Raw genomic sequence first — 87,743 nt, 5'->3', positions numbered from 1 at the left:
TCTTCTGCACTCAAGTCTCCCAGTTTCCAATGACCCTCCACGGTTGAGCCGTGGGCTTTCACATCAGACTTAAGAAACCACCTGCGCGCGCTTTACGCCCAATAATTCCGGATAACGCTTGCCACCTACGTATTACCGCGGCTGCTGGCACGTAGTTAGCCGTGGCTTTCTGGTTAGGTACCGTCAAGGTGCCAGCTTATTCAACTAGCACTTGTTCTTCCCTAACAACAGAGTTTTACGACCCGAAAGCCTTCATCACTCACGCGGCGTTGCTCCGTCAGACTTTCGTCCATTGCGGAAGATTCCCTACTGCTGCCTCCCGTAGGAGTCTGGGCCGTGTCTCAGTCCCAGTGTGGCCGATCACCCTCTCAGGTCGGCTACGCATCGTTGCCTTGGTGAGCCGTTACCTCACCAACTAGCTAATGCGACGCGGGTCCATCCATAAGTGACAGCCGAAGCCGCCTTTCAATTTCGAACCATGCAGTTCAAAATGTTATCCGGTATTAGCCCCGGTTTCCCGGAGTTATCCCAGTCTTATGGGCAGGTTACCCACGTGTTACTCACCCGTCCGCCGCTAATTTCATAAGAGCAAGCTCTTAATCCATTCGCTCAACTTGCATGTATTAGGCACGCCGCCAGCGTTCATCCTGAGCCAGGATCAAACTCTCCAATAAAGTTAGTTTGTCTAGCATCTAAAAATAAAAATTGACGTTTCACGTTGTTTGTTTCGTTCAGTTTTCAAAGAACTACTTGGTCGCTCATTTGCGACTTCCTTATGTTAACATCTTCATTTTTCGATGTCAACTAAGTTTTTCAATTTCTTTTTTGTCGTTTTCTGCATTTCCGCATCAGCGACGGTTATTAATATATCATGCAGTATATACAGGGTCAATACTTTTTATAAAAAAATTTCACATCCCGTTAAAAACTTAAAAATCGCTGTAAAAATCATTATAGCACCCATTCATTCTTCATGGCTCCCCTCCTATCCATTTCATATATTATCCCTTTATCAATTTACACGAGAGTGAAAATTCTAAATTTTATGTTATATTATTATTATAGGAGTGTGGTGAGAATGAGCATTAAGTATTCAAACAAAATCAATAAAATCCGGACCTTTGCATTAAGTTTAGTATTTATCGGCCTCTTCATTGCATACTTAGGTGTCTTTTTCCGCGAAAACATTATTATTATGACAACATTTATGATGGTTGGCTTTTTAGCTGTTATCGCTAGCACTGTCGTTTACTTTTGGATTGGTATGTTATCTACTAAGACTATCCAAATTATTTGTCCAAGCTGTGATAAGCCAACAAAAATGCTCGGCCGTGTCGATGCATGTATGCACTGCAATCAACCTTTAACACTAGATCGAGATCTAGAAGGAAAAGAATTTGATGAAAAGTATAATAAGAAGAGTTATAAATCATAAGTATCAAGGGAAATACGAGTTTGCAACACTACAAACGTTTCAACTCATTAAAAAGTTGATTTCTTAAGAAATCAACTTTTTAATTGTTTTATTAAATTTATTACACCTATTTTTTCGAAATAACAGTAAACATCCCTGTCATGTTAGGCGAATAATCTTTAAAATCATATTTTTCGTAGAATGATGTTTTCCCTTGCGACGCAAACAAACCAATAAATGCTTTATCTGGAGCATTCTGATTTAAGTATTCTACTAAAGTATTCATTATTTTCTTTCCAATACCATTCTTTTGATACTCTGGATGAACCACTATATCTTGAATATAGAAATAGATAGCCCCATCACCAACAATTCTGCCCATGCCGATGATTTGATTATTATCCTTGACTGTTATACAGTAAATCGAATTTTGAAGTGATATTTCCGCCACCTCAAAGTTCATATAATTAGTCCATCCCACAGAATCACATAAATATTTATATTCTTCCAATGTTGGAATGTCACTTTTAATCTCATATTTCTTCAAAATGTCCCCTCCAAGAATTCATTTCCACCAATACAAAGTAAATTCGACAAACTTTTATCTAACCCTTCTTACTAACTTAGCACTGTAAATCCCGATTAACCTCACGCTAATCCTTATATAATAAAGAAAGAGGCTGACGTATAGCCGTCAGCCTCTTTCTTTATTATATATTACGCCTTATGACACTCTGGACAAACGCCATAAATTTCTAAGCGATGACTATTGATAACGAAGCCTGTCGTTTTCGCAGCTTCCTCTTCCAGCTTTTCCAAGCCTCCATAAGGAAAATCAACAATCTTACCACATTTTTCGCAAATCACATGATAATGTTGACTTGTAACATAATCAAATCTACTTGAAGCGTCTCCATAAGTTAATTCCTTTACAAGTCCAACCTCTTTAAACACACGTAAGTTATTATAGACAGTTGCAACACTCATATTTGGAAACTTACCTTCTAATGCTTTATAAATATCATCCGCTGTTGGGTGCGTCATTGATTCCACAAGGTACTCTAAAATAGCATGACGCTGTGGAGTAATGCGTACACCCGTATTTTTCAGCATTTCTAGCGCTTCTTTTAATTCTTCTTTGACCACCGTCATGCACCCCGATTCTATACGGATTATTATTTTATAATTCTTATAAAGAGTGTACTCCTTTTCTTATAAATCGTCAATATTTCTACTATAAGTATGTGGTTTATTTTTATATTCAGGACTTGTTTTTATGTATCTTTCCCTTTTTCTTCATATATTACATAGAAAAAAGTGCGACATAATCGCACTTGGAATACTATCATCTGAGGAGGTATGCCCTACACTTCCACTTTATGTAAGGCAGTAAAATATGTATAGACACTTGCCTTGTTTCTGCATATTTTATCTCCAATGTAGATTTATTTTATATAAGAAAGAACATCCTCAATATGTCCTTTCACTTTCACTTTACGCCACTCTTTTACAAGTTCACCGTCTTTATTAATAAGGAATGTAGAACGCTCGATTCCCATATACTCTTTCCCAAAGTTCTTTTTCAATTTCCAAACATCGTATAATTCTGCTACTTTATGATCCTCGTCTACTAAAAGTGTAAATGGAAGTTCATGCTTCTCAATGAATTTCAAATGTCTATTTGCCGGATCCGGACTCACTCCAAGAATAACCGTGTCCTTCTCTTGAAATAATCCATACGCATCACGGAAATCACACGCTTCAGTTGTACAACCTGGAGTCATATCTTTCGGATAAAAATATAGAACTACATTTTTACCACGAAAATCAGCTAAGCGAACTTGTTCCCCGTTACTTCCCTCTAATGTAAAATCTGGAGCCATTTCTCCTACTGTAATCATTGTTATCACTCCTACTCTTTTCTTTTACTATATCAAATGCTATCTTATTTTTCATTGTCTATTACAGACCTCATCACAAAAGCAAACGGTAATGTATATCCAATTAGCGCTTCCGCAATTGCAATCCATCGCCCAATTCCAATCGGAGATATGTCACCATATCCAACAGACAATAAAGTAACTGCGCTAAAATATAAACAAACTTCAACGAGTTGAAAAGAATGAGCGTTCAAACTTTCTCCGTCCTCTTTCAAAACTGCGAAACCCATTTCCTCTAATACAACGTAACTTAATCCAAACGCGATCAGTACTGTTGTATAGATTAAAAATAATGTGGCCAAATTATACAGCGAAAAAAAACGCGTTGAATCTGAATAGGAACTCCATAATAATTGGACACTTTTCAAAATAGCGATTGCTGCAAGTAATAGAATAAATCCCCATAACATGTCCTCCACCTCATTTTATATGTATGAGACGACCATTGGATTTATCCCTTAGAAACAAACAAGCTTCTATAATTAATTCCCAGCACCACGGTACCTTTTTACCCCTTGATTCCAAAGAGTAATTGCAATCGTAAAACAGATAACACCAACAATTGGCGTCGCGAATGCATAACTATTCCATTCTGTTTTTCTTAAAAAGTATGCTGCTGGATATACTCCAACAAACGCAAACGGTAAAACAAACGTTAAAATGAAACGAATTACACGATTATAAATATTAACAGGATAGCGCCCGTAATTACCTATGTTATACATAAGGGGCATAATTGAACTTTTCGCATCTGACCAAAAACCAAGGCTCGCAAGCGTAACAAATATCCCTCCATATACAAATGCGCCTCCTCCTACCATCAATATAAATAAGAAGAAATCATACCAGTAAAAAGATAATTGTAACTCTACAGCCGCATATCCCATTACAATCATTCCTGTAATGGCCCCAATTAAAGACTCAAGTTCCATTCTTTCTAATATAATTTGAAACAAGCTATGAATCGGTCTCGTTAATATACGATCCATCTCCCCTTTAATAATGTAACGATCATTAAAGTCCCATATGTTAAAGAAAGCTGAGAAAATGGCAAACGGCACTAAAAAGAAACCATAAATAAAGATTACTTCTTCTCTACTCCAGCCTTTTAATGCTTGTGTATGCCCAAACACAACGAGAATAAAGATTAAATTAACAGCCTGTAGTGATAAATCAGAAAGTAATCCAACGATAAAATCGCCCCGATACTCCAATTTTGTTTTTATATATTGGCTTGCATATTGCAAAAATAGTTTTATATATATCATCTCATCATCCCCCTTGTACAATTAGACGTTTTCTCGCCGTTCTCCACATGAGTACAATTGGAATAATAAGGACAATTGCCCAAATTACTTGGAATAATAATGCCTCATACAATTTACTTCCTTTTATACCTTCTGAAAAAATCATACTCGGAATATAACTAATGGCTTGAAACGGTAAAAACATCATTGCCTTTTGGGCCCATAACGGATAAAAACTAATCGGTAATAATAGACCAGAAAATAAATCAATAACAACACGTTTTGCATACATAATTCCACTATTATTAAATAGGAAGAACGTGAGCATTCCCGTCATTAAATTAATTTGTGTATTAATAATAAAACTAAATATTAAAGACAAGAAGAAATATAACCACGTTTGAAAATTCGTTGTAATTTGCAATGAAAATAATAACGTAACGATAACCATACCTGGAATTGAAAAGAATGCAAAACGAAATATCCCTTCACCAAGACCTTGCATCACTTTCATCCCTAAATAATTATATGGACGAATCAGTTCTACCGCTACACGTCCTTCTTGAATCTCCATCGCAATTTCCCTATCTATATTATTAAAATAAAAGGCACGTGCCATCCACGCAATTGCGATATACGTAGTCATTTGCGAAATAGATAAACTTTCAATGTTCTCTTTTCCGCTATAAATTGCTTGCCATAAAAAATAATACGCACCGATATTAATCGTATAAATTAAAATCCCGCTATAATAATTTGTGCGATACGCAAGCATCATTAAAAAGCGAATTCGAATCATTTCAATATACTTACCCATGTTTAATACCTTCTTCATAAATGTTACGAATAATTTCCTCTGTAGACACTTCATTAATTTTTAAATCTTTAATTTGAAAGGCTTGTACTACTTTAGAAATAAGCATTGAAATAATAACTTCTTCATTCGGTATTTTTGCAACCCACGCGTTTTCCTCTTTCGCTTTCAACCAAACGACATGACTATCTGGCATAACCATTGATAAAGCCTGATAGGAAACTGGTGCAATAAACTGAAAATGTATTTCCTTCTCTGCTCCCCACTGCGTACGAAGATTATTTAAAGAACCGTCATACATAATATTTCCTTCATCCAGCATGATAACACGCTCACATAATGCTTCAATATCAGTAATATCATGGGTTGTTAATAAAATTGTTGTTTTATAACGTTCATTCATTTCTTTTAAAAATTCACGTATTTTCAATTTCACAAGTACATCTAGCCCAATTGTTGGTTCATCTAAAAATAATAACGGTGGGTTATGAATTAATGCTGCCGCTAATTCACAACGCATTCTTTGACCTAGAGATAACTTTCGAACTGGCTTATCTAATAAAGGACCAATATCTAACGTTTCAATTACGTGCTCCATATGTTCTTTATACTGAGCGTCTGATACACCGTACACTTTTTTTAATAAACGAAACGATTCTTGTACAGCAATATCCCACCAAAGTTGCGAGCGCTGTCCAAAGACAACACCAATGGTTCTTACAAATTCTTCTCTCTGCTTATGTGGGTTCATCCCATTTACTAAAATCTCTCCTGATGTCGGAGTCAAAATCCCCGTAAGCATTTTAATTGTTGTTGATTTACCAGCACCGTTCTCACCGATATAACCAACCATCTCACCTTGTTTTACAGTAAAAGATACATCATTTACTGCTGGTACTATTTTATAATTACGATTTAATAAATCGCGAAATGCACCCTTTAAACCCGGACGACTTGAATAGGCTGTAAATTCTTTACGTAACCCTTGTACCTCAATTACCGATTTCATAATCGGACCCCCCTCCTAAATGTCACAACGAATAGTTTACCCAACTGCCTTCTCTATCACAAACAATACGTCTTTTCGAAAAACATGTTAGAATAATACATAGATTTTTGTAAGGAGATGAATGGTAGTGAAATTCACAAAATCAGAAGCATTACATAAAGAAGCTTTAGAACATATCGTTGGCGGCGTTAATAGTCCTTCTCGTTCTTTTAAAGCAGTTGGCGGTGGCGCTCCTGTTGCTATGGAACGTGGAAAAGGTGCTTATTTCTGGGATGTAGACGGAAATAAATATATCGATTATTTAGCAGCATACGGTCCTATTATTACTGGACATGCTCACCCGCATATAACAAAAGCAATTACAACAGCTGCTGAAAATGGTGTACTTTACGGAACACCAACAGCGCTAGAAGTAAAATTTGCAAAAATGTTAAAAGAGGCAATGCCTGCTTTAGATAAAGTACGCTTTGTAAACTCTGGTACTGAAGCAGTAATGACGACAATTCGTGTTGCTCGTGCTTACACAGGCCGCACAAAAATCATGAAATTCGCTGGTTGTTACCACGGTCATTCTGATTTAGTACTTGTGGCAGCTGGATCTGGTCCTTCTACTTTAGGAACTCCTGACTCAGCTGGCGTACCACAAAGTATCGCACAAGAAGTTATTACCGTTCCATTTAATAATGTAGAAACTTTAAAAGAGGCTTTAGATAAATGGGGTCATGAAGTAGCAGCTATCCTTGTAGAACCGATCGTTGGAAACTTCGGTATTGTAGAGCCTAAACCAGGATTCCTTGAAAAAGTGAATGAACTTGTTCATGAAGCTGGTGCACTAGTAATTTATGATGAAGTTATTACCGCTTTCCGCTTCATGTACGGTGGTGCTCAAGATTTACTTGGCGTAACACCAGACTTAACAGCGCTTGGTAAAGTTATTGGCGGCGGACTTCCAATCGGTGCTTATGGTGGTAAGAAAGAAATTATGGAACAAGTTGCTCCGCTTGGACCTGCATATCAAGCAGGTACAATGGCAGGAAATCCTGCTTCTATGGCATCTGGTATTGCTTGTCTAGAAGTTCTTCAACAAGAAGGACTTTATGAGAAATTAGATGAACTTGGTGCCATGCTTGAAAAAGGAATTTTAGAGCAAGCAGCGAAACATAATATCGATATTACATTAAACCGTCTAAAAGGTGCTTTAACTGTATACTTCACAACAAATACAATTGAAGATTACGATGCAGCACAAGATACAGACGGTGAAATGTTCGGTAAATTCTTCAAGCTAATGCTTCAAGAAGGAGTTAACTTAGCACCGTCTAAATACGAGGCATGGTTCTTAACGACAGAACATACAAAAGAAGATATTGAATATACAATTGAAGCTGTAGGCAGAGCATTTGCTGCTTTAGCAGATAGCAAATAATCCCGTCATTAAAAGGAAAAAAGAAAGCTCACCTTTCTTTTTTCCTTTTTTCTATTTCATAAATTCCGTATTAATAGTATAATTATTCATAATTATCTGTTTTATATTCTTTTACAGCATTACTATCTCTGTGTACAAGGTGATTTGCACCTTAAATAGTAAGATTATTCTAACTTTTACAAGAGGGGGGATTGACGGATGCTCAATAAAAAAAATACATGGACACCGTCTTTATTTCGAGATTATAGAAATGCAGAACATGATGCGTGTGGAATCGTTTCCGTTATGGAGAAACGAAAAATTGCTACAAAAGAAAACATTGATCTTTGCATACAATCACTCGTCAAAATGAATCATAGAGCTGGTTTCATTAATGGCGAGGGCGATGGCATCGGCATTCACATTGATATACCAAAAACGCTTTGGAATGAAAAACTAAAAAGTAGCGGATATAATCCAACGATTGTGGATCATCCCCACTTTATCGTTGGACATTTTTTTCTAAATAAAAAAGAAAACATTACTGTCTTAAAAGATTATATTCGTACGCAATTAAACAACAAAAACTTTACTATCATTTTCGAAAGTGATGATGTAACAAACTCCGATGCACTCGGTCCACTTGGTAAACAAGAAGAACCTTTATTTTGGCAAGTTGCCCTTATCGCAGAAAAAGAAATTACAAATATTGAGCAAACATTATTTTCTGTCACAATAAAAATAGAAGAAAATGAAGCGATTCATGTTGCTTCATTAAGTCGTGATCATGTTGTATATAAAGTTCTAGGTGCTGGTGATACGCTTGTTGCCTACTATAATGATTTACAACATCCGCTTATCGCTTCAACTATGACATTAGGACATAACCGCTACTCTACTAATACATTATCTAATTTTTTTCGTGTACAACCATTTAGCATTCTCGGACATAATGGTGAAATTAACACAATTGCGAAATTACGCGATCAAGCTGAAATGATTGATGTACCACTTACTGCAGGAGGTAGTGACTCTCAAGATTTAAACCGCACCTTAGAAACCCTACTTGTTCAATACGACTACAGCTTATTTGAAGCAATGGAAATTCTATTCCCACCAATTATTAATGAAATTAAACTTTATGAAACACCTTTACAAGATTTATATACGTATATACGTGAAGCATGGGGACATTTTGCCCAAGGACCAGCTGGCATCATTTCACGTTTTAAAGATGAAGCTGTTTTCAGCGTTGATTCCCTTGGATTACGCCCAGTATGGAAAGTAGAGACAGAGAGCTCTTATATTTTCTCTTCTGAACCTGGAGTTGTATCACCAACTAAATATGTAGCAGAACCAAAACCACTCGCTCCTGGAGAAAAAGTCGGATTAAAATGGAATGACCAAGATGAACTTGTTCTTTATGAGTATGACAAATATCAAATCCAAGTATATAACCGTTTTAAAAAGCGAATTGATACTACCAATTACCATTTAAATTTATCTATCCCTGAAACGAAAAGAATCCAAGGGCTATGTGATTCTGTTCAAGTTGAAACGAAACAATACGTCGCTTTCGGATGGGACCGAGAACATATTCAACTTCTTGAACAGATGGCAACAAAAGGCGTTGAGCCAATACGCTCACTTGGGCATGACTCACCACTTGCCGCACTCGATACTGATAGACGAAATATCGCTGACTTTATTAAAGAAAGTGTAGCTGTTGTTACAAACCCTGCAATTGATCGTGACCGTGAAATTGAACACTTCTCTACACGTACTGTACTTGGAGAGCGTCCAAGTTTATTAAGCGGCACAAAACGGCCATTTGTAGTTGAAATGCTTTCACCAATTATTTTAGAAGGCAGCGTGGCACAACCTATTGCAGAGGAATTACACACAATTACGTACGAACAACTCATAGAGCTATTTAAAACTCATAACTCTATCGCCACAATCTCTGCTACATTCAGCTCGTCAGAAACTCTACAATGTGCATTAAGCCGCATTAGTTCTGAAGCGATAGCTGCTGTTAACAATGGTGCTTCCCTCCTAGTATTAGATGACGCAAAAGCCCATCTAAATGAACGATTGTGGATTGATCCACATTTAGTTACTGCTAAAGTACATCAAGCATTAAGTGAAAATAAATTACGCCGCAATTGTTCTCTCGTTATACGTTCTGGTGCCCTTCGCTCCTTACATGACATTGTCACGCTATATGGATTAGGAGCAGATAGTATTAATCCATATTTATTATTCGCGACTGTAAATGATGGAACAAAAACACCAATTACGAATCTGTATAATGCACTTAATAAAGGATTAGAAAAAGTCATTTCAACAATTGGAATTCATGAGTTACGTGGTTACGGACGTCTCTATTCATCTATTGGGTTACATGAAGAAATCGCAAATATATTACAGATTACAAATTTCTTCGGTTCAAATGATTTAGCTTTTTCACTTGAATCACTTGCTGAAGATGCAAAAATGCGAGCGGATGATTATAACAATCCTAAAATTAGAATGCGAAAATCATTTCATATATTCCCGCGAATTTGGAAAGCAATCGGCGATGTTGCAAAAGGAAATTCTTATGATGATTACCGTGACAAGTTAAGTGAACTAGAAGAGAATAATCCCATCGCAATCAGACACCTTGTTCAAACGAAACAAACAAAACATGTCGTTCCAACTGAAGAAGTATCTATCGGCATTCGAAACCATTATTTTCCATTTATTATTAGTTCTATGTCATTTGGTTCTCAAAACGAAATTGCCTTTCGCGCATATGCAGAAGCGGCCGATCAGCTAAATATGATTAGCTTGAACGGTGAAGGCGGCGAAATTAAAGATATGATTGGAAAATATCCACATACACGTGGACAACAAGTGGCATCTGGGCGATTTGGAGTAAATGCCGAACTACTAAACTCATCGAACTTAATTGAAATCAAAATCGGTCAAGGCGCAAAGCCTGGGGAAGGTGGGCATTTACCTGGTTCAAAAGTAACAGCCAAAATCGCTGAAGCACGTAATGCGACAATTGGCTCAGATTTAATTTCACCTTCTAATAACCATGATATTTATTCAATTGAAGATTTAGCTCAAATGATTACGGAAATTAAAACAGCTAATCAACTTGCCAAAGTAGCCGTGAAAGTCCCTGTCGTTCCTAATATCGGAACAATTGCTGTCGGTATCGCCAAAGCTGGTGCTGATTTTATTAACATTAGCGGATTCGATGGCGGAACAGGTGCTGCACGTATTCACGCCTTGCAACATGTAGGTCTTCCTGTAGAAATTGGTGTTAAAGCCGCTCACAACGCTTTATTAGAAGCGAGCATGAGACATAAAGTAGAGATTTGGGCAGATGGTGGTATTCGAAGTGTAAATGATGCCTTGAAAATCATGCTTCTCGGAGCAAACCGTATTGGATTTGGCACACTATCAATGATTGCAATCGGCTGTACTACTTGCCGTGGGTGTCATCTAGATACTTGCCATGTCGGAATTGCGACACAAATTGAGTCTGAAGCACAAGCAAAAGAACATGGGTTACGCCGCTTCGTCCCACGCGAATTAGAAAGCGCAGTTACTGGCCTGCTAAATTTATTCACCTCTTTCGGTGTAGAACTAAAACGATTAACAGGACAGCTTGGGTATACAAATTTACAAGCAATTGTTGGGCGTTCTGATTTATTAGAGCAAGTTCGAGGCGAAAATTTATTAAACTTACGTAATTTACTACAAATAATAGAACCTCCATCTGTTACAACAACAGAAGGCGTACCAGAAAAACAATTTAAGACAGTTCATTCCGCTGACTCAAAAGAATTAGTAGGCGTTGGTGTAGAGCAACGCGTTATGGGTGGTCTAGAATCATGTTATCGCGTTCGCAGTAAACTATATGAAGCTACTCAACTTGAACCACTTACATTAAAGTATACGAATGGTTCTATTCCCGGAAATGGGTTAGGTGCTTACAATAGTGAAAATTTATTTATACACGTAAATGGCGGCGCACAAGATGGCATTGGTAAAACTTCCTTTGGTGGTGGGATTTATATAACAAAATCAAAAGGAAAAGACGGAGTATATTATAACGGTTCTGTCGGAAAAGGATTTGGATACGGTGCACAAAAAGGGGCACTATACGTGCAAGGGAACGCTGATGCTCGCGCTGGCATTCGCCTTTCTGGGGCAGACATGATAATTGGAGGTAGAATAACAAAACCACTTCGTGAAAAAGAGCAAGGAAATATAGGTGCATACTCCAATATTAAAGGTTTTGCTTTTGAATATATGACAAATGGGCGAGCGCTTGTTTTAGGTGACCCTGGTCCATGGATTTGCGCTGGCATGACTGGCGGTGTTGTTTATTTGCGTCATGATTCAAACTTAGGCCTAACAGAACAGGCCTTAAAAAGAAGAATTGCAAAAGGGGCAAATGTTACATTACAACCAATTAGTAAAAATGGTTTGAAAGATGTAACTGAATTATTGCTAGACTATATTCGTGTACTAAACGAACATGAGCAATATGAGGAAGTTGCTTTGTTAACACCTTTATTAGATGATATACAGAACCAGTTTTTTGAGATTATCCCGAAAAAAGAACAGGCAGATCCATCTATCTCAACAGAGTAAAATGAGTAATTTTCATTATTAAGAAAAAATTGACGAAGTACGCTTCTCATAGTAATCTATAGTAACAATTTGAGACCTGCTGAAATTCAGCAGGTTTTTTTACTAAAAACTGATGTTTAAAAGGAATTAGGAAAAATTATAAAGTGAAACTTTAATTAGCCTACACCAATCGGGCGTTTACCGGCATCCAGCTTCTGAATTTTGAGGCGTGAATCTTACTACTCACAATTAGCGGGATAAAATGAACACTAATTTCTTTTAACTTCACTAAAATATCACTTGCTAACATATTGTAATGAATGTATAGTATCATGTTGTACATTCATTATGACAAGAGAAAGGATCTTATTAAGGGTATGAAACTTGGTGCTCGCATTTTAAAAACGGGTATTGCCATCACGTTAGCTTTATTTGCTTGTATTTTACTTCAGTTACCGAGTCCGGTATTTGCGGGAATTTCAGCTATCTTTGCTGTTCAACCGTCTGTATACCGTTCTTATTTAACAGCACTTGAACAAATTCAAGCAAATGTAATTGGTGCGATATTTGCTATCGCATTTGCTACTGCTTTTGGACATAATCCTTTTATTATTGGATTAACATGTATATTAGTAATTGCTCTTACATTACAATTACGATTAGAAAACACAATATCAATTGCTTTAGTAACAGTTATCGCCATTATGGAGTATCAAGGCGAAGATTTCTTTAGTTTTGCCTTACTTCGATTTGCGACGATTATGATTGGTATTATTGCGGCTTCACTTGTAAATTTAGTATTTATGCCGCCAAAATATGAAACAAAACTTTATCATCGTATCGTTGATAATACAGAAGAAATTGTAAAATGGATTCGAATGAATAGCAGGCAGGCTTCTGATTTTACAACGCTAAAAACTGATATTGATCGTATGAAAGAAAAAATGATCAAACTAAATCATTACTATTTGCTGTATAAAGAAGAAAGAAGCTACACAAAAAAAGTAAAGTTCGCAAAAATTCGTAAGCTCGTTTTATTCAGACAAATGTTAGCGACAACAAGCCGTGCTTTAAGTACGTTAAAATCATTACACCGTACTGAAAATGAACTGCGCTACATGCCGGAAGAATTTCAGGAATCTATCCAAAACGAACTTGATTCATTAACGCATTATCATGAACAAGTTTTATTAAAATTCATTGGTAAAGCAAAAAAACAACAATCAGTTGAAATGCTTGATGAAGTTGAAACAGGTAAACAAGAATTAATTGATATCTTTATGGAATATCAAAACAAGGACGATGAAGAAGCATATAAAACATGGTTACATCTCTTCCCTCTTATTTCTTCCATCATTAACTATAGTGAAGAAGTAGAGCATTTAGATTTGCTTGTAGATAGCTTCTACACATACCATAAACCAGAAAAAGAACTCCAAATCGATGATAAAAAAGAAGACGAATAAAAAACAGCTCCTTTTATGCTAAAGGAGCTGTTTCTGTTATATGTTGAAGTTGATATAAATTGTAATAAAATCCTCTTTTTCGCATTAACTCTTCATGAGAACCAGTCTCTTTAATCTCACCGTCTTCAATGTAAATAATCGTATCAACATGCGTAATCGTCGCTAATCGATGTGCGATTATAATCGTTGTCCGGTCAGCAGCTAACGTCTGAAGCGCCTCTTGAATATACCTTTCATTTTCTAAATCTAATGCTGAAGTTGCTTCATCTAATATAAGTACCGACGGATTCTTTAGAAACACTCGTGCAATTGCCACGCGTTGTCTTTGCCCGCCTGATAGCTTCACACCACGTTCTCCAACGACAGTATTATAACCATCTGGTAAGTCTATAATAAAATCATGAATTTGCGCAGCTTTGGCAGCTGCAATCACTTCTTTCTCTGTAGCTTTCGGATTTCCATATAAAATATTAGCTCCAATTGTATCGCTAAACAATAAATTATCTTGCAGTACAATTCCAATATGACTACGCAAATTTCTCATATTATACTTTCTTACATCTATGCCATCTACATAAACTGCGCCTTCAGAAACATCATAGAAACGCGGGATCAAACTAGCAAGAGATGACTTCCCACCCCCACTCGCTCCTACAAGCGCTACTTTCTCTCCAGGCTGCATAGTTAATGACAAGTTGTGTAATATCTCTTTTTCATCTGCATTATAACGAAAAGAAACATTGTCAAATACAATTTCTCCATTTAATTTTTTCGTTTGTATCGCATTTGGCACATTAACAATATCGTATTTTTCATCTAACAGTTCAAACACACGGTCCATCGATGCAAAAGATTGTGTCAATGTTGTAGATGAATTAACAAGGCGGCGAAGCGGACTATATAAACTATCCATATATCCAACAAAAGCTACCATCGTCCCTAGCGTTAACTGCCCCTGAATTACCTCATATGCTGCAAAACCAATCACAAGTAACGGACCTAAATCGGTTAACGTATTTACTGCCGAAAATGTTCTCGCCGTCCAACTTGTATGGTTTAATGCTTTCGTTAAAAATTCATTATTTCTTTTTTCAAACTGCTTCCCCTCATACTCTTCTAACGCAAAGCTACGTGTCACTTGCATTCCTTGAATACGTTCATGCAAATACCCTTGCATCGTCGCTAACGCTTGTGAACGCTCTTTCGTCAATTTCCGAAGACGTCCGAAAAAATATTTCACTGCTATTACATAAATAGGTAAAATCAATAACGCAACAAATGTTAATTTTATATTCATAGAAAACATAACAATGATAGCAATAGCAATTGTTGCAGTATCTAACCAGACGTTCATCAAACCTGTAATTACAAAATCTTTCGTTTGTTCTACATCATGGATGACCCGTGAAATAATCTCCCCTGTTTTCGTATTCGAATAATAACGTAAGCTTAACTTTTGTAAGTGACCGAAAATATGCTTCCGCAAATCATACAGTATTGTATTTGCGATACGTTGCGCGAAATATTGACGATAATATTCAATCGGTGGTCTTAATACCGCAAAAATAAAAAAAGCAATTCCAATCGCTGTTATTAATTGAGATGTTTTATCTTGAAATGAACCCGCGCCTTGAATTACCTCATCGATAATATACTTTAATAACCACGGCATAATAAGTGGGATACCGAACTTAACTAGTCCAATAATAATTGTAATAGCAATAAGCCATCGATATGGTTTAACAAATTGTAAATATCTTTTTATGCCCTGCACATAATCCCCCCTCTAATAGGACAAACCTGCCGGGAAATTCCCTGCAGGTTTGTTTTAATTTCTGTACATTAAATATCGTTCATACCACATATCTACGAAATCTGGTGCGAATGGACCTTTTCTTTGATGAATCCACTGTGTTAAATGTGCTACATTTCGTTTTAAAATTGTATCTATAACAGGTGGATACTGCATAATTTGACTATGTTTTTCATACTCATCTTCATCTAGAAGCGTATATGTCATATCTGGATACACTTTAATATCTAAATCATAATCAATATACTTTAATGCTTCAGAATCATACGCAAAAGGTGAGCTTAAATTGCAATAATAATATACGCCATCCTCCCTAAGCATCCCAATCACATTAAACCAATAGTTAGCATGAAAATAACAAATTGCTGGTTCGCGCGTAATCCATGTTCGACCATCTGATTCTGTAACTACTGTACGATCATTCGCTCCGATTACAAGACTTTGTGTCCCTTTTAAAATTGTTGTTTCTTCCCACATTCTATGAATGGAGCCATTATGTTTATAACTATGTATTTGTACTTTTTCTCCTTCTTTGGGAAATCCCATATATGCTCCCTTCTTTCAACTGCAAACGCCCTTTGAACGGCATTCACTTTTTTTCTATTATAACTTTTTTGTCAAAATTTTAAAACTAAAGGGATAAGACTCTATTTTCCACACTGAATATGCAGGAGGTTTATCGTTGAATACAATAATCCACAATCTTCTCAGGAAACAAGGATTGTACTGTATTATTTATAAAGTGAAACTTTAATCAGTGGAGGTTTTGTTCATCCCCCACTGATTATCAGCCCTCACCAATCGGGCTTTTACGGGTAGCCCGCCCCCCACCTAACTTCTTTGCTTTCACTGAATTTTGAGGTGGGGGTCTTACTGCCCGGCAAATAGCGGGATAAACGAAGACATGTAATAGAAAAAGCCCTTCTCTATTTGAAGGACTTTTCACCTGAGACAATAATATATCTTATCCTAAATTTGAAATCATTTTTTCAGTTGCAAAAGATTGGATTACACTATTTGTTTGTTCTTCAAATTTCTCATGTAACATCTTCAACGCTACTTCTGTTCTATATATTTCCTGACGGATAAAATGCAGTTCTTTTTTATCGCACGTATCTTTTTCATTCATTTCAATTTGTTGATACTTTTCTAGATGTGCTTGTAACTTTAACAACTCATCCATCGTTTCTAATTGCTCCCCTACCAACTTATCAAAATCGTTCATTACTTACCCCCTTTGGACTTATTCATCAGTTATTATTCCTAATTACATATTTCTAATTGTTAACTTCCTTCTCCTTTGACTACATTTGTTGACTTATTAGAAGTTATGTCGTTCATTTTCTTTTCATTACAAAGATCCACACACAAAGAAAACACTTCTCCCGAATTAGAGAAGTGTTTTTCTTTCATTACTGATTTGAGCTAGAAGATTGTGATTGTTTTGCAGCTGACTTAGCATTTTGTTTTTTCACAGCATGCACGTCTGTTTCAGTTGCAAATTCTGTACCATAGCTAGCGTTTGCACTTTGTGCACCAGAAGCTTGTGCTTTCTTTGCTTCTGATTGTGCGTTTGCTTGTTTTACTGCTTGTACATTTGTTTCAGTCGCAAACTCTGTACCATAACTAGCATTTGTACTTTGAATGCTAGCACCAGAAGTTGCCTTGTTATAACCTTGTTGCTTTTTACTCATCTTTCTCACCTCCACAACCAATAATGTAACCAATTTACTTAGAAGCTATCCGTAATTTTCTTTTGAATAATTTCCGCATATATCTTTTGTTACTTATTCAAACTATAAGAAATGGAGGTGACAATATGTATATAGGACGCGATATGACTGAACTAACAATGGTTTCAAAACATGAATGGAAAGAAGATGAATTAGCTTATTTTCATCACTCACTACAACAGATTCTGCCTTATTTAAATGCAGAAGGTCAAAGTATTTACAAAGAAATTGTAGTAGAAATTGAATCAAGAGGCGGCTTACAAGAAGGTGAAGCTAGTTGGACTCATGGGACAAAAATTTCTTACGATTAAAAAAGTGTTCCCAAGATTGGGAACACTTTTTTATTTATTGTATTGTAATTTTCTCCACGCAATTTTCGTAAATAGTACGATGCGATTTCGAAAAAGGTAATTGCTCAAATGCTTCTTTCGATACAAATTTCAATGTATCTGTATCAACAATATTGCCAGTTACCTTTCCATAAAATACAAATATATCCCAAGTACGATGTGTAAACGTATGTTGTACATTCATTGCGTATTCATCAATAGAAACCGCGAGTTCAAATTTTTCTTTCATATAATCTATAAGCTGTTCCTTCTGATTTCGAATACCTTCTCCAAGTTCAGCATTAGGAAACTCCCACATATTAGCTAACAAACCTGTACTTGGACGTTTATTAATAACGTAACGACCGTCTTCAGTTTGAAGTACTCCTGCAACAATAGGTACCATTTTAGGAGCTTTCGCTTTACTTTTTACTGGTAATTCTTTTTGAACACCTTCAGCATATCCTCTGCAATGCTCACGTACAGGACAAAGTAAGCACGATGGATTTTTAGGAATACAAATCAGTGCACCTAATTCCATCAATCCCTGATTAAAATAAGATGGGTTTTCTACTGAAATAATTTCACGCACAATCTCTTCAAAAACTTTTCGAGTCTTCGGTTTTGCAATATCATCCCATACTGATAAAATGCGAGATAATACACGCATAACATTTCCATCAACTGCCGGCTCTGGTATACCATATGCAATACTTAAAATAGCACCTTTTGTATATGGTCCGACTCCTTTTAACTTTTCAATTTTCTTTACATCACTTGGTACAACCCCGCCGTATACTTCTTTTACCTCTTTTACTGCCGCATGTAAATTACGTGCTCTAGAATAATATCCTAAACCTTCCCATGCTTTTAATACTTCTTCATCATCTGCGTTCGCTAACGCTTCAAGTGTAGGAAACTTCCCCATAAAATTTGCGTAATATGGTTTTACGGCTTCTACTCTTGTTTGCTGTAACATAATCTCAGAAACCCAAACGCGGTATGGATCTTTATTTTTTCTCCATGGTAAGTCGCGCTGCTCCTCTTCAAACCAACCAATTAAATCATTTTGAAACTGCTCTATATTAAATTTTTTTAGTATTTCAAGTGTCAAACTTGATCCCCCTCATTTTTTTGCATATAAGTACTATTATAAAGATTTTAGGAAAAAATTTAAGTAAGATGACATAGGAAATTGAAGGCAAAGGACTTGAGGTATCGAATAAAAAGAGTTACATTAATAAAAAACGGAGGTGGATTTTTATGGACACAGCCACTCACCTTGTTATGGGTATCACTTTAGGTAGCTTAGCAACATTAGATCCAGCCATAGCACAAAGTGATATTGGCCCACAAGCTGTTATGCTTGCTACAATTGCTGGTTCCAACATTCCTGACATTGACACAGTTTTAAAATTGCGTAATAACGCTAAATATATAAGAAATCATCGCGGAGTTACTCATTCCATTCCCGCGGTAATTCTTTGGTCATTTCTTATAAGTGGCATCTCTTTCGCCTTCTTTTCAGACGCTCCATATCTTCATCTACTACTTTGGTCATTTATTGCAGTCTTCCTTCACGTCTTTGTCGATATTTTTAACGCCTATGGCACACAAGCATTACGGCCTTTCACAAAAAAATGGGTCGCACTCGGCGTGATTAATACATTTGATACCGTAATTTTCTTTATCCATATACTTGCAATTGCTTGCATGCTCGTCGGTTCTCATAAAGGATACACAGCTTTAGCAGCATATATATTAATGATTATTTACTATATCGGACGGATTGTGATGCACAGAAATATAAGAAGCGTTGTACACAAACGTTTCAAAAATGTCGAAAAGATTATCATTTCTCCTTCTTACCGATTTTATCATTATCATTTAGCAGTCGTTACAGCTGATTATTACTACGTTGCGAGATGGCACCGTGGTAACATCATGATATATGACAAATTCGATCGGGTACCGTTCCCAGAAAATGATATTATGCGAGCAGCTAAACAAGATGAAAACATCTCGGCCTTCCTATCTTTCTCTCCTGTATATCGCTGGGATATTTTTGATCATGATCATTATTATGAAGTGCGATTCATTGATTTACGGTATCGAAGTAAAGATTATTATCCATTTGTCGCGATTGTGCAGCTCGACCATAATTTAAATATTATTAGTTCCTATACAGGATGGATTTTTAGTGAAGAAAAACTTCGAAAAAAACTGGAATTACTTCCACATTAAAAAAAGCGACTTGAGTCGCTTTTTTTAATGTTTCAAATGATCTTCTTGATTAATTAAATGGCTATACTTCGGATTATTTGTAAGCATTTCATGAAGGCGTACACCATGATTATTAATCCATGATCGTACCACTTGCTCAGTCATTTCCTCACCTTGATAACGCCCTGATTTTGCATAAGTTGTTTGAAAATCTTCCCAAAGTAATTCAACCCACGCACGTGCTTGTCCGTAAGAAAGCTTGTCATTCTTATCTAATAATTCTTTCGTTAATGCTTCATAAATATCATTCATGTTCTAATCTCCTTTTCCCTATTTATCCCTTCATTTCTAAAGGATAGTTTCTTCTGTTTTGCACATTCTATAAGTGATACTTCTTAAAGAGGTATCAACTGATGATGAGGAGGGCGTTCGCAATGGGTAAACAAGCCGAATTTTGGTCTGAGTCAAAAAACAACAGCAAAATCGACGGTCAGCCGAAAGCGAAATCACGCTTCGCTTCGAAGCGACCTAACGGCACAATTAACACGCACCCACAAGAACGTATGCGTGCTGCAAATCAGCAGGAAGAGTAATACAGGTACAACCTAAAAAATTAACTTCCTACACGAGGTGATAAAGATGAGCTACCGTGATCGTTTAGATAGTCGTTCTGAATTATTTAACCATACGTGGACTCGTCCGAAACATGCGAAAGCGCAAGTTAACGGACAGACGCAGCAAACCCAGTCTCTCATTATATTGGCCAACGAATGTAAAAAACGCCAATTTTAGAATCTCCTATCTCCTTTAACGCCTACCAAAGATGAAAACCAGAGAGATATGTGCTCTCTGGTTTTTATTTTTCTTGCAATAGGGAAATTGGTATCCCAATCTCTTCATTATCATTTTGCTTATAACCCCAAGCGAATACCCCATTGAAGTACGTAATTTTAAATAATATACCAGGTTCCTCTATTAATTCATATGTTTCACCAATATGGAATTTGTTTATATCCGTCATATAAGCGCGAGCCATTGCCATCTTTCTCATTAATACATCGAACTCATTTACAATTCCAAGCTGCTCAGCCTTTATTGCTTGCTCCTTCAAATCCCCAATTTCTTCTCTAAGCTCATGTGGTGTCATTTCACTGTAGCGTTTTGGCATATTCATCTCATTATTCCCCTCATCCCTCTTCACGTTTCATTTGTAAAAATATCTCTATCTCATCAATAGAGAATCCTTTTCGATATAACGCTTGTTTCATCTTGTTTTCAAATGTCCATCCATCATACTTCTTATATTTCTCATAATACTTATTCCCATGATAGTGTAACGCTTCTTGTTGCTTTTCGTCATCTCTTTCGTCTTTCAATTCTTCCAAACAAATTTGAATTACTTCTCTAGAATACCCTTTTCGAACAAGCATCTCATCTAACTTTAGCTTCATTTGTAAAAAAGAATGCTTTTGATAAGATTTTTTTTTCTTTTCTATGAGAAACAAGGCATTCTCAATTTGCTTTTCCTTCGGATATTCTTGTAAACTATGCATAATAATTAAATCCTGAACACCTTTATTTAACAACTCTCTTTTAATAACAGTTGGACCTTTTCGATTCACATTACTTTGCGTTCGTGTATATAAAACCGCGTACTCTTTATCATTAATATATCGGTCATGTAATAATTTCGAAACGACTTCAGAGATGATGGCCTGTCCCACTTCTTTTTTTCGTAAAAAATCTTCTATTTCTTGTTTTGTTCTCATTTGATAGGATAAATAGGAGATTGCTTGTAAATATGCTTTTTGTACCTCTTCATTGTACAAAATATTTCCTAACTCTATTTCATCAATTTCTAAGCCTTTTTGTAATCCATGTTTCATTAAGATTACTTGATCCACACTAAACCCGTACTCTTCACCTTGGCCTTTATCAATATAAATATTAAATCGTTCTTTCGATCGTTTTTGTACTTCTATTTTTGTAATGACAGCCATACTCTCACCTCCCTATTATTTTAACATAGTCGAGGAACATTTTTTCTTTTCAAGAATATATATAATGAGGAGGAAATGATTATGAAAATCGCAATTTCTGGTGGCACTGGTTTTATTGGTAAATACCTCTCTACTTTTTTTATTCAAAAAGGATATACGGTCTACATTCTTACTCGAAAGAAAACTACTAGAACCTCAAACCATAACCTTCAATACGTACACTGGACACCAGATTTATCTACCTTTCCGCTCTCCTCTATCGATGTAGTCATTAATCTAGCTGGAGAATCTATCAATAGTAGATGGACAAAAAAACAAAAGGAAACAATATTAAACAGTAGAATTCAAACAACAAAAGGACTTATTCAACAACTACAAGTAATGGAAACAAAACCACATACATTTATTAATGCAAGTGCTATTGGATACTACGGAACATCTGAAATAGAGTCTTTTACTGAGCGACAAGAAACTCCCGGAAACGATTTTTTAGCAGAAACAGTATTTTTATGGGAGCAAGAAGCAGCTAAAGCATGTTCTCTCGGAATAAGAACAATTTACACAAGATTTGGCGTTGTATTAGGTGCAGATGGCGGAGCCTTGCCAAAGATGTTACTTCCCTATCAATTCTATATCGGCGGCACCATTGGTTCTGGGAAGCAATGGTTATCATGGATTCATATAGACGATGTCGTTCGTATGATGGATTTCATCATACACAAAAAAGAAATTGATGGCCCTCTTAATATGACAGCACCAACACCTATAAGAATGAAGGAATTTGGAAAAACCATCGCTGCCGCAACGAGAAAACCACATTGGCTGCCTGTCCCTTCATTTATGCTTCACGCCTTATTAGGTGAGATGAGCATACTTGTACTAGAAGGGCAACATGTATTACCTAGTAAAGCAATTAAACATGGATACCAATACACATTTCCGGCAATAGACCATGCATTACAAAATATACTTTCGCATACAATGTAGTACTTCTAAAACACAATTTTGCATGGGCCCTTTTAAAACTTTCATTTTCTAGGATCCGAAGCATTACCATACAAATAACCTTTCAGTTACTTTCCCTTAACTTCCATTAGCATTATAAAGTAACAGAAATGAGGTACCTATGAAAATATTGCTCAAACAAGCCATTGTATACCCTATTACATCTCCAAAGTTTCAAGGCGATGTACTCGTTACAGGAGAGCGAATTACCGAGGTCAAACCTTTTATTCAACCTACTCAAGATATGACCGTTATAGATGCACGGGCACTCCATCTCTTACCTGGCTTTATTGATGTCCATACTCACCTTGGTCTCTATGATGAAGGTACTGGTTGGGCTGGAAATGATGCCAATGAAACATCTGAAGTTTCAACACCACATATTCGTTCTTTAGATGGAATCCACCCTTTCGATATTGCCTTTCAAGACGCTGTGCAAAATGGAATTACAACCGTTCACGTTATGCCTGGCAGTCAAAATATTATCGGGGGTACTACTTGTGTAATAAAAACAGCTGGAACTTGTATTGATCATATGATTATTCAAGAACCTGCTGGTTTAAAGATTGCCTTTGGAGAAAATCCTAAAAAGGTCCATAGTAATGGAACGAAAGAATCCATCACACGTATGGGGATTATGGGGTTACTACGGGAATCATTCTATGAAGCACAACACTACGGGCACGAAGCTGATTTTCGAATGCTTCCTATTTTAAAAGCATTACGTCGTGAAATACCCGTACGTATCCACGCTCACCGAGCAGATGATATTAGTTCTGCGCTACGCTTTGCAACGGAATTCAATCTCGATCTACGTATTGAACATTGTACAGAAGGACACTTTCTTGTTGAAGAGCTTTCGAAACACAATTTGAAGGTTTCAGTTGGTCCCACTCTGACACGCCGTTCTAAAATCGAACTAAAAAACAAGACATGGGATACTTACCATATATTATCCAAAAATGGTGTGGAAGTTTCTATAACAACAGACCATCCTTATACACCCATTCAATATTTAAATATTTGTGCTGCTGTTGCAGTAAGAGAAGGGTTAGACGAGAAAACAGCACTAGAAGGAATCACCATATTCCCAGCGCGAAATTTGCGTTTAGAGGATAGAATTGGAAGTATCGAGGTTGGAAAAGACGCCGATCTCGTGTTATGGACTCATCATCCTTTTCATTATTTAGCCAAGCCTGTACTAACTATGATTGATGGAAAAATAATTTACAAAAAAAATAAAAAAAACTAGTTTATTTTTTTGACTAGATAAAGTATTATACGATTATAAACTGAATGAAACCATAATCAATTTGTGTCGTGATTATCATTTTCAAATTGATGAATGGGGAAGGCAAATGGTGCGCCACCAGCGTTAGAAACTGGTTCTAGTGGGTTCGATTCCCACCCCGAAATTTTTTAAAGATTGATATAAAAATTTCGAGGGTGGGGTGTTTTTTCGTCATGCTACCCTCGTGTGAGGAGGAGTTAGTATGTTGAAAAAACGCGACTTACACGACAGCCACGTTCTATACGAGTTAATGGTGGATCCAGCTGTCTTCCCTTTTGTGCGTCAAAAGGCTTATTCTTATGAAGAATATTTATTCTTAACGAAACAAACAATTGAAGCTGAAGAGCGTGGTGAATTAATTTCACGCACAATTTTAGATGAATGGGGTAACCCCATCGGAACAATTACTTTATTTGATGTGCAAGAAAAAGCTGGGTTTCTCGGGACATGGCTCGGCAAACCATATCATGGAAAAGGCTATAATAAATTAGCAAAAGATTCATTTTTTAGTGAACTTTTCTATGAATTAGATATTGAAACAATCTTCATGCGTATTCGTAAAATAAATATTCGTTCTATTAAAGCTGCAGAAAAACTGCAATATGTAAATCTAGCAAACGAAACAAGAAAAGCCGTATATGATGAAATTAACGCAAACGAAGAAGTATATAACTTATATGAAATTCCAAAAGATCAATACACACTTGCTACAATGCGAGATACAACCTTCCAAGATGCTCATCAATTAAAAGAAGCATAATCTAAATTTTCTGAAATATTAATCAATCATTAACATTTTCCATATGCGTATATCCCCTCATGTCTTTGGAAACGATAAATAGTAACTTTAAGACACGAGGTGATTTGTAATGGATAAAAAGAAACGTGATAAAGCAAAAAATACATTATCTAGTACACAAGAAGTTCTCTATCAACGAGAATTTCAAAAAGCAGATCGTGCAGCAGGATATCGCTCGAAAAGCATTTAAAGTGAAAATGAATAATTAGAAGTTCCCCCTAATTATTCATTTTCATTACATAATTTTCTCGACTGATAGAAGTAAGCAAAAAGGACCCTTATACATAATGGTCTTTTTTGCTGTGGACAACTTTATCCACAAAACCAACGAAATTGTTAGTAATTTTCAAAAACATTTAATGTTTTTCTATATTAAAGTATATATCAGCTGTTTTAATTGTGGATATTTTTCTAAAAATTGTGGACAATGTGGATATAGTTGTTAATATTCCGACTTTACTGTTTAATGAAAGCGTAATCCTTTTGTGGATAACTAGCTAAATTTTCTTTGAAAATAATAAAGAACCCTCTTTACAATACAAAGAGGGTTTCATATTAAGTAAAAGATTGTGCAAGAGCAGGTGATTTAATAGGTATATGACGCGGTTCTGCATGGTTTTCTGCCAAAATTGCATCTACAATATGACCAGCTGGCTCTGGAAGATAGATGCTTTTCATTGCTTCTTTCATTTGAAGAAGCTTCACATCATCTTGTAATAATGCCTCTGTTTTTGCAAAAACCTCACTATCATCGCGAATGACAACTGCTGCTCCTTTTTTTTCAAAGTACATCGCATTTTCATTTTCTTGTCCTGGAACAGGTTTATATAAAATGACAGGTACTTGCAACGCTGCTGCTTCACTTAATGTTATTCCGCCTGGCTTCGTAATCATACACGAAGTAACTCGGAATAATTCATCAATATTTTCAACATACCCAAACACTTTTAATGCATCGGAATTTTGATTCTGTAAACTTAATAAATCCTGTTTTAAAGCTTCATTTTTTCCACAAACGACAACTACTTGTAAATTAGGCACTGACATAAATGATTGGCATAGTTCTTTTACATTTCCTAATACCCCATGAGCACCTGCTACAATTAGTAAAATCTTTTTATTCTTACATAACTGATATTTATTATATATGATGTCTGGATTTACCTTTAACTCAAAACTACTCCGAATTGGAATTCCTGTTTCAACAATTTGTTCCGCAGGTACACCGATATCAACCATCAATTCTTTCACGTGATCCGTTGCAACAAAATAACGATCTACTTCTCGATGAATCCATATTTTGTGCACGCAAAAATCCGTTAATACGTTATAGACAGGAATTGAAATCCCTGTTTGTTTCTTCAATTCTGGTACAGCGATAATTGGAAATGTATTAATTACAATATCTGGTTTCTCCACCTGTAACAGTGTTTTCAAACGTTTTCTTCCAAAGTTCGCATACCAAGATGCTATTTTCTTATCATAAATTTTTTCTACCCCGTAATAAAACAAACGATATAATTCTTTTCCTATTGTATAACTTTTTAAATATAGATATTTTGTAATGTCAGTTATAAATGGATGTGATTCTCCAAACAAGTCGCATACAATAACATCTTCAATTCCTTTTTGGCGAAATGTTTGTTCTAATGTTTTTGCTACTTGCACATGACCATTACCGTAATGTGCAGTTAATATTAAAACCTTGGGGTTTTTTATCAAACAAATCCACTCCTAGCTTTTTGTTTCTCCATATTGCATATACGACAATAGGAAAAACATTTTCCTTAAAAATTACATAAACAGATTCTAATAATTCCCTTTTCAGCTATGTACCTGTCGTGGATATGCAAAGCATATAAGATTGACCCCTTAATCCTATCTGTGCTCATATCTTTACATTATACTTTCCTATAAGAGCTTTCGCAATAACTTACAAATGTTCTCTATTCCATGATACTCACTCTTTTACTTCTTAATTCTTTTTACTATTTTGATTTCCCTTTACAATTATGTAAATTTCTCCACTTATTCCGTACAAAATTATGGATATTCTACTTTCAGTATACTCTTTTATCAATATATGCTCTAGATTTTATTGTAAAGAAAGCAAAAAGCCTAATCCAATATTTGGATTAGACCGCTTGTAAAATATGTTTAGCATGTTCTACATTTTTCTCAGTAGGTGGTTCTACATTTGCGAGTGGATACTTATGTCCAAGCGCCTCCCATTTATATACACCAAGCTTGTGATATGGTAACACTTCAACTTTTTGAACATTAGACAGACTTTGAATAAAGCTAGATAGTTTTTGTAGATCCTCTTCATTATCCGTAACACCAGGAACTAATACGTGTCGTACCCAAATCGGTTTATTCTTATTCGATAAATAACGAGCGAATTGTAAAATATGTTCATTTGGTTTTCCTGTTAATTTACGATGCTTTTTAGAATCGATATGTTTCAAATCCAATAAAACTAAATCTGTATAATCCATTAAAATATCTAGCTTACTTTGGAATTCTGGTTCCTCAGAATAACAACCACCAGAAGAGTCGATTGTTGTATGGATACCAGCCTCTTTACACTTTTTAAACAACTCAATTAAAAAGTCTAGCTGTAATAATGGCTCTCCACCGCTAACTGTTATACCGCCTCCGGAGGCTTCAATAAATGGAAGGTAACATGTCACATCCTGCATCACTTCTTCAACTGTTATTTCTTTACCTTTACCGATTTCCCACGTATCAGCATTATGACAATATTGACAACGTAATAAACACCCTTGTGTAAATATGACATAACGAATCCCTGGGCCATCAACAGTACCACAAGACTCTACAGAATGTATTCTTCCTTTTACCATGTTACTTCCTCCTTTATTGAAACAGCCTCCCTTCGCTATATATTAAGAGCGAAGGGACACTTTTTTCATTTACATGCTTTCATGCATTGTACGGTTAATTACATCAATTTGTTGTTCACGAGTTAATTTAATAAAGTTTACAGCGTAACCAGATACGCGAATTGTTAATTGTGGATATTTCTCAGGATGTTCCATTGCATCCATTAATGTTTCACGATTAAATACGTTAATATTTAAGTGATGGCCTTCTTTTACTGCATAGCCATCAAGCATAGATACTAAGTTACGTACTTGTACATCATCTTCTTTACCAAGTGCTTTTGGAATAATAGAGAATGTATTAGAAATACCATCTTGTGCATCTTCATATGGTAATTTAGCTACAGATAATAATGAAGCTAATGCACCTTTTGTATCACGTCCGTGCATTGGATTTGCACCTGGTGCAAATGGTTCTCCAGTACGGCGTCCATCTGGAGTGTTACCAGTTTTCTTACCGTATACAACGTTAGATGTAATAGTTAAAATTGACATTGTATGAACGGAATTACGATATGTTTTATGTTTACGAAGTTTATTCATAAATGTTTTCACGAGATTTACAGCGATCTCATCTACACGATCATCATTGTTACCGTATTTAGGGAAGTCTCCTTCAATTTCGAAGTCCACTGCAATACCATTTTCATCACGGATTGGTTTTACTTGTGCGTATTTAATTGCACTTAATGAGTCTGCTACTACAGATAGACCCGCGATACCTGTTGCCATTGTACGAAGAACATTTGTATCATGAAGTGCCATTTCAATACGTTCATAGCTATATTTATCATGCATGTAATGGATAACATTTAGTGTGTTTAAATATAGACCTGCTAACCATTCCATTGTCATATCAAACTTATGCATAACTTCTTCGTAATTTAATACTTCGGAAGTAATTGGTGCGTACTCAGGACCAACTTGTGCTTTTGATTTTTCATCTTTACCACCGTTAATCGCATATAATAATGCTTTCGCTAAGTTTGCACGAGCTCCGAAGAACTGCATTTGCTTACCGATTCTCATTGCAGATACACAACAAGCAATTCCGTAATCATCGCCGTAATCAGCACGCATAATGTCATCATTTTCATATTGAATTGCTGATGTTTTAATGGACATTTTCGCACAGTAGTTTTTAAAGTTCTCTGGTAATTGTTTAGACCAAAGAATTGTTAAATTCGGTTCTGGAGCTGGTCCTAAATTATCTAATGTATGCAAGAAACGGAACGAGTTCTTTGTTACTAATGGACGACCATCTAATGCAATACCACCGATAGATTCAGTTACCCAAGTTGGGTCACCAGAGAATAATTCATTATAATCAGGTGTTCTTGCGAATTTCACAAGACGTAATTTCATAATGAAGTGATCTACAATTTCTTGTACTTCTTCTTCTGTTAAAGTACCATTTGCTAAATCTCTTTCAATGTAAATATCTAAGAATGTAGAAGTACGTCCAAGACTCATTGCAGCTCCGTTTTGCTCTTTAATCGCCGCAAGATATGCGAAGTATAACCATTGGAATGCTTCTTGTGCATTTGTTGCTGGTTTAGAAATATCGAAACCATGAGAAGCAGCCATTTGTTTTAGTTCTTGAAGTGCACGCATTTGCTCAGATAATTCTTCGCGTAAACGCATTGTCTCTTCGCTCATTACACCGCCAGTTAAATTTAAATCAGCTTTTTTCGCTTCAATTAAATGATCAATACCATATAATGCTACGCGTCGATAGTCACCGATAATACGTCCACGACCGTATGCATCTGGAAGACCAGTAATAACGCCTGATTTACGTGCATTTCTCATTTCTGGTGTATAAGCATCGAATACACCTTGGTTATGAGTTTTTCTCCAATCTCTAAAAATACGACTAAGTTCTTTGTCCATTTCGTATCCATAAGATTCACAAGCTTGCTCCGCCATACGAATACCACCATATGGTTGTAAAGAACGTTTAAATGGTTTATCAGTTTGGAAACCGACTACCTTTTCAATATCTTTATTTAAGTATCCTGGGTCATGTGATGTAATAGAAGAAACAATTTTTGTATCCATATCAAGAACGCCACCGTTTTCACGTTCTTTTGTTGTTAAATCCATTACTTGATCCCAAAGTTGTTTCGTTGCTTCAGTTGCTTCTGCTAAGAAAGATTCGTCTCCTTCGAAAACGTTTACATTATTTAAAATGAAATCGCGAACATCAATCTCTGCTTTCCATTTTTCACCTTTAAAGTTTTCCCATGCGTTTTTAACATTTTCTAATACTTGAGTCATCCTAATCTCCTCCATTTTTGATTAGTACAGGACTAAGATTTTTTATATAACAGCTTACACACTTAGAATACTACTTTTTTAAGAAAGTGAACGAAATAGTTGTGACATGTTTGTGAAAAGTTGAGCAAACCACTATATATATAGTGGTAACTTCATTTAAAAGTCTTTAGAATTAACCCTTTCCTTAATTGTATTTTTTTGGTATCCTTATATACGAGTCCTATTTTGTAATATAAGAACAATACCCATTGTAGAGCTGTAATACTCTTATCTCCTAATCTGTTATAGTTTTTATAACAGAATAAAAAAGTGTACACATGTTGTACACTTTTTTGTTACTTCTATAAAACATCTCTTTTTCTATTGCCGTCATAGAATCCGCCACGATTGTCTGTTAATGCAATTATTTGTTCTAGTCCCTCTATATGATCACCTATAATTCGAAGTACAGCTAGAGGATGACCTATTTTTGCAAAATGTTCACTGGGACGAATACGGTTCATCTTATCAACCTCAACACGATATACACACGCAATTTCAAATCCAGAAAGAAGAGCCTTCACTTGTGCTACACAAGGTGACAATAAAGATTTATATCCAATTGCTTTCAAACACTTGTGGCTAAATGCATTAGGTACCGCAATAAGTGATCCTACCCCTAAATCCTTTCTATCACAAGCTAAATTTAGTGCATACTTAAATGCAGTTACAAGATGAAGTGGTACTCTTAAATCTAAATAATGATTTAAATCATTTAATGCGACGTCCTTTCCATCTGCAATAGCTTTTGCAAAAGGATATAGCTCCCTAGCTGGAATAACAAAATCACCATCTATAAATAACACAATTTCTCCTTTTGCAAAATAAGTTCCAAGTGAACGCCCTACATCGTTTCCAAGGGCTTCTTTATATACAATTGTCGTTGCGCCCTTGTCTTTTGCAATCGTTGCTGTTTTATCTGACGAACCATTTACGACGACGATGATTTCAAAAGGTTCAATTTTACGAAGCTCTTCTATAACGTTTCCAATTGTTTTCTCTTCATCTTGTACAGGAATAACAACCGATAGTTGCTTTCCTTTATACAAATTGGATGTAACGCCCCATCCTTGATAAAAATCTTCGAAATTTAAAGTATGATAGACACTATTCCTTTTCCTATTTCCATCATAATATCCCCCGCGTGTATCACTGCTTACTATCCGTTCCGCAACAGCTTCTATATGATCACCTATCATTCGTCTTTCAGATTGAGAAAGGCTCGTGCCATATGCAGCATGTTCAATCGGTCGAAATTTATTCGGCGTAATAACATCAATAGCACAATGACGGCTAATTCTCCATTTACTTTGTGCTATACGTAAATGAGCTACAATAGGATTAACTAAACATTCATATCCAATACTCTGGACGACTTCTTTCGTCAACGCATGAGGTACAGATAATAAAGAATCAATTTTTAACTCTTCACGCTCTAACATTGCATTTAATATTTGGCGCCATACTGTCACGGAGTGCGGTTTTTGTTTCTTTAAAAATAATGCGTCCAAATTATTTAAAACGATGTCAGTTTGATCATGTAAAATCGGATTAAGAAACAATTGTAATTTTGAAGTTGGAATAGCAAAGTCCCCATCTATAAATAGTAATACATCACCTATCGCATGTTTTGCGCCAACTGTACGTCCAACATCGTTTCCTAATAGTTCTGTATGCCTGATTACTTTACATCCTAACCGATTAGCAACCTCTTCTGTACCATCATTACAACCATTTGCTATTACAATAATCTCTACTGGATTTAACGGTTTTACCGATTGAATAACGTCTGAAATCGTATCCGCTTCATTACTTGCAGGAATAATAACTGATAGCGACTTAGCCATTGTTTTCTTCACGAAACCACTTAATAGTTTCTTTCAATCCTTGTTCCCACGTTACTGTCGCTTGAAATTGAACAAGTTCTCTTAACTTCGTTACGTTCGGCCTTCTATTTGGAATTTCTTCAAAGCCATGTGGATATACTTCCTCAAAAGGAACTTGTATAATTTTTGAAGAAGATTTCGTTAGTTTTTTAATTGTTTCTGCTACTTCTTTTATACTCTTTTCGTTCTCGGAACCTATATTAATAATCTCACCATTTACCTTCTCATCCATTGCTCGAATCGTTGCCTCTACCGCATCACTTACATACGTAAAGCAACGTGTCTGCTTTCCATCTCCATATACGAGAATGTCTTCTCCTTGCAGGGCTGCACTGATAAATCGTGGGATTACCCCTGCATACGGACCATCTTTCGCTCTTGGACCATAAATATTAAAATAACGAACAATCGTTACCGGTAAACCTTCTAATGCGTAGCCTAAACATAATGTTTCTTCTAACGTTTTACACACTGCATAACTCCAACGTATTTTAGAAGTTGCCCCGTACAATCGGTCCCCTTCTTCTGAGAAAGGCGGTTTGCCTTTACCATATACTTCTGAAGTAGATGCAAAAACTACTTTCTTCTTTCCTTTTAATGCTGTTTGTAAAATGTTTCTCGTTCCATCAAAATTCGTTTCAATAAGCTCTATACTCTTTTCCATTGTCGTTTTCACACCTAAAATTGCTGCTAAATGAAACACTACATCATGTTGATTTACTAATTCATAAATAGAATTTTTATCTAAAACGCTTATTGGAATAACCCGAATTTCTTTCATTAACTCATCATGATATTTATTTTTTCCTTTATAGAAGTTATCCACAATCGTGACTTCATTTCCTCTTTTCACCAATTCTTCGGCTAGATGCGATCCAATGAATCCTGCTCCACCTGTAATTAAACATTTCTTACTCATACACTCACCTTCTTTATAATTCCACGTGTATCTATTACTCGCTTCATTCCTTTAAAAAGCTTCCAATCGATATTAGAGTGATCAGTTAAAATTAAAATACAACCTGCCTCTTTAACTGTTTGTTCATCCAAGGCAACGGATTGATACACCTTATCCCCAATTTCTGCAGAAGAAATATATGAATCATGGTATTTTATCTTGTATCCTTCTTTTATTAGTAATTGAATAATTGGCAAAGCCGGTGATTCCCTCAAATCATTTACATCTTTCTTATACGCGATTCCTACAATTAAAACTAGTCCGGGCGATTGCACCATGCCCTTTACTTTCCGGACTATTTTCTCTGGCATTTCTTCATTAATTACATGTGCCGCCTCAATTAATTGACTAATTGCCCCATTCTTTTTTATTCTCCATTGAAAATATAAAGGATCTATGGGAATACAGTGCCCCCCTATCCCTGGTCCTGGCCAATACGGAGTAAATCCAAACGGTTTTGTAGATGCCGCTTCAATAACCTCATAAAAATCAATCCCTAAACTTTCACATAGTGTGTTTAACTCATTTACTAAAGAAATGTTAACTAAGCGCTGAATATTTTCAAATAGCTTACACATCTCTGCTACTTTCGGAGAGCTAACAGGTACAACTACGTCAAAAATGCTACTATATAAATCCTGTACTTTTTGTTTACACTTTTCTGTTTGTCCACTAATAACCTTTGGAATGTCCTGAACGGAATATTGACTATTTGCTGGATCAATCCTCTCAGGAGAATATCCAATATAGAAATCTTCGCCTACCTTTTGGCCGCCTTGAGAAACAATCGGAATAATAACTTCCTCGAGCGTACCTGGATATGTGGAGCTTTCGAAAATGAAGGTTTGTCCTTTTTGAAGGTTTTGTTGTATATAATGCGAAGCTGAAATGAGGGCACTTAAATCTGGTTCTCTTCGTTCATTAATTGGAGTTGGAACAGTAACAATAACATAATCACTATTTTGGAAATCAGTAATACCTTTATCTGGTGTATTTACTATTAATTTATTTTTAGTCAATAAACTTTGTAACACCTTAGAAGAAACATCTGGAATATAACTTTCTCCTTTTATAATCAATTCTATTTTTCTAGTATCTTTATCTAATCCAAGTACGGTATGTCCTCTTTCTGCAAAATGGACTGCTAAAGGAAGACCAACATACCCTAATCCAATAATAGCTACTTTACTACTAGCATTCATCTGTATTCTTTTCTTCCTTTCTCAATTGTTGAATAATGTCTCTATCGCGATCTCCATCTGTAAAACTCCCACGTTCGTCTGTATATTGTAATAGATAAGCAATCGCCTCAAGTTGATCACCGAAAATACGGTCAAATGCCGGAATACGTCCATTTACAAACCCATGTTGCTCCGGGCGTACCCGATTGGTTTTTATAACATCTACAAATTCTACTGCTGTAATAGAAAAAACCTCCAAAATAGCTTGCATTTGGGCTAATGGCGGAATAACAAGCGAGTCATATCCTATTTTCTCTATTACCCTTTTATGCATAGCATGTGGTACTGCCGTTAATGAGTTATTCCATAAATCCGGTCTTTTCGCTACTAAATTCACAAAATATTTCCCCATACTAATTGGATCTGCAGGATGAAACATATCTAATAAGCATTGTAAATCATTTAAAACCACATCACTTCCATCTTCAACAGCTTGCAAAAATGGAGTGAGTTTTTTTGCTGGAATAACAAAATCACCATCAACGAATAAACAAATATCTGCCGTAGCATGCATGGCACCTATCGCTCGTGCTACATTATGTCCAAGCGCCTTCGTAAATTCAACAACAATAACATTTTCTAGCTTTGCGTGTTTAACAGTCTCAATATCTGCTCCATTCGCGACAACAATAATTTCATCTACCCCTGCTTTTTTCACTTCTTGTATAACAGATCTTATCGTCATGTTTTCTTCTGACACTGGTATAATCGCACTATATTTCGCTTTTTCCTTCTTTAATACAACTGGTTTATAGTTCCCTATAAACTCCCTATCCCTGTTTCCCTCCGAAAAACCGCCGCGTTTACCATATGTTTCGATTACATATTGCAAAGCACGTAAATGATCTCCCATAATACGACTAGTCGCTTTCGGATAAGGAGAACCAAGTGATGTTCCCATATGCACAGGACGAACCTTATTTGTGTGAATTACATCGACCGAAGCCGTATCAACAATATCTACTCCTCTAGACATCGCCATCGCTTGAAATAGTGCTGGATCTGCTAAATTCCACCACCCAAGTTTCTCGATAACTTCCCTGTTCATCGCATGTGGAATTGCGATTAAAGATCCAACAACAAGCTCCTTTTTATTCAAATAACGATTCAACATGAACTTTCCAACTGTCGTATAATGTGGTCTCATCTTTAAATAAACCGACCATGTTAAATTATTCACAACAATTTGATGCCCTTGTCGAATCCCTTTCACGAAACGTTGTAACTCTTTACTATCAATAACAATATCACCATCTAAAAACAAGACAATTTCACCTTTTGCTTCTCTAGCTCCAATAGCCCGTCCAACATCATTGCCAAGAGAATGTTTATAATAAATCATGTGACAATGATGTTGTAACGCTATTTCTTTTGTCCCATCTGTCGATCCATTATCAACTACGATAATTTCATAAGGTTCGAGCTTCTCCACTTCTACTAAAACTTGTGATAAAGTACTCGCTTCATTGTGCGCTGGAATAACAACTGATACTCTCATATTTGTATCACTCTTACCCTTCCAAGCGAACATAAGCAATAATAGGAGTACGCACAACTACATCTTCCGGTGGTCCATAAGAAGGAGAAGTACGAACACTTACTGCCCCATCTGTCACAGATAACAGAATACCTGCAACAATTTCAACCGCTGTCACAACTTGCACTAGCTCACCAACATGGTTACGCAATTCTTCAATAAATAACATATATAAGTCTCCTTCCTTACGCTTCTTTAATTGATATAATGCTTGTAAATGGTAATAAAATTTCTGTTCCTATCCCTTCTTGCAGTGTTAAGAAATCATCACCAACTGCTACAATAACTCCTGTTAATTGTCCAACCGTCACCGTAATTTCTACGTTTTTACCCAAATACTGCTCTGCAATTTCTTTAAAAGGTGATGTATTACATTCTTTTAATATGTTACAAATAATAGATTGAAATCTGCTTGATTCAATAAATTCTTCCGTAGCTTGCTTAGAGTTTCTTTGAATAAACCTTGCAAAGTTTTGTGAAAATAAAAGTCGTTCCACAGCAGGCAATAATTTGTCATCTAAAAAATAGCTTAATTGTCTATTAAACAATCTTGATAATTTATGCCAATATTTTCTGAACAGACACATACACTTCTCCTCCTATTATTTTCAGATTACAAAATTTTACATCCATACATCTTAATGTATACAAAACAGATATTTTTGTGATAGGTAAGATATACATTTTCTAAAAGAAATATTTGTTTGAGGGCATAAAAAAAACTATCCAAAAGGATAGTTTCTTACACTTCAATATTCCGCAACATTGTATAAATGTCGTTATTCACTTTACCAAACGATTTAATGTTGTTTTGGATGTTAGATAATAAAACGACATACACACTTCCGTTTTTACTAAATCCATTTAAGCAATTCCATCCTGGCATTACACCGTGATTCGAATAACTTCCTGGGTCTACGTACCATCCAAATCCGTAATCTTTTTTTCCGCCTGTAAACATTTGATCATAGCTCTCTTTTGAAATTAACTTTCCAGAGAAGAGTGCTTCGTTAAATAAATATAAATCATGTGCACTCGTATATATATCACCACAACCATATAGTTGTGACATGCTCGGAATATTAGGTGTTGTCATATTGTTATTTACTATTTTATAACCCGTTGATGGGAATCTTGTTTGTTCTAACTCTGTGCCAAAACCAGAATGTTTCATACCCGCAGTAGCAAAAATATGTTGTTTAATATATTCTTCGATCGGCTGTCCACTTACCTTCTCGGCAATGTATGCAAGTATAGAGTAGTTCGAATCGGAATACTTCCACTTCTCTCCTGGACCACCAATGCGCTTTTGATTTCCTATTCGCTTTATCAGTTCTTCATGAGAAATATCTTCTTTTCCCTGCTCATATTCGGGAATCCCTGATGTATGTGTTAATAGATGTTTTAGCTGAATACTATTACCTTGTGGAAAATCTGGAATATACTTCGCAACAGTATCTTCTACTTGTAATTTTTTTTGATCTTTCAACTGCATAATAGCAGTTGCTACAAACGCCTTTGAAATAGAACCAATATAAAAAGTCGTCTCTGAATTATTCGGTACTTGCTGCTCTTTATTTGCCATACCGTACCCTTTATTCAGAAGAACTTTTCCGTTCTTCACAATAACAGCTGTCCCGCTAAATCCTGCGTTTTGTAAATACTGGTCCAATTGAGCGTTTTCATTAATTTCTTGAGGTGGTCCTTCAGCAGGCTGTTCCGCAACTTGCGCTTGCTTCACTTGTTCTTCCTGCTCTTTTTGTTTTTGTTCTTCTTGCTTCTTTTTTTCTTCTTCTTTCTTTTTTAGCTCTTCTTGTTTCTTCATTTCTGCTGCCGCTTTTAAAGTTTCTTCTTTCTTATTATGCTCAACAATTTTTGTATACATGAAATATACAAGTGATAATAGTAAGACGAGAATGATTGTCCTTTTTATGTATACAATCGGCCGATGTGCTTTCCCATTCGCATTATTTTTTTCCTGATCCATAATTGCTTTTTTCCCCTTACTCACCAATAATTTAATTCCTCTACTAAAGATTTATTTTAGTAGATTATGGATAATCCATTCTATATCATCCCTACTTTATCACGCACTGCACATATTACCAACCTATATGTACAAAAAAGAAAAAGAAAATTTACAAAAGTAAGATTCCCTTTAAATTATTAACAAAAAAAGAGGATATCCTGTAAAAAATTGATGTTATCAATCTTTTTGGAAATCCTCTTATCTCATTATTTATACGTGTTTTTTCATATCATCGGCAACAGATTCAACATTTGTACCTACGATAACTTGTACACTTGTATTACTTAATTTCATAACACCTTTTGCACCAGCACGTTTTAATGCTGCTTCATTTACTTGACCAGCATCTTTTACTTGTAAGCGTAAACGTGTTGCACAGTTATCAATAACTGTTAAGTTTTCTTTTCCACCTAAAGCTGCTACGTAAGTTTCACCAATTGAACCTGCAACTGGAGCTTCTTCACCTTCAGCTACCTCCTCTTCGTCTTCACGACCAGGAGTTTTTAAATCGAACTTCTTAATTAAGAAGTAGAATACAACGAAATAAATTACTGCGTAAATTAAACCGACTCCCGCTAGTAGTAATGGTTTTGTTGCAATACCGAAGTTTAAGAAGTAATCGATTGCACCGGCACTAAATGTGAAACCATCGTGAATACCAAGAGTTGTTGTAATGAATAGAGACAGACCTGTTAATACAGCATGAATACCATATAATACTGGTGATAAGAACATGAATGAGAATTCAATTGGTTCTGTAATACCAGTTAAGAATGAAGTTAATGCTAGACCACCTAACATACCTGTAACCATTTTACGTTTTTCTGGTTTAGCAGCCGCAATCATTGCGAAACATGCTGCTGGTAAACCGAACATCATAACTGGGAAGAAACCAGTCATAAACATACCCGCTGTTTTATCTCCAGCAAGGAAGCGAGCAATATCACCATTTACAACATTACCTGCTGCATTTGTAAAGTCACCAAGTACGAACCAGAAGTATGTGTTCATTACATGATGTAAACCGATTGGAATTAATAGACGGTTTAATAAACCAAATAGACCTGAACCAACTGCACCTAAATTAACAATTCCATGAGCTAATGCATCGATAGCATTTTGAATTGCTGGCCAAATTTGTGCGAATAGAATTCCTAATATTAACATCACAACCGATGTAACAATTGGGACGAAACGTTTTCCAGCAAAGAACCCTAACCATTCTGGGAGTTTAATCTTATGGAATTTATTATAAAGAAGTCCCGCTATAACACCGACAATAATACCACCTAAAACTTTCATATCCACTTTAGTCGATAATTCGGCTGCCTTAGATACTTGTGTCATTGTATCTGCAAGCTTAGATGGATCAACATTAGCGCTATTACCTATTAAATCTTGGACTTTGCCTAATTTATCTTGTAATTCTACAGTAGAATATCCCTTACTAAGTGCATCAATACTGTTTTTCATAACTAGATAACCAATTGCACCTGCAAGACCTGCTGCACCACTACCATCAACTGAAAGACCGATTGCAATACCAATTGCAAAAATGAGTGCTAAATTATCAAAAACTGCTGCACCGGCCTGTGCCATAACAGGAATATCAAATACATCTGGTTGCCCTAAACGAAGCAATAATCCTGCTGCTGGTAGTACGGCGATTGGAAGCATTAACGCTTTACCAATACGTTGTAAAAACTGCAACATTTTAATTCCCCCTATCAAATTTATGAAATCGTTATCATTATAAGTACGCCTTAGAAAACGCTTTCTATTTACATAACCATAATAACATATAGTTGTATAGATGTGTAGTTTTTATTTTTGGATTTTTTATGGATAAATCTCCTATTTCCAAACTGTTATATAAAAGGAAAATTCTCCTTTTTTAATACAGAGGACTCGAAACGAACGACCTACTATAGAACATGTAACTTTCGTTTTATCATTCCACTTTTTCATGTTATTATTTATTTCCGAGCATATCGGGAAAAGTAAACTTAGTTAATTCGAAATAGGAGCGTTGGTACTATGCAGTGCATTGAAACAAACAACTTACAACAGTTGTTAGAACAAGTAAAACCATATACGAAAAAAGGAAAACTTGCTACTTATATCCCCGAACTAGGAAATGCAAATCCAGACGATTTAGGGATTGCCATTTTCCATAAAGAATCAGAATATATCCATGCAGGCAACTCACAAACACTATTTACTCTTCAAAGTATTTCCAAAGTAATTACACTTGCCCTTGCCCTTTTAGACCGTGGTGAAGAATATGTATTTTCTAAAGTTGGAATGGAACCAACGGGTGACCCATTTAATTCTATTATTAAGTTAGAAACGACAAGTCCGTCCAAACCCCTTAATCCAATGATTAATGCAGGAGCATTAGCTATTACAAGCATGTTAGCAGGAAAAGATAACGAGGAAAAAATGGAGCGCATCCTTCATTTTGTACGTGAAATAACAGATAATCCTACTATTAATTATTCTTCTAAAGTTGCCAATTCAGAATTAGAGACAGCTTACTTAAATCGTTCACTTTGTTACTATATGAAACAAAACGGAATTATCGATTGTGACATCGAAGAACTTATGGATTTATACACTCGTCAATGCGCAGTTGAAGTAAACTGCATCGATTTAGCACGTATCGGCTTAATTTTTGCAATGGATGGATATGATCCATATAAAAAGAAACAGATCATCCCTAAACATATTACACAAATTTGCAAAACATTTATGGTCACATGTGGTATGTATAACGAATCTGGTGAATTTGCAATCCGTGTGGGTATCCCTGCAAAAAGTGGTGTAGCCGGTGGCATTTTCGGCTGCGTAAAAGGTGAAATGGGAATCGGTATTTTCGGACCAGCTTTAGATGCAAACGGAAATAGTATCGCTGGTTTTAAAATTCTTGAACTTCTGTCTGCTCAAGAAGGCTGGAGTATTTTTTAATCGCGAGTTATCCTGCTATACTAGCAGGATTTTTTATTTCACCAAAACCTCACTTTTGTCAGTTATCAATCCTCTTACAAAAACAGTGCTGAAAGTTTCTCTATATCATGCATATTTGTTCCCCCCTCCTGAATAATATAGTACAACCTAGCGCTATATGTGGAGGTGTGAAAGATGAAACTAATATTTCAAATGGGAAAACAACCTGTTCTTGAAAAAACAATCCTTCTTTTTATATTGAGTATTGTAGAAAGCTTGAAGTTAAAAGTTGTTTCACTCGACGAAGCTCACCGATACATATTCAATTTAGAAGTACTTGAATTATTAATGGATCGGAACATCGATGATCAAGTACTTGAACTTATTCATTTCGGGATGGGACTTGAAGACATTCATCATGTGCTTCCTGAAGAACTTGAGCACACGATTGAGGAATTAAAGTGGCTTTGCATCCAAGTGTTAAGTGAATACAGTATGCATGAAGAATCAGAGCAATTAATTGAAGACATACGCTAAAAAGCACCTATGTAGTATGTAGGTGCTTTTTATTTATTAAGAAGTAAATATCCGATGTCGATATATGCAATTTATTCAAGTATTTCCGAGGAAATGCTCGAACATTGCTTTTCTATTTTTACAACAACTGATCAATCCCAATAAGTATTAATAACACTCCTGCAATAATCGTCGCCCATTTCCCTAAGTATGCTGCTAAATATCGTTTTCCTACATACATAAAACCGCTTATACAAATAAAACTAAACACCCCAGAAATAGTCGCTGTAAGCCAAAGATTTAAATTTGTTACCCCAGCATCAAACCCACCTGCAATATTATTAATAGATAATGCAACTCCTAAAACAAGTGCTTCAGAAAAACTAATTGTTTTAGAGCCATCAAAATCTGCTTTTTCTGGATCACGTAAAATTCCCATAAGTACATTATCATCTTTAGAACCTGCAGTATTTTTTTGACTCAAGAAAGGCTGACATAAAATAAACACCCCAATTATCCCTAAAACGATTGCTCCAATCAGGTTTGCTGTAAACTCTGAAATAAATAACGCAATCCAGTTCCCAAAAAATCCAGCTAGTAAAGTAAATAAAAACCCCAAGAATGCGATGATAAAATTGTTAAACCACGAAATACGAATTTTACGAATGCCATACGCAATTCCAACACCTGCATTATCTAAATTAGAAGCGATGCCGATTAAAAAAATTGAAAATAAGCCTGCCGTACCCATAAATAGTCACCCCTTTTTCTCACTTTTCAATGCATATTATGAAAATGTTGAGCAACTGTGCCTGTCTGTTTCATATACTTGTAATAAATGCTCAACATTTTTTCAACACTAAAAAAGGAGTGCCTACACTATGGCTAATGAAAACCCGAATGATCGGCTTGGTAAATTAATAAAAAAACTTTTAAAAGAACGCGCCCTATCTATGCGCCAACTAGGAATACTTACAAATATTGATCCTGCAACAGTCTCAAGAATTATTAATGGCAAACAACCGCCAAAACAAAAACATCTACAAAAATTTGCAGAATGTCTTCAAGTTCCACCCCAATTGTTATTTGATGAAATGTACCCTGATTCTCCTCACATAAATAAAGAAAAAACGGATATGTACACATCTCTTGATACCATTCAGCAAACTTTACAATCCTCTAACTTATTCGATTTCGATTACACTACAACTCGCGTAAAACAAGAACTTGAAAATTACGAACGCTATGCCCAGACAACAGAAGGCGAAAAACGTATTCATGACAGTTTTGCAAGCAAATTAGAGCAAATTGATAGTGCTGGTCCTTTTATTGAACAATTAACAGATATGTATCAACAATTTTGTAATGAAGCCATTTCAAAAGAAGAACGTGCAGTTCTTGGGAGCGCATTACTTTATTTCATATTATCGACAGATATTATTCCCGACTATCTCTTTCCAATTGGCTATTTAGATGATGCGATTGCCGTTGAATTAGCGAAAGAGAAATTAATTGAAATGAAACGAAAGACCTAGCAAAATAAAGAACTATTTCAGTTGTTTATATTCAACTCTGAAATAGTTCACTAAAAAATCGTACAAGTATACATACTCGTACGATTTTACTATACAAATCTATTTTTTCGTGTGGCACCATTCATATATAAATGTTGTTATCACTTTTGTAAATTCAATTAACTGTTCAACTTCAACTTTCTCATTTACAGAATGTGCTTCTTCTAATGTACCTGGTCCATATATAATCGCTGGAATGTGAAACTCACTAAACCAACCGCCATCAGTTACCGTTGCAGACATATCTAAGATTGCATTTTTTGATAGAATAGACTCGTGTACTGAGCTAAGTTTTTTTACAGCTTTATGTTCACTATCTACTTCTAATGAAGGGAAAATTTCACCACGATCTACAATCATTGATTCTCCGCCCCACTTAAATTGTGGCGGATTTTCACTTAACCATGGATCGGCAGCTGCCACCTTTCCAATATACTCTTCAATTTCGTTTATTATTTGTTCATGTGTTTCATTCGGATAGAAGTGCACTGTTATCCACAATCGGCACTCATCCGCAATAAACGCCGCATGCCTTCCTCCCTCAATAACAGCTGGATTAATTGTTGTTGTTCCAGATGGATAGCCTTCATATGTTTTCATAACTGCCCAGTGGCGCTCTAATTCTTGTAAGCTTTGTACAATTTTCATCATTTTTTCAATCGCACTCGCTCCAAATAAACGTCCTCCAGCATGGATCATTTGTCTGCGCGTTGCATCATGAAACGTTTGCGGACTTTTCACTGTAATCCATCCAGTAATGACACCGCCTTGTCCTTGCATATGTAAATCGCTCGTATCCACTACGACTGCAAAATCAGCATCGTAACCCCTTTTGCAGCATTGAAGTGTACCTGCTTCTCCAACTTCTTCTCCAATTACCGATTGAAAAGTTAAATCTCCAGGTAATTCAATACCAGCTTCTTGTAAAAGTTGAATGGCAAATAGCGCTCCAGCCAGCCCACCTTTCATATCTGCTGCGCCACGTCCAACTAACCAGCCATCTTTTATAAATGGATCAAATGGATTTGTTTCCCATGCCTCATCTGCTGACACTTCGGCTACATCCATATGTCCATTAATAATAAGACTTTTATATGAGTCACTTTTTATCCCTTTTTTACCCCAACAACATTCGGATCACTCGGATATACATCCCATTTATCAATACTAAAATTTCGTTTTCTTAAAAACTCTGCAATAAATTCTTGTGCTTCATTTGTATTTCTCGCTGGCGGTGCTGGTGTTTCAAAACGAATTAATGTTTTTGTAAGTTCTAACAATTCCTCTTTCCTTGAATCTATTTGTTTTAACAACTGCGAAACTTCTGGATTCATCGCTAATTCCCCTTTGCATACATAGTATGTTTCCAGCTTTATTTTCACAAAAAAAGAGACTGTTTACAATTTTACAGTCTCCTAATTAATCACTATTATAAACTCTCTACTTCCGTTGTATTTGTCTTTTCAATATGCTCTACATTACTTCCCTTATTTCTTGTAGCACGATAAAACAGTAAACAAACCATCATAAATGGAATACCACAATACAATGCCATTCTTTGTTCTGGAATAAAGGCCATACCAACGATTACTGTTAAATTTAATACTAACGCAAGAAGTGGTACAAATGGATACAATGGTGTTTTAAATTTCAAGTCCTTAACATCCCCGCCCCGCTTCATATATGACCTTCTAGCTAATAAATTTGATAAAGCAATAGATGCCCAAACTAGTATCGCTCCGAACCCAGCGATAGAAAGCAGCCATAAATAAACTGTATCTTCCGCATAAATACCTGATAGTAGTGAGAGACACCCTACAATTGTGCTTACGATTAATGCATAAATAGGAACACCGTTTTTAGATAACTTTCCAAAAATTGGACTAATCATTCCTTGATTAGACATAGACCATAGCATACGTGAAGTTGCATATAATCCTGAATTCGCAACGGATAGTACTGCTGTAATAATAACGAAATTTATAATATCTGCTGCATAAGGAATACCAATTTTATCAAATACAACTACGAATGGACTTTCTATTACTCCTGCTTGCTGCCAAGGGAATAGTCCAGCAAGAATAAAAATAGATAGTACAAAGAAAACAAGTATACGCCAAACTGTATTGTTAATTGCCTTCGGGATCGTTTTCTCTGGATTTTCACTCTCACCTGCTGCAATACCAACTAATTCTGTTCCTTGGAAAGAAAAATTAACTGCAATCATTGTAATTAAAATGGCTGATAATCCATTTGGAAACAATCCACCATAATCAGTAAAGCTAGAGAACATTGGCGCTGGTTCATTCCCTTTCATATCTAGAAACCCAAACATTGCTGCCCCGCCCAAAATAATAAATGCAATAATTGTAATTACTTTAATACTTGCAAACCAAAATTCCACTTCCGCAAAACTTCTTGAAGATAACGCATTAATAGCAAAGAGCAGTACCGCGAACACTACACACCAAATCCATGACGGTACATCAGGAAACCAACGTTTCATCAAAATACTAACTGCAATTAATTCAATACCTATCGTAGCAGACCAGTTTAACCACGACATCCATCCCACTACATAACCTGCTGCAGGAGAAATATGCTTTGTCGCATACGTTTGATAAGACCCTGCGTCAGGCATCGCAACCGCTAACTCTCCAAGACAGAGCATCGTTAAATACATTACAAATCCACCGACAAGATACGCTACAATTGCTCCTCCAGGTCCAGCTTCATGAATCGTATAACCTGATCCTAAAAAAAGTCCTGTACCAATAACTCCACCAAGTGCAATCATAAATATGTGCCTGCTTTTCAATTCTCTTTTTAATCCTTGGTTTTGATCCATCATATAAATCCCCCCTTTTCACTTTGCCAATCCATTTAATGTAAGCGTTTTTAAAATTCTTCACCGTAAAAATAATGATTTAAAAGAGCAAAAATACACATCACTTACATTAATCACTGCCTGTTACTAAAAGGTCATCCCTTACTGTTATTAATAACTTTTGATCAGCAATAGCTTGTCCTTCTACTACTTCTAATGATTCAATATAACCACTGATTCCTATCTTAATTTCTACTTTCTGTTTATCTATCGTTTCAATTAACGCTAATTTCTCCCACTCGTATACGTAAGAACTTTCCGTAACAAATAACTTCTCTACTTTTCCATAACAAGGACTATACACACCTTCTATAACTGTCTTCACTTTATAAATCCCTCCCTCTTATTAATTGACACCGAAACGTTGTATATCCTGTAAAAATTCATATTCTCCCCTCTAGAGATTTCAAATATTATTTATGCAAAATGCGTACCAAGTCTCTAATTCATATATTAAATGAGAGTTTTACACAAAAAAGCGTGCACAACCGCAAAATTTTTCTATCATTTGAAAAGTTTTAAAAGGAAAATAGCAAAAAAATTTTGCGATTTTATAAGAATTTTAATAAAATTATAAAAAGTCAGTCTTCATAGGGTGAAATGAGGAGAAGATAATCTATGCGTACAGAAGACATTAATTTTAAACAGATCATTGAAATGAACATGCTATATGAAACTTTACTCAATGAACTCGATATCGGTATTCATATTATTAATGAGGAAAGTAAAACGATTATCTATAACCGCAAAATGACGGAAATTGAATCAATGGAACGCTCAGATGTATTATATAAAAGTCCTTTAGAAATATTTGCATTTGAAGAAAATAAAAATAGTACTCTTATAGAGGCATTAAAATTAGGAAAAACAAACAAAAATATAAAACAAACGTATTTTAACAATAAAGGACAAGAAATTACAACGATTAACGATACTTTCCCTATAATAGAAAATGGAAAAATTAAAGGCGCTATTGAAATATCAAAAGAAATTAGTAACTTAAAGCAAACAATAAGAATGGGCCCTTCTCGAAAACAAAGTACTAAATTTACCTTTGATCACATAATTGGTGATTCTGAAGCTATTCAATCAATCATTACTGAAGGAAAAAGAGTAATTCGTACATCTTCCTCCATACTTCTAGTAGGAGAAACAGGCACTGGGAAAGAACTATTTGCACAAAGCATCCATAATGAAAGTCAGCGTTCAACAAAACCCTTTATTTCACAGAACTGTGCCGCTATACCTGATACACTCATGGAAAGCTTATTATTCGGTACAAACCGAGGTGCATTTACAGGAGCTATCGATAAAGCTGGTTTATTTGAAGAAGCGAACGGAGGAACTTTGTTATTAGATGAAATCAACTCATTAAGTCCAGCACTTCAAGCGAAGTTACTACGAGCTATACAAGAAAAAACAATACGAAGAATCGGAGGCACACACGAAAAAGAAATTGATGTTCGTATTATAGCAACTATCAATGAAGATCCTTTCGAAGCCATCGCACATAATCGATTAAGAGAAGACTTATATTACCGATTAAGCGTCGTTACTTTATGTCTTCCGCCTTTACGTGAAAGAAAAGAAGATATTCTAGCTCTTGTTCAGCACTTTATTGAAAAATATAATACTCAATTTGGGCTCAACGTAACCGATGTAGATGTAAATGTAAGAGAATTTTTCTATGCATACGATTGGCCTGGAAACGTACGGGAGTTGGAACATATAATTGAAGGTTCCATGAACTTGATAGAAGATGAAACCATCATTACAGCATTTCATATGCCTACTCGCTTTCGTGAACGAATAAAAACAGAATTCAATATGCAGCATGCACTAACTAATCACAATACTGATGCACCTAAAACTTTAAAACACACAATAGAAAAAATGGAAAAGAACTACATTAATCAAATTCTTAAAGAGAATCATGGCAACATTTCACAAGCTGCAAAATTTTTAGGATTAAGTAGGCAAAACTTACAATATCGAATTAAAAAATTGCATTTACACATATGAAATGAACATGTCTCCAAGTGCAAAAACAACTTGGTAAAATATGTTATAATAAACATATAACATGCTAGAAAGGGGCTATATATATGAGTAATGATAAAAAATTAAAGTTATTACAATACTTATACTTTTTCCCTGCCATGCTCTGTATGATGTTATTCATTAATGCCGATGTAAGCAGCTCTCCTTATGCAAAGCTATTAGGAACAATTTTTGGCTCCTTTGCAGCTATTATGCTTGCTGCTTTTTGGAATTTGAAGCTACGTATAAAAAACGAGAAATCTTCGTAATACTAAAAAAATCGAGCTACTTAGCCCGATTTTTTTATTTGCCATTAAAACTCAACATTCTCTAAATACAACCCACTCGCCTCAGCAAGACAATTAATTTGATTACGTTGTTTTTCCTCTAAAATATTTGGGATTGCGTCCGCATCTAATTGTCCTAATCCAACTTCAATTAATGCTCCAACAATTTTTCGTACCATGTTATGAAGGAATCCGTTACCACTTACTCTAATTTGTACAAATCCTGCTTCTTCCATCACTTCAAGTGTATATACTTCTCGAACCATAGACTTTTTCTTTGATTTCGCATTTGAAAAAGCAGTAAAGTCATGTGAACCAACTAAATGTTTCGCAGCTTCTTTCATGCTTTTCACATTTAATTTTTTATTCACATGCATGCTGTATTTACGCATAAATGGATTTGTATGCTCTTCATTCCAAATTTTATAAAGATATGTTTTTGCTTTAGAATTGTAACGAGCATGGAAACGATCTTGTACTTCTTCTACACTCGTAATGCTAATATCATTGGGTAAATATTGATTTAAATATTTTTTCACTTTATGTTCCACTAACTTCTCATCACTTTGAAAGTTAGCAACTTGATTCAAAGCATGTACACCCGCGTCTGTTCTACTACAACCGATAATTTCAATTTCTTTTCCGACCATTTCAGATATGACACTTTCGATTTTTCCTTGAATTGTATTATCGTTATTACCGAGACGTTGCCATCCCTTAAAACGTGCACCATCGTACTGAATCGTTAATTTATAATTATTCATTTTACTCTCCTTCATAGAAAATATTCCCTCATATCGTGAGGGAATATGAATACACTTTACTTTCTAACAAGCTTCACTACATTTTCTACATGGGCTGTATGTGGGAACATATCAACTGGTTGTACATATTCCACTTCATAACTCTTCATTAATGCTTGTACATCACGTGCTAATGAAGAAGGATTACATGATACGTAAACAACTTGTTTTGGTTTCACTTTTAAAATTGTTTCCAGTAATTTATCATCGCAACCTGTACGAGGTGGATCGACAACAATTACATCTGGACGCCATCCTTCTTTTACCCATTTCGGTAACCATTGTTCAGCTTTACCTGCTTCATATTTCGTATTTGTAAATCCGTGACGCTTCGCATTTTTCCTTGCATCTGCAATCGCTTCTGGAATTACATCCATACCACGTACTTCCGCTGCATCGTTCGCAAGCCAAAGACCGATTGTACCAACACCACAGTACGCATCCACAATCTTCTCGTTTCCTGTTAACGCAGCTGCTTTTTTCGCTTCATCATATAAAACAACAGTTTGTTCTGGATTCAACTGGAAGAATGCACGTGCTGATAATTCGAATGATAAATCACCAAGTGTTTCTTGAATTACTTCTTTTCCAGCTAATTTAAATGTTTTGTCGCCAAAAATAACAGATGTTTTACGCCAGTTTACATTTTGCATAATTGATTTAACCGCTGGCATCTGTTTTTGTACTTCTGCAATAAATTGTTCTTTATTTGGTAATTCTTCTTTTGTTGTAATAAGTGTAACTTGTACTTCCCCTGTTTGAACTGCAGTACGTGTTACAATTGTGCGTACTAAACCTTTTTGTTTTTTCTCATTGTAAATAGAAACATTTAACTTTTCTAATATACGTCTTACAACTTTTGTCGCTTCATTTGTTGCTTTATGTTGAATCATACAGTGAGCGATATCAATTAACTGATGTGAGTTTTGTTTATATAGCCCTGTAATAACTTTTTCGTCTTTACGCCCCACTTGTAATTGACTCTTATTACGATAATGCCATGGATTTTCCATGCCAAGCGTTGGACGAATTTTCTCTTCCATGCTGTTTTTCATGTACTTCTCAAATGCTTGTACAACGATATCACGCTTTTGATTCAATTGTTCTTTATAATCTAAATGTTGCAGCTGACAACCGCCACACTCCTCATACACTGGACACGGTGCTTTCACACGATGCGGTGAAGCTTTACGAACTTTTTTCACTTTCGCTTCAGCGAAGCCACGCTGAATTTTCGTTGTTTCTGCAACAACTTCTTCTCCTGGTAATGCCCCTGGAATGAAAACAACTTGTCTCTTAAAATAACCAACGCCTTCTCCGTTAATCCCAAGACGTTTAATTGTCACAGGAAACGTTTGACCAACTTCCAACTTACTCTCATGTTGCTTTTGTATCATTATTACACCTCTACTCTATACTTTTCCATAAATATAACGCTGCATAACTGCAGTATGGTTCACACTCTTGTTTCACTTTTTCTAAAAATGCATCATCAGGTTTATCATCTAATTGAAATATACCTTGCACCGCACGCTGAATCCCAATATCCGCTTTCGGGAACATATTTTTCCGTCCAAGCCCAAACATTAAAAAGTTTTGCACTGTCCATGCACCAATTCCCCTAATTGGCAACAATTGTGCCCCAACCTCTTCTTCCGTCCCGGTTTCTATACTCGCTAAATTTAATGTACCACTGACAATACTTCGACCTAATCCTACTATATATTCAGCCTTTCGCTGACTAAACTTCTGCTCTCTCAATTCTTCTATTGAAATATTTGCTACTATTTCCGGAGTGGGGAAAAAGAATACACCGTTCTTCTCTGTTCCATACCGTTTCACAAATTGTTCTGTTAACACAGTAGCAAATTTCAAATTTATTTGTTGGTGAATGATACAGCGAAGAAGACAAGCAAAATAATCAAATTCTAAAATAATTGGAGTATAAGCATATGTTTCAAATAGTGGACGTAATGATGTGTTTAAAAAATGATTTTGTATATCTTGAAACGGTTCATTCCAATGAAAAATGGTCCTCATTCGTTTCATGACTTTCTCCGGATTTCCTGTCTGACTAGAAATCCAAAACTGTGGATTTTGTACAGTACCAATCCCTTGTAAGCGAACAATAACCTGTTCCTCGTCTATACAAAGCGGGATATAAATGACTTTCTCATCTAATTGAATGACGTTAAGAGGATCAAAAGATAAACGTTTTAATACTTCTTCAAAATGATACGGATACTCTAACGTAACATGTTCGCTCCACATACGTTTCCCCATCCTTTTTACACATCATTATAGCATGAGAAAACCGTAAGCATACACGCTTACGGTTGATTGCTTTTTACTAAGTCATCTAGACTTTTAAAATGATACCCTTTCTCGCGCAAATCATCAATGATTTTCGCAAGTGCTTCTGCATTATCTTTTGATATTGCATGAAGTAATAAAATAGATCCTGGGTGAATCATCGTCATAACATTATTATGCGCATATTGCCATCCTCTTTGCTGATCCACTTTCCAATCCAAAAATGCAAGTGACCAAAATACATTATAGTAGCCCATTTCTTTCGTAAGAGCTAACGTTCTTTCACTAAATACGCCGCGCGGAGGACGTACATATTTCACTTCTTTTTGCCCAGTTACTTTTTTAATTTCTTCCGTTACACTCGTTAATTCTTCACGAAGTTTCTCATCATTTACCGCTGTAAAATCAGGATGACTCCAAGAATGATTTCCAATAATGTGTCCTTCATCCTTCATTCTTAACAATAAATCTTTTTGTGTTTTAATGTAATGCCCCGTTACAAAGAAAGTTGCTGGTACTTTTTTCTCTTTTAATACATCTAAGATTTTCCCTGTGTATCCATTCTCATATCCATTATCAAATGTTAAATAAATATCTTTTTTCTTCGTATCTCCTAAATAAAACCCGCCATTTTTTTGAAGTAAATCTGTATATAACTTTCCTGCATCTGGTACTGTTTCATTTTTAGGACGCGGGATTCCCCAGTTATGTGGAGTATTTGTATAAGCCAATGTTGAAACTGGAACAAGTGCCATCATAATTGAAAAAATGAGACCGATATATAACCATTTATATTTCATAAATAGTCTCCTTTCCATATATAATCGTACCTGTAGTTTCTGTTTCCTTACTTACTTTCATGCTGTGCATGTTTTTCTATATATACCAAAAAATGCATCTCGAAAGATTCGAGATGCATTTTTGTTTATTTAAATACCGGCTCTTTAAAGCTAGCTAATTTTTCAAGTGATGTTTTATCGACATCTGCATGTAAACTATTACCATGAGAGTCCATCGTTACAACTGCTTTAAAACCTTCAATGCGTAAATGCCACATTGCTTCTGGAATACCAAATTGTAAGAAATCAACATCTTTCACTTCTTTAATACATTCAGCATAATATTGCGCCGCACCGCCAATTGCGTTTAAGTACACGCCGCCGTGTTCTTCTAAAGCCGCTAATGTTTTCGCACCCATACCGCCTTTTCCAATAACAGCGCGAATACCAAATTTCTTCATAATATCGCCTTGGTACGGTTCTTCACGAATACTTGTCGTTGGACCTGCCGCTTTAATTTGCCAATTGTCATTGTCATCTTTCACAACAACTGGACCACAGTGGTAAATAATTTGTCCATTTAAATCTACTGGACAATCATTATCCATTAAATGCTTATGGATTGCGTCACGACCTGTATACATCATGCCATTAATTGTTACAACATCACCAACGCGAAGTTCACGAATTTGCTCTTCTGTAATTGGCGCTTGTAATACGATCTCACGTTGCTCTGTTTTTTCTTGTGCTTCATGCTGAAGTGTATCTTCACCTTCTTGATATAACCAATCCATAATTTCACCTGTTTCAGGGTGGATTGTTACACCAAGGCGGCGATATGCCCAGCAATTATACGCCACAGATACGTAGAAACTAGCTGGCAAACGATTATAGACGCCAATTTTACAACCAAGTAAAGTTGTTTCTCCACCAAATCCCATCGTACCAATGCCAAGCTTATTCGCATTTTCTAATACGTACTCTTCAAGTTGTTGTAACTCTGGTACTGGATTGACATCATCTAATGTACGGAATAATTGATTTTTTGCTAATTCATAACCTGATGTGCGGTCTCCCCCGATACCAACACCAATTACACCAGCACTACATCCTTGACCTTGTGCTTGGTATACTGCATGAAGAAGGCATTTACGAATCCCTTCTAAATCACGGCCAGCTCGTCCAAGTCCTTCTAGTTCACACGGTAAGCTATATTGAATATTTTTATTCTCACAGCCACCACCTTTTAGGATTAAACGTGCATCAATATAATCTTTTTCCCATTGTTCAAACTTAATAACCGGTGTACCTGGTCCTAAATTATTTCCACTATTGTCTCCAAAAAGAGAATCAACAGAATTTGGACGAAGTTTACCATCTTTTGTCGCCCGCTCAAGCGCATTATAGATAGCTTCCTTCAACTTTAATTGATTCACACCAACTGGTGTATAAATTTTAAACGTTGGCATCCCTGTATCTTGGCAAATCGGTGAGATGTTATCATCAGCCATTTTAATATTATTTGTAATTGTGCCAAGTGCCATCGCAGAACGAGTCCCTGCATTTTCTCGCTCTTTCGCTTGTTGAATCGCACGACGAACATCTTTCGGTAAGTTCGTTGACGTTTCAACAATTAGTTGATACATGCTTTCTTGAAGCTTTTCCATTGTTACTTCCCCCTCAATTGTGAACGCTACCAAAACGTTATGAGCTGAAAATTTCATTTTTATGCTCTTTAGCTTTTTATTTGTTTCACGCTATTAAAGCATAAATGAAATTTTTCACAACTTGATTATACCTCTTTTTCTATCGTCCTTCTATTATCCGCACAGAAAAAGGCTACCAAATTGGAATTGGCAGCCTTTTTAATATATTATTCGTCTTTTTTAAATTGCTCACATTTTAATTCTAATTCATCTAACATTGCAAGAAGACGATCTACATCTTCTAATTCTACTTCTTCAGGTTCAATTGTATCAATTACTTCAATGAACATATTTAAACGCTCTTTTAAATATACTAATTGTGTATCTTTATCTTGAATTGCTTTTCCCATGAAGGCACTCTCCTTTTAATTCGAGTTGCTTTTATTATACCGCAAAAATGATTGCTATGGGCATGAAATTTCATCAATTTTGTCACAGTCATCCACTATAATGTAAGCCCTCTCTCTTTTCACGCTAAAAAGTTTCACTTTATAAAAAGCACATATTCTTCTATTATAGAGAATGGACAAATTGTTATTTCAATAGTCAAAGGAGTATTTCATATGACGATATCACAAAAAATGAAGCCGATTACTCCTTCTTACGATCCATGGGAAGCGTATATGGACCTTGAAGAGTACGGCAAACTACTATTAACAAATGTTGAATTTACAACGACGACGTTATGCAATATGCGCTGTGAGCATTGCGCTGTTGGTTACACGTTACAGCCGAAAGACCCAAATCCGCTTCCGATGGATCTTTTATTAAAACGATTAGATGAGATTCCTCATTTACGTTCTTTAAGTATTACTGGCGGAGAACCTATGCTTTCAAAAAAATCCGTCGACAACTATGTAACACCACTCTTAAAATACGCCCATGAACGAGGCGTTCGCACTCAAATCAACTCTAACTTAACTATAGATTTAGCACGTTACGAACAAATTATTCCTTATTTAGACGTGTTGCATATCTCTCATAACTGGGGAACAATTGATGACTTCGTTGAAGGCGGATTTGCAATGATGGAGCGTAAACCTACTTACGAACAACGTGCAAAATTATTCGAAAGAATGATTACAAATAGTAAGGCTCTATCAGATGCAGGTGTACTTGTATCGGCCGAAACAATGTTAAACAAAAGAACTCTACCACATATTGAACATATTCACCGCCAAATCGTCGAAGAGATGGGCTGTAAACGTCATGAAGTTCACCCAATGTATCCAAGTGACTTCGCGAGTAATCTAGAGATTTTAACAAAAGCTGAAATTCGTAATGCGATTGAGCATTTACTAGAAATTCGCGATGAAAATGTATGGATGTTATTTGGAACTTTACCTTTCTATGCTTGTAGCGATGACGAGCGAGACATTGCCACATTTAAAAAATTACAAGAGAGCAAAAATGTCACTGTTCGTAATGATCCAGATGGCCGTTCTCGTTTAAATGTAAATATTTTCGATGGAAATATTATTGTGACGGACTTTGGTGATGTTCCACTTCTAGGAAACATACAAACAAACACATTACAAGAAGCATACGACAAATGGAGTGCTTCAAAAACAGCAAAATCATTAAGCTGTCACTGTCCTGCAGTAAAATGTCTTGGACCAAATGTTCTTGTAAAAAACAGCTACTATCCGACAGAAGATTTCTTATCAAAAACAGCAAACATTACATTATAAAAAACGTCAGCTTATAAGCTGACGTTTTTTCATGTTATTGCGAGTGAGAAGAAGAAATGAATTTAAAAAATAAATGATCATGAATTGGAATCGCCGCTCCAATTCCTTGAGAGGTAATATTTTTCACAACAAGTCTTTTTTGATTTCCCTTTAATACAAGATAGACTTCTCCAAATGTTACTTTTCCCTTTTCATTTACTGCTGGTGTATAAGCGTATAAATATCCGAGTTGACTCGGACTAATATTATACACACGCTCATGTCCAGTACCATAACCAATAGTTGTTTTAAACGAAAGGGGTAATTGTACTTTTTCAAGTGCTTTGAGAAGCATCATTTTTTTCACATCTGCAGCATCTTTCATATCTGCTGTTAAATCACCTTCAACCGTCTTTTGTGTTTCTTGCTTATAGCGAAGTGGATATAAACGGTCTCCTCCGCGATTATCATACACATTTCGATTCACTTGTTTATATTCCCAATTAATCGATGTGTCTACTGATTCATAATGTAAAGCCCATTGACCTAAATAAATTTTTGCCCGATACCCCACTGCAAGCGGCGCATTTGAAATTGTCGTTTCATTAAACATCCGAATTAAGTCTGGATTTTCAATTTTAATATTAGCTGTTTTCAATAGTTCTTGAGCAAACTTACTTGGCTGTAAACGTGGCAAATCTTGCGCATCATTTGGAAATGTATTGTCTTTTGAAATATTTAAAACAGATGAAGGCATTTTTGTTCCTACTGTTGTCTTTGCAAAACTCATGTTAGGAAATAATAAAATAAACGAGACCATAGTTGAAAGACATATGCTGTATACTCGTTTCACCTGTCTGGCTCCTTCCTATGTAAAGGTATATATACTACTTTGTTTATTGTTTTCTCTGAGCACAATTGTTATGCCTATTTTTCATAATAAATAAAAACCAATTCCCATAATGACATACGCCGCTAGTAAAGTGCCACCTTCAAACCAGTTTGTATCTCCATCATTTGAAATTGCAATCGTTAAGAAAACGGCTGTAATCATAGACACAAGTTCTGGTATGGTAAATACTAAAGGCATTCTTTGCGCGAAGAACATAGATAGCAATACTAATACAGGAGCAACAAACATGGCGATTTGTAATGTAGAGCCTATTGCAATTTCGACTGCAATATTTACTTTATTTTTATAAGCCATAATAATTGCAGACGCATGTTCCGCTGCATTCCCAACAATCGCAACGATAATAACCCCTATAAATAACTCTGACCAACCAAATGACTTTGCAACAGTTTCAAAAGTATGTACGAGTGCCTCTGACACATAAGCTACTGCCAGTGTTGCTATCGCTAAAATAAGGAGCGCCTTCCCTTTTGACCACTCTGGCTCTTCTTCATGCGCTACTTCGTCACTTTTATGTTGATATACACCACGGTGCGTAACTAACTTAAATAGTAATGCAGCAAGGTACATGATAATCATAATAATAGAAACACCTATACTTAATTGATACGTCTTGCCAGCGTCCATCTTCATTGAAAAGATCTCTGGAATAACAAAGGCCACAACAACAGCAAATATTAATAAAGCTGAATTATGCCTTGCATCATATACATTAAAACTTTGTCTTTTGTATTTAAGACCTCCAACAAAGAAAGATAACCCTCCTACCAATAATAAATTTCCAAGTACAGAACCGGTTAAAGAAGCTAACACCACTTCAATTAACCCTGCTTGAAGTGCAAAAATTGAAATGATAAGTTCAACAGCATTACCGAAAGTAGCATTTAATAATCCGCCTATTCTAGGACCAGAAACAATTGCTAGACTCTCTGTTGCTCTCCCCATAAAACCAGCTAATGCGATAATCGTAATACAATACACAGCGAACATAATTGTTTCTGGCCAATGAAGTGTTTTTCCAAGTACAGATAGTGGTACACCTATAAGCGCTACTATAAGAAATATTTTATTAAACATGCTTTTCATCCTTCCATCGTATGTATTTCTCCTCAATATTATTATTATTCTTCTCCTAACTTGTCCGATTTCATCACAATTACGTTTAAAAAATCGGATTGAAGAAAACAGTATGAAAGATATTTAAATTATCTTGTTTAAACAGACAGAATTATAAATTGTGAAAAGGGGTTAAAATTATGCACTTAAAAGAAAAAATCGCAACTATTATTCAAGGTCAACGTACTGGTGTATTATCTACAGTACGAAATGAGAAACCTCATAGCGCCTTTATGATGTTTTTCCATGAAGATTTTGTACTATATGTTGCAACAGATCGACAATCAAAAAAGATAACAGATATTGAACAAAATCCTAATGTCCATGTACTACTGGGACGAGAAGGAAAAAAATTAGATGAAGATTATATTGAAGTTGAAGGGTTAGCTTCAATCGAGGAAGACTCAACATTAAAAAACAAGTTTTGGAATAATAGCTTAAAACGTTGGTTACTCGGTCCTGAAGACCCTAATTACGTATTGATCAAAATCAATCCCGACACAATTTATTACATTGATGGTGCGGGTACGACGGAGCCTGAGTTTTTACGACTATAAAATAAAACAAGCCCCCCCTTAGGTGGGCTTGTTTTGTCGAAAAGTTCTTTTAAAAAAAATAATAAAATAGGTGGAACTTTCCAAAGATTCTGTTATATAATAGCAGTAACTTAAATACACTGTATTAAAACAGATTGAGAGGAGAAATAAAATTGATGAAGAGAGAAGAACGCAAAAATATGATTGAGTTTATTGAAAAGAAAAAAGGGATTGAGCGTGACGAATTATTGTTTATGACAGACGATGAAGTAGAACATATTTATAATGTAACGTACTTTTTATATGAGGAAATTGCAGAGTAGTATAATAATCCCCACCTTATTAAAAATATAAGGTGGGGATTATTTCGTTATTTAGCCCACTATTTACAGGCAGTAAAACTCCCACCTTAAAATTCAGGTGGAGCAAGAAGTTAAGTTGAAGTCGCGCTTTCTATAAAGCTCAATTGCTTCAACTTTATACATGATAATCATTTTCATGTATAATACTGTAAGATTGGAGGAATTTTACTATGAGTTCGTGGCTCTTATTTGCACTATTATCAGCAATTGCTGCTGCCCTTGTATCTATTTTTGGAAAGTTTGGTTTAGACGGCATCGATGCAAACGTTGCAACAACAATTCGATCTATTATTATGGCATTATTTATGATAGGCGTTATTATCATACAAGGTAAATTTCAAAATATCGGCGACGTACTGCTAAATAAAAAAGCACTGCTATTTATCACATTAAGTGGGGTTGCAGGTGCTTCGTCATGGCTATTTTATTTTCTTGCCCTCAAAACAGGAAAGGTTTCACAAGTAGCTCCTGTCGATAAATTAAGCGTCGTATTTTCTATCATTCTCGCTATGATTATCCTCGGTGAAAAGTTAAACTTTATGACCGGTGTTGGTGTAGTCTTTATTACAGCTGGTGTATTATTTATTGCTTTCAGCTAAAAAAACCGCTATTAGCGGTTTTTCTTTTTCTTTATGTACAACCATACAACACATGTAACAACTGCTGAAATTAATAAAATCCATATTCCATAATGATGTAAACTATACTCAACGAAGCGCCACTTCTCGCCTAACTTCCAGCCAAGCCCAATAAAAACACTTATCCAAATGAGCGCACCACCGTAAGCGTACAAACAAAAACGCCAAAGTGTCAAATTTGATACCCCAGCAAAATATGCCGTTAAATGACGTACTCCCGGTATAAAATAACCAATCATTAAAAGAAATGGCCCATATTTTTCAAATAAAATATGTGTTTTTTCAATGTGATGTTCTTTAATTCTAATTTTCGGCCCATATTTCTTTAAAACAGGGAGACCAAGTTTTAAACCTAATATGTAGCTTAACGTGATCCCTAACATCGCACCAGCCATCCCACTTAAAAAAGCAGCAGTTCCTGACATAACTCCTTTTGAAACATTATAACCAACAAAGGTCAATAAAAACTCGTCTGGTATCGGTAATCCGACAATACCACCAGCCAAAGCTATAACAATTCCAAAATAGCCATAATGCGCGATTAACTCGCCAATATGTTGTTCCATTCGGAAGACACATCCTATGCACGATCGTTATTCCACATTGTACCCTTTCTATCTTTAAGGCAAACATGGTATACATATTCACTATACATTGTTTTTATAATGAACTCTACTTCTATTCTTTCCTTTAACAGAGATAAAGTGAAACTTTAATCAGTGGGAGTTTTGTTCATCCTCTACTAATTATTAACCTATGCCAATCTTGCTTCTACAGACATCCCGACTCCCACATAACTTACTTACATTCAACAATTTTGAGATTAGATTCTTACTGCCCGCAAATAACCCGATAAAAAATAAAAATTCATATGCGTGTTTTTTTGTTACAATAAAGGAAAGTTACTTTTCGCAACGGTTTAACTCTCAAGAAAAATGATATATCTAGCAAAAACATAGTTTGGTCTATATAATGCAACTTCTACCTATTAAAAGAACATACACCCTTTTACATACGACATCATTTTTCTAAATTATACAGGGGGGAACGAACATGACCATTGAAAATCAATTTATTCAAAAAGTTTACTATAAAACATTTTTAACAGAAGAAACTTCTACTCCTGCATCGGAAGTACTCGGTGAAGCATATATAAATGAATCTAAAAATGAATTCTCCAACATTTCTAATATTCGATTTGCTCAAGGTGAATTTTATTATCAAAATAAAGATTTTGAAGCAGCTATATTTAAATGGGAAAAAGTAAATAATGCTCTTGCACTTTGGGCAACAAAAAATATTGCAGATGCTTATTTTGAACTAGGATTTTTACCAAAGGCAGAAGAAATTTATCAATCCATTCAAACAGAAGATACAACTCTTACGATGGAGGTTTCCTTACAACTTCTTTCTCTTTATATCGAACAAGATCGTTTAGGACTTGCTTTTAAGACGATTAGTGAAGCTGTTGCATTCCAACCGGATTACCCAAATATTACTGCAATTGCACGTTCTTTCTATGAAAAACAAGAAGATTGGAACAACGCTATCGAACTAGCTGTTCAAGAAGGTATTCGAACACAATCTTTACACTGGTTTGATACATTAATAAACTACATAAACAAAGGATTTACTAAAAATATTAAGCCTGAATATTTCTATGAGTCTTTAAAAGCTCTATATGCTGTTGATCAAGCTCAATTTAAAGAACTTGTTATTGCTCTTTGGAATAGCTACCAACATGAATCCTTATATCTTCCTTGGATTCAAAGTATTAATCATTTATTCTTGCATATTGAAACAGACAATAATGACGATTGGAATGAAATTTCTACTCGCTATCAAGAAACATACTTTGCATTAATTACCGGAAATCATTTTATGCATGAATTAAACGGACTTGTACCAAATCTATTAACAAATTGGTTCAGTTTAACGAAAGCAAAAGATTCTCTAGTTGTCTCTGCAGCAGTATTAGCATGGAATGAAGTCTCACCTACAACCTTAGAATCATTACTCGTAAAAAGTGCCGGATCCTTACTTTCTAATACATCAGCTGAAGCAGATGTAAATATGGAAACAGTTTCTCATTTATTCGAAACAATCGCTGTATGGGCTGAGAAAAATGATGTAGATTTAAGTCATCAATTTACGCTACTCGTCCATGAACTATGTGATTTAAATGTCACACCACTACTAATAGCTGGAACTAGTGACCATGATAAAACATCATTTGTTAATTCAATATTAGGAGAGAACATCTTAACTGAAACTTTAACAACTCCTATTCTATTTAAAGACGCTAGTCAAACTGAAATAACAGAATTTACCGAGTTAGATATCCGTAATATCTCTAACCTTGATGAATTCCATCAAATAACGGCTACATCTGCTCAGTCAGAACTTGAGAAAAAATGTATAGAAATTAAGCTACCAAGTAGATTTTTAAGAAAAAATAAGTTTACATTTCTTATTACACCATCCATTCAAGGACAATTGGATAAAAACAATGCATACTTTGAATACTTACAAGCAGCAGATAGCCTTGTTTACGTATTAAATTCTTCTTCACCATTGCATAGTGAAGAAATTGATACGTTAATTTATTTACGTGAACAAGTACCAAACTTACAAATTCACTTCGTATTACACACAAATAATACGACTACTAATGAAAAACTAATTAGTAAACTTAAAGTACATTTTCCAGATGCACAATTCTTCCCATACTCTCCTTCGCAAGAGAGTAGTCAGCAACTTGGAGATGTAACAGAATCTATTCTCTCTAATCTTGCAAAACGCGATATAGAAAAAGAACGTATAGAAAAGCTAATATGGTTTACGCAAAAGACAATTGCTTATCTCATAAATGAACGTGTGGAATTAGAAAATACATTAGTAAAATCCGTACGCTGGAATAAACACATCTCAGTGAAACTTACTGGATTTATTAATAACCTTACTGCTCTTGAAAAAGATAAAATTCGCTCTATTACCGAATCCTATCTTTTAACGAAAGAAGAAATTACACGAGATATACATTCTCAAATTCCTGAATTATTACAGAGCTGCTCTGATCTTGTTCAAGAAGATAGTGATTTCAAACTAGTTCATGAAGAATTAAATGCTGCAATGAATGAACGTGTTCAAAAGCATGTACAACAGGTACTTCTTCCTAAATTTACTGGGTCTATTCAAGAATGGATTGAAACCGCACATAATGAATTTATTCAAGCTCAAGCTTATTTAGATGAAATGAGTGAAACGTTTAATAAATTATATAAAGAAGAACGTATGAAACTTCCTTGCGATTTCAAATTATTAGATGATTGGAATCGAGATGTTGCACGAATGACAAATCGAATTACAGTAACGAACATCAATATTTTATTACGCTTTACACCGACACAGTTTTTCTTAAAAAGTGCTGGGAAATTATTTGGTAATATGCAAAAAAACCAATCTATGCTCGCCAACAAATATAAACAATATATTGAAACAGAAGACTATACAGAAATTGCTCACACAATTTCCAAACAATTCTTCCTTCAATTTGAAGTATTTGAAGGTGCATTAGAACGTGATATCATGATGTTCTTCAAAGATCCACTTAACATATTGAAACAAAATGTAGATGCAGCTCAACTTGAGATAAAGGAAGACGAGCAAACATTAGCAACGCTAAGAAGCAATCCAGAAACATATCATGATCCTTTGGCGTTATTTAAACTACAATTGCTACAACATAAATTCGTTTTAAGTACTACAAAGAAACATGAAGATATCTTTGTATCTAACGAATCTCCTACTGTTTAACAGAAAAACCAAGCAAACTAAAATTTGCTTGGTTTTTTTACTTTATTATTTTCATATGTTCAAACGGATAATAAATACCCGCTAACTTTCCTAACACATCTTCTCTATCAATAAAACCTAAACCATTTCTACTATCTTTACTTATTAAGCGATTATCTCCCATAACAAAAATCTTATTTTTAGGAACTGTAATCGGTCCAAAGTCCTCTGTTAAATTCATAAGTTTTTTTTCTGCTTGTTTTTTATTACTATCCAAATACTCTTCATCTTTCACTTCAGTATTCACATATAATTGATCATTTCTCATCTCAATAATATCTCCTGGCAATCCAATCACTCTTTTGACATAAAAATTATCTGTTTTCACAACAATAATGTCTTCTCTCCCATAGCTTTCAAATTGTTTTGCTAGCTTATTAACAATCACCTTATCTCCATCTTGCAACGTTGGCCTCATAGATGCTCCTTTTACAGTCGTAGGGAAAAACACAAAAATTTTCGCCAAAAACACCAATAAACATGCAATTGCAATAGTTCCAAAGAATTCACGCCAACGTTTTTTCTTTTGCATCATTTCACCAACTCATCATCTTTTTATTTTTATTATAAATAATACGACCGATGATTTTCTACAAAATTCTGAATTATAAAATTATAATATTAGAAATTTTAAAATAAAAATACTAATCAAATTAACAAGCAAAAAAGATACTCTCAAAATAGTCTATCCACTATTTTTGAGAGTATCTTTTTATAATCCCACATATACAATACACATTTGAGCAGCTACATATGTAAACCAAATCCAAAGTGGCTCATACTTCAATTTACGCCCTCCGATATCTGTCACGCCAATAATAAAATCAGAAATCACAAACAGTAAACCACCAAACGCTGGTATCCACCATATTCCTGTATTTTCATAATATAAGGCAAATGCAAAGCAAGCCATTCCTCCAACCCACAATCCGTAAATTAGAGCTCCTATCGTAAACAATTTATCCTGTTTATCATTTCGGATAAAGAAGAACCATCCTACAATTAGAAAGAGCCCATATACGAGTAAGCCAATCCAAAAACCATTCCATGAAATTCCTGTTTGAAAAAATGCTTTTACATAAAAACAATGAGCAAGGGCGAAAGTAACCATCCCACCAATTAATCGATGACCAATTGGAATCAACCCAGCCATAAACAAATCTCCCACAGTCGATAAAGTCATACCAAGTGCAACCCACGTACTATACTCTACAGATGGATCTTGTAACCATATCCAAATTGCACTACCTGTTAAAGAAAAACTAAGAATAAGACGGATTGCTAAAGGTAACGGCATATTAGCTTTCGTTCTTTTTGTCTGCCCCATTGCATAAATTGCACCAATAAAAAAAAGAAGTATTTGCCCAATTAACACCACGTAAAGTAGATTCATAATATGTTCTCCTCAATAAATGCTTTTTGTATCTTTTTTCGTTACACTTAGTCTATTATCCTTTTTCTAAAAAAAGAAGAACAGCACTGTTCTTCCATTGTAATCGCTTTTCTGCTCTCTATGCTACTTGTTTTTCTTGCTCCATTTTTTGCTTAGCTGGTGTCCGATTTACCACAATAATTCCCGCGGCTACACATGCTAAACCGAGTAGCACAAATGAATGAATTGCTTCACCTAAAATCATGCTCGATAATAACACACCAAATACGGGTATAAAGAACATATACATAGATACTTTTCCAACCTTGTTGTACTTCATAATTGTATTCCAAATGCAAAAACCAGCTGCAGATAAGAAAGATAAATAAATCAGCATAAGTAGTGCATGTAGACTAAATGTAAATGGCATTACTCCAACTTGTAAAGCCCCTATACATAATAATCCTATAGAACCAAACATCATTTGGTATGCTGTCATATAGCCAACATCTAATGTTTTACTACCTTCTTTTGCTAATATGTTTCCATATGAATACAGTATTGCTGCACTAAGAAGTAATAAGCTTCCGATTCCAAAATGAAATGATAAGCTACCATCACTCGGCACATTTACTAAAATGACGCCACAAAAACCAATCGATACCCCAATTATTTTTCTCATATTGAGAGCATCATCTTTATATAAAAAATGGGCGAGTAAAATTTGAAAGAATGATGATGTCCCTGAAATGATAGCTCCTTCAATTCCCGAACTATAACTCATTCCAATGTAAAAACAGATATATTGAAGAAACGTTTGGAATAAACCAATTTGTATTAACTGTTTCCCCGTTCCTTTTTTGAAGCTCATATCTTTTCCTAACACTTTAAAGAATAATAAGAGCATGACTCCAGATAAAAAGAAACGATAACCGGCAAATAATATTTGCTCTCCAACTTCTTGTGGTTGAATTCCAAGTTCAACATAACTTAATTTAATAAAAGGAAATGCGCTTCCCCATAAAAAAGTTGCTACTATTGCAGCAATAAATACGCCAATCGGATGGGTAAAAAATTTCTCTGTCTTCACTTGTTGTCTTCCTTTCCGACCTTTTTATGAACAATATTCATATATACCAAAGGAATTGCGAAAACACAAGTTTTCCGTTTATACTTGAAACAAAACCGTACCATCTGATAAAAACATATGATATACTATAGAATAATTACAATATAATAACTATTAAAAACAGATTCAACAGAAATGCTGCTATCCATTATGGATGGCAGCTTTCGTCGTTTTATAGGGGTTTCGATTTTGATTATTTTTCTCAATAAGAATTCGGAAGGAGCGAGTAGTAATGAACTCAGAAGTAAAAACGTTACACGCAAAAGAAACAATTCCTCATCCCTCTTTATGGGACATATTAAAAAAGCATTATGAACTTGTATTTGCAGTGGCATCTGGTATTTTTATTTTAGCTGGCTGGCTATTCACAAAGAACGATGCAATGAATGTAGGTATTACTTGCTATATCCTTGCTTATATAGTTGGTGGATATGCAAAAGCGAAAGAGGGCATTGAAGATACGATTGAAGAAAAAGAGCTAAATGTTGAAATGCTAATGCTCTTTGCAGCTATTGGTGCTGCAATTATTGGCTACTGGGCAGAAGGGGCTATCTTAATCTTTATCTTTGCGCTCAGCGGTGCTATGGAATCTTATACGTTAAGTAAAAGCCAAAAAGAAATTTCCGCTCTTCTTGACTTACAACCTGAAGAAGCATTACGTATTTCCAACGGAACTGAGGAACGTGTTCCTGTTGGAGAGTTACAAATTAACGACATTATTTTAATTAAACCTGGTGAACGTGTTCCTGCTGACGGTACGATTCATAACGGTGAAACAAATATCGATGAAGCAGCAATCACGGGAGAACCTATTCCAAATGAGAAAAGACATGGCGATGAAGTATTTGCAGGTACTGTAAATTTACGTGGTGCTATCGAAGTTAAAATTACGAAGCCAAGCGATCAAACATTATTCCAAAAGATTATCCGTCTCGTCCAAAGTGCACAAAGTGAAAAATCACCATCACAACTATTCATCGAAAAGTTTGAAGGAACATACGTAAAAGGTGTACTACTCGTTGTTACGCTTATGATGTTCGTTCCTCATTTCTTAATTGACTGGAGCTGGAATGAAACGTTTTATCGCGCTATGATCTTACTTGTAGTCGCATCTCCTTGTGCACTCGTTGCTGCCATTACACCAGCAACGTTATCTGCAATTTCTAACGGAGCAAGAAATGGAATTCTCTTTAAAGGTGGAATACATTTAGAACGCCTTGCTTCGGTGAAAGCAATCGCGTTTGATAAAACAGGAACATTAACAGAAGGGAAACCTACCGTAACAGATGTATATGTTCGAGAAAATATAACAGAAAAAGAAGTACTTTCTATTACAGCATCCATTGAAAGTCACTCTACACATCCTTTAGCTGAATCCATTGTTAAATATGCACAACATGCGTACGACATTACATTAAAAAAACCAGAAAAGGTTGAAGATGTAACTGGTTTTGGGCTAAAAGGAATATTCGAAAACAACGCTTATAAAATAGGTAAAGCTGATTTTATCGGTGAAGAAACAAAAACATTCCATAATGGTATTTCTGCCTCACTTGAAAAGGAAGGTAAAACTGTCGTTTATATTAGTGATGAGGGAGGCATTCTTGGACTTATCGCTTTAAAAGATACGCTTCGCCAAGAAACAATAGCTGCTATTCGTGAATTACAAATCATTGGTGTCGAAGCAATTATGATTACTGGCGATAATGAGGAAACAGCAAAGGCAATTGCCTCTGAAAGTAATATAAAAGAATATTACGCATCATGTTTACCAGAAACAAAAGTTGAAACGATTAAAAAGTTAAAAGAAAAATACGGTACAGTAGCAATGGTCGGAGACGGTATAAATGATGCACCAGCACTCGCTACTGCTAGCATTGGTGTAGCAATGGGAGAAGGAACAGACGTAGCTTTAGAAACTGCGGATGTTGTACTGATGAAGAACGAATTATCTCGACTTTCTCAAGCGATCCGTCTATCAAAACGAATGAACCGTATTGTGAAGCAAAACGTAATCTTTTCGCTAGCTGTAATTGCACTACTAATTTGTTCAAATTTCTTACAATTTTTAGCTCTTCCATTCGGTGTTATTGGGCATGAAGGAAGTACGATTCTTGTCATTTTGAATGGCTTACGATTATTAAAAGGAAACAAATAAAACGGGTCCCTCATAAAGGACCCGCTTTTTTTAATGGTAGCTATTATGCCCATTCGCACTGCTACTCGTTTTATGCTTTGGATGCGAACTGCTTTTTTGTTTATTGTTATTTTTATTATTATGGTTCTTTTTATTATTACTCATGAAATATCCCCCCTGTTCCCTATTATTATGGAACAAGAGCTCACTTTTCATTACGGGAATTATTGTCACCCGTTCTATAATGATGGAGTAAACCATTAATTTCACCGCCAAGTAAAATTACCCATCCAGTTAAATAAAACCATAACATTAAAATAATGATACCACCGAGACCACCATATGTATTGGCGTAATTTGCAAACTTATCTACATAATAAGCAAATGAGTACGATACCACAATCCATCCTACAGTAGCAAATAACGCCCCTGAAATAACTTCTCTTCTTTTTAATTTTCGATCTGGTGCAAATGTATATAAAAAACTAAACAATGCAAATAACACGAAGAAACTCGCTACTAATCGTGTAATGCTCCATACGAAAGAGAAACTATCTGATAAACCGAGTGCTTTAAACACTGCTGCTCCAATAACTTGTCCGAATACTGGGACAATTAACGCAAAGACAATCATAAAAATGATAGCTAATGTAAACACAATTGATAACGCTCTTGTTGTAATAAAAGAACGTGTTTCCTTCACATCATAAGCGCGGTTAAAAGCATTCATAACCGCATTAACACCATTTGAGGCAAACCATAACATAGATAATAAACCAAACGATAATAAACCACCATTTTGCTGGTTTACAACTTTATCTACATTTACCTCAATTAAGTTCATTGCATCATCTGGTACATAAACCTCTAATAAACTAAGCACATCCTCTGTTTGAATGGGGATAAATCCAAGAAGCGTAATTAAGAAAACGAGCCCAGGAAAAATTGCAAGCAAGAAGAAATAAGCGAGCTGTGCTGCCAAGCCCGCTACATCATCGCGCATCGTCCGGTCATACAAATCTTTACCAAACGAATAAGTACGATTTCTTCTCACCTTTTCTAAAATTTTTCTCATATATGTTTAAACGCTTTTCTTCTCTTCTTTATCTTGCTTCAACTCAATGTACGCTTCAGTTTTTTTTTCCTCTTTATTTGAGTCTTTCATAAATAATTCACGCGCTTCTTTCATACCACCATCTTCAGCAACTACTGGCTCTTCTTCTGCTTTCAGCTCATCTACCTTTGGAGATACAGCTTGAATTTCAATCGTTTCTGGCTTTTCTTCTGACTCAACTTTTTTCTTACTAAAAATTTCTTTCGTTTCTTTTAACGTCTCTACAACAGATGGCGTTAATTTTTTAATTTCTGCTACTTTCGCTTTTACCACATTGAAATCAGCAAGTTCGCGTCCTTTATCTGTAACAGTTTGCACCTTTTCTTTGATCTTTGCATTTTCACCAATTTCAATCATCTTTGTTTTTGCTTTTTCTGCTGTATTTTTTACTTTTTCACGGTTTTCTTTCTTTAACATGGATACAGCTACACCTGCCGCTACACCAATCGCAATGTTTCGAGCAATATTATTTTTCTTTGCCATATTCCTTCACCCTTTCATTTCTTATGTTAGAAAGTATTTCTTTCTAAGCTTCCTCATATTCCTTGTTCATTTCGAATGAAAGCTAATAGCTTTGCACACCCTTCTGTTACAAGGTCATATACTTCTTGGAAATTCCCTGTATAGTAAGGGTCAGGAACGTCTGTCCAGCCACCGTCTGGAACAAAGTCGGACAGCCTACCAATATAGCCTCCAGTTTTACCTAAACTTTTTAAATCTGCTATATTCTTGTTGTCCATGGCAATAATATAATCAAACTTTGTTAAGTCTTCTTTTTCTACTTGCCTTGCTTTAATTCCTTCAAAAGTGACTGCATTTTCTTTTAAAATTTTTTGTGTTCCTTTATGTGGCGGATGACCAACGTGCCAATCTCCAGTTCCTGCAGAATCAATGACAATTTTCTCTTCGAGTCCCTCTTTTACGACAAGATTTCGAAAAATCGCTTCTGCCATCGGAGAACGGCAAATGTTCCCAAGACAAACAAACAATACTTGAACCATATTTTTGTTTCTTCCCTTCTTGGTGCATTTCTTCATATATACTTATAGTATAAACAACCAATTATTAAATATAAAGGAAATCCCTACTAATTTAAGAGGATTGAAAAGATTCATTAACGAAAATGATAAAAAATGTTAAGATAGCCTTATGTTATTTTAAAGGGGGACACTTCGGTGGATTTATCCGTAAAGTCAGAAAAAAACGTTGAATATATGGTTGAAGCTATTAAAGAAAAATTGCGTATGGTTAATGCTGGAGCGATGAGAGCTGCTAGTTTTAACGAAGAAATGTACGAAGATTTACGTGACATTTATGATCATGTTATGAAGCGTGAAACATTCAGTATTAGTGAAATGCAAGCTATTACAGAAGAATTAGGTACATTAATTAAAAAGTAAAAAGAGCCTCTCTTATATGAGGCTCTTTTTTATTTCCAACAAATTCATGACAACTCTTCTCTTTCCCTCAACCAACTGTAAAATATTGTACAATAGAAGTAGAACCTCACCTTAGATTTTTTCTCCATACATACTACTCACAAATAATAGCAACACTACCATTGCTAACTGTTTTTACTGGAGGTGCTTACTTATGAGCAATTGGTACAGTAAGACGAAAGATCAAACATTAATCGACCTAGAAACAAATGAACAACACGGTTTAACAGATGAAATTGTAAATGAACGTTTAAAGCAATACGGTTCTAATGAATTAGCTACAAAACAAAAACGCACTTTATGGCAACGTATTTTCGCCCAAATTAATGACGTTCTCGTATATGTCCTTATTATTGCAGCCCTTATTTCCGCCTTTGTAGGTGAATGGGCTGATGCAAGTATTATTGCACTCGTTGTAGTTTTAAATGCTGTTATCGGTGTTGTCCAAGAATCGAAAGCAGAACAAGCCTTAGAGGCATTGAAGAAGATGGCGACACCTAAAGCAATCGTCAAGCGAGATGGTGAACTAAAAGAAATTCCATCTGAGCACGTCGTTCCAGGTGATATCGTTATGCTCGACGCCGGACGATATATCCCATGCGATTTACGCCTTATCGAAACCGCAAATTTAAAAGTTGAAGAATCTGCTCTAACTGGGGAATCTGTCCCTGTTGATAAAGATGCAATCTACCATCCTTCCATGCAAAGTGATGAACAAGTACCACTCGGCGATCAAAAAAACATGGCCTTTATGTCTACTCTTGTAACATATGGAAGAGGCGTCGGTGTTGCTGTTGAAACTGGAATGAACTCACAAATTGGTAAGATTGCTACCCTGTTACATGAAGCAGACGATGATATGACACCACTTCAAAAAAGCTTAGCACAAGTCGGAAAGTATTTAGGTTTTGTTGCTGTAGCTATTTGTATCGTTATGTTTCTCATCGGCTTTTTACAAGGACGAGATACACTAGAAATGTTTATGACTGCAATCAGTTTAGCCGTTGCAGCTATTCCAGAAGGTTTGCCAGCTATCGTTTCCATCGTTCTTGCAATTGGTGTGCAGCGTATGATTAAACAAAATGTTATCATTCGGAAACTACCAGCTGTTGAAGCTCTCGGTTCTGTCACAATTATTTGTTCAGATAAAACAGGTACGTTAACACAAAATAAAATGACCGTTACTCACTTTTATAGTGATAACACATACGATCACTTAGAACATTTGAATGTAAATAATGATACGCAACGTTTATTGTTAGAGAATATGGTGCTATGTAATGATGCGTCTTACAATAACGAATCACAAACCGGGGACCCGACTGAAATTGCTCTTCTGGTGGCCGGAAGCATTTTTAACATGCAAAAAGATCATTTAGAAAAGATACATGAACGTGTTAACGAGCTACCTTTCGACTCAGATCGTAAAATGATGTCAACCGTGCATACATACGATGAAAACTGCTATAGCATGACGAAAGGTGCTATCGATAAGCTCTTACCTCGATGTACCCATATTTTTAAAAACGGCAAAATCGAGATTTTAACTGATTCCGATAAAAATCAAATATTAGAATCTGCCGGAGCAATGTCTCAAGAAGCTTTAAGAGTACTTTCATTCGCATTTAAAAAATACAATTCAAACGATGTGGATATAAATCATCTTGAAGAAAATCTTATCTTTATCGGTCTTGTCGGTATGATTGATCCACCGCGAACTGAAGTGAAAGATTCAATTACAGAATGTAAAAAAGCCGGTATTCGCACAGTTATGATTACCGGTGACCATAAAGATACCGCCTTTGCAATTGCTAAAGAACTTGGCATTGCTGAAGAAATATCTGAAATTATGATTGGAACTGAATTAGATAACATTTCAGATACAGAACTAGCTAGCAAAATTAATCATTTAAATGTATTCGCTAGAGTCTCTCCAGAGCATAAAGTGAAAATTGTAAAGGCATTACGCGCAAAAGGAAATATCGTTTCTATGACTGGTGATGGTGTCAATGATGCACCATCTTTAAAGCAAGCTGATGTTGGCGTAGCGATGGGCATTACAGGAACAGATGTCGCAAAAGGAGCAGCGGACGTCGTGTTAACAGATGATAATTTCTCATCTATCGTGAAAGCTGTTGAGGAAGGTAGAAATATTTATCGTAACATAAAAAAATCAATTCTCTTCCTACTCTCTTGTAACTTCGGAGAAATTATCGCTTTATTTTTAGCGATTTTACTTGGCTGGGCAACACCCCTACGACCTATTCATATTTTGTGGGTAAATTTAATTACAGATACACTGCCTGCATTATCACTTGGGGTTGATCCTGAAGATCCAGATGTGATGAAGGAAAAACCACGACATGCGAAAGAAAGCTTATTTAGTGGTAGCGTTCCTTTTCTTGTTTTCAATGGGCTTGTCATTGGACTTTTAACGCTAATAGCTTTTATTGCCGGAGCAAAATTCTATACTGGAGATACAAATTTATTCCCTCTTTTCCCAGAGCGAATTGATGAGGATGCTCTATTACATGCCCAAACGATGGCATTTGTCGTTCTTAGTTTTTCTCAGCTTGTTCATTCATTTAACTTGCGTTCAAGAACGAAATCGATTTTTTCAATTGGGATCTTTACAAATAAATATTTAGTCTTCTCCCTTCTTATCGGTGTTCTTATGCAAGTTTGTATCATCTCCATCCCGCCCCTTGCAAATATATTCGGTGTACATGCATTAACGATGCGAGATTGGGGATTTGTTCTCTTATTAATTATCATTCCACTTGTTGTGAATGAGATTATTAAATTAGTGAAGAGAAACTAAAAGGCAATGAGGACTATTCCTCATTGCCTTTTCATTTATCCTTGTAATTCTTTTTTGATATTCTCTGTTAATGTAGCCATACGCTTGCGACTTTCTTCACGCTCACGTTTATTTTGTTCTTCAATTTGTTGTGTTTCTTGCATACCTCTTGAAATAATGTTCCAAGTTTCCTCAAGTGTTTCCATTTTAATACTAGAAGAACCTGATAATCTCGCTACTTCTACACTTTGCGTTGCGATATTTTGTGCATTTTTCTTAAGTAATTCATTTGTACGGCGATCAAGTTCAGCCATAGAATCTGCAACAAGCTTTTGACGTTTCGCATTTACTGCTTGAATGATACCATTTTTAAAGATAGGAATCGTTGTAATAAATGCTGTATTGATTTTACCAATTAATTTATTATTACCACGTTGAATCATGCGAATTTGCGGAGCTGTAAGTAGCGCAACCATACGCGCTTTTTCTAAATCATCAATACGTTGCTCTAAAATTTCAACCGAGTTTTTAAGCGACTCTAATTCAATACCTGCTAATTGATCATTATTACGCACGCGCTCTTCATACATCGGAACTAATTCTGTATTTAAACGCTCTAATAACATTTCTCCTGCTACTACATACTTCTCTAAGTCTAAATAATATTTTAAGTTTTGCTCATACAAGCCATCTAACGTACCAATTGATTTTTTCATCTCATCTTGGTACTTCGTAATTTCCACATAAACTTTATCAATTTCGCGGCCCATCGTTTGATATTTACTAAAGATTTGTTCTATCATTTTATCCGCTTTTTTGAACATGCGCGAGAAGAAACCACTTTTTTCTTCCGCAAAGTCTTTACTATCAAATCTGTCCATAATTTTACCAAGTTGCTTTAACAATTCACCAGAATCTTCTATCTTTGATAGAGACATTGTATGTAAAATTTGATCAGCGAAACGTGAAATTTCCATAGAAGGTTCTTTTCCAAGTTCAATTAATTCCAGTTGATCTTTAATATCTACTGCGTTATAAATACGTTGCACATCTGCATCTTGTCTAAGTTGCAAGCGAACATCTTGTGCGGTTTGCTCATTCAATTCAGTTTTCGAATCTAGTACGACTGGGTTATTCATATGGTATTCTCCCTTTCCTTATAAAAATGGACGAAATAGTCCTTTTATTGTTTGTGATAAATTTTTATAGGCTGATGAACCATGAAACTCAAGATCGAAATTAACTTCTTCAAGCCAATGGGAATCAAATGCTCCTGCTTCAACATACGGTTCAATATCGTTTCTGCCCGTGGGATTGAAATGGAATACATCTACTCCAATTTGATTCAAAAATAGTAATAAAACAGCGTCAGAACGAGTTAATTCTCCGCTCTTCTCATTATTAAATATAACAATTTTCGGTACATCTTGTGAATAATCAAATTTCTCAAGCTGCTCTAAAATATTAGGTGGTATTTGAGAAAGTTGTGCGAAAACATACAGTGCTACATCTTGTTTCGTTTCTTTCGCAATTGGTTTGCACATTTCACTTTCGCACGTATGGATAATCGCCTCTGCAATCCCATGTTGTAAACCTTCCGGTAAACGCTTATGCGGCCACCAATGGCTATTCATAATTAGATCAGGATGTAATTTCCCGGCTCGGTCCAATGCATCTCGATAATGATATTGGAAATTTGCTTTCTGCTCTTTCGTAAACGGGAATGTATTAATTAATAAACTGTTATCAAATGATGTAACAACCTTTAATCGTTGAAAATATTCTTTATCATTCTTTGAAACGCCTGATATTTTCGCAAATAAAGAAGGAATATAAATATGTTTATTTTCAACATAAAATGTCGGACGTACAAATGCCTTTTCTTTCGTAATTAAAAAGAGTTCATCATATGTCGTTTTTAACGTACGTGCTACAGGTGTATACGAACGAAATTGCCACGGTTTATATAATAGTGAATTATCGTGGTGAAGTACTTGTTCAATTTCTTTCGAAGCTTGATACGCTACTGTTGCAACACGCTCACGTCGACGATCAGGGAATGGTTCAAGCGAAATGCGACCCGGATGAGATACAACAAAAGTTCTTCCCTCTTCATCAATATTTTCAAATCCATCTTTTCCTTCGGGGTGATAATAAAGCACATCACAACCGAGCATAATAAGAAAATATAAGAAATATATACGGCTTTCCTGTGCATCACCATACCAAACGATACGCGGCATTTGTTTCTTATAATTAATCGTAGAGAACCACTTCGCTACGTAATTTTCGCTTAGTTTAATTATGTCGATTAAGAAACGACGGAAGCCTTCTGTCTTTAACGACTGATTATGTTGTTTCTCATATAATTTCAATACTGAAATGAACGTCGCATGTATGTAATGCTGTAAATCAGGATTGTCTACTTTCGGTAAAAGTTGTTTCCCAGATAAGTGTGCAACTAGCCTATTTACTGTCAGACCATTTGGTGCTTCTTGATGTAATCCGAACACTTCTTGAATATGACGAAGCTTTTCCGAATCAATCACTTTGTTTAAATTTTGTTCGTGTAAAACTTCAATTCCTTTCGCTTCACTATAATCAAACAGTTCATTAAAATATTCATCTACATCATTAGGAACGCCAAGGATTCGACATGCTATATAACTAAATTTCATTTCATTCTCTGTCAGCTCATATTGTGGGCGTTTTTCTAAAAGTGTTTCAAATTGCTTTAAATCCGATTCATCTTTTAATGCATATGGTTGAAGTGTAAAACGTGAAAACACAACAGTTCACCTCCAAAAACATTTACGTTTTTTCTAAGTCTTTCTTCTATTATAAACTATTTTTGGTTATAAAAAATGGGCGCTCACAAAACGAGCAAACCCATTTCAATTATTTATGGTCTTCTTTAGTAGCTGCAACTTCTTCTTTAGCTTGTCCAGAATTCTTCATGTAGTGAAGTATAAATGTTGCTCCAAATGCTACAACTAAAATAATAAAGAATAGTGTATGACTAACCTCAATCTTGATTAAAGACAGTAACATTTTCGATGCGATAATTAAGATTAAAATATATGCTGTCGTTTCAAGCTCTGGAATACGCTCTAACAATTTTAAGAATACACCAGCGATACCACGCATCATTAAAATACCGAGCATTCCGCCTAATAATAAAATCCAAACTTCATTAGATACACCAAATGCAGCAAGTACGCTATCTACAGAGAATGCGATATCCATTAATTCAACCATCGCAACTGTTCCCCAGAAGACACCGAACATTCTAAAGAGAATACTGTTTTGATTCATACCGTGAGCTTCGTCTTCTTCACTTGCACCTTTACGCTTATCAATAAAGTATTTTACTGATAACCAAGCAAGGTAAAGTGCACCAAGAAGTTTTACCCACCATAATTTAATTAAGAACATTCCAATTCCAATTGCAATAAAGCGGAACACATAAGCTCCAATAAGTCCATAGAATAATGCTTTTTTACGTTTTTCTTCCGGAAGATGTTTTACCATTACTGCTAACACAAGTGCGTTATCAGCAGATAACAAACCTTCAAGTACAACAAGTGTACCTATTAATCCCCAAGATACTGGATCTTGCAACACTTTAATCCACATGTCCAAGTCGAAAAACTGAGCATACGTATCAAGGATTCCTTGCAAAATACTCATCTTACCTTTATCCCCTATTCTTTGCTAGATTTATAGAAAGGTCAAAAAAAGGAAACGAATATCGTTTCCTTTCTATGCATCCAAGCCATACGCTCTTACAAGCGCACCTAAACCACCTTGGAATCCACTTCCTACTGCATTAAACTTCCACTGTCCATTATGACGGTATAATTCACAAAAGACAACTGCTGTTTCGATGGAGAAATCTTCCCCTAAATCAAAACGAAGAACTTCTTCATTCGTCTCTTCATTTGCTAAACGAACAAACGCATTTCCTACTTGTCCAAAGTTTTGACTACGGCCTTCTGCATCATAAATCGTAACTGTAATAGCAATTCTGTGCACATCTGCTGGAACTTTCTTTAAGTCCACAACAAGTTGCTCATCGTCACCTTCACCTTCACCTGTACGGTTATCTCCTGTATGTAAAACAGATCCACAAGGAGACTGTAAATTATTATAGAAGATAAAATCAGTTTCCTTCGTACATTTTCCGTTTGCATCTAATAAAAAGGCAGATGCATCTAAATCGAAATCTGATCCACCGTCATAAGATTTAATATCCCATCCAAGACCAATTACTGCTTTTGTTAAACCAGGGCTTGTCTTACCCAAATCAATTTTCTGTCCTTTTTGTAATTGAATAACCATCTATATTCACCTCTATATTTTTATCTTTAAAATATATCCATCGGTAAACATACATTTCACCGATGGATATATAAATTAAATCTATTACTCTACGTCTAAACCAAAGTTATTACATAGAGACGCTAATCCACCTTGGAATCCACTTCCGATTGCATTGAATTTCCAGTCACCTGCATGACGGTATAATTCACCTACTACTACGGCTGTTTCAATAGAGAAATCTTCTCCTAAATCGTAACGAATTAATTCTGCATTCTTTTCTTCATCTAAAATACGTACGAAAGAGTTAGAAACTTGTCCGAAGTTTTGGCTACGACCTTCTCCATCATAGATTGTAATTGTGAAACAAATACGTTCGATATGTGCAGGTACATTTTTCAAATCTACTTTGATCGATTCGTCATCACCTTCACCTTCGCCAGTTCGGTTATCTCCTAAATGCTCGACAGCACCATTCGCACCTTTTGGGTTATTATAGAAGACGAAATCCTCTGCACCTGAAACTTTACCGTTAGCACCTACTAAAAAAATACTAACATCTAAATCGAAATCGTTTTGTCCGTCATAACGATTCGTATCCCAACCTAGTCCTACAAGAACTTTTGAAAGACCCGGATTCGTTTTTGTTAAGTCTACCTTTTGTCCTTTTTTCAATGAAATTGATGCCATATTCAATTCCTCCTCGGTTTATTTTATTGATAACGTGATACAATCTCACTTAAGTTTTTATCTTGTGTGCCTTCTCCAACAGCTGAAAACTTCCATTCACTTCCGTGACGATACATTTCACCTGCAATTAGAGTCGTTTTGCCAGCATAATTATCCGATAAATTATAGCGTGCTAATTCTTCACCAGTTTGCGGGTTTTGAATACGAATATATGCATTACGAATCATCCCGAAATCTTGACGACGATTTACACAGTCATAAATATTTACAACGAATACTAAACGATTAATACGGCTCGGAACTTTATGTAATTCTACGAAAATTGTTTCGTCATCACCAGCGCCTTCACCTGTTAAATTATCTCCTGAATGAATAATACTACCACAAGTAGAAAGTTTGTTTCCGAAGTAAACTAAATCATTTTTGTTTAAAAAACGATCTCCTTCTAACATAACAACAGATGCATCACAATCTACATTTGGTTTACTTCCAAATAATGAAGACAGAAATCCACCTGATTGCCCAATTGGATCCCAGCCTAAGCCAACCTGTAGTTTTGCTACTTTTGGTTGTCCTTTCGTTAAATCGATCTTTTGACCTTTTTCTAAAATAATAGGCATGAAGTTTCTCCCTTTCTACAAAGCATTTTCCAAATCGGAAAATATTGTATTCTTCTCTTATATTGTAGCATTATTTACCTAGCGATAAAAAGGATAAATTCTCAGTTATATGAAAACATTCATATAATTTACTTATGATGATGTAAGAAGTGGTAAATAGCACCAATCATTCCTGCACAATTACCGTTTTGTGCAAGTTCAATCTCACAATTATTATAAATCTCTTGATTTAAGTATTTACTGACCTCTTCTTTTACTTCTTTTAAAAACTCATTTCCTCTATCGGTAATTCCTCCACCAATAATAATCTTTTCTGGATTGAAAATATAAGCAAGATTACTAATTCCGATTGCCAAATGTTTAAAGAAGATCCTAACTGCTTGAGCAACTTCCCGATCTCCTTTATCATACAACTCGAAAATTAATCTCCCATTCCACTCGCCTTTGCCTTTATATTTTCTGACAAGACGAATTAATCCTGAAATCGAGGCAACCTCTTCAAACTGTTTTCCTTCTATTAACATATTCCCCCATTCACCAGCACTAAATGAATGTCCTCGGTACAATTCTCCGTCTATAAAAATCGCTCCCCCAATCCCTGTTCCAAGGGTGAGCATAATAAAGTTCTCTTTCTCTCTTCCACTACCATTCCATTTTTCTCCAAACGCTGCACAATTCACATCATTGTCAATCGATACTGGAACTTTTAATATCTCTTGCAATCTATCAATAATAGGAATAGTACGATATCCCGGAATATGATCCGCACCTCCCGTCACAATTCCTTTACTAATATCAACAATCCCCGTGGTGCTAATACCAATTCCTGCAATAGTATGTTCATTCATTATTTTTTTTGATACATATATCAGTTTTTGAATAATTTGTTCTCCGCCTAAATGAATTTCTGTTGCAACTGTTTTACGCTTTAATACTCTCCCTATTTCTGAAACAATGCCATACTTAATTTGCGTACCGCCAATATCAAACGCTATATACTCTTTCATCTACTGCCACTTCCTCTACCGTTATGAATGTAAATTCTCCGCCTCTACTATTTGTAGGAAATCTACATTAACTCTTTTCTGCTTTGAGAAATACACCACCTTTTTCTATATATAGTTTTTTTTGCATAAAACTCTTTTTCCTAAGAAATATTACAAAGGGATGTATTTTAGATGGAATATTAATTTCTTAGGAGGAAAACCATGACGAAAATCTTCATTTTAGCATCAACACTCTCTTTATCTTTTTTTAGCGGTTTAAATATTGGTAATGCTGCAACTGAAAACTTCCGCCCATTAACAAACGCTATTGTACAAAATAGTGATCATTTTGCAGAAGGAAACTCAAAGGATAATAATAAACCTCCAGGAAATAACGGTTCTCAGAACGATAGTGGTTCTGGTGACAACGGTTCTGGCGATAACGGTTCTGGTAGCAGTGGCTCTGACGGCAACGGCTCTGACGGCAATGGTTCCGGCGGTAACGGTTCTGGTGGCAGTGGCTCTGGTGGCAACGGCTCTGGTGGCAATGGTTCCGGCGGTAACGGTTCTGGTGGCAGTGGCTCTGACGGCAATGGTTCCGGCGGTAACGGTTCTGGTGGCAGTGGCTCTGGCGACAACGGCTCTGGTGGCAATGGTTCTGGTGGCAGTGGCTCTGGTGGCAGTGGCTCTGGTGGCAATGGCTCTGGTGGCAATGGTTCTGGTGGCAGTGGCTCTGGTGGCAATGGCTCTGGTGGCAATGGCTCTGGTGGCAATGGCTCTGGTGGCAATGGCTCTGGTGGCAATGGCTCTCAAGGCGGTAATCGTGTTAAAGGCGATAGCAGTTCTCAAGGTGGCAATGGCTCTCAAGGGGGTAACCGCGTTAAAGGCGATAGTAGCTCTCAAGGGGGAAATGGTTCCCAAGGTGGTAACGTAAAAGACAACTCGAAAAAACAAGGCGATAAGTTACCTAATACTGCAACACATTATCCTGCATCTATTTTAATGGGACTTTCAACATTCCTAATCGGTATGTTACTGTTTATTCGCCGTAAAAATGCAAAATAAAAACACATTCTTCCATCTAAACAATACATGAAACAAATTATAAAACTAAAAAGGACTTTGGATTGCATTTTATTATGCAGCCCAAAGTCCTTTTTATCACCTATCAGAAAAAGTATTAATACGCTTTTCCCCAATACACCATTTGTTTAGCTTCTTTACCACAACAAATACATTCTTCAGCTAAATGCTCTTGCTCAAAAGGCATACAACGTGAAGATACTCCCACTTCTTCTTTTAGTTTCTCTTCACAAGCCAATTCTCCGCACCACATTGCCTTAATAAAGCCTTGCTTTTCGTCAGCTACTTTTTTCATCTCTTCGAAATTTGTCGCAGCATACGTATTTTCATCACGAAATACTTTTGCTTTATTAAATAAAGAAATATGAATTTCTTCAAGTAATGCTGGAACACGTTCTTCTAATTGATCCATTGGTACAAACTCTTTTTCCTTCCTATCTCTTCTTACAAGTACAACTTGATTCTTTTCAATATCTTTAGGGCCAACTTCTAATCGAATTGGAATACCCTTCATTTCATACTCATTAAATTTCCAACCTGGCGTTTTATTACTAGCATCTATTTTTACTCGTGCAACCTTTTGAATATGTCCTTGTAACTCTGTTGCTTTTGCTAAAACTCCTTCTTTATGCTGAGCAATCGGTACAATAACAACTTGCACTGGAGCAACTTTTGGTGGCATTACAAGTCCATTATTATCGCTATGAACCATAATTAGCCCACCTATCATTCTTGTTGATACACCCCAAGATGTTTGGTGTACATATTGCCACTTACCGTTACGATCTAAAAATTTAATATCAAATGCTTCAGAGAAATTCGTTCCAAAGTTATGGGATGTTCCTGTTTGAAGTGCTTTCCCATCATGCATTAAGCTTTCAATTGTATAAGTTGCCTTTGCTCCAGCAAACTTCTCTTTTTCTGTTTTTTGTCCTTTAATAACTGGTATCGCTAAATAATCCTCACAGAAAGAAGCATATAAGTTTAAAATATTTAATGTTTCAGCCTGCGATTCTTCTGCTGTTTCATGGATTGTATGACCCTCTTGCCATAAAAATTCTGTCGTACGAAGGAATGGCCTAGTTGTCTTCTCCCAACGAACTACTGAACACCACTGGTTGTATAATTTTGGCAAATCATTATAGGATTGCACAATTTTTGAAAAGTGCTCACAGAATAAAGTTTCAGATGTAGGACGTACACAAAGTCTTTCCGCTAACTTTTCATCTCCGCCATGCGTAACCCATGCTACTTCAGGAGCAAACCCTTCAACATGATCCTTCTCTTTTTGCAATAAACTCTCTGGGATAAACATTGGCATATATACATTTTCATGGCCAGTTTCTTTTAGCTTCTCATCCATCACCTTCTGCATATTCTCCCATAAGGCATAACCATATGGACGTAAAATCATGCACCCTTTTACACTTGAATAATCAACAAGTTCGGCTTTTTTTACAATATCGGTATACCACTGCGCAAAGTCCTCTTCCATCTTCGTAATAGCTTGCACTTGTTCTTTTGCCATAGTCATTCTTCCTCCTTCTAGAAAATACAAAAAAGCCCGCGCCCCTAAATAGGGACCGAGCTTTGCCGGCGTTACCACCCTGATTCATACACAAAAATTGTATATGCTCTCTTCTTGATAACGGGAAATTCCCGCTGCATATGCAGAACTCAAAGGCAGGTTCCATATTGCCTTTTTAAGAATCTTTCAGCCTGGCGGATTCTCTCTCTGCTAAAAAGGTTGAACATGTACTAGTCCTTTTTCATCGTTATAACGCAATAAATTTGTTGATTATCATAATACAAATTCTTTTTTAAAACAATAGCTAATTTTCTTATTATATATTCTTTTCATTTTTTGCAGTTTTATACGTAGCTTTTTCGAGAGATTTTTACAAGTTGATGTGCAATCATACCGATGAGTGTACCTAGTAGAACGAAGAAACCAATAAATCCATATCCCATTCCTTCCCACCCACCAATAACCATCATTGTAACGGGAAAGGACGCTAAGCAAAGAAGTATTAAACTAAGTGCAAATATAATATCGAACTGTTTGTCTGGAAACCGTTTCTTTAGTAAATATGAAATAGCAAATACAAGGATAATCGTGATTCCGCCAATGATGTAAAAGATACCAAATCCATCTAACCAATCCATAGTGTTTCCTCCTTCCATAGATTCCCTTATACTTAATTATATGTTTAATTTTTCTGAAAATAAATAATAAATTTTCACCTAAAAATATATTTTTATTACTAGGTATTAATAGTAATATATAAGAATAGGTTTTATATAATCAGGAGGGAACTTTATGGATAAAGCATTAACAAACCACGTCATTATTTTATCATTCGACTGTTTATCAGCTTTAGATTTTCCTATACTACAAAAACTACCTCATTTCCAATCTCTAATAAAAAAAGGCACGGTTGTCGAAAAAGTAGAACCGATTTATCCTTCTGTAACATATCCAAGCCACTCAACAATCGTAACCGGTAATTACCCTAACAAGCACGGTGTTGTTAGCAATACGTTACTTCAACCAGGGCGTGAATCACCTGATTGGCATTGGTACCGAAAATCGATAAAAGGAACAACATTGTATGATGAAGCACGTAAAGCAAATTTAACGACAGCTGCTCTTCTATGGCCTGTTACCGGCAGAGCAAATATTGATTACAATTTACCAGAAATCTTTCCAAATAGACCGTGGCAAAATCAAGTTTTAGTTTCCTTATTTAGCGGTAGCCCACTATACCAATTAGATTTAAATCGTCGTTTCGGCCATATAAGAAATGGTTTATCACAGCCAGAGCTGGATGATTTCGTCCTCGCCTCTGCTGTGCATACAATCCAGACGAAAAAGCCTAATGTCATGTTTGTACATTTCACCGATCTAGACACCCAAAGACACTATCACGGCTTTGAATCTAACGAAACAATGGCTGCTATCCAGAGACACGACGAACGTCTAGGGAAAATTATTCAAGCACTAAAAGAAAGTGACCTATACGAAGAAAGTACAATTATTGCCCTTGGTGATCATAGCGCTTTAAGTGAAAACAAATCCATCCAATTAAATGTACTATTCCATCAAAGAGGACTTATATCTCTTAATAAAAAAGGAAAATTAGTAGACTGGAAAGCCTATTGCCAAAGTTGCGACGGCTCTGCCTATGTATATGTAAAGGACAAAAATAATACAGATACAATTCGGGAGGTACAACTACTCCTTGAAGAACTACTTCAAAATAAACAAAACGGAATTGAATTTATACTTCATGATGAAGCTGCGAAGGAATGGGGTGCAGACGGTAATTGTTTATTCATGTTAGAAGCACGAGAAGGGTATTATTTCACTGAAAACTATACAGGAGATTTTATCAAAGAAATTACTGAAAAAGATGTTACGCCTAGTAAAAAATATACATTTGGTACGCATGGATATTCTCCAACAAAACCTAACTATGAAACAATTTTTATCGCTGCTGGAAAAGCTATAAAAAGTGGTGTGACAATCCCGTATATGAGACTTATTGATGAAGGTCCAACTATCGCTAGACTACTAGGTTTACACTTAGGTGAAACAGACGGAGCAATTGTAGAGGATTTACTCCAATTGTAAAAAACTGTGTATATATGTAAAAGTTATGTAAAATTCATCACTGTTTCTCTTTTTATAATTTTTATTTTTGTACACTGTTAGTAAAACAAATTTAAGGGGGAACATTATATGAAAAAAATGTCCAGACAAGAAAAAAGCTGGATATTATACGATTGGGCGAACTCTGTATACTCGCTCGTCATTACAACTGCATTATTTCCAATTTACTTTAAAGCAGCTGCAAAAGAAGCTGGACTATCTGGGGCAACTTCAACAGCATATTGGGGATATGCAAACTCATTCGCAACACTTTTAATTTCTATACTTGCTCCTATTCTCGGCACAGTTGCTGATTATAAAGGATTTAAAAAACGATTTTTCACATTCTTCTTTGGACTCGGTATCGTATTTACAAGTATATTAGCAGTCGTTCCAACATCTCAGTGGTACTTATTATTAGGATGCTATATGCTCGCCTTAGTCGGTTTTGCTGGAGCAAACATTTTTTATGATGCATTTTTAGTAGATGTCACTTCTGAAGATAGAATGGATCGAATTTCTACGCGAGGTTTCGCATTAGGCTATATTGGGAGTACTATTCCTTTCATCGGTTGTATCGCTCTTATTATTCTTTCTCAAAAAGGAACTATCCCTTTATCTGTTGGTATTGCTAGTCAAATTTCATTTGCGATAACAGCTCTTTGGTGGGGGTTATTTACGATTCCAATGCTAAAAAACGTAGAGCAAACGCACTATATTGAACGTCACCCTAGACCAATTACAATGAGCTTCAAACGCCTTGCTGCTACTTTTAAAAATATTAAAGAATATAAAACTGTATTCATGTTCCTAATCGCTTACTTTTTCTATATTGATGGAGTCGATACAATTATTACTATGTCCACCGCTTACGGAACAGATCTCGGTATCAGTGCAACTAATCTATTAATCATATTATTTGTAACACAAATTGTCGCTTGTCCATTTGCTTTATTATACGGAAAATTATCAGCAACATTTACAGGTAAAAAAATGCTATATGTCGGTATCATTATTTATATCATCATTTGCATATATGCTTATTTCTTAAAAACGACACTTGATTTTTGGATTTTAGCAATGTTAGTTGCTACATCTCAAGGTGGTATTCAAGCACTAAGTCGTTCATACTTTGCAAAGCTAGTACCAAAAGAATCTGCTAATGAATTCTTCGGATTTTATAACATCTTTGGTAAGTTCGCCGCAATTATGGGCCCAGTATTAGTCGGTGTTACAACGCAATTAACAGGAAAAACAAACGCTGGTGTTCTTAGTATTATTGTTCTGTTTATTATCGGTGGATTCTTACTAACTAGAGTTCCAGAAAATAATACATCCGTTACACCACCTAGTCCCAAGACTAAAACGCTATAAGAAAAGATCCTCTTCTCATGAGAAGAGGATCTTTTTTATTTTTAACGGTGCGCCTTATAATGAACGACTCTACTGCTTGTACAAAAATAATTTATCAACAGTTGTTCCTAATACTTCAGCTAAACGGAATGCTAACGCTAAGCTTGGATCATATTTATTATTCTCAATTGCATTTATCGTCTGTCTAGAAACCTTGCATTTATCAGCTAATGCGCCTTGTGAAATATTATTTTCAGTGCGTAATTCATAGATTTGATTTTTCACACCATTGCTCCTAACCTGTAAAATCGTTTTTACAACATCAGTATATAATTGGCTCATATAGTTGTCAAAAGTTCCTCAAAGAAAAAGGGAACAATTTTGCTCCCTTAAAATAGTTATTTCGAAGCTAACGAATTTGTTAGTTTCTCTTTATTAACGACATCTTCTTTCTTTATTTGCATGCGTAGAACTGGCCCTATCGCTAATAAAATAAGTGCCATTGCTATACAAAACACAATAACTAGTGAAGTTAGTTCCTTTAATCCTCCAGCTAGTGAAGTTCCAATTAGCATTGCCCCCATAAACAGTGGTACAATCGTCCCATTTACTCTTCCAACCATATTTTCTGGTACAAGTTGAATCATAAGCGTACCGACAACGATATTAACACAAGCTAAACAAATACCTGTTCCAAATCTCATGAAACTAGTAATCCAAAATGATGTAGATAGCCCTTCTACTAAAAATGACATCGCTAATATGCTCATACCGAATACAAACATCTTTTTCGGATTCACTTTTGAAGCGAAAACTGCAGCAACAATACCACCAATTAACATACCTATTCCATCAGCTGCAGCTAAATATTGAACTGCTTCCTTTTCCATTCCAAGGCGTTCTATTACAAGAAACACCTCTAATGGAGTTGTTAATCCAACAGCTAAGCCTATAATGGTGAAAGTAATCGTAATCATACGTAAATTTTTCGTATGAAGAACATACTTCCAACCTTCTTTTATATCATTTTTTAATGAATCTCTCGCCACTTGCTCTTTTTCAACCCATTTTGGTAAAAATGAAAGAATGATAGCCGATAACAAAAATAGAATGATTAAGCTATATAGTGATGTAAATAAGCCAAGTTGTGTATACACAATTGATCCTACAACTGGCCCAAAAATCATAAATAAGGACTGTAATGTTTGATTAAATGCAATAGCACTTGCTACCTCTTCTTCTTTTACATAGCGCTTAAATATACGCGAAGATGAGGGCTGAGAAAACTGACCTACAATTGCGGAAACGAGTGTTGCAAAAAATATTGCCTGCCAGTAATCAAACGTTAACAATATGACAATTCCTATAATAGACAGTACACTTAACACATCTCCAGCAATCATTGTTCTTTTCGGATTCCAACGATCTGCTAATGCACCACCAATGAACGAGAAAATAAAGATAGGTGCATATTCCATGACAGATAATAGCGACACTGAAACTGGATCATTATTCGTCCGCTCCATTATGAAATACAATAGAGCCATATTTCTAATCCAAATTGCAAATTGTTGTAAAATATCAGATGCCATAACGAGCATAAATGCTCTGTTTTTAAATAAAGTGTTCATTTTCATCCTCCTTATAAACCGACCGTTCGGTCTAATTTGTTTCATAAGAAAAGCTGCTGACTTATTATTCAGCTGCCATTCCTTTTAACAATACATCTATTGCCTTTTTATAAATACGTTTCAACTCTTTATAATCTAATTCGTAGTAAAGTACTCCAAGCCCTGATAATAATCCGTTCACAATATACATAAGATCACGAGTATTATCTTCACGGAACTCTCCAGACTGTATACCTGCTTCAATTAATTTCTCAAACATAACATATGATTCTCTAGTTAAAGCTAACAGTTCATCCAGAATCTCTTTACTTACAACTTGGCTCATAGAGAATTCCTCTATTGCATTTGAAATTGGTTGCTGTATGTCCTCTACATGATATTCCGCGAGACCATATAGTTTTTCAGTACTAGTGCTATACAACTTCTCTTTTTCATTCCATTTTTCAAGCCAATCATACGTATGCTGTTTCACTACAA

General features: G+C 35.5%; 85 protein-coding genes, 1 rRNA gene, 2 pseudogenes and 1 other annotated feature (2 of these 89 running past the window's edge). Of the genes and pseudogenes, 28 read left to right on the top strand and 60 right to left on the bottom strand.

Features of this window, described 5'->3' with window-relative positions; translation table 11 throughout:
* Nucleotides 1-674 (bottom strand): 16S ribosomal RNA (locus JFU02_RS22075); it reaches 878 nt to the left of the window's first position.
* 404 nt (nt 675-1,078) lie between these two features.
* Between JFU02_RS22075 and JFU02_RS22070 the strand changes: the two genes are divergently transcribed.
* Nucleotides 1,079-1,435 (top strand): YgzB family protein, encoded by a 357-nt coding sequence (locus tag JFU02_RS22070; RefSeq protein WP_000025058.1) that lies wholly within the window; start codon nt 1,079-1,081, stop codon nt 1,433-1,435.
* A gap of 106 nt (nt 1,436-1,541) precedes the next feature.
* Here the strand turns inward: JFU02_RS22070 and JFU02_RS22065 are convergent, their stop codons facing one another.
* From JFU02_RS22065 to JFU02_RS22035, 7 genes are all read right to left on the bottom strand, one after another.
* Nucleotides 1,542-1,961 (bottom strand): GNAT family N-acetyltransferase, encoded by a 420-nt coding sequence (locus JFU02_RS22065; RefSeq protein WP_000759743.1) that lies wholly within the window; start codon nt 1,959-1,961, stop codon nt 1,542-1,544.
* A 170-nt stretch (nt 1,962-2,131) separates the two neighbouring features.
* Nucleotides 2,132-2,560, bottom strand: coding sequence for a peroxide-responsive transcriptional repressor PerR (gene perR / locus JFU02_RS22060; protein WP_000237829.1), 429 nt, complete (start codon nt 2,558-2,560; stop codon nt 2,132-2,134).
* Nucleotides 2,561-2,859: 299 nt separating this feature from the next.
* The gene (bcp, locus tag JFU02_RS22055; RefSeq protein ID WP_061666222.1) at nt 2,860-3,315 is read right to left on the bottom strand and encodes a thioredoxin-dependent thiol peroxidase; all 456 of its coding nucleotides are present in this window, start codon (nt 3,313-3,315) and stop codon (nt 2,860-2,862) included.
* Nucleotides 3,316-3,359: 44 nt separating this feature from the next.
* The gene (locus tag JFU02_RS22050; RefSeq protein WP_000964360.1) at nt 3,360-3,764 is read right to left on the bottom strand and encodes a potassium channel family protein; all 405 of its coding nucleotides are present in this window, start codon (nt 3,762-3,764) and stop codon (nt 3,360-3,362) included.
* 72 nt (nt 3,765-3,836) lie between these two features.
* Nucleotides 3,837-4,622: an ABC transporter permease gene (locus JFU02_RS22045; protein ID WP_000639349.1), complete on the bottom strand. Its 786-nt coding sequence runs from the start codon at nt 4,620-4,622 to the stop codon at nt 3,837-3,839.
* 4 nt (nt 4,623-4,626) lie between these two features.
* Entirely contained in the window at nt 4,627-5,418 is a 792-nt protein-coding gene (locus JFU02_RS22040; protein ID WP_201071658.1) for an ABC transporter permease, read from the bottom strand.
* Nucleotides 5,411-6,424 carry an ABC transporter ATP-binding protein gene (locus tag JFU02_RS22035; protein WP_000843648.1) on the bottom strand — a complete coding sequence of 338 codons (1,014 nt, stop codon included), beginning with the start codon at nt 6,422-6,424 and terminating at the stop codon, nt 5,411-5,413. The genes JFU02_RS22040 and JFU02_RS22035 overlap by 8 nt, the downstream gene beginning before the upstream one ends.
* 121 nt (nt 6,425-6,545) lie before the next feature.
* On the opposite strand from JFU02_RS22035, the gene hemL reads away from it, so the two are divergent.
* The 3 genes from hemL to JFU02_RS22020 all read left to right on the top strand — a co-directional run bounded on the left by hemL (nt 6,546) and on the right by JFU02_RS22020 (nt 13,930).
* Nucleotides 6,546-7,850 (top strand): glutamate-1-semialdehyde-2,1-aminomutase, encoded by a 1,305-nt coding sequence (hemL, locus tag JFU02_RS22030; protein WP_000260533.1) that lies wholly within the window; start codon nt 6,546-6,548, stop codon nt 7,848-7,850.
* Nucleotides 7,851-8,048: 198 nt separating this feature from the next.
* Nucleotides 8,049-12,485, top strand: coding sequence for a glutamate synthase-related protein (locus tag JFU02_RS22025; protein ID WP_086406820.1), 4,437 nt, complete (start codon nt 8,049-8,051; stop codon nt 12,483-12,485).
* Nucleotides 12,486-12,841: 356 nt separating this feature from the next.
* Complete coding sequence (locus tag JFU02_RS22020) at nt 12,842-13,930, top strand: aromatic acid exporter family protein (protein ID WP_000765787.1); 1,089 nt, start codon at nt 12,842-12,844, stop codon at nt 13,928-13,930.
* Nucleotides 13,931-13,943: 13 nt separating this feature from the next.
* Here JFU02_RS22020 and JFU02_RS22015 read toward each other — a convergent pair whose 3' ends face one another.
* The 4 genes from JFU02_RS22015 to JFU02_RS22000 all read right to left on the bottom strand — a co-directional run bounded on the left by JFU02_RS22015 (nt 13,944) and on the right by JFU02_RS22000 (nt 17,437).
* Nucleotides 13,944-15,704 (bottom strand): ABC transporter ATP-binding protein, encoded by a 1,761-nt coding sequence (locus JFU02_RS22015; protein ID WP_097960432.1) that lies wholly within the window; start codon nt 15,702-15,704, stop codon nt 13,944-13,946.
* 54 nt (nt 15,705-15,758) lie between these two features.
* Nucleotides 15,759-16,289 (bottom strand): nucleoside tri-diphosphate phosphatase, encoded by a 531-nt coding sequence (gene ntdP / locus JFU02_RS22010; protein WP_000506625.1) that lies wholly within the window; start codon nt 16,287-16,289, stop codon nt 15,759-15,761.
* A 418-nt stretch (nt 16,290-16,707) separates the two neighbouring features.
* Nucleotides 16,708-16,968, bottom strand: coding sequence for a YgaB family protein (locus JFU02_RS22005; protein ID WP_000997575.1), 261 nt, complete (start codon nt 16,966-16,968; stop codon nt 16,708-16,710).
* A gap of 187 nt (nt 16,969-17,155) precedes the next feature.
* Nucleotides 17,156-17,437 carry a gamma-type small acid-soluble spore protein gene (locus tag JFU02_RS22000; protein ID WP_000039035.1) on the bottom strand — a complete coding sequence of 94 codons (282 nt, stop codon included), beginning with the start codon at nt 17,435-17,437 and terminating at the stop codon, nt 17,156-17,158.
* A 125-nt stretch (nt 17,438-17,562) separates the two neighbouring features.
* On the opposite strand from JFU02_RS22000, the gene JFU02_RS21995 reads away from it, so the two are divergent.
* Nucleotides 17,563-17,787, top strand: a complete 225-nt coding sequence (locus tag JFU02_RS21995) for a hypothetical protein (RefSeq protein ID WP_000275441.1) — start codon at nt 17,563-17,565, stop codon at nt 17,785-17,787.
* Nucleotides 17,788-17,821: 34 nt separating this feature from the next.
* On the opposite strand, the gene mutY is transcribed toward JFU02_RS21995, so the two are convergent.
* Nucleotides 17,822-18,919, bottom strand: a complete 1,098-nt coding sequence (gene mutY, locus JFU02_RS21990) for an A/G-specific adenine glycosylase (RefSeq protein ID WP_000171380.1) — start codon at nt 18,917-18,919, stop codon at nt 17,822-17,824.
* A 149-nt stretch (nt 18,920-19,068) separates the two neighbouring features.
* Here mutY and JFU02_RS21985 point away from each other — a divergent pair, with 149 nt between their 5' ends.
* Nucleotides 19,069-20,049 (top strand): metal-dependent hydrolase, encoded by a 981-nt coding sequence (locus tag JFU02_RS21985; RefSeq protein WP_086406821.1) that lies wholly within the window; start codon nt 19,069-19,071, stop codon nt 20,047-20,049.
* A gap of 24 nt (nt 20,050-20,073) precedes the next feature.
* Here JFU02_RS21985 and JFU02_RS21980 read toward each other — a convergent pair whose 3' ends face one another.
* Nucleotides 20,074-20,340 carry a YfhJ family protein gene (locus tag JFU02_RS21980; RefSeq protein WP_061666219.1) on the bottom strand — a complete coding sequence of 89 codons (267 nt, stop codon included), beginning with the start codon at nt 20,338-20,340 and terminating at the stop codon, nt 20,074-20,076.
* 122 nt (nt 20,341-20,462) lie between these two features.
* Between JFU02_RS21980 and JFU02_RS21975 the strand changes: the two genes are divergently transcribed.
* Both JFU02_RS21975 and JFU02_RS21970 read left to right on the top strand, forming a co-directional pair.
* Nucleotides 20,463-20,621 (top strand): small, acid-soluble spore protein K, encoded by a 159-nt coding sequence (locus JFU02_RS21975; RefSeq protein WP_000517891.1) that lies wholly within the window; start codon nt 20,463-20,465, stop codon nt 20,619-20,621.
* Nucleotides 20,622-20,667: 46 nt separating this feature from the next.
* On the top strand, nt 20,668-20,820 hold the full coding sequence (locus JFU02_RS21970) for a YpzG family protein (protein WP_000122093.1): 153 nt from the start codon (nt 20,668-20,670) through the stop codon (nt 20,818-20,820).
* Between the two features lie 64 nt (nt 20,821-20,884).
* Here the strand turns inward: JFU02_RS21970 and JFU02_RS21965 are convergent, their stop codons facing one another.
* Complete coding sequence (locus JFU02_RS21965; protein WP_001057028.1) at nt 20,885-21,202, bottom strand: YfhH family protein; 318 nt, start codon at nt 21,200-21,202, stop codon at nt 20,885-20,887.
* 13 nt (nt 21,203-21,215) lie between these two features.
* On the bottom strand, nt 21,216-22,028 hold the full coding sequence (recX, locus tag JFU02_RS21960; RefSeq protein WP_000268512.1) for a recombination regulator RecX: 813 nt from the start codon (nt 22,026-22,028) through the stop codon (nt 21,216-21,218).
* Nucleotides 22,029-22,109: 81 nt separating this feature from the next.
* Between recX and JFU02_RS21955 the strand changes: the two genes are divergently transcribed.
* The 4 genes from JFU02_RS21955 to JFU02_RS21940 all read left to right on the top strand — a co-directional run bounded on the left by JFU02_RS21955 (nt 22,110) and on the right by JFU02_RS21940 (nt 25,313).
* Nucleotides 22,110-23,015, top strand: coding sequence for a TIGR01777 family oxidoreductase (locus JFU02_RS21955; RefSeq protein WP_000684402.1), 906 nt, complete (start codon nt 22,110-22,112; stop codon nt 23,013-23,015).
* A gap of 139 nt (nt 23,016-23,154) precedes the next feature.
* Nucleotides 23,155-24,285 carry an amidohydrolase gene (locus tag JFU02_RS21950; protein WP_061666218.1) on the top strand — a complete coding sequence of 377 codons (1,131 nt, stop codon included), beginning with the start codon at nt 23,155-23,157 and terminating at the stop codon, nt 24,283-24,285.
* 241 nt (nt 24,286-24,526) lie between these two features.
* On the top strand, nt 24,527-25,084 hold the full coding sequence (locus JFU02_RS21945; protein ID WP_000914737.1) for a GNAT family N-acetyltransferase: 558 nt from the start codon (nt 24,527-24,529) through the stop codon (nt 25,082-25,084).
* 109 nt (nt 25,085-25,193) lie between these two features.
* Nucleotides 25,194-25,313: a YfhE family protein gene (locus JFU02_RS21940; protein WP_000358482.1), complete on the top strand. Its 120-nt coding sequence runs from the start codon at nt 25,194-25,196 to the stop codon at nt 25,311-25,313.
* Nucleotides 25,314-25,678: 365 nt separating this feature from the next.
* On the opposite strand, the gene JFU02_RS21935 is transcribed toward JFU02_RS21940, so the two are convergent.
* The 13 genes and pseudogenes from JFU02_RS21935 to JFU02_RS32635 form a co-directional block, all read right to left on the bottom strand.
* Nucleotides 25,679-26,845: a diglucosyl diacylglycerol synthase gene (locus JFU02_RS21935; RefSeq protein WP_000594686.1), complete on the bottom strand. Its 1,167-nt coding sequence runs from the start codon at nt 26,843-26,845 to the stop codon at nt 25,679-25,681.
* A gap of 413 nt (nt 26,846-27,258) precedes the next feature.
* The gene (gene pflA / locus JFU02_RS21930; RefSeq protein WP_000238469.1) at nt 27,259-27,990 is read right to left on the bottom strand and encodes a pyruvate formate-lyase-activating protein; all 732 of its coding nucleotides are present in this window, start codon (nt 27,988-27,990) and stop codon (nt 27,259-27,261) included.
* A 69-nt stretch (nt 27,991-28,059) separates the two neighbouring features.
* The gene (gene pflB / locus JFU02_RS21925) at nt 28,060-30,309 is read right to left on the bottom strand and encodes a formate C-acetyltransferase (RefSeq protein ID WP_097888441.1); all 2,250 of its coding nucleotides are present in this window, start codon (nt 30,307-30,309) and stop codon (nt 28,060-28,062) included.
* 152 nt (nt 30,310-30,461) lie between these two features.
* A pseudogene (locus JFU02_RS21920) lies at nt 30,462-30,682 on the bottom strand (hypothetical protein).
* On the bottom strand, nt 30,651-32,195 hold the full coding sequence (locus tag JFU02_RS21915; RefSeq protein WP_142308537.1) for a glycosyltransferase family 2 protein: 1,545 nt from the start codon (nt 32,193-32,195) through the stop codon (nt 30,651-30,653). Before JFU02_RS21915 ends, JFU02_RS21920 begins: the two are co-directional and overlap by 32 nt.
* Entirely contained in the window at nt 32,188-33,153 is a 966-nt protein-coding gene (locus tag JFU02_RS21910; protein ID WP_086406824.1) for an NAD-dependent epimerase/dehydratase family protein, read from the bottom strand. Before JFU02_RS21910 ends, JFU02_RS21915 begins: the two co-directional genes overlap by 8 nt.
* On the bottom strand, nt 33,150-34,394 hold the full coding sequence (locus JFU02_RS21905) for a nucleotide sugar dehydrogenase (RefSeq protein ID WP_086406825.1): 1,245 nt from the start codon (nt 34,392-34,394) through the stop codon (nt 33,150-33,152). The genes JFU02_RS21910 and JFU02_RS21905 overlap by 4 nt, the downstream gene beginning before the upstream one ends.
* Nucleotides 34,384-35,931: a glycosyltransferase family 2 protein gene (locus JFU02_RS21900; RefSeq protein WP_097888443.1), complete on the bottom strand. Its 1,548-nt coding sequence runs from the start codon at nt 35,929-35,931 to the stop codon at nt 34,384-34,386. Before JFU02_RS21900 ends, JFU02_RS21905 begins: the two co-directional genes overlap by 11 nt.
* A 13-nt stretch (nt 35,932-35,944) precedes the next feature.
* Nucleotides 35,945-36,139, bottom strand: a complete 195-nt coding sequence (locus JFU02_RS21895; RefSeq protein WP_000897297.1) for a hypothetical protein — start codon at nt 36,137-36,139, stop codon at nt 35,945-35,947.
* 16 nt (nt 36,140-36,155) lie between these two features.
* On the bottom strand, nt 36,156-36,557 hold the full coding sequence (locus tag JFU02_RS21890) for an LSm family protein (RefSeq protein WP_000335541.1): 402 nt from the start codon (nt 36,555-36,557) through the stop codon (nt 36,156-36,158).
* A 155-nt stretch (nt 36,558-36,712) separates the two neighbouring features.
* The gene (locus tag JFU02_RS21885) at nt 36,713-37,957 is read right to left on the bottom strand and encodes a serine hydrolase domain-containing protein (protein ID WP_061666216.1); all 1,245 of its coding nucleotides are present in this window, start codon (nt 37,955-37,957) and stop codon (nt 36,713-36,715) included.
* Between the two features lie 252 nt (nt 37,958-38,209).
* A complete protein-coding gene (gene nagE / locus JFU02_RS21880; RefSeq protein WP_000938907.1) occupies nt 38,210-39,712 on the bottom strand; it encodes an N-acetylglucosamine-specific PTS transporter subunit IIBC in 1,503 nt (500 codons plus the stop codon).
* A 141-nt stretch (nt 39,713-39,853) separates the two neighbouring features.
* The gene (locus JFU02_RS32635; RefSeq protein WP_080546769.1) at nt 39,854-39,967 is read right to left on the bottom strand and encodes a transcriptional regulator; all 114 of its coding nucleotides are present in this window, start codon (nt 39,965-39,967) and stop codon (nt 39,854-39,856) included.
* Nucleotides 39,968-40,036: 69 nt separating this feature from the next.
* Between JFU02_RS32635 and glsA the strand changes: the two genes are divergently transcribed.
* Both glsA and JFU02_RS21870 read left to right on the top strand, forming a co-directional pair.
* Complete coding sequence (gene glsA / locus JFU02_RS21875; RefSeq protein WP_001149845.1) at nt 40,037-40,966, top strand: glutaminase A; 930 nt, start codon at nt 40,037-40,039, stop codon at nt 40,964-40,966.
* A gap of 174 nt (nt 40,967-41,140) precedes the next feature.
* Nucleotides 41,141-41,482 carry a DUF3969 family protein gene (locus JFU02_RS21870; protein WP_000766603.1) on the top strand — a complete coding sequence of 114 codons (342 nt, stop codon included), beginning with the start codon at nt 41,141-41,143 and terminating at the stop codon, nt 41,480-41,482.
* Nucleotides 41,483-41,600: 118 nt separating this feature from the next.
* Here the strand turns inward: JFU02_RS21870 and ytaF are convergent, their stop codons facing one another.
* Nucleotides 41,601-42,212 carry a sporulation membrane protein YtaF gene (ytaF, locus tag JFU02_RS21865; protein ID WP_000536225.1) on the bottom strand — a complete coding sequence of 204 codons (612 nt, stop codon included), beginning with the start codon at nt 42,210-42,212 and terminating at the stop codon, nt 41,601-41,603.
* A 130-nt stretch (nt 42,213-42,342) separates the two neighbouring features.
* On the opposite strand from ytaF, the gene JFU02_RS21860 reads away from it, so the two are divergent.
* Nucleotides 42,343-42,996 (top strand): DUF1232 domain-containing protein, encoded by a 654-nt coding sequence (locus tag JFU02_RS21860; RefSeq protein WP_001262770.1) that lies wholly within the window; start codon nt 42,343-42,345, stop codon nt 42,994-42,996.
* Between the two features lie 99 nt (nt 42,997-43,095).
* On the opposite strand, the pseudogene JFU02_RS21855 reads toward JFU02_RS21860, so the two are convergent.
* From JFU02_RS21855 to JFU02_RS21845, 3 genes and pseudogenes are all read right to left on the bottom strand, one after another.
* A pseudogene (locus JFU02_RS21855) lies at nt 43,096-44,369 on the bottom strand (acetylornithine deacetylase).
* A gap of 95 nt (nt 44,370-44,464) precedes the next feature.
* The gene (locus JFU02_RS21850) at nt 44,465-45,886 is read right to left on the bottom strand and encodes an amino acid permease (RefSeq protein WP_000969254.1); all 1,422 of its coding nucleotides are present in this window, start codon (nt 45,884-45,886) and stop codon (nt 44,465-44,467) included.
* Nucleotides 45,887-45,992: 106 nt separating this feature from the next.
* Complete coding sequence (locus JFU02_RS21845) at nt 45,993-46,247, bottom strand: biotin/lipoyl attachment domain-containing protein (RefSeq protein ID WP_000859489.1); 255 nt, start codon at nt 46,245-46,247, stop codon at nt 45,993-45,995.
* 293 nt (nt 46,248-46,540) lie between these two features.
* Between JFU02_RS21845 and JFU02_RS21840 the strand changes: the two genes are divergently transcribed.
* Both JFU02_RS21840 and JFU02_RS21835 read left to right on the top strand, forming a co-directional pair.
* The gene (locus JFU02_RS21840) at nt 46,541-47,944 is read left to right on the top strand and encodes a sigma-54 interaction domain-containing protein (RefSeq protein WP_001258424.1); all 1,404 of its coding nucleotides are present in this window, start codon (nt 46,541-46,543) and stop codon (nt 47,942-47,944) included.
* An 83-nt stretch (nt 47,945-48,027) separates the two neighbouring features.
* The gene (locus tag JFU02_RS21835; RefSeq protein WP_000063861.1) at nt 48,028-48,231 is read left to right on the top strand and encodes a hypothetical protein; all 204 of its coding nucleotides are present in this window, start codon (nt 48,028-48,030) and stop codon (nt 48,229-48,231) included.
* A 44-nt stretch (nt 48,232-48,275) separates the two neighbouring features.
* Here the strand turns inward: JFU02_RS21835 and truA are convergent, their stop codons facing one another.
* The 6 genes from truA to JFU02_RS21805 form a co-directional block, all read right to left on the bottom strand.
* A complete protein-coding gene (truA, locus tag JFU02_RS21830) occupies nt 48,276-49,013 on the bottom strand; it encodes a tRNA pseudouridine(38-40) synthase TruA (RefSeq protein WP_001067311.1) in 738 nt (245 codons plus the stop codon).
* A gap of 56 nt (nt 49,014-49,069) precedes the next feature.
* Nucleotides 49,070-50,449: a 23S rRNA (uracil(1939)-C(5))-methyltransferase RlmD gene (gene rlmD / locus JFU02_RS21825; RefSeq protein ID WP_000615197.1), complete on the bottom strand. Its 1,380-nt coding sequence runs from the start codon at nt 50,447-50,449 to the stop codon at nt 49,070-49,072.
* Between the two features lie 10 nt (nt 50,450-50,459).
* Nucleotides 50,460-51,323, bottom strand: coding sequence for a DNA-3-methyladenine glycosylase family protein (locus JFU02_RS21820; RefSeq protein ID WP_000269417.1), 864 nt, complete (start codon nt 51,321-51,323; stop codon nt 50,460-50,462).
* Nucleotides 51,324-51,382: 59 nt separating this feature from the next.
* The gene (pdaA, locus tag JFU02_RS21815) at nt 51,383-52,165 is read right to left on the bottom strand and encodes a delta-lactam-biosynthetic de-N-acetylase (RefSeq protein WP_000875970.1); all 783 of its coding nucleotides are present in this window, start codon (nt 52,163-52,165) and stop codon (nt 51,383-51,385) included.
* Between the two features lie 125 nt (nt 52,166-52,290).
* Nucleotides 52,291-53,811: a class I fumarate hydratase gene (gene fumA / locus JFU02_RS21810; RefSeq protein ID WP_000413526.1), complete on the bottom strand. Its 1,521-nt coding sequence runs from the start codon at nt 53,809-53,811 to the stop codon at nt 52,291-52,293.
* Between the two features lie 206 nt (nt 53,812-54,017).
* Nucleotides 54,018-54,200, bottom strand: a complete 183-nt coding sequence (locus JFU02_RS21805) for an SE1561 family protein (protein WP_000513558.1) — start codon at nt 54,198-54,200, stop codon at nt 54,018-54,020.
* A 213-nt stretch (nt 54,201-54,413) separates the two neighbouring features.
* Between JFU02_RS21805 and yfkAB the strand changes: the two genes are divergently transcribed.
* The gene (gene yfkAB, locus JFU02_RS21800) at nt 54,414-55,541 is read left to right on the top strand and encodes a radical SAM/CxCxxxxC motif protein YfkAB (protein WP_000156025.1); all 1,128 of its coding nucleotides are present in this window, start codon (nt 54,414-54,416) and stop codon (nt 55,539-55,541) included.
* 34 nt (nt 55,542-55,575) lie between these two features.
* On the opposite strand, the gene JFU02_RS21795 is transcribed toward yfkAB, so the two are convergent.
* Together JFU02_RS21795 and cax are read right to left on the bottom strand one after the other, a co-directional pair.
* Nucleotides 55,576-56,373, bottom strand: a complete 798-nt coding sequence (locus JFU02_RS21795) for a YfkD famly protein (RefSeq protein ID WP_002083605.1) — start codon at nt 56,371-56,373, stop codon at nt 55,576-55,578.
* An 81-nt stretch (nt 56,374-56,454) separates the two neighbouring features.
* Nucleotides 56,455-57,510, bottom strand: a complete 1,056-nt coding sequence (gene cax, locus JFU02_RS21790; RefSeq protein ID WP_000482133.1) for a calcium/proton exchanger — start codon at nt 57,508-57,510, stop codon at nt 56,455-56,457.
* Between the two features lie 179 nt (nt 57,511-57,689).
* Here cax and JFU02_RS21785 point away from each other — a divergent pair, with 179 nt between their 5' ends.
* From JFU02_RS21785 to JFU02_RS21775, 3 genes are all read left to right on the top strand, one after another.
* Complete coding sequence (locus tag JFU02_RS21785; protein WP_000550220.1) at nt 57,690-58,106, top strand: pyridoxamine 5'-phosphate oxidase family protein; 417 nt, start codon at nt 57,690-57,692, stop codon at nt 58,104-58,106.
* 155 nt (nt 58,107-58,261) lie between these two features.
* Nucleotides 58,262-58,408 carry a BH0509 family protein gene (locus JFU02_RS21780; RefSeq protein WP_000817786.1) on the top strand — a complete coding sequence of 49 codons (147 nt, stop codon included), beginning with the start codon at nt 58,262-58,264 and terminating at the stop codon, nt 58,406-58,408.
* A gap of 209 nt (nt 58,409-58,617) precedes the next feature.
* Nucleotides 58,618-59,046 (top strand): EamA family transporter, encoded by a 429-nt coding sequence (locus JFU02_RS21775; RefSeq protein ID WP_000100296.1) that lies wholly within the window; start codon nt 58,618-58,620, stop codon nt 59,044-59,046.
* Nucleotides 59,047-59,057: 11 nt separating this feature from the next.
* Here the strand turns inward: JFU02_RS21775 and JFU02_RS21770 are convergent, their stop codons facing one another.
* A complete protein-coding gene (locus tag JFU02_RS21770) occupies nt 59,058-59,651 on the bottom strand; it encodes a DedA family protein (protein ID WP_000434878.1) in 594 nt (197 codons plus the stop codon).
* A 487-nt stretch (nt 59,652-60,138) separates the two neighbouring features.
* Here JFU02_RS21770 and JFU02_RS21765 point away from each other — a divergent pair, with 487 nt between their 5' ends.
* Complete coding sequence (locus JFU02_RS21765) at nt 60,139-62,901, top strand: tetratricopeptide repeat protein (RefSeq protein WP_000151412.1); 2,763 nt, start codon at nt 60,139-60,141, stop codon at nt 62,899-62,901.
* 37 nt (nt 62,902-62,938) lie between these two features.
* On the opposite strand, the gene lepB is transcribed toward JFU02_RS21765, so the two are convergent.
* The 3 genes from lepB to JFU02_RS21750 all read right to left on the bottom strand — a co-directional run bounded on the left by lepB (nt 62,939) and on the right by JFU02_RS21750 (nt 65,402).
* Complete coding sequence (gene lepB, locus JFU02_RS21760; protein WP_003306234.1) at nt 62,939-63,475, bottom strand: signal peptidase I; 537 nt, start codon at nt 63,473-63,475, stop codon at nt 62,939-62,941.
* Between the two features lie 177 nt (nt 63,476-63,652).
* Nucleotides 63,653-64,333 carry a lysoplasmalogenase gene (locus JFU02_RS21755; protein WP_001051076.1) on the bottom strand — a complete coding sequence of 227 codons (681 nt, stop codon included), beginning with the start codon at nt 64,331-64,333 and terminating at the stop codon, nt 63,653-63,655.
* Nucleotides 64,334-64,451: 118 nt separating this feature from the next.
* Nucleotides 64,452-65,402 (bottom strand): DMT family transporter, encoded by a 951-nt coding sequence (locus tag JFU02_RS21750; protein WP_000845705.1) that lies wholly within the window; start codon nt 65,400-65,402, stop codon nt 64,452-64,454.
* 271 nt (nt 65,403-65,673) lie between these two features.
* Between JFU02_RS21750 and JFU02_RS21745 the strand changes: the two genes are divergently transcribed.
* Nucleotides 65,674-67,599 carry a heavy metal translocating P-type ATPase gene (locus JFU02_RS21745; protein WP_001083745.1) on the top strand — a complete coding sequence of 642 codons (1,926 nt, stop codon included), beginning with the start codon at nt 65,674-65,676 and terminating at the stop codon, nt 67,597-67,599.
* A 184-nt stretch (nt 67,600-67,783) separates the two neighbouring features.
* Here the strand turns inward: JFU02_RS21745 and JFU02_RS21740 are convergent, their stop codons facing one another.
* The 3 genes from JFU02_RS21740 to JFU02_RS21730 are packed head-to-tail and all read right to left on the bottom strand — an operon-like array spanning nt 67,784 to nt 69,693.
* Entirely contained in the window at nt 67,784-68,653 is an 870-nt protein-coding gene (locus JFU02_RS21740; RefSeq protein ID WP_001226537.1) for a YihY/virulence factor BrkB family protein, read from the bottom strand.
* Nucleotides 68,654-68,659: 6 nt separating this feature from the next.
* Entirely contained in the window at nt 68,660-69,175 is a 516-nt protein-coding gene (locus tag JFU02_RS21735; RefSeq protein ID WP_001085391.1) for a DUF4075 domain-containing protein, read from the bottom strand.
* A 53-nt stretch (nt 69,176-69,228) separates the two neighbouring features.
* The gene (locus JFU02_RS21730) at nt 69,229-69,693 is read right to left on the bottom strand and encodes a low molecular weight protein-tyrosine-phosphatase (protein WP_000250916.1); all 465 of its coding nucleotides are present in this window, start codon (nt 69,691-69,693) and stop codon (nt 69,229-69,231) included.
* Nucleotides 69,694-69,867: 174 nt separating this feature from the next.
* Here JFU02_RS21730 and JFU02_RS21725 point away from each other — a divergent pair, with 174 nt between their 5' ends.
* A complete protein-coding gene (locus JFU02_RS21725; protein WP_000366200.1) occupies nt 69,868-70,092 on the top strand; it encodes a DUF1128 domain-containing protein in 225 nt (74 codons plus the stop codon).
* Between the two features lie 193 nt (nt 70,093-70,285).
* Complete coding sequence (locus tag JFU02_RS21720; protein ID WP_098316756.1) at nt 70,286-72,952, top strand: cation-translocating P-type ATPase; 2,667 nt, start codon at nt 70,286-70,288, stop codon at nt 72,950-72,952.
* Nucleotides 72,953-72,987: 35 nt separating this feature from the next.
* Here JFU02_RS21720 and JFU02_RS21715 read toward each other — a convergent pair whose 3' ends face one another.
* From JFU02_RS21715 to JFU02_RS21685, 7 genes are all read right to left on the bottom strand, one after another.
* Nucleotides 72,988-74,070 (bottom strand): toxic anion resistance protein, encoded by a 1,083-nt coding sequence (locus tag JFU02_RS21715; RefSeq protein ID WP_001064413.1) that lies wholly within the window; start codon nt 74,068-74,070, stop codon nt 72,988-72,990.
* Between the two features lie 18 nt (nt 74,071-74,088).
* Entirely contained in the window at nt 74,089-75,720 is a 1,632-nt protein-coding gene (locus JFU02_RS21710) for a YceG family protein (protein ID WP_000492855.1), read from the bottom strand.
* 109 nt (nt 75,721-75,829) lie between these two features.
* On the bottom strand, nt 75,830-76,621 hold the full coding sequence (locus JFU02_RS21705) for a TerC family protein (protein ID WP_000025706.1): 792 nt from the start codon (nt 76,619-76,621) through the stop codon (nt 75,830-75,832).
* Between the two features lie 72 nt (nt 76,622-76,693).
* Nucleotides 76,694-77,272, bottom strand: coding sequence for a TerD family protein (locus JFU02_RS21700; protein ID WP_000236653.1), 579 nt, complete (start codon nt 77,270-77,272; stop codon nt 76,694-76,696).
* Between the two features lie 84 nt (nt 77,273-77,356).
* The gene (locus tag JFU02_RS21695) at nt 77,357-77,941 is read right to left on the bottom strand and encodes a TerD family protein (protein WP_000146729.1); all 585 of its coding nucleotides are present in this window, start codon (nt 77,939-77,941) and stop codon (nt 77,357-77,359) included.
* Between the two features lie 23 nt (nt 77,942-77,964).
* Nucleotides 77,965-78,561 carry a TerD family protein gene (locus JFU02_RS21690; RefSeq protein WP_001121586.1) on the bottom strand — a complete coding sequence of 199 codons (597 nt, stop codon included), beginning with the start codon at nt 78,559-78,561 and terminating at the stop codon, nt 77,965-77,967.
* A 128-nt stretch (nt 78,562-78,689) separates the two neighbouring features.
* Nucleotides 78,690-79,568 carry an ROK family protein gene (locus JFU02_RS21685; RefSeq protein ID WP_000666111.1) on the bottom strand — a complete coding sequence of 293 codons (879 nt, stop codon included), beginning with the start codon at nt 79,566-79,568 and terminating at the stop codon, nt 78,690-78,692.
* Between the two features lie 201 nt (nt 79,569-79,769).
* Here JFU02_RS21685 and JFU02_RS32215 point away from each other — a divergent pair, with 201 nt between their 5' ends.
* A complete protein-coding gene (locus tag JFU02_RS32215; protein WP_242488086.1) occupies nt 79,770-80,612 on the top strand; it encodes an LPXTG cell wall anchor domain-containing protein in 843 nt (280 codons plus the stop codon).
* 115 nt (nt 80,613-80,727) lie between these two features.
* Here the strand turns inward: JFU02_RS32215 and proS are convergent, their stop codons facing one another.
* Nucleotides 80,728-82,158 (bottom strand): proline--tRNA ligase, encoded by a 1,431-nt coding sequence (gene proS / locus JFU02_RS21675; RefSeq protein ID WP_001040981.1) that lies wholly within the window; start codon nt 82,156-82,158, stop codon nt 80,728-80,730.
* Nucleotides 82,159-82,205: 47 nt separating this feature from the next.
* Nucleotides 82,206-82,412, bottom strand: a binding site (T-box leader).
* Nucleotides 82,413-82,502: 90 nt separating this feature from the next.
* Nucleotides 82,503-82,796, bottom strand: a complete 294-nt coding sequence (locus JFU02_RS21670) for a YesK-like family protein (protein WP_000383852.1) — start codon at nt 82,794-82,796, stop codon at nt 82,503-82,505.
* A gap of 154 nt (nt 82,797-82,950) precedes the next feature.
* Here JFU02_RS21670 and JFU02_RS21665 point away from each other — a divergent pair, with 154 nt between their 5' ends.
* Nucleotides 82,951-84,264: an alkaline phosphatase family protein gene (locus tag JFU02_RS21665; RefSeq protein ID WP_000356415.1), complete on the top strand. Its 1,314-nt coding sequence runs from the start codon at nt 82,951-82,953 to the stop codon at nt 84,262-84,264.
* A 108-nt stretch (nt 84,265-84,372) separates the two neighbouring features.
* Nucleotides 84,373-85,656: an MFS transporter gene (locus JFU02_RS21660; RefSeq protein ID WP_000738804.1), complete on the top strand. Its 1,284-nt coding sequence runs from the start codon at nt 84,373-84,375 to the stop codon at nt 85,654-85,656.
* Nucleotides 85,657-85,725: 69 nt separating this feature from the next.
* On the opposite strand, the gene JFU02_RS21655 is transcribed toward JFU02_RS21660, so the two are convergent.
* From JFU02_RS21655 to JFU02_RS21645, 3 genes are all read right to left on the bottom strand, one after another.
* Nucleotides 85,726-85,977 (bottom strand): helix-turn-helix transcriptional regulator, encoded by a 252-nt coding sequence (locus tag JFU02_RS21655; RefSeq protein ID WP_002023181.1) that lies wholly within the window; start codon nt 85,975-85,977, stop codon nt 85,726-85,728.
* A gap of 56 nt (nt 85,978-86,033) precedes the next feature.
* Nucleotides 86,034-87,266, bottom strand: a complete 1,233-nt coding sequence (locus JFU02_RS21650; protein WP_001093904.1) for an MFS transporter — start codon at nt 87,264-87,266, stop codon at nt 86,034-86,036.
* Nucleotides 87,267-87,330: 64 nt separating this feature from the next.
* Nucleotides 87,331-87,743, bottom strand: partial view of a TetR/AcrR family transcriptional regulator gene (locus JFU02_RS21645; protein WP_201071654.1) — the 3' portion only. 169 nt of this gene lie beyond the right edge of the window; only the last 413 of its 582 coding nucleotides appear in the window; its start codon lies off the right edge, out of view — the gene reads right to left on this strand; its stop codon occupies nt 87,331-87,333.

It is taken from the genome of Bacillus sp. TH13 (genome assembly GCF_016651175.1).
GTDB lineage: Bacteria > Bacillota > Bacilli > Bacillales > Bacillaceae_G > Bacillus_A > Bacillus_A thuringiensis_S.
Note: the sequence above shows the minus strand (reverse complement) of the source record. Positions and strands in the feature narration are given on the sequence as shown.

Excerpts from the sequence above, each read along its gene's own strand:
- JFU02_RS21955 (WP_000684402.1), top strand. The coding sequence starts at position 22,110 with ATGAAAATCGCAATTTCTGGTGGCACTGGTTTTATTGGTAAATACCTC.
- JFU02_RS21695 (WP_000146729.1), bottom strand. The coding sequence starts at position 77,941 with ATGGCATCAATTTCATTGAAAAAAGGACAAAAGGTAGACTTAACAAAA.
- JFU02_RS21995 (WP_000275441.1), top strand. The coding sequence starts at position 17,563 with ATGTATATAGGACGCGATATGACTGAACTAACAATGGTTTCAAAACAT.
- JFU02_RS21860 (WP_001262770.1), top strand. The coding sequence starts at position 42,343 with ATGGCTAATGAAAACCCGAATGATCGGCTTGGTAAATTAATAAAAAAA.
- JFU02_RS21755 (WP_001051076.1), bottom strand. The coding sequence starts at position 64,333 with ATGAATCTACTTTACGTGGTGTTAATTGGGCAAATACTTCTTTTTTTT.
- fumA (WP_000413526.1), bottom strand. The coding sequence starts at position 53,811 with ATGGAAAAGCTTCAAGAAAGCATGTATCAACTAATTGTTGAAACGTCA.
- JFU02_RS21840 (WP_001258424.1), top strand. The coding sequence starts at position 46,541 with ATGCGTACAGAAGACATTAATTTTAAACAGATCATTGAAATGAACATG.
- JFU02_RS32635 (WP_080546769.1), bottom strand. The coding sequence starts at position 39,967 with ATGAAAAAGTGGAATGATAAAACGAAAGTTACATGTTCTATAGTAGGT.
- JFU02_RS21985 (WP_086406821.1), top strand. The coding sequence starts at position 19,069 with ATGGACACAGCCACTCACCTTGTTATGGGTATCACTTTAGGTAGCTTA.
- JFU02_RS22000 (WP_000039035.1), bottom strand. The coding sequence starts at position 17,437 with ATGAGTAAAAAGCAACAAGGTTATAACAAGGCAACTTCTGGTGCTAGC.
- JFU02_RS21895 (WP_000897297.1), bottom strand. The coding sequence starts at position 36,139 with ATGTTATTTATTGAAGAATTGCGTAACCATGTTGGTGAGCTAGTGCAA.
- pflA (WP_000238469.1), bottom strand. The coding sequence starts at position 27,990 with ATGGTAAAAGGAAGAATACATTCTGTAGAGTCTTGTGGTACTGTTGAT.
- JFU02_RS22005 (WP_000997575.1), bottom strand. The coding sequence starts at position 16,968 with ATGAACGATTTTGATAAGTTGGTAGGGGAGCAATTAGAAACGATGGAT.
- ytaF (WP_000536225.1), bottom strand. The coding sequence starts at position 42,212 with ATGGGTACGGCAGGCTTATTTTCAATTTTTTTAATCGGCATCGCTTCT.
- JFU02_RS22035 (WP_000843648.1), bottom strand. The coding sequence starts at position 6,424 with ATGAAATCGGTAATTGAGGTACAAGGGTTACGTAAAGAATTTACAGCC.
- JFU02_RS21765 (WP_000151412.1), top strand. The coding sequence starts at position 60,139 with ATGACCATTGAAAATCAATTTATTCAAAAAGTTTACTATAAAACATTT.
- proS (WP_001040981.1), bottom strand. The coding sequence starts at position 82,158 with ATGGCAAAAGAACAAGTGCAAGCTATTACGAAGATGGAAGAGGACTTT.
- JFU02_RS21835 (WP_000063861.1), top strand. The coding sequence starts at position 48,028 with ATGAGTAATGATAAAAAATTAAAGTTATTACAATACTTATACTTTTTC.
- JFU02_RS21720 (WP_098316756.1), top strand. The coding sequence starts at position 70,286 with ATGAGCAATTGGTACAGTAAGACGAAAGATCAAACATTAATCGACCTA.
- JFU02_RS21900 (WP_097888443.1), bottom strand. The coding sequence starts at position 35,931 with ATGAGAGTATCAGTTGTTATTCCAGCGCACAATGAAGCGAGTACTTTA.
- JFU02_RS22050 (WP_000964360.1), bottom strand. The coding sequence starts at position 3,764 with ATGTTATGGGGATTTATTCTATTACTTGCAGCAATCGCTATTTTGAAA.
- ntdP (WP_000506625.1), bottom strand. The coding sequence starts at position 16,289 with ATGGGATTTCCCAAAGAAGGAGAAAAAGTACAAATACATAGTTATAAA.
- JFU02_RS21785 (WP_000550220.1), top strand. The coding sequence starts at position 57,690 with ATGCACTTAAAAGAAAAAATCGCAACTATTATTCAAGGTCAACGTACT.
- JFU02_RS21700 (WP_000236653.1), bottom strand. The coding sequence starts at position 77,272 with ATGGTTATTCAATTACAAAAAGGACAGAAAATTGATTTGGGTAAGACA.
- rlmD (WP_000615197.1), bottom strand. The coding sequence starts at position 50,449 with ATGATACAAAAGCAACATGAGAGTAAGTTGGAAGTTGGTCAAACGTTT.
- JFU02_RS21770 (WP_000434878.1), bottom strand. The coding sequence starts at position 59,651 with ATGGAACAACATATTGGCGAGTTAATCGCGCATTATGGCTATTTTGGA.
- JFU02_RS21730 (WP_000250916.1), bottom strand. The coding sequence starts at position 69,693 with ATGGTTCAAGTATTGTTTGTTTGTCTTGGGAACATTTGCCGTTCTCCG.
- JFU02_RS21670 (WP_000383852.1), bottom strand. The coding sequence starts at position 82,796 with ATGGATTGGTTAGATGGATTTGGTATCTTTTACATCATTGGCGGAATC.
- JFU02_RS21650 (WP_001093904.1), bottom strand. The coding sequence starts at position 87,266 with ATGAACACTTTATTTAAAAACAGAGCATTTATGCTCGTTATGGCATCT.
- JFU02_RS21965 (WP_001057028.1), bottom strand. The coding sequence starts at position 21,202 with ATGAATATGCCAAAACGCTACAGTGAAATGACACCACATGAGCTTAGA.
- JFU02_RS22070 (WP_000025058.1), top strand. The coding sequence starts at position 1,079 with ATGAGCATTAAGTATTCAAACAAAATCAATAAAATCCGGACCTTTGCA.
- JFU02_RS21910 (WP_086406824.1), bottom strand. The coding sequence starts at position 33,153 with ATGAGTAAGAAATGTTTAATTACAGGTGGAGCAGGATTCATTGGATCG.
- JFU02_RS21705 (WP_000025706.1), bottom strand. The coding sequence starts at position 76,621 with ATGAGTATTTTGCAAGGAATCCTTGATACGTATGCTCAGTTTTTCGAC.
- JFU02_RS32215 (WP_242488086.1), top strand. The coding sequence starts at position 79,770 with ATGACGAAAATCTTCATTTTAGCATCAACACTCTCTTTATCTTTTTTT.
- pdaA (WP_000875970.1), bottom strand. The coding sequence starts at position 52,165 with ATGAAATATAAATGGTTATATATCGGTCTCATTTTTTCAATTATGATG.
- JFU02_RS21820 (WP_000269417.1), bottom strand. The coding sequence starts at position 51,323 with ATGTGGAGCGAACATGTTACGTTAGAGTATCCGTATCATTTTGAAGAA.
- JFU02_RS21940 (WP_000358482.1), top strand. The coding sequence starts at position 25,194 with ATGGATAAAAAGAAACGTGATAAAGCAAAAAATACATTATCTAGTACA.
- pflB (WP_097888441.1), bottom strand. The coding sequence starts at position 30,309 with ATGACTCAAGTATTAGAAAATGTTAAAAACGCATGGGAAAACTTTAAA.
- glsA (WP_001149845.1), top strand. The coding sequence starts at position 40,037 with ATGCAGTGCATTGAAACAAACAACTTACAACAGTTGTTAGAACAAGTA.
- hemL (WP_000260533.1), top strand. The coding sequence starts at position 6,546 with ATGGTAGTGAAATTCACAAAATCAGAAGCATTACATAAAGAAGCTTTA.
- cax (WP_000482133.1), bottom strand. The coding sequence starts at position 57,510 with ATGTTTAATAAAATATTTCTTATAGTAGCGCTTATAGGTGTACCACTA.
- JFU02_RS21745 (WP_001083745.1), top strand. The coding sequence starts at position 65,674 with ATGAACTCAGAAGTAAAAACGTTACACGCAAAAGAAACAATTCCTCAT.
- JFU02_RS21740 (WP_001226537.1), bottom strand. The coding sequence starts at position 68,653 with ATGAGAAAAATTTTAGAAAAGGTGAGAAGAAATCGTACTTATTCGTTT.
- JFU02_RS21660 (WP_000738804.1), top strand. The coding sequence starts at position 84,373 with ATGAAAAAAATGTCCAGACAAGAAAAAAGCTGGATATTATACGATTGG.
- JFU02_RS21945 (WP_000914737.1), top strand. The coding sequence starts at position 24,527 with ATGTTGAAAAAACGCGACTTACACGACAGCCACGTTCTATACGAGTTA.
- nagE (WP_000938907.1), bottom strand. The coding sequence starts at position 39,712 with ATGTTGCAGTTTTTACAACGTATTGGTAAAGCGTTAATGCTTCCAATC.
- JFU02_RS22045 (WP_000639349.1), bottom strand. The coding sequence starts at position 4,622 with ATGATATATATAAAACTATTTTTGCAATATGCAAGCCAATATATAAAA.
- JFU02_RS21975 (WP_000517891.1), top strand. The coding sequence starts at position 20,463 with ATGGGTAAACAAGCCGAATTTTGGTCTGAGTCAAAAAACAACAGCAAA.
- JFU02_RS21885 (WP_061666216.1), bottom strand. The coding sequence starts at position 37,957 with ATGGATCAGGAAAAAAATAATGCGAATGGGAAAGCACATCGGCCGATT.
- JFU02_RS21850 (WP_000969254.1), bottom strand. The coding sequence starts at position 45,886 with ATGATGGATCAAAACCAAGGATTAAAAAGAGAATTGAAAAGCAGGCAC.
- JFU02_RS21890 (WP_000335541.1), bottom strand. The coding sequence starts at position 36,557 with ATGTGTCTGTTCAGAAAATATTGGCATAAATTATCAAGATTGTTTAAT.
- JFU02_RS21735 (WP_001085391.1), bottom strand. The coding sequence starts at position 69,175 with ATGGCAAAGAAAAATAATATTGCTCGAAACATTGCGATTGGTGTAGCG.
- JFU02_RS21655 (WP_002023181.1), bottom strand. The coding sequence starts at position 85,977 with ATGAGCCAATTATATACTGATGTTGTAAAAACGATTTTACAGGTTAGG.
- JFU02_RS21665 (WP_000356415.1), top strand. The coding sequence starts at position 82,951 with ATGGATAAAGCATTAACAAACCACGTCATTATTTTATCATTCGACTGT.
- JFU02_RS21870 (WP_000766603.1), top strand. The coding sequence starts at position 41,141 with ATGAAACTAATATTTCAAATGGGAAAACAACCTGTTCTTGAAAAAACA.
- JFU02_RS21715 (WP_001064413.1), bottom strand. The coding sequence starts at position 74,070 with ATGAATAACCCAGTCGTACTAGATTCGAAAACTGAATTGAATGAGCAA.
- JFU02_RS21775 (WP_000100296.1), top strand. The coding sequence starts at position 58,618 with ATGAGTTCGTGGCTCTTATTTGCACTATTATCAGCAATTGCTGCTGCC.
- JFU02_RS21905 (WP_086406825.1), bottom strand. The coding sequence starts at position 34,394 with ATGAATGCTAGTAGTAAAGTAGCTATTATTGGATTAGGGTATGTTGGT.
- JFU02_RS21780 (WP_000817786.1), top strand. The coding sequence starts at position 58,262 with ATGAAGAGAGAAGAACGCAAAAATATGATTGAGTTTATTGAAAAGAAA.
- JFU02_RS22040 (WP_201071658.1), bottom strand. The coding sequence starts at position 5,418 with ATGGGTAAGTATATTGAAATGATTCGAATTCGCTTTTTAATGATGCTT.
- bcp (WP_061666222.1), bottom strand. The coding sequence starts at position 3,315 with ATGATTACAGTAGGAGAAATGGCTCCAGATTTTACATTAGAGGGAAGT.
- JFU02_RS22020 (WP_000765787.1), top strand. The coding sequence starts at position 12,842 with ATGAAACTTGGTGCTCGCATTTTAAAAACGGGTATTGCCATCACGTTA.
- recX (WP_000268512.1), bottom strand. The coding sequence starts at position 22,028 with ATGGCTGTCATTACAAAAATAGAAGTACAAAAACGATCGAAAGAACGA.
- truA (WP_001067311.1), bottom strand. The coding sequence starts at position 49,013 with ATGAATAATTATAAATTAACGATTCAGTACGATGGTGCACGTTTTAAG.
- JFU02_RS21685 (WP_000666111.1), bottom strand. The coding sequence starts at position 79,568 with ATGAAAGAGTATATAGCGTTTGATATTGGCGGTACGCAAATTAAGTAT.
- JFU02_RS21970 (WP_000122093.1), top strand. The coding sequence starts at position 20,668 with ATGAGCTACCGTGATCGTTTAGATAGTCGTTCTGAATTATTTAACCAT.
- JFU02_RS22025 (WP_086406820.1), top strand. The coding sequence starts at position 8,049 with ATGCTCAATAAAAAAAATACATGGACACCGTCTTTATTTCGAGATTAT.
- lepB (WP_003306234.1), bottom strand. The coding sequence starts at position 63,475 with ATGATGCAAAAGAAAAAACGTTGGCGTGAATTCTTTGGAACTATTGCA.
- yfkAB (WP_000156025.1), top strand. The coding sequence starts at position 54,414 with ATGACGATATCACAAAAAATGAAGCCGATTACTCCTTCTTACGATCCA.
- JFU02_RS21980 (WP_061666219.1), bottom strand. The coding sequence starts at position 20,340 with ATGAATGATATTTATGAAGCATTAACGAAAGAATTATTAGATAAGAAT.
- JFU02_RS21950 (WP_061666218.1), top strand. The coding sequence starts at position 23,155 with ATGAAAATATTGCTCAAACAAGCCATTGTATACCCTATTACATCTCCA.
- JFU02_RS21805 (WP_000513558.1), bottom strand. The coding sequence starts at position 54,200 with ATGGGAAAAGCAATTCAAGATAAAGATACACAATTAGTATATTTAAAA.
- JFU02_RS21690 (WP_001121586.1), bottom strand. The coding sequence starts at position 78,561 with ATGCCTATTATTTTAGAAAAAGGTCAAAAGATCGATTTAACGAAAGGA.
- JFU02_RS21915 (WP_142308537.1), bottom strand. The coding sequence starts at position 32,195 with ATGGCTAAGTCGCTATCAGTTATTATTCCTGCAAGTAATGAAGCGGAT.